The 114,835-nt window shown below is 60.4% G+C and carries 101 protein-coding genes and 1 pseudogene (1 of these 102 running past the window's edge); 57 read left to right on the forward strand and 45 right to left on the reverse strand.

The annotated features are described in order from the left end of the window. The coding region (locus D8U82_RS28185) for a hypothetical protein (protein WP_177434159.1) at positions 1-194 on the forward strand (194 nt) is incomplete at its 5' end. 36 nt (positions 195-230) lie between these two features. On the opposite strand, the gene D8U82_RS22955 is transcribed toward D8U82_RS28185, so the two are convergent. Together D8U82_RS22955 and D8U82_RS22960 are read right to left on the reverse strand one after the other, a co-directional pair. Further along, a complete protein-coding gene (locus D8U82_RS22955; RefSeq protein ID WP_016774365.1) occupies positions 231-1,358 on the reverse strand; it encodes a mechanosensitive ion channel family protein in 1,128 nt (375 codons plus the stop codon). A 166-nt stretch (positions 1,359-1,524) separates the two neighbouring features. After that, positions 1,525-2,508, reverse strand: coding sequence for a helix-turn-helix domain-containing protein (locus tag D8U82_RS22960; protein ID WP_130903027.1), 984 nt, complete (start codon positions 2,506-2,508; stop codon positions 1,525-1,527). 186 nt (positions 2,509-2,694) lie between these two features. On the opposite strand from D8U82_RS22960, the gene D8U82_RS22965 reads away from it, so the two are divergent. Then, entirely contained in the window at positions 2,695-3,519 is an 825-nt protein-coding gene (locus tag D8U82_RS22965; RefSeq protein WP_129998497.1) for an AraC family transcriptional regulator, read from the forward strand. 71 nt (positions 3,520-3,590) lie between these two features. After that, positions 3,591-3,977 (forward strand): cupin domain-containing protein, encoded by a 387-nt coding sequence (locus D8U82_RS22970; RefSeq protein ID WP_125926132.1) that lies wholly within the window; start codon positions 3,591-3,593, stop codon positions 3,975-3,977. Positions 3,978-4,288: 311 nt separating this feature from the next. Here D8U82_RS22970 and D8U82_RS22975 read toward each other — a convergent pair whose 3' ends face one another. Continuing rightward, positions 4,289-4,681 carry an AraC family transcriptional regulator gene (locus D8U82_RS22975; protein WP_039758866.1) on the reverse strand — a complete coding sequence of 131 codons (393 nt, stop codon included), beginning with the start codon at positions 4,679-4,681 and terminating at the stop codon, positions 4,289-4,291. A 214-nt stretch (positions 4,682-4,895) separates the two neighbouring features. On the opposite strand from D8U82_RS22975, the gene D8U82_RS22980 reads away from it, so the two are divergent. Then, positions 4,896-5,357, forward strand: coding sequence for a Rid family hydrolase (locus D8U82_RS22980; RefSeq protein WP_039759017.1), 462 nt, complete (start codon positions 4,896-4,898; stop codon positions 5,355-5,357). Here D8U82_RS22980 and D8U82_RS22985 read toward each other — a convergent pair. Further along, positions 5,354-6,361 carry a LysR family transcriptional regulator gene (locus tag D8U82_RS22985; protein ID WP_125926186.1) on the reverse strand — a complete coding sequence of 336 codons (1,008 nt, stop codon included), beginning with the start codon at positions 6,359-6,361 and terminating at the stop codon, positions 5,354-5,356. The two genes, D8U82_RS22980 and D8U82_RS22985, sit on opposite strands and share 4 nt — an antisense overlap. 287 nt (positions 6,362-6,648) lie before the next feature. Further along, a complete protein-coding gene (locus D8U82_RS22990; protein ID WP_130903028.1) occupies positions 6,649-7,260 on the reverse strand; it encodes a transferase in 612 nt (203 codons plus the stop codon). A 110-nt stretch (positions 7,261-7,370) separates the two neighbouring features. Here D8U82_RS22990 and D8U82_RS22995 point away from each other — a divergent pair, with 110 nt between their 5' ends. Beyond that, positions 7,371-7,670, forward strand: a complete 300-nt coding sequence (locus tag D8U82_RS22995; protein ID WP_016774369.1) for a hypothetical protein — start codon at positions 7,371-7,373, stop codon at positions 7,668-7,670. A gap of 43 nt (positions 7,671-7,713) precedes the next feature. Here D8U82_RS22995 and D8U82_RS23000 read toward each other — a convergent pair whose 3' ends face one another. From D8U82_RS23000 to D8U82_RS23015, 4 genes are all read right to left on the reverse strand, one after another. Further along, positions 7,714-8,616: a bestrophin family ion channel gene (locus D8U82_RS23000; RefSeq protein ID WP_130888024.1), complete on the reverse strand. Its 903-nt coding sequence runs from the start codon at positions 8,614-8,616 to the stop codon at positions 7,714-7,716. 88 nt (positions 8,617-8,704) lie between these two features. Continuing rightward, on the reverse strand, positions 8,705-9,247 hold the full coding sequence (locus D8U82_RS23005; RefSeq protein WP_130903029.1) for an AAA family ATPase: 543 nt from the start codon (positions 9,245-9,247) through the stop codon (positions 8,705-8,707). 84 nt (positions 9,248-9,331) lie between these two features. Continuing rightward, on the reverse strand, positions 9,332-10,642 hold the full coding sequence (locus D8U82_RS23010) for an MFS transporter (RefSeq protein ID WP_130903030.1): 1,311 nt from the start codon (positions 10,640-10,642) through the stop codon (positions 9,332-9,334). A gap of 57 nt (positions 10,643-10,699) precedes the next feature. Beyond that, positions 10,700-11,746 (reverse strand): SDR family oxidoreductase, encoded by a 1,047-nt coding sequence (locus D8U82_RS23015; RefSeq protein WP_130903031.1) that lies wholly within the window; start codon positions 11,744-11,746, stop codon positions 10,700-10,702. 146 nt (positions 11,747-11,892) lie between these two features. Between D8U82_RS23015 and D8U82_RS23020 the strand changes: the two genes are divergently transcribed. After that, positions 11,893-12,810, forward strand: a complete 918-nt coding sequence (locus tag D8U82_RS23020) for a LysR family transcriptional regulator (protein WP_130903032.1) — start codon at positions 11,893-11,895, stop codon at positions 12,808-12,810. 275 nt (positions 12,811-13,085) lie between these two features. Next, positions 13,086-13,967: a DMT family transporter gene (locus tag D8U82_RS23025; protein ID WP_130903033.1), complete on the forward strand. Its 882-nt coding sequence runs from the start codon at positions 13,086-13,088 to the stop codon at positions 13,965-13,967. Between the two features lie 646 nt (positions 13,968-14,613). Here the strand turns inward: D8U82_RS23025 and D8U82_RS23030 are convergent. After that, a complete protein-coding gene (locus D8U82_RS23030; RefSeq protein ID WP_116254811.1) occupies positions 14,614-15,105 on the reverse strand; it encodes a MarR family winged helix-turn-helix transcriptional regulator in 492 nt (163 codons plus the stop codon). Positions 15,106-15,356: 251 nt separating this feature from the next. On the opposite strand from D8U82_RS23030, the gene D8U82_RS23035 reads away from it, so the two are divergent. From D8U82_RS23035 to D8U82_RS23095, 13 genes are all read left to right on the forward strand, one after another. Next, positions 15,357-15,785, forward strand: coding sequence for a RidA family protein (locus D8U82_RS23035; protein WP_177433355.1), 429 nt, complete (start codon positions 15,357-15,359; stop codon positions 15,783-15,785). A gap of 29 nt (positions 15,786-15,814) precedes the next feature. After that, a complete protein-coding gene (locus D8U82_RS23040) occupies positions 15,815-16,732 on the forward strand; it encodes a tRNA U-34 5-methylaminomethyl-2-thiouridine biosynthesis protein (RefSeq protein WP_116254809.1) in 918 nt (305 codons plus the stop codon). A 39-nt stretch (positions 16,733-16,771) separates the two neighbouring features. Continuing rightward, positions 16,772-17,587, forward strand: a complete 816-nt coding sequence (locus D8U82_RS23045) for a tRNA U-34 5-methylaminomethyl-2-thiouridine biosynthesis protein (protein ID WP_116254808.1) — start codon at positions 16,772-16,774, stop codon at positions 17,585-17,587. 198 nt (positions 17,588-17,785) lie between these two features. Then, complete coding sequence (locus tag D8U82_RS23050) at positions 17,786-19,258, forward strand: 2-hydroxymuconic semialdehyde dehydrogenase (RefSeq protein ID WP_116254807.1); 1,473 nt, start codon at positions 17,786-17,788, stop codon at positions 19,256-19,258. Further along, positions 19,255-20,037 carry a fumarylacetoacetate hydrolase family protein gene (locus D8U82_RS23055; protein ID WP_116254806.1) on the forward strand — a complete coding sequence of 261 codons (783 nt, stop codon included), beginning with the start codon at positions 19,255-19,257 and terminating at the stop codon, positions 20,035-20,037. Before D8U82_RS23050 ends, D8U82_RS23055 begins: the two co-directional genes overlap by 4 nt. Positions 20,038-20,047: 10 nt before the next feature. After that, positions 20,048-20,818 carry a fumarylacetoacetate hydrolase family protein gene (locus D8U82_RS23060; protein WP_122507190.1) on the forward strand — a complete coding sequence of 257 codons (771 nt, stop codon included), beginning with the start codon at positions 20,048-20,050 and terminating at the stop codon, positions 20,816-20,818. 4 nt (positions 20,819-20,822) lie between these two features. Next, positions 20,823-21,254: a RidA family protein gene (locus D8U82_RS23065; RefSeq protein WP_130903035.1), complete on the forward strand. Its 432-nt coding sequence runs from the start codon at positions 20,823-20,825 to the stop codon at positions 21,252-21,254. Positions 21,255-21,317: 63 nt separating this feature from the next. After that, positions 21,318-22,271, forward strand: coding sequence for an acetaldehyde dehydrogenase (acetylating) (locus tag D8U82_RS23070; protein ID WP_125926146.1), 954 nt, complete (start codon positions 21,318-21,320; stop codon positions 22,269-22,271). Beyond that, on the forward strand, positions 22,268-23,287 hold the full coding sequence (gene dmpG / locus D8U82_RS23075; protein WP_130888019.1) for a 4-hydroxy-2-oxovalerate aldolase: 1,020 nt from the start codon (positions 22,268-22,270) through the stop codon (positions 23,285-23,287). Before D8U82_RS23070 ends, dmpG begins: the two co-directional genes overlap by 4 nt. A 121-nt stretch (positions 23,288-23,408) precedes the next feature. Next, a complete protein-coding gene (locus D8U82_RS23080; protein WP_194087864.1) occupies positions 23,409-24,326 on the forward strand; it encodes a transporter in 918 nt (305 codons plus the stop codon). 60 nt (positions 24,327-24,386) lie between these two features. After that, positions 24,387-25,277 carry an alpha/beta hydrolase gene (locus D8U82_RS23085; protein ID WP_177434160.1) on the forward strand — a complete coding sequence of 297 codons (891 nt, stop codon included), beginning with the start codon at positions 24,387-24,389 and terminating at the stop codon, positions 25,275-25,277. Positions 25,278-25,434: 157 nt separating this feature from the next. Beyond that, the gene (locus tag D8U82_RS23090) at positions 25,435-26,343 is read left to right on the forward strand and encodes an alpha/beta hydrolase (RefSeq protein ID WP_177433354.1); all 909 of its coding nucleotides are present in this window, start codon (positions 25,435-25,437) and stop codon (positions 26,341-26,343) included. 133 nt (positions 26,344-26,476) lie between these two features. Further along, a complete protein-coding gene (locus tag D8U82_RS23095) occupies positions 26,477-27,772 on the forward strand; it encodes an OprD family outer membrane porin (protein ID WP_232245415.1) in 1,296 nt (431 codons plus the stop codon). 219 nt (positions 27,773-27,991) lie between these two features. Here D8U82_RS23095 and D8U82_RS23100 read toward each other — a convergent pair whose 3' ends face one another. Next, positions 27,992-28,504: a nuclear transport factor 2 family protein gene (locus tag D8U82_RS23100; RefSeq protein ID WP_130903038.1), complete on the reverse strand. Its 513-nt coding sequence runs from the start codon at positions 28,502-28,504 to the stop codon at positions 27,992-27,994. Between the two features lie 271 nt (positions 28,505-28,775). On the opposite strand from D8U82_RS23100, the gene D8U82_RS23105 reads away from it, so the two are divergent. Next, positions 28,776-29,669 (forward strand): AraC family transcriptional regulator, encoded by an 894-nt coding sequence (locus D8U82_RS23105; RefSeq protein ID WP_177434161.1) that lies wholly within the window; start codon positions 28,776-28,778, stop codon positions 29,667-29,669. A gap of 70 nt (positions 29,670-29,739) precedes the next feature. On the opposite strand, the gene D8U82_RS23110 is transcribed toward D8U82_RS23105, so the two are convergent. From D8U82_RS23110 to D8U82_RS23120, 3 genes are read right to left on the reverse strand one after another with little or no spacing between them, the layout of a single operon-like run. Further along, positions 29,740-30,405, reverse strand: a complete 666-nt coding sequence (locus D8U82_RS23110) for a transmembrane anchor protein (RefSeq protein WP_130903040.1) — start codon at positions 30,403-30,405, stop codon at positions 29,740-29,742. A gap of 12 nt (positions 30,406-30,417) precedes the next feature. After that, positions 30,418-31,155: a HupE/UreJ family protein gene (locus D8U82_RS23115; RefSeq protein WP_130903041.1), complete on the reverse strand. Its 738-nt coding sequence runs from the start codon at positions 31,153-31,155 to the stop codon at positions 30,418-30,420. 47 nt (positions 31,156-31,202) lie between these two features. Beyond that, a complete protein-coding gene (locus D8U82_RS23120; RefSeq protein WP_130903042.1) occupies positions 31,203-31,562 on the reverse strand; it encodes a hypothetical protein in 360 nt (119 codons plus the stop codon). 106 nt (positions 31,563-31,668) lie between these two features. Here D8U82_RS23120 and D8U82_RS23125 point away from each other — a divergent pair, with 106 nt between their 5' ends. Genes D8U82_RS23125 through D8U82_RS23135 form a run of 3 tightly spaced genes read left to right on the forward strand, consistent with a single transcriptional unit; the run spans position 31,669 to position 33,186 of the window. Further along, positions 31,669-31,962 (forward strand): metal-sensing transcriptional repressor, encoded by a 294-nt coding sequence (locus D8U82_RS23125; RefSeq protein WP_130903043.1) that lies wholly within the window; start codon positions 31,669-31,671, stop codon positions 31,960-31,962. Positions 31,963-31,969: 7 nt separating this feature from the next. Then, positions 31,970-33,106 carry a nickel/cobalt efflux protein RcnA gene (locus D8U82_RS23130; RefSeq protein WP_130888013.1) on the forward strand — a complete coding sequence of 379 codons (1,137 nt, stop codon included), beginning with the start codon at positions 31,970-31,972 and terminating at the stop codon, positions 33,104-33,106. Further along, positions 33,103-33,186 (forward strand): YHYH domain-containing protein, encoded by an 84-nt coding sequence (locus D8U82_RS23135; protein ID WP_238537280.1) that lies wholly within the window; start codon positions 33,103-33,105, stop codon positions 33,184-33,186. The genes D8U82_RS23130 and D8U82_RS23135 overlap by 4 nt, the downstream gene beginning before the upstream one ends. Positions 33,187-33,270: 84 nt before the next feature. Here the strand turns inward: D8U82_RS23135 and D8U82_RS23140 are convergent, their stop codons facing one another. Beyond that, positions 33,271-33,633, reverse strand: coding sequence for a DUF6124 family protein (locus tag D8U82_RS23140; RefSeq protein ID WP_056785034.1), 363 nt, complete (start codon positions 33,631-33,633; stop codon positions 33,271-33,273). A 550-nt stretch (positions 33,634-34,183) separates the two neighbouring features. Between D8U82_RS23140 and D8U82_RS23145 the strand changes: the two genes are divergently transcribed. From D8U82_RS23145 to D8U82_RS23205, 13 genes and pseudogenes are all read left to right on the forward strand, one after another. Beyond that, the gene (locus tag D8U82_RS23145; protein ID WP_130903044.1) at positions 34,184-35,506 is read left to right on the forward strand and encodes an APC family permease; all 1,323 of its coding nucleotides are present in this window, start codon (positions 34,184-34,186) and stop codon (positions 35,504-35,506) included. A gap of 134 nt (positions 35,507-35,640) precedes the next feature. Further along, positions 35,641-36,267, forward strand: coding sequence for a TetR/AcrR family transcriptional regulator (locus D8U82_RS23150; protein ID WP_130903045.1), 627 nt, complete (start codon positions 35,641-35,643; stop codon positions 36,265-36,267). A 144-nt stretch (positions 36,268-36,411) separates the two neighbouring features. Further along, positions 36,412-36,577 (forward strand): annotated as a pseudogene (locus D8U82_RS23155) (transporter); the annotation flags it as partial. Between the two features lie 101 nt (positions 36,578-36,678). Then, positions 36,679-37,788, forward strand: a complete 1,110-nt coding sequence (locus tag D8U82_RS23160) for an efflux RND transporter periplasmic adaptor subunit (protein WP_130903046.1) — start codon at positions 36,679-36,681, stop codon at positions 37,786-37,788. Next, positions 37,785-40,874: an efflux RND transporter permease subunit gene (locus tag D8U82_RS23165; protein WP_130903047.1), complete on the forward strand. Its 3,090-nt coding sequence runs from the start codon at positions 37,785-37,787 to the stop codon at positions 40,872-40,874. Before D8U82_RS23160 ends, D8U82_RS23165 begins: the two co-directional genes overlap by 4 nt. 521 nt (positions 40,875-41,395) lie before the next feature. Next, entirely contained in the window at positions 41,396-42,709 is a 1,314-nt protein-coding gene (locus tag D8U82_RS23170; RefSeq protein WP_130888007.1) for an aminotransferase class III-fold pyridoxal phosphate-dependent enzyme, read from the forward strand. Beyond that, a complete protein-coding gene (locus tag D8U82_RS23175; protein ID WP_039758832.1) occupies positions 42,699-43,202 on the forward strand; it encodes a GNAT family N-acetyltransferase in 504 nt (167 codons plus the stop codon). Before D8U82_RS23170 ends, D8U82_RS23175 begins: the two co-directional genes overlap by 11 nt. 6 nt (positions 43,203-43,208) lie before the next feature. Beyond that, positions 43,209-43,691 (forward strand): adenylyltransferase/cytidyltransferase family protein, encoded by a 483-nt coding sequence (locus D8U82_RS23180; RefSeq protein WP_039758830.1) that lies wholly within the window; start codon positions 43,209-43,211, stop codon positions 43,689-43,691. 13 nt (positions 43,692-43,704) lie between these two features. Beyond that, a complete protein-coding gene (locus tag D8U82_RS23185; protein ID WP_130888005.1) occupies positions 43,705-45,417 on the forward strand; it encodes an NAD-dependent epimerase/dehydratase family protein in 1,713 nt (570 codons plus the stop codon). Continuing rightward, positions 45,411-47,675, forward strand: coding sequence for a glycoside hydrolase family 65 protein (locus D8U82_RS28305; RefSeq protein ID WP_206663337.1), 2,265 nt, complete (start codon positions 45,411-45,413; stop codon positions 47,673-47,675). The genes D8U82_RS23185 and D8U82_RS28305 overlap by 7 nt, the downstream gene beginning before the upstream one ends. Further along, on the forward strand, positions 47,672-48,913 hold the full coding sequence (locus D8U82_RS23195) for an MFS transporter (RefSeq protein ID WP_130903048.1): 1,242 nt from the start codon (positions 47,672-47,674) through the stop codon (positions 48,911-48,913). Before D8U82_RS28305 ends, D8U82_RS23195 begins: the two co-directional genes overlap by 4 nt. Then, a complete protein-coding gene (locus D8U82_RS23200; RefSeq protein ID WP_130903049.1) occupies positions 48,897-50,000 on the forward strand; it encodes a DegT/DnrJ/EryC1/StrS family aminotransferase in 1,104 nt (367 codons plus the stop codon). Before D8U82_RS23195 ends, D8U82_RS23200 begins: the two co-directional genes overlap by 17 nt. After that, positions 49,997-51,106, forward strand: coding sequence for an NAD(P)/FAD-dependent oxidoreductase (locus D8U82_RS23205; RefSeq protein WP_130903050.1), 1,110 nt, complete (start codon positions 49,997-49,999; stop codon positions 51,104-51,106). The genes D8U82_RS23200 and D8U82_RS23205 overlap by 4 nt, the downstream gene beginning before the upstream one ends. Positions 51,107-51,126: 20 nt before the next feature. Here D8U82_RS23205 and D8U82_RS23210 read toward each other — a convergent pair whose 3' ends face one another. After that, a complete protein-coding gene (locus D8U82_RS23210; protein WP_130903051.1) occupies positions 51,127-52,131 on the reverse strand; it encodes an NAD(P)-dependent oxidoreductase in 1,005 nt (334 codons plus the stop codon). 114 nt (positions 52,132-52,245) lie between these two features. Next, positions 52,246-54,069: an NAD(P)/FAD-dependent oxidoreductase gene (locus tag D8U82_RS23215; RefSeq protein ID WP_130903052.1), complete on the reverse strand. Its 1,824-nt coding sequence runs from the start codon at positions 54,067-54,069 to the stop codon at positions 52,246-52,248. A gap of 246 nt (positions 54,070-54,315) precedes the next feature. Between D8U82_RS23215 and D8U82_RS23220 the strand changes: the two genes are divergently transcribed. Beyond that, positions 54,316-56,205: a sigma-54-dependent Fis family transcriptional regulator gene (locus D8U82_RS23220; RefSeq protein ID WP_130903053.1), complete on the forward strand. Its 1,890-nt coding sequence runs from the start codon at positions 54,316-54,318 to the stop codon at positions 56,203-56,205. A 238-nt stretch (positions 56,206-56,443) separates the two neighbouring features. Further along, positions 56,444-57,040: a trypsin-like peptidase domain-containing protein gene (locus D8U82_RS23225; protein ID WP_122750270.1), complete on the forward strand. Its 597-nt coding sequence runs from the start codon at positions 56,444-56,446 to the stop codon at positions 57,038-57,040. Here the strand turns inward: D8U82_RS23225 and D8U82_RS23230 are convergent, their stop codons facing one another. From D8U82_RS23230 to D8U82_RS23270, 9 genes are all read right to left on the reverse strand, one after another. Beyond that, complete coding sequence (locus tag D8U82_RS23230; RefSeq protein WP_130903078.1) at positions 57,041-58,225, reverse strand: HlyD family type I secretion periplasmic adaptor subunit; 1,185 nt, start codon at positions 58,223-58,225, stop codon at positions 57,041-57,043. A gap of 8 nt (positions 58,226-58,233) precedes the next feature. Next, positions 58,234-60,396, reverse strand: coding sequence for a type I secretion system permease/ATPase (locus D8U82_RS23235; protein ID WP_130903054.1), 2,163 nt, complete (start codon positions 60,394-60,396; stop codon positions 58,234-58,236). After that, on the reverse strand, positions 60,393-61,829 hold the full coding sequence (locus tag D8U82_RS23240; protein WP_130903055.1) for a TolC family outer membrane protein: 1,437 nt from the start codon (positions 61,827-61,829) through the stop codon (positions 60,393-60,395). The genes D8U82_RS23235 and D8U82_RS23240 overlap by 4 nt, the downstream gene beginning before the upstream one ends. Before the next feature lie 43 nt (positions 61,830-61,872). Continuing rightward, positions 61,873-73,593 (reverse strand): BapA/Bap/LapF family large adhesin, encoded by an 11,721-nt coding sequence (locus D8U82_RS23245; RefSeq protein WP_130903056.1) that lies wholly within the window; start codon positions 73,591-73,593, stop codon positions 61,873-61,875. 408 nt (positions 73,594-74,001) lie between these two features. Continuing rightward, positions 74,002-74,961: an alpha/beta hydrolase gene (locus tag D8U82_RS23250; RefSeq protein WP_130903079.1), complete on the reverse strand. Its 960-nt coding sequence runs from the start codon at positions 74,959-74,961 to the stop codon at positions 74,002-74,004. Positions 74,962-75,022: 61 nt separating this feature from the next. Further along, positions 75,023-76,051: a transketolase family protein gene (locus D8U82_RS23255; protein ID WP_024012664.1), complete on the reverse strand. Its 1,029-nt coding sequence runs from the start codon at positions 76,049-76,051 to the stop codon at positions 75,023-75,025. Continuing rightward, positions 76,048-76,896 (reverse strand): transketolase, encoded by an 849-nt coding sequence (locus D8U82_RS23260; RefSeq protein ID WP_130903057.1) that lies wholly within the window; start codon positions 76,894-76,896, stop codon positions 76,048-76,050. The genes D8U82_RS23255 and D8U82_RS23260 overlap by 4 nt, the downstream gene beginning before the upstream one ends. A 17-nt stretch (positions 76,897-76,913) precedes the next feature. Next, complete coding sequence (locus tag D8U82_RS23265) at positions 76,914-78,212, reverse strand: MFS transporter (protein ID WP_130887995.1); 1,299 nt, start codon at positions 78,210-78,212, stop codon at positions 76,914-76,916. Positions 78,213-78,312: 100 nt separating this feature from the next. After that, positions 78,313-79,062: an SDR family NAD(P)-dependent oxidoreductase gene (locus tag D8U82_RS23270; RefSeq protein ID WP_130903058.1), complete on the reverse strand. Its 750-nt coding sequence runs from the start codon at positions 79,060-79,062 to the stop codon at positions 78,313-78,315. A 194-nt stretch (positions 79,063-79,256) separates the two neighbouring features. Between D8U82_RS23270 and D8U82_RS23275 the strand changes: the two genes are divergently transcribed. From D8U82_RS23275 to D8U82_RS23290, 4 genes are all read left to right on the forward strand, one after another. Continuing rightward, a complete protein-coding gene (locus D8U82_RS23275; RefSeq protein WP_024012668.1) occupies positions 79,257-80,174 on the forward strand; it encodes a LysR substrate-binding domain-containing protein in 918 nt (305 codons plus the stop codon). A gap of 82 nt (positions 80,175-80,256) precedes the next feature. Continuing rightward, positions 80,257-80,481 carry a DUF2188 domain-containing protein gene (locus D8U82_RS23280; protein WP_039758787.1) on the forward strand — a complete coding sequence of 75 codons (225 nt, stop codon included), beginning with the start codon at positions 80,257-80,259 and terminating at the stop codon, positions 80,479-80,481. A gap of 49 nt (positions 80,482-80,530) precedes the next feature. Further along, positions 80,531-81,061 (forward strand): hypothetical protein, encoded by a 531-nt coding sequence (locus tag D8U82_RS23285; protein WP_130903059.1) that lies wholly within the window; start codon positions 80,531-80,533, stop codon positions 81,059-81,061. Next, a complete protein-coding gene (locus D8U82_RS23290; RefSeq protein ID WP_122610325.1) occupies positions 81,061-81,303 on the forward strand; it encodes a hypothetical protein in 243 nt (80 codons plus the stop codon). The genes D8U82_RS23285 and D8U82_RS23290 overlap by 1 nt, the downstream gene beginning before the upstream one ends. A gap of 200 nt (positions 81,304-81,503) precedes the next feature. On the opposite strand, the gene D8U82_RS23295 is transcribed toward D8U82_RS23290, so the two are convergent. Further along, positions 81,504-82,406 carry a LysR family transcriptional regulator gene (locus D8U82_RS23295; RefSeq protein WP_122708057.1) on the reverse strand — a complete coding sequence of 301 codons (903 nt, stop codon included), beginning with the start codon at positions 82,404-82,406 and terminating at the stop codon, positions 81,504-81,506. Between the two features lie 135 nt (positions 82,407-82,541). Here D8U82_RS23295 and D8U82_RS23300 point away from each other — a divergent pair, with 135 nt between their 5' ends. From D8U82_RS23300 to D8U82_RS23310, 3 genes are all read left to right on the forward strand, one after another. Beyond that, the gene (locus tag D8U82_RS23300; RefSeq protein WP_130903060.1) at positions 82,542-83,570 is read left to right on the forward strand and encodes an alpha/beta hydrolase; all 1,029 of its coding nucleotides are present in this window, start codon (positions 82,542-82,544) and stop codon (positions 83,568-83,570) included. Between the two features lie 24 nt (positions 83,571-83,594). After that, entirely contained in the window at positions 83,595-84,032 is a 438-nt protein-coding gene (locus tag D8U82_RS23305; protein ID WP_241668080.1) for a cyclophilin-like fold protein, read from the forward strand. A gap of 141 nt (positions 84,033-84,173) precedes the next feature. Further along, complete coding sequence (locus D8U82_RS23310) at positions 84,174-84,806, forward strand: carboxymuconolactone decarboxylase family protein (RefSeq protein ID WP_241668081.1); 633 nt, start codon at positions 84,174-84,176, stop codon at positions 84,804-84,806. Between the two features lie 39 nt (positions 84,807-84,845). Here the strand turns inward: D8U82_RS23310 and D8U82_RS23315 are convergent, their stop codons facing one another. Beyond that, a complete protein-coding gene (locus D8U82_RS23315; protein WP_130903080.1) occupies positions 84,846-85,844 on the reverse strand; it encodes an AraC family transcriptional regulator in 999 nt (332 codons plus the stop codon). 62 nt (positions 85,845-85,906) lie between these two features. On the opposite strand from D8U82_RS23315, the gene D8U82_RS23320 reads away from it, so the two are divergent. Then, positions 85,907-87,133, forward strand: a complete 1,227-nt coding sequence (locus tag D8U82_RS23320; RefSeq protein ID WP_122692094.1) for an MFS transporter — start codon at positions 85,907-85,909, stop codon at positions 87,131-87,133. A 5-nt stretch (positions 87,134-87,138) separates the two neighbouring features. Here the strand turns inward: D8U82_RS23320 and D8U82_RS23325 are convergent, their stop codons facing one another. Further along, positions 87,139-87,762: a TetR/AcrR family transcriptional regulator gene (locus tag D8U82_RS23325; protein WP_016774418.1), complete on the reverse strand. Its 624-nt coding sequence runs from the start codon at positions 87,760-87,762 to the stop codon at positions 87,139-87,141. Between the two features lie 129 nt (positions 87,763-87,891). Here D8U82_RS23325 and D8U82_RS23330 point away from each other — a divergent pair, with 129 nt between their 5' ends. Next, a complete protein-coding gene (locus D8U82_RS23330; RefSeq protein ID WP_016774419.1) occupies positions 87,892-89,109 on the forward strand; it encodes an MFS transporter in 1,218 nt (405 codons plus the stop codon). An 18-nt stretch (positions 89,110-89,127) separates the two neighbouring features. On the opposite strand, the gene msrA is transcribed toward D8U82_RS23330, so the two are convergent. From msrA to D8U82_RS23355, 5 genes are all read right to left on the reverse strand, one after another. Beyond that, positions 89,128-89,634 (reverse strand): peptide-methionine (S)-S-oxide reductase MsrA, encoded by a 507-nt coding sequence (gene msrA, locus D8U82_RS23335; protein WP_016774420.1) that lies wholly within the window; start codon positions 89,632-89,634, stop codon positions 89,128-89,130. Between the two features lie 124 nt (positions 89,635-89,758). Next, positions 89,759-90,544 carry an enhanced serine sensitivity protein SseB gene (gene sseB, locus D8U82_RS23340; protein WP_110645696.1) on the reverse strand — a complete coding sequence of 262 codons (786 nt, stop codon included), beginning with the start codon at positions 90,542-90,544 and terminating at the stop codon, positions 89,759-89,761. Between the two features lie 35 nt (positions 90,545-90,579). Next, complete coding sequence (locus D8U82_RS23345) at positions 90,580-91,041, reverse strand: NUDIX domain-containing protein (RefSeq protein WP_130903062.1); 462 nt, start codon at positions 91,039-91,041, stop codon at positions 90,580-90,582. A gap of 97 nt (positions 91,042-91,138) precedes the next feature. Then, positions 91,139-91,498, reverse strand: a complete 360-nt coding sequence (locus tag D8U82_RS23350) for a hypothetical protein (protein ID WP_125926178.1) — start codon at positions 91,496-91,498, stop codon at positions 91,139-91,141. 85 nt (positions 91,499-91,583) lie between these two features. After that, positions 91,584-93,710 (reverse strand): TonB-dependent receptor, encoded by a 2,127-nt coding sequence (locus D8U82_RS23355; protein ID WP_130903063.1) that lies wholly within the window; start codon positions 93,708-93,710, stop codon positions 91,584-91,586. A 190-nt stretch (positions 93,711-93,900) separates the two neighbouring features. Between D8U82_RS23355 and ppk2 the strand changes: the two genes are divergently transcribed. From ppk2 to cydB, 5 genes are all read left to right on the forward strand, one after another. Then, positions 93,901-94,716 (forward strand): polyphosphate kinase 2, encoded by an 816-nt coding sequence (gene ppk2 / locus D8U82_RS23360; RefSeq protein WP_125926180.1) that lies wholly within the window; start codon positions 93,901-93,903, stop codon positions 94,714-94,716. Between the two features lie 699 nt (positions 94,717-95,415). Then, entirely contained in the window at positions 95,416-95,631 is a 216-nt protein-coding gene (locus D8U82_RS23365; protein WP_016774424.1) for a hypothetical protein, read from the forward strand. Between the two features lie 23 nt (positions 95,632-95,654). After that, positions 95,655-96,044: a VOC family protein gene (locus D8U82_RS23370; RefSeq protein ID WP_130903064.1), complete on the forward strand. Its 390-nt coding sequence runs from the start codon at positions 95,655-95,657 to the stop codon at positions 96,042-96,044. A 3-nt stretch (positions 96,045-96,047) separates the two neighbouring features. Next, positions 96,048-97,421: a cytochrome ubiquinol oxidase subunit I gene (locus D8U82_RS23375; protein WP_130887984.1), complete on the forward strand. Its 1,374-nt coding sequence runs from the start codon at positions 96,048-96,050 to the stop codon at positions 97,419-97,421. A gap of 12 nt (positions 97,422-97,433) precedes the next feature. Then, positions 97,434-98,435 (forward strand): cytochrome d ubiquinol oxidase subunit II, encoded by a 1,002-nt coding sequence (cydB, locus tag D8U82_RS23380; RefSeq protein ID WP_130887983.1) that lies wholly within the window; start codon positions 97,434-97,436, stop codon positions 98,433-98,435. Between the two features lie 3 nt (positions 98,436-98,438). Here cydB and D8U82_RS23385 read toward each other — a convergent pair whose 3' ends face one another. Then, positions 98,439-101,048: an EAL domain-containing protein gene (locus tag D8U82_RS23385; RefSeq protein ID WP_130887982.1), complete on the reverse strand. Its 2,610-nt coding sequence runs from the start codon at positions 101,046-101,048 to the stop codon at positions 98,439-98,441. Positions 101,049-101,268: 220 nt separating this feature from the next. On the opposite strand from D8U82_RS23385, the gene D8U82_RS23390 reads away from it, so the two are divergent. Beyond that, positions 101,269-103,473, forward strand: a complete 2,205-nt coding sequence (locus D8U82_RS23390; protein WP_016774429.1) for an OsmC domain/YcaO domain-containing protein — start codon at positions 101,269-101,271, stop codon at positions 103,471-103,473. A 196-nt stretch (positions 103,474-103,669) separates the two neighbouring features. On the opposite strand, the gene D8U82_RS23395 is transcribed toward D8U82_RS23390, so the two are convergent. From D8U82_RS23395 to D8U82_RS23405, 3 genes are all read right to left on the reverse strand, one after another. Continuing rightward, the gene (locus D8U82_RS23395; RefSeq protein ID WP_016774430.1) at positions 103,670-104,185 is read right to left on the reverse strand and encodes a thioesterase; all 516 of its coding nucleotides are present in this window, start codon (positions 104,183-104,185) and stop codon (positions 103,670-103,672) included. Positions 104,186-104,193: 8 nt separating this feature from the next. Then, positions 104,194-105,351, reverse strand: a complete 1,158-nt coding sequence (locus D8U82_RS23400) for a GGDEF domain-containing protein (protein WP_073474876.1) — start codon at positions 105,349-105,351, stop codon at positions 104,194-104,196. A gap of 105 nt (positions 105,352-105,456) precedes the next feature. Then, positions 105,457-105,705 carry a hypothetical protein gene (locus D8U82_RS23405; protein WP_130903065.1) on the reverse strand — a complete coding sequence of 83 codons (249 nt, stop codon included), beginning with the start codon at positions 105,703-105,705 and terminating at the stop codon, positions 105,457-105,459. A 167-nt stretch (positions 105,706-105,872) separates the two neighbouring features. On the opposite strand from D8U82_RS23405, the gene D8U82_RS23410 reads away from it, so the two are divergent. Then, positions 105,873-106,514 (forward strand): class II glutamine amidotransferase, encoded by a 642-nt coding sequence (locus D8U82_RS23410; RefSeq protein ID WP_051600691.1) that lies wholly within the window; start codon positions 105,873-105,875, stop codon positions 106,512-106,514. A gap of 86 nt (positions 106,515-106,600) precedes the next feature. Then, positions 106,601-106,942 (forward strand): hypothetical protein, encoded by a 342-nt coding sequence (locus D8U82_RS23415; RefSeq protein ID WP_024012691.1) that lies wholly within the window; start codon positions 106,601-106,603, stop codon positions 106,940-106,942. Between the two features lie 813 nt (positions 106,943-107,755). On the opposite strand, the gene D8U82_RS23420 is transcribed toward D8U82_RS23415, so the two are convergent. From D8U82_RS23420 to D8U82_RS23440, 5 genes are all read right to left on the reverse strand, one after another. Continuing rightward, a complete protein-coding gene (locus tag D8U82_RS23420) occupies positions 107,756-108,712 on the reverse strand; it encodes a 2-hydroxyacid dehydrogenase (RefSeq protein ID WP_130903066.1) in 957 nt (318 codons plus the stop codon). 31 nt (positions 108,713-108,743) lie between these two features. Then, positions 108,744-109,502 (reverse strand): SDR family oxidoreductase, encoded by a 759-nt coding sequence (locus D8U82_RS23425; protein ID WP_016774436.1) that lies wholly within the window; start codon positions 109,500-109,502, stop codon positions 108,744-108,746. Between the two features lie 33 nt (positions 109,503-109,535). Then, on the reverse strand, positions 109,536-110,228 hold the full coding sequence (locus tag D8U82_RS23430; protein ID WP_130903067.1) for a fumarylacetoacetate hydrolase family protein: 693 nt from the start codon (positions 110,226-110,228) through the stop codon (positions 109,536-109,538). Positions 110,229-110,327: 99 nt separating this feature from the next. Then, positions 110,328-111,677, reverse strand: a complete 1,350-nt coding sequence (locus D8U82_RS23435) for an MFS transporter (RefSeq protein ID WP_122507058.1) — start codon at positions 111,675-111,677, stop codon at positions 110,328-110,330. Between the two features lie 359 nt (positions 111,678-112,036). Then, on the reverse strand, positions 112,037-112,228 hold the full coding sequence (locus D8U82_RS23440; RefSeq protein WP_130903068.1) for a hypothetical protein: 192 nt from the start codon (positions 112,226-112,228) through the stop codon (positions 112,037-112,039). On the opposite strand from D8U82_RS23440, the gene D8U82_RS23445 reads away from it, so the two are divergent. Further along, positions 112,219-113,151, forward strand: coding sequence for an AraC family transcriptional regulator (locus tag D8U82_RS23445; RefSeq protein ID WP_024012697.1), 933 nt, complete (start codon positions 112,219-112,221; stop codon positions 113,149-113,151). The genes D8U82_RS23440 and D8U82_RS23445 overlap by 10 nt on opposite strands. Positions 113,152-113,159: 8 nt before the next feature. Here the strand turns inward: D8U82_RS23445 and D8U82_RS23450 are convergent, their stop codons facing one another. Both D8U82_RS23450 and D8U82_RS23455 read right to left on the reverse strand, forming a co-directional pair. Continuing rightward, positions 113,160-114,353, reverse strand: a complete 1,194-nt coding sequence (locus D8U82_RS23450; RefSeq protein ID WP_130903069.1) for a GAF domain-containing sensor histidine kinase — start codon at positions 114,351-114,353, stop codon at positions 113,160-113,162. 127 nt (positions 114,354-114,480) lie between these two features. After that, positions 114,481-114,835: the 3' portion of a TonB-dependent siderophore receptor gene (locus D8U82_RS23455; RefSeq protein ID WP_130903070.1), read on the reverse strand. It continues 1,814 nt past the right edge of the window; 355 of the gene's 2,169 nt are visible here — the last part of the coding sequence; the start codon falls outside the window, past its right edge; its stop codon occupies positions 114,481-114,483.

Consider the following 114,835-nt stretch of genomic DNA (forward strand, 5'->3'; position numbering starts at 1 on the left):
TCGACAGCGAAGGCCACCTGCTGGGGCTGGATATCGAGCAGCGCGCGGCGTTCGACAATCGCGACCAGTTCAGCGGCGGCGTTAATCTGATGGCCAACCTCGGCGCCCTGAGTGTAGGCGCTGAGGTCGGCGCCAACGGTGGCGGTGACAGCCATGGTTTCAATGGCGGACTCAAGGCCAGTTACGCGTTTTGAACACAGCGAGCCCGGCAAATTGCCGGGCTCTTGCGCTCAAGCATGCTGCGCACGCGAAGGTTGCTGTGTGCGTGCCGGCTGCGCGCTGGGTTCGGGCAGGGAGGCGACATGCACGGTGCGCGCCGGGAAGGCGAACGTCGCGTCCAGCTCGGCCACCGCTTCCATGATTGCCAGATTGATGCGTTGCTGCACGTCCATGTAGACGTTGTAACTAGCGTCCAGAACGATGTACACCGTTTCGAACTCCAGAGCGCTCTCACCAAAACTGCGGAAATGGCAACGGTCGAAGCGTGCCTGTTTTTCGTTCTTGATGATGCTTTCAACGCGTTGAGTGATCTGGCGGATCTGTTCGCTGGTGCACTCGTAAGTCAGACGAAACTCGAACACCACTCGACGTTCCTGCAAGCGTTTGTAGTTCTGAATGGTGCTGCCGATCATGTCGGCGTTGGCCATGACAATCTGCTCACCGCCGAGACTGCGGATGCGCGTGGTCTTCAGGCCGACGTGCTCGACCGTACCGGCCAGCGTGCCGACGACGATGAAATCACCCACCTCAAACGGCTTGTCGACGGCAATCGACAGCGAGGCGAACACGTCGCCGAGAATGTTCTGCACCGCCAGCGCCACCGCGATACCGCCGACACCCAGGCTGGCGACGAATGCAGTGATGTTCACGCCCAGGTTCGACAGCATCGCCAGCAGAATCACCGCCCACAGCAACACCTTGACGCCCCACAGGCTCAGAGTCGCCAGGGCGCTCGCCTGAAAAGTGCCGGTCGCGTTATGCCGCGAGAAATACCGATGCAACCCCAGCGCCAGCGCGCGGTTGGTCCACAGGCCGACCTGCAACGCTGCCACCACGAACCATAAACTGCTGACCCGCCCGAGCCAGCGCTCCGGCAAATCCAGCAAGCCGATGCCGACCAGAATCGATGCCAACAGCAGCAACGTGGTGCTGGTCGCCGCCAGCACTTCGCTGGCCATGTAGGTCAGATGCCCATTGCCGGCACTGGCCCGCGCCTGCACCTTGCGGAAAACGAAACGGATCGCCGTGGTGGTCAGCAGATAACTGAGTGTCGCGGCGAGGAACGCCAGCACCCAGTTCGCCAGTGAAATTCCTAAAATCGTGTGAGCCGTGAAAAAGCCGATGAAATCCTCGGTCATGGAAACCCCCTTGCGAAGTCTGCACCGACGCGCGCAGAAACGCACCGTCGGTCGCAGCCAGGTAAACGCCGCTTGAATCGGCGGTGCCGTCAAACGACCTGTCTGGGGTTAGTCGCCCTGAGATTCCTGCTGTTCAATCAAATGCAGGTTTCGCCGGACCGAATGGTCAACGCCTGGCCTTCAACTCCGCTGGGCTTACGCCGTAAGCACTCTGAAAATACTGACAAAAGCGCCCGACATTGCTGAAGCCAAAACGCAACGCCACCTCCGTCACAGAGCCTGCATGCCCGCGCACCAACGCCTCATAGGCGCGCTGCAAACGCACCTGCCGCTGATAAGCGACGATCGACATCCCGACAAAACGCCGAAAACCTTCCTGCAACGCGCGCTGGCTGACATGGCTCAACCGCGCCAGATCCACGCCACTGACCAACTGCTGCGGATGCGCCTGAATAAACTCCATCGCCACCTTCACATGTCGCGGCGCCACACACGGCGCCGGCCCCCGTAATGCCTCGGTGAAGTTGTGCGGCCACGCCTCCAGCACCGCATCGATCAACATCTCGCGCAACCGTGACGGCATCAACGTGCCGCTGTTGATCAAGGCATCGAACTCAGTGCCCGTGGCCAGATCGATCAACGCCTTGAGGCCCTGAAATGCCGGGGTATTCAGATCCACGCTTGGCTCAAACACGATCTTCTGCACGACCGGTTTCTCCAGCAGCGCCGACAACCGCTCGGTGAGCTGCAGACGATTGATCGAAATGCCGTGATGCGCGTGATCGTCAACAAAGCGCATCGAACGGATATCCGCCTTGTCGATCGCCAGACCGATGTGCGCCATGCCAATGGATTCAGTGACGTGGTTGAAAACGATCTTGCCGGCGGTAGGGATGACGAAAGTGATTTCGTTCTGCGGATCGGGGAGGGCGACGCTGAAGTCGCCGTGGTAATGCATACGCCGAAAACTCACCCCGTCGTGCCGCCCGTAGACCCCGCCGATGATGATGTTGGAAGGTGGCGGCGGAGTATCGGCGTAGCGGTTGCCGAAGAGCCTGGAGAACAGGGCGCCGAAGTCGGAAGAGGTGAGGTTGTCGGAGCGCAGGATGATCTTTTGGCGGAGTGGGGAGGTGGCGGTGATGGGCGGCATTTTGGAATGCGGGCTCTTGGGGCGACGGTCGAGATCGGTCGAGCGTAGGAGGCGGGTGTGACGGTTCAGTGACAAGGCTGGAACCATGGACTGCTTTCAGGCAAAAGCAGACAGCCAATACTCGCACTTGTATATTCCCGGCATACAGATCACCACGACCGAACAGGCTCGGGAACGTACGCATTCATGGATAGGAAAAAAGGCCAACCAGACAGCACTGACTGGGTCATCCGCAGTGTTCAACCAGGAGGAATCGAGCGTATTGAAGCGTGGTTCGGCAGCCACGGCTACGATCCTCATCGACATGACACCTACTCCATCGGCCGCACGTTGGCGGGCGTCCAGAGCTTTCACTATGTAGGCTCGTTGCGCCACGGTATCCCCGGCAATACGCTCGTGCTTCATCCAGACGAACTTCACGATGGCATGGCCGGGACTGATGCAGGCTTTCGTTATCGGATGGCTTACATTGATCCGGCAATGATTCAAAACATCCTGGGTGGCGAGCCCTTGCCTTTTATCACGGGGGGGCTTTCAAACGACCCACGGCTGTTACATGCCAGTGAAACATTTGTGCAAGCAGTGGATCATCCGCTGGAAGCATTGGAGCAACAGGACGCGCTGTATGACTTGGCAATGGCGTTGCGTGCCGTCGCGGGCAAGCCGCGCGGGCGCAAGCGCCTGGATTACCGCGCAGCCGAGCGTGCCAGAGCGTTCATCCTGGAACACTTGGATTCATGCATCACGCTGGAGATGCTCGAGTGTGCCAGCGGGCGCGAACGCTGGAGCCTGTCACGCGACTTCAGAACGCTTTACGGTACGAGTCCTTACCGATTTGTCACCCTGCGCCGCCTGGACCGGTTCCGCTCATTGGTGGTTGAAGGTTTTACCCTGGTCGATGCAGCGCTCGTCGCGGGGTTTCACGATCAAAGTCATATGACGCGACATTTCACCCGCTGTTACGGCATCCCGCCCATGCGCTGGCTGGAACGATTGCGCGCCGCACGCTGAGTTGCAGGATCGTACAAGAGACCCTATTCATTGCTCTATAGGCTGGCGACTTCAACCACAGAGGATTCGTCATGGCAGAGCTCCGTCATCAATATTCATCAGTTCCTGTAAACCTGGCACATAAGGCTTCGCTGATCGAACAACAATGGAGTCCCAGGGTTGTGGCAGAGATGAATGACTACCAGTTCAAGGTTGTGCGAATCGAAGGCGAATTCATCTGGCACTCGCATCCTGAGACCGATGAAGCATTTCTTGTTTTGGAAGGCACCTTGCGCATTGATCTGCTGGAAGGCTGTGTCTATGTGAATCCAGGTGAACTCTATGTGGTACCCCGCGGCGTGGAACATCGCACGGCTGCCCAAGGTGAAGCCAAGCTGATGATGATCGAGCCGCGAGGCATCTTGAACACGGGGCATGAAGATGGCGAAAGAACGGCTTTGAACGACGTCTGGATATAATCCAACGCACATCCTGTGCAATGTCTGCGCAGAGTTGCAATTGCTGACCTGACCAGCAGCTATGAGTTAAAAGCGAGTTCTGACTTCTCATGCAAAGATTGTTATGAGAAAGGACCATGGACTTGATTATCGATTTGATAGGTCATCGGATTGGCGTGTTCGTGTTGGACTTAATGAATGACGGCCGTTTCAAGGTAGAGAGTGGTTTAGCATGGGGTTGTCGTCGGCGGACTGATTCTGTTATCTCCATTCGCAGCATTCTGGGGTTAAATCTGCAAGTACGAATTAGCCCCGTTATGCAGCTCATCAAATCACAGCGCAGGCGATTGACTGTTCTGTTTCCAAGCCCTGGGAGTCACACCTTCGGTTTGCACAAATGTTCGACTGAAGTGAGACTGATCAAAGAAACCACATTCTAGTGCGATCTCTGCAACCAACAATCTTGACGTCTGAAGCAGCTGCTTGCCCCGTAGAATCCTTTGCTCTCGCATCCATTCTTTGGGTGAGACGAGAGTGCTTTTTTTGAACTGACGAGTGAAATGGCTGCGCGACAGCGCACACGCCTGTGCGATAGCTGCCACGGAGATATGTGCGTCCAGGTTATCGAGCATCAGCTGCTTGGCGCGCTGGATCTGCCAGGGTTTCAATTGTCCGGTTTGTTTAGCCGGATCCTTTTGTGAGGACGCGCATGTTTCCTTGTTCATCCTGATTCCTTTTTCCCATTAGCCGGTTGATCAGCTCAATCCAGCGGTCAGTCGATGGGAAAAATCTAACGGAAGGCGCGACGGGATGGGGGCGCAATTTTGCGCTACTGGAGGCGCAAAAATGCACATTCCCAGTCGCGTTCCCGATGCTAGCCTTTGCCTCCCGACAACTCGAATCGACATCATTCGATTCGTCATCTGCAAGGAGAAAGCAATGGCTGCCTCACAACCGCACGGCAAAAACACCGCTTACTGGGGAGTCTCATGGGAGGAGGGCTACGGCTATCCCCAGGCCAGAAAAGTCGGAAACGAGATCTATATCTCGGGTCAGTTCAACCACGATGAGGAGGGTAATCTCGTTGCTCCCGCGCCCCTGAATAGCGAGGGTAAACCCAGCGATTTCTCGTCGATAGGAGAGCAAATGCGCGCCTCCTACGACAATATCGCCAAGCTGCTCGCGCTCTATGGAGCAACCCTTGATGATGTCGTCGAAGAAACGCTGTACGTATTGGATATGGACGCGGCATTCGCCGTCGTAGGTGATGTGCGCAAAGCCGCATATCGCACTGAGCGGCCACAGTGCGCGAGCAATATCATCGGTGTATCCAGGTTGGCTCAACGTTCACAGCTGATTGAAATTGTCTGCAAAGCTGTCATCGGATCTCGCGCCGACTAAGAGACGCTCCCGGTTTCGCCCTGCGCAACCGGGAGATCCAATTGCCCTTCGATCAAAGGCTTTTGATGCGCTACGGCTGCTGCACAAAAAGTCATGAATGCTTTGACTCTCCATGACTTTCGAATGTCCTGATGCGTAAGCAGCCAGAGCTCGTCCTGTAGTTCGCGCACAACTGGCCCTACGCGTGTTAACCCAGGCGTAATGTCTCCCAGCATGCACGGAAGAAAGCCGTAACCAAGTCCTGCCGCAATGGCGACGCTCGCGGCCGCGACGGAGTCCGTACGATAAGAAATACAGTCGGCGCCGATTCTGTCTTCGACGTAGCTTTTGGCCTTCAGTCCACATAATCCTGCGGAATACGACACCCATCGCTGGCCTTCTGCGAAGGGGGTAGTAGTCGCGTGTTTTATGCTGCCATAAGGCGCCCATGCGATCGAAGCGAGCTTGCGCCCGACGAGACTTTCGGCAGGTTTTTTGGTCGCTCTTACCGCTACGTCAGATTCATCGCGGGCGAGACTTAACGTCTCGTTGCCGACCAGCACCTCGATGGCAATTCCTTCATTAAGCGCCTTGAAGTCGGCGATGATCGGTGTGAGGAAATACAAAAGCAGGGAGTCGCTGGTAGTGATCCGAAGCTTTCCCTGTGGCCCTTGACCTGCCCGAGAAACCCGACGTGTAACGCTGACGATATCAAGCTCGACGCGTTCGGCGAGCGCCCTTAACTCGATGCCTTCTGGCGTGAGCATGTACCCAGAGCGACGGTGGTCAAATAGGGCGACCCCAAGTGTCTTTTCCACTTGAGCCACGCGACGCGATACGGTGGATACATTGATCCCCAACCGTTTCGCTGTCGTGGCTCTATTACCGCATTCGCTTAGCGTTTTGATGATTCGCAAGTCGTCCCAAGAAAGCTGACTTACAGCATCGCTTAAATTCTGGGTGACGCCGGTTGGTACGGGCGGAGTGGTTGAAGCTTTTTTTGATGACGGTTTCACGCCAAGCATCCCAAACTTAGATTGCTCATCATACGAAATGGCTGGAGGTGAACCAAGAAATCGCGTGCACAAGCAGACTTTGCCCAAGCATTCTGATTGAACAAGGTGTCAGTCGGTGGGGTGGCGAAGGTCGGATTTTTGCTATTGGCCGATTTCGGCCCAAAGCGGTCATCCTTTGTGCAAGAGGTGTTTGGGATCTGGGCCAGGAAAAATCGATGTTATGAAAGCGGGCATAACGGACGCGCCTATGAAGATGGATGCCATTGGCCGAAGACGTACTCTCGCCAAAATTGGTTTCACTCATAAGCAAACTGATCAATCAACCCCAGACGAGGAACACGTGTGTGGGGCCGCAACAAAGCGCCAGGAGCAATCACAGCGTTTGCGCCAATCTTGCAGCCGTCACCCACCAGCGCTCCGAACTTGCTGACGCCTGTGTCGATCACCTGATCTTCGTGGCGGATCCTGATATCAGCCCCGTCCAGTTCGTTACGGTAGTTGGCGATGATCGCGCCGGCTTCAATATTGACCGCTTCGCCAATCAATGAGTCGCCGACGAAGTTGAAGTGGGCAAGCTTGCTGCCATCGAGCATGAAGGTACTTTTCAGCTCGCAGCTGGGGCCAACAATGCAGTTTTTGCCGAGATATACACCTCCCCGTAGATAAGCCCCCGCCGCGACGAAGCAGCTTTCTCCGATGATGATTGCGCCTTTGAGAACGGCGCCTTGCTCAACGATGGCGGTTTCATGAATCGCACAATTGTTGTGGCGCCGGTATCCCGCGCCGAGCGTTTCAAGCAATTCCAGAATCCGGCTCTCGCAATCCTGAACCACCGCCCAAGGGGCAGCGGAGTCCACGCCCAGTAATGGCCATTGAGCGATGTAATCTTCGATTTTTGGCGATTTCATAAGAGTCTTCCGAATAAGTGAGAGTGGGGCGTGGGTGGACTGTCGACGACTTGAACGACTCGCAATGCCTGCCAGTCGTACCTGTACAAGCATTTTCAAGGTACGGCGCAATGGATAAGACAATCACCGTGGATCAACTGGCAACCACTGATCTTGGATCAATCAACGAGATATGGCTCGGCGGGACCCATACCCAGTTATGCCTATGGCGTGCTGAACAAGTCTTCACCCACGAAATGCTCAGCGAGGGAACCCATGATCAGAATGTTCGACGCCTGTGCTTGCAGTTGGTTGACCCTGACGATCGAGACGCAGTGGCCCGTGTTGAGGCGGTAGCGCGCGAACGACTCGAAGAAATGGGCAAGCAGGGCGAGTTTTACCCGGCCGAGGCGGCGGACACTCGTCAATAGCCGCTGCGCATCTGATGAAAAGCGCTGCTGCTAAAGCAGCGCCTCAAGCGGGCTCCTCAACCCTGCGCACATCCCCCAAGGAATCACGCTGCATCGACTGCAAGTTCTTTTCGATGGTTTCGCACAGCGCTTCCATTTGAATCTGGTGTTCGCTGTGGCGGAACGGACTCTGCAGATCGGTGCCAATGCGCTCGATGGCCAGCAGCATGAACCCGACCACGGTCGACGCCAGCGGCGTGAACCAACCGAGGGATTCCACCAGTCCTATCGGGACGATCAGGCAGAACAGCGAAATGAACAGCCGTGGAAAATACACGTAAGGGTAGGGCAGCGGGGTGTTGGCGATCCGCTCCATGCCGCCTTGGCTGTTGGACAAGTCCACCAGGGTCGACTCGAGCCGCGCCAGGCGAATACTGTCCAGATGCCCGGCCTTGTATTCGCGAGCGAGCAAAGTCGCCGAGCCGGTGAGAATATCGTTGGCAAAGTTATTGGTTGTGCCACTGCGGGCGAATTCTTCGGCGGGAATAAACGCCCGCACCTCGTCGGGACATGGCTGGCCCTGTAGGTGCGCGGCGAGGCAATTCACGTAGGCCACGTGGCGGCGCAACAGCGTCGATTTGACCGGATTAACCTCGCCACCTGCGTCGTCCAGCAGCGTCAGCACTTGCCGGGCGAAGCTGCGGGAATTGTTGATCATCGACCCCCACAGCGTCCGCGCTTCCCACCAGCGGTTGTAAGCGCTGCTGTTGCGAAAACTGATCAACACGATCAACGCTGAACCGAGCAAGGTCAGCGGCATCAACGGCAGGTTGAGTTTTGTGTTGAGAAACAGCATGAAGTCGACGGTGACGGCGATGTCCCAGAGCAGCAACCAGAACAAAGACCAGCCCACGTAACCCAGGGTCTTGATGATCAAACGGTATTTTTTGACGATGGCAGCTTTCAAACGGAAACCTCGCGACGAGCTGTTTGCTTAAACGCTTAAGCTCGGACGATGCCTGGCACCGGCAGTTCCCTGGTGGAGCGGTCAGCCGTCAGTCAGTCTGCAAAGTCTGGCCCTGTGCATGGCGAATGTTTTCGAGAAAAATCCTCGTCTCTCGATTCGACCGCAGATGAACTACCCGGCAAGCCGATGGCGCCATTGACACGAATTGGCGCATTTTGGCTCGCGAGGTTTTTCTCGTCCGCCACATGAACTTTAGAAATTCAGGCAGGTTCGCCAGCTGTTCGGGGCAGTTTTCCGGCAAGTCGGGCCGAGACTGACCGTGGTTGAGCAGCGTTCTACGCAAGACGCGCGAGAATCGAAGCGGTGGCGAACGATCGATCCAGATCAGCAGATCTGCACGGGCGACGCGATTTTCCCAAGTGGTTGAATGGCCACCTTCGAATATCCAGCGATCACGCGCCTCGACCTCCAGGCAGAGTCGGGTCTTCTCATCCGGGCTTCGCTCGATCCAGCCTGGCTGCCAATGGATCGTGTCGATATGCACGACCGGCAACCCCGTGCGCTCACCAAGCCTGCGCGCCAACGTACTTTTGCCAGACCCAGGCTGACCAACAATCATCACCCGTTGCATCGAAGCTCCTTCTCGCTCTGCAAGCTGATTTTTTGGGCGGGCGATTCTACGGCAATGCCTGTCTCAGTCAATGACCGTTGAACGCTAGGCGGGGTTTTGCCGCGCCGCCGACAAACTGGCTCGGCGGTCCGCCCGCTCGCCGAGCCGCCACCCCAGCAGCCCCCACAGCAGTGCACAAAACGCGCCGACCAGCGCCGCCACGCCTGCACCTTGGCTGAGGGCCTCCAGCGCGCTTTTCGCCCAGGCACTGATGGCATCGCCGGCGCGGTAGACCACGGTGTCGATGAAGTTCTTCGCCTTGTACTTGCTTTCGGCATCGAGCGGGGCAAACAGCATCTCTCGGCCTGGGCGCACGAAGGCGTACTCACCGATGCGGCGTACGATCATCAGCGCGGCGATCAGGCCAAAGCCGGGGGCGAAGATCAGCCCGATAAACCCCGCGCTCATGACCAGCGGCACCATGGCCAACAGCACGCCGACGCCGAGCCTTTGGGCGAGGCGTCCAGTGATGAACAGCTGACAGAGCAGGGCGCCCGCCTGCACGACAAAGTCGATGATGCCGAACACGCGCACCTGCGCCTCGCGGTCCGGGAAGTGTTCGGCGACGACGCGTGCCTGCTCGAAGTAAAGGAAGGTGGAGACTGTCGCCAGCAGCACCACAAAACCGCAGATGCCGAGCAGATAGGGTGATTTCAAAACGGCCGTCATACCGCTGAACGGATTGCCCGGCAACGGCCTGCGAGGGCTTTCGCTCGGCGCGGCATCGGGGCGTCCTGCGCCACCCCGTTCACGCCAGCGCATCAACTGGCGCTTGAACCACATCGCAGCGGCCAGCAGAACAGCGGCCAGCAGCATCAGGCCGGACTCACCCAGAGGACCGATCAGCAAGGCGCTCAGCGCAGGTCCACTCAGGCCGCCGACGCTGGCGCCCGCCGCGATGAACGCGAACAGACGTTTGGCCTGGGCACTGTCGAATACATCGGCCATCAGGCTCCAGGCGACCGATACGACAAACAGGTTGTAGACCGATATCCACACGTAAAACACGCGCGCCAGCCAAGGACTTTCCTCACCCAGGAACAAGGCGGCGAACAACAGCAGGTTGGTGCAAAAGAATCCGTATACCCAATCCACGAAATGCAGGCGCGGCACGCGTGCGCTGAGCCAGGCGAACAGCGGCACGGCCGTCAGCATGACCAGGAAGGTCGCGGTGAACAGCCACTGCAAGTTCTCGACGCCGGCAGTGATGCCCATCGATTCGCGGATCGGACGGAGCATGAAATAGCCGGCGAACAGGCAAACGAACAGCAGAAAGCCATTGAGCGCAGGGCGCAGCTCGTGAGCCTCGGCATTGATGATGGCGCCGGCGCGGTGGGCAAGAAGAGACGTATCCATGTTGCGCTCCTGTGGGAGTGGCGGGGCAATGGCACGGGGCCTGCCCGTGCCTGGCGGTCAGCGGTAGGTGACGCCGGTCAGTCGCTCGGAGAGTTGCCACAGTGTGGCCGAATTCGAGCGATCGGCAGCGGCCGGCGGCATCTTGGCGAAGCCCAGCGGCCCGCGCTTCTCGTTATCACCGGTGGGGCCGTAGTAGGCGCCGCCAACCGCCTCCAGCGCTGTCGCCGCATACAGCGTGGGCAGCGCGCCCTGCGCTGCGGAATGATACCTGTCCCGCTCTACTGCCCATTGTTTGCCGAATTCACTGTCCAGGCCAGGCCCCCGGGCGATCAGCTCGGTCACGGCAACGCCGGGGTGCGCGGCGATGCTGCGTATCCCCCAACCGGCGGCATCGCTGCGCTGCTGCAGCTCAATACTCCACTTCAGAACCGCCAGTTTCGATTGGCTGTAGCTGGCGAAAGGGTCGTAACTGCGCTCAGCCTGCAGGTCATCGAAGTTCAGGCTTGCGCGCCCGGCGGCGATGCTCGACAGGCTGACCACCCGACCATCGTCGCTTTTGCGTAGCAGGGGCATCAGCAGGCCGGTCAAGGCGAAATGCCCCAGGTAATTGGTCGCCAGTTGCATCTCGTAGCCATCGGCGGAAACGCCTCGAACAGGCGGCGACATGATCGCGGCATTGTTGATCAGCACGTCGAGCCTCGGCAGGCGCCCTTGCAGACGGTTGGCGAGGTCGCGCACCGATTGCAGATTGGCAAGGTCCAGCGTTTCGAATTGCACGCGCGCCTCGGGCACGGCTTGCTTGATCTTCGTGATCGCTTCGCCGCCGCGCTCGGCGTTGCGTGCGGCGATGATCACCTCGGCACCGGCGCGCGTCAGGGCCAGCGCGTCTTCATAGCCCATGCCGCTGGTCCCTCCGGTCACCAGCACAATGCGGCCTTTCTGGCTGGGCATGTCGTGGGTTGACCAGTCCGGCTTCGGCTCCGTTTGGGGAGCAGCCTGCGCAGCCAGTGTGCCGGCCATCGCGGAAATGGCGAACAGCATTCGGGTGGCCTTGAGGAGGCGTTGGGTCGCGGTATTGCTCGGCGTAGCGGGTGAATGGCTCATCGGGGGATTCTCATTCGCGTGACAGGTTCCCGGTTGGCGGGGGCGAGTGAGCAGTATCGGTGTACGAATGCGCGAGGATAAGTCGGGCATTGGTGGATGGCCCGTACGCTATGGCGTACAGTCAGCCGCTTGCGGAGGGAGCGTCCATGCGTAAACCAAACCTTACCGATGTGTCGATATTTGCTGCGGTGGTCGAGGCGGGGGGATTTCGTGCTGCCGCGCAAAAGCGCGGGCTGTCCGCCTCGTCGTTGAGCGACTGCATGCGCCGGCTGGAAAGCGACCTGGGTGTGCGCCTGCTCAATCGAACCACGCGCAGCGTCACGCCGACGGCGGCCGGCGAGCGATTGCTCGAGCGCCTGCGCCCGGCCTTGCAAGAAATCGACGCCGCTTTCAACGATCTCGACGACGACGCTCAGCGCCCGGTCGGCACGCTCAAACTCAATGTGCCAGTGCCGGTGGCACGCTTTCTGTTGCCCGACCTGCTGGCGCGTTTTCTGCGCCTTTATCCAGGGATCAGTGTCGAAGTCGTCATGGACAACACCTTCGTCGACGTCAACGCTGGCGGGTATGACGCCGGCGTGCGCTATGAAGAGAGCCTGGCCAAAGACATGATCGCCGTGCCCATCGGCCCACGTCGCCAGCGTTTCGTTGCGGCGGCCGCCCCGCGCTATCTGACTGAACGCGGTACGCCCACTCACCCCGAAGAACTGCCGGGCCATGACCTGCTTGGCCATCGCTTCGAGAGTGGCAAAGTCGGCGTATTCGAGTTCCATCGAGACGGCCGTATCGTGCGTATCCCGCCTCAGGGGCAACTGCTGACGTCGTCGCACGATCTGAAAATTCGCTCGGCCATCAACGGGCTGGGCATCGTCTATACCTTCGAGGACTTTCTGCGCGAGCCACTCTCCGATGGTCGACTGGTGCCGATTCTCGAGGACTGGTGGCAGGCCTTCGACGGTCCGTTTCTGTATTACCACGGCCGCCGTCACATGCCTTCGCCGCTGAGGGCGTTTGTGGATTTTTTGCGGGGGGAAGGGGAGATTGCGGAAAGCTCAGATGTTTGAAGCGCTGTTTTGTAAGGCGAATACATGGCTTCGCAACAAGCGCCTATGGCGACTGGCAGCAATCGGCCAGAAGCAGCCGTTCGCAGTTGGCCCTTAAGGCCCAGAGCTGGTGGGACGATAGTCACAACGGCCAGCACTGAACATTGCCGTCTGACGTGTTGGTTATTTGCCCTAGGAAGGCGCCACCGTCTGTTAGGATCTAAGTTCACTGACGGAACAGGAGTGCGGTTCGTGAGCAAGTACAGTGCAAGCGCCGACAGCGTTCCCAAGGGCATATGGCTGATAAGCGCCGCTGTCTTTCTCCTTTCTCTGGCCGATGCAGCGGTCAAATATTTCAGCGCCAGACTTCCACTCTGGCAGTTGTTCCTCATCGTATCCTGCCTGTCGTGGCCACCCTTGTAGCCTGGCTCGCCACGGGCATCAGATCGGATCGACACTCAACCGCCTCGATGTTTTGGGTCACAATCAGGAGCATTCTGCTGTTGTTAATGTGGGTAACGTACTACTCAGCGTTACCGTTGATCCCATTATCAGTGGCCGCCGTGGCGATCTACACAACTCCCCTTTTCATAGCGCTTTTCTCCACCTTTTACGGAGGTGAGCCTTTACCACTGCGGGGTTGGGTAGCGATAGGAATAGGCTTCACGGGTGTCGCCACGGTATTACGCCCGGGATCAGACATTTTCGTCCTTGCAACCCTGCTACCTGTGATTGCGGCTGTTTTCTATGCGATCGCGATGGTTGTGACACGCCGACATTGTCGCAATGATCATCCACTTGTATTGGCTCTGGGCTTGAATATCGCTTTTCTTTTCGCCGCCGTCATAGGAGGCATCGCATCGCTAATGGTCAGTGAGTCCACCGTCGCTGGTGCTGCATTTCTACTCTCGCCTTGGCAGACGCTTGGTTGGCAGGAGATTCTTTTTATCTTCTGTTACGCCTGCGCCCTGATTTTCATAAATACGGCTACCGCCAAGGCCTACCAAGTTGCGCCTCCAGCACTTATCGGGACTTTCGATTATGCCTACTTGGTTTTTGCCTGCCTTTGGGGTTATGTATTGTTCCAGGAAACGCCGGACGTCTTCACATGGGCTGGAATTTTTTTGATTGTCATTGCCGGCTTCCTGATTCTGCGTGCCCAAAAATCTAATAAATAAGCGGTTCTTGGCCCAGAGACGTCGTTCGTGAGCGGCAGCTGTCGGCCAAAAGCAGCCAGTCAAAGCCCTCGATAAACCTCAAGCTTTTGGATTGTGCCAAAAACAAATTGTGACTCAGAGCAGGTGAGTGGCTTGGTTAAATCCCTGTCTGCTCTGCAATTTCCAAAGCACCATCGACCTCAATGCCCAAGTACTTGACAGTGCTTGGAGTTTCGTACGACCAGGCAGGAGTTGGACAGCCGGCTTGCACATGTGCCGCTCTATACGGAGAGTTTGATCATTCGCGAAGGTGCGAAAATGCAGCCAATTAAGGTTTTTCATGCAGAGCGCAGCAGCCTTGACATCTATCTGCAGATTGGACCCTCAGCCGAACGGCTTGCTTTGTAACGCAGTCAACCATCGTCCAAGTTGACTTGCCCAAGCATGACTTTAGCGTCGTTTAAATCGATGTAGACAAAACCAGCTTTCCGGCGTTGATCAGCGTCATTGAAGCTTGTGCGATCAACCCAGAAGACCAGACTCTATTCAGGCAAGTGATCATCTTCTCTGTAATCAGCAATTACGTTAAGACGTTACATAGCGCCATTCAAAGGGTTCGTTTTTTGCCAATCTGCAAATCAGAGAAAACCGAGCGCCGCTGTCCACGTTATGACTCATCCAACGGCGCAACCATCATCTTCAGGCACTTCAAAAAAAGCGGCCGATATTCCTCCGGCAGGCGTTCCAGCAGTTTCCTTTCCACTTCTGCATCACGCGGCAGCACGCGATCCAGTAGCTCGGCGCCCTCGGTGCCGAGGTACAGCTGATAGGCGCGTTGGTCGGTTTTGGCGCTGGTACGGATCAGCATGCCGTTGGCGCACAGGCGTTTGACCATTTCGGCAACGGTGTTGCGATCCATGAACAGGTGACCGGCCAGTGCGTTCTGGGTCAGGCCGGGGTGTTGCGATACCACGATCAGTGCTGCTTTCTGTCGCGGGGTGATCGATTCGCCGGAAAATTCTGCGTTGAACAGTTCTTCCGCGACGAAGTGTGCCCGCCGCAGCAGGTGGGAAACGATGTCTTCCAGGTGAAACTGGTCGACGAGTAGCTGGCTTTGGGAAGAAAGTTTCGCGGGCTCTGGCGTGCGTGTGGATGGCATTGGACGTCCGGTCATTCCTTGCGGTGGCGATCCTTTGGGGATCAATCATAAGTACGTGCACGTACTATTTGTCAGGCAAATCAGCCAGTTAAGTATTGGTCTTCCGGCACGGCGAAACAAGTCTGCCAATAATCAACGTGCACGTACTATTGTTTTTGCTGCTGACCGCCAAAAAGTCGTTGACAGGCCTTATGACCGGTCATAGCATCGACCCCATAAAGGACGTATACGTACTTAATGAGAATAACAACATGACTTGGTCAGCGACCCCGGCAACTGCTGTTACATGGACTCCTCTGGTCAGCCGCGCCTTGCCTGCGCCGCATTTTGCCTATAGCCCTGTGGTACGGGCCGGCGGTTTCATTTTCGTCTCGGGAATGGTCGGTCTCGACCCGGCCCACGGCGGCCTGGTAGACGGCGGTATGGCCGCAGAGGTGCAGCAGATCCTGATCAACCTCAGCGAATTGTGCAAGGAGCTGACGTTCGGACTGGAGAAATTGATGTTGGTGCGGATCTATTGCGCTGACTTCAGCCAGTTCGGCGTGCTCAATCAGCATTGGCAAGCTTTCTTCGAGGGGCGCACCCCACCTGCGCGAACTTCGCTAGGGGTTGATGCGCTGCCGTTGGGGGCGTTGGTTGAAATGGAATTCCAGTTCGCGATTGATTCTTCACTGCCTTGATGCAACACAAAAAGAACAGGAGAAGCGACATGGCAAACGGTGAAATTATCAGCGGGTTTCTGGCCCCTCATCCACCGCACATTCTTTATGCGGAAAACCCACCGCAGAACGAACCACGCTCCCAGGGCGGCTGGGAACAATTGCGCTGGGCGTATGAGCGGGCGCGCGCCAGTGTCGAGGCGTTGAAGCCGGACGTACTGCTGGTGCACTCGCCGCACTGGATCACGTCCGTGGGGCATCATTTCATCGGTGTCGAGCACCTGGCCGGGCGCTCGGTCGACCCGATCTTTCCCAACCTGTTTCGCTTCGACTACTCGATAAAATTCGACGTCGAACTGGCCGAGGCCTGCTGTGAAGAAGGCCGCAAGGCAGGGCTGCAGACCAAGATGATGCGCAACCCGCGTTTTCGCGTCGACTACGGCACCATCACCGCACTGCATATGATCCGTCCGCAGTGGGACATTCCAGTGGTGTCGATCTCGGCCAACAACACGCCTTATTACCTGAGCATGGAAGAGGGCCAGGTGGAGATGGATCTGTTGGGCAAGGCCACCCGCGAAGCGATCGCCAAATCGGGCAAGCGCGCGGTGCTGCTGGCGTCCAACACTCTATCGCATTGGCATTTTCATCAAGAGCCGGAGCCGCCAGAAGACATGACCCAGGAACATCCGCAGAGCCAACTGGGGTATCAGTGGGACATGCGCATGATCGAGCTGATGCGGCGCGGGGAAATGAATGAAGTCTTTCGTCTGCTGCCGCAGTTCATCGACGAGGCGTTCGCCGAAGTGAAGTCCGGTGCGTTCACCTGGATGCACGCGGCCATGCAGTACCCGCAACTGGCGGCGGAACTGCACGGCTACGGCACGGTAATCGGCACTGGCAACGCGGTAATGGAATGGAATCTGCTCAAGGCCGGTCTCGCCCGTGCCGCAGCAGAAGCCGCCTGAACCTCGCGACTCGCAGACCTCTTTTCAAGGTGAACAACCATGACGCTTGTATCGGCTTTTCTGGTCCACGGTAGCCCGCTGCCGCAACTTTGCCCCGATGTGCCCAATTGGCAGCGCTTCCGACAGGCCATGCAACAGGCCGGCGCCGCATTACGTGCCTCTCGGCCCGACGTGGTGCTGCTCTATTCCACGCAATGGTTCGCCGTGCTTGATGAGATCTGGCTGACCCGGCGCCGCAGCGAAGACATTCACGTCGACGAAAACTGGCACGAATTCGGTGAGATGGCCTATGACTTGTACAGCGATGTGAGCCTGGCCAACGCTTGCATCGAGGCCTGCCGGGCCAAAGGTGTGAATGCCCGTGGCGCCGACTATCAAGGCTTTCCGATCGACACCGGAACCATCGTCGCCAGCACCGCGCTCAGTGTGGGCAGCGAAGCGTTGCCGCTGGTGGTGGCGTCCAACAACCTCTACGACAACGCCGAAGCGACCGAGAAGCTGGCGGCGATTGCCGTGGCCTGCGCTGCCGAACAAGGCAAGCGCGTGGCAGTGGTGGGCGTCGGTGGCTTGTCCGGGAGCCTGTTTACCAAACCCATCGAAGCGCAGGACGACCGCATCGTCCACGCAGAAGAAGACGCCTGGAATCGCAAGGTTCTGGCGCTGATCGAGGCGGGCGATGTCGATGCGCTGCGCGAAGTGCTGCCGGCCTATGCCGCCGAAGCGCGGGTGGACATGGGTTTCAAGCATTTCCACTGGTTGCTCGGCGCACTCGGTGGGCGTTTCCAGGGCGCCACAGTGCATCACTACGGCGCGTTGTATGGCAGCGGCGCCGCTGTCGTGGAGTTCAACCCCTGAGGGGATGAACGAGCAGGTGCGCGATCTCGCTCATCACCGCTGCTGAAGCGCGCCGCATCAATTTTTTTCCGTAGACCGTTTGCGTTGCCGTTGCAACGCAAGCCGTGCATGCCTGCGCCCGCGATTTATCGGGCCGGGCCTCTGCAAATTCGCGAGCCGGCTGCAGGCTCGCCGTCAGCCGTGTCATTGAGGTCAGTCATGAAAAACTATCGAAATTTTATCAATGGTCGCTGGGTCGAGAGCCCGCGCACCTTCGAGGACATCAGCCCGGTCGACGGCTCCGTCGTCGCCGTGGTCCATGAGGCTGGCCGCGAGCTGGTGGACGAGGCGGTCAAGGCTGGCCATCGCGCCGTCGCTGGCGCCTGGGGCCGCACCAGCGCCGCTGAACGTGTCGACGTCCTGCGCCGGATCGCTGACGAAATGGAGCGTCGCCAGGCCGATTTCCTGGCCGCCGAAATGGCCGACACCGGCAAGCCGCTGGCCATGGCCTCGGTGATCGACGTGCCACGCGGCATCGCCAATTTCCGTACCTTCGCAGACATCCTCGCCACCGCGCCGCTGGACAGCCATCGCCTGGACCTGCCAGACGGTGCCTACGCGCTGAACTACGCCGCCCGCAAGCCACTCGGCGTGGTCGGAGTGATTTCCCCGTGGAACCTGCCGTTGCTGTTGCTGACCTGGAAGGTCGCACCGGCCTTGGCGTGCGGCAACGCGGTGGTGGTCAAACCTTCCGAAGACACTCCCGGCACCGCGACGCTGCTCGCCGAAGTGATGCAAGCCGCCGGTGTACCGGATGGCGTGTTCAACCTGGTGCACGGTTTCGGTCCGGACTCGGCCGGCGAGTTCATTTCCCGGCACCCGGACATCAGCGCCATCACATTCACGGGCGAATCACGCACGGGCACCACCATCATGCGTGCTGCCGCCGAAGGAGTTAAGCCGGTGTCGTTCGAGCTGGGCGGCAAGAACGCAGCGATCATTTTCGCCGACTGCGACTTCGAGAAAATGATCGACGGCATGATGCGCGCGCTGTTTCTCAACAGCGGTCAGGTGTGCCTGTGCTCCGAACGGGTGTATGTCGAACGGCCGATTTTCGAGCGTTTCTGCACAGCGATTGCCGAGCGCATCAAGGTGATGAAAATCGACTGGCCCCACGATCCTGCCACGCAGATGGGGCCACTGATTTCGGCCAAGCATCGCGACAAGGTGCTGAGTTACTTCGAACTTGCGCGCCGGGAAGGTGCGACCTTCATCGCCGGTGGCGGCGTACCGCATTTTGGTGATGCACGTGATAACGGCGCATGGGTCGAGCCGACCGTCATTGCCGGGCTGTCCGACGACGCCCGTTCGGTGCGCGAAGAAATCTTCGGGCCGATCTGCCACGTGTCGCCGTTCGACAGCGAGCGTGAAGTCATCGCCCGCGCCAACGACACCCGTTACGGCCTGGCCGCCACCATCTGGACCACCAACCTGAGCCGCGCGCACCGCGTCAGCGAGGCCATGCGCGTGGGCATCAGTTGGGTAAACACCTGGTTTTTGCGCGATCTGCGTACGCCGTTCGGTGGCGCTGGATTGTCCGGCATCGGCCGTGAGGGCGGCATGCACTCACTGAACTTTTATTCGGAACTGACCAACGTCTGCGTACGCATTGACCAGGAGAGCGAGCAATGAGCGAACAACTTCAACGAGTTGCCGATCTGCTCGACCAGGCGGCCACAAGCGGCGAACCGGTGCTGCCGGTCCGCGATCAGTTGGCCTCGATTGCCGACGCCTACCGGGTGCAACAGCTCAACACCCAGCGCCAGGTCCACGCCGGGCGGCGTATCACCGGGCGCAAGATCGGCCTCACCTCGCATGCGGTGCAGCAGCAGTTGGGCGTGGATCAACCGGACTTCGGCACCTTGTACGACAGCATGGAGGTCGCCGATGGCGAGGCGATCGCCTGGCCGCGCCTTATGCAGGCCAAGTGCGAGGCGGAAGTGGCGCTGGTGCTGGAGCGCGATCTGGACCGCGAAAACATCGTGCTAAGCGATTTGCTCGCGGCTACCGCCTATGCACTGCCTGCCATTGAGGTGGTCGGTAGCCGCATCGCCAACTGGAACATCAGCATTCTCGACACCATCGCCGACAACGCCTCGGCCGGCCTCTACGTGCTCGGCCAGCGGCCGGTGAAACTTGCCGATCTGGATTTGCGCCTGGCCGGCATGGTCATGGAGCGCCAGGGCGAGCCCGTATCTTTCGGCGTCGGTGCGGCATGCCTGGGTCACCCCTTGAATGCCGCGTTGTGGCTGGCGCGCACCTTGGTCGATATGGGCACGCCACTGCGGGCCGGCGATGTGGTGCTCAGCGGTGCCTTGGGACCGATGGTCAGTGTCGCGCCCGGTGATGTTTTCGAGGCACGCATTCAGGGTCTGGGCAGCGTCCGGGCCTGTTTCGAACCCGCCAATTGAGGTGATCCGCATGAAAATTCAACGTATTGCCCAGCGCCTCGATGAGGCGGCCCGGCTCGCTCAGGCGACCCTGCAACTCAGCGGTGAAGACACCGTCACGCTGGACGAGGCCTATCAGGTGCAGCGCCAGTTGATCGAACAACGTCTTGCCCGTGGCGCGCGTCAGGTGGGCATGAAAATGGGCTTCACCAGCCGCGCGAAAATGGCCCAGATGGGTGTTTCCGATCTGATCTGGGGGCGCTTGACCTCGGACATGTGGATCGAGGAGGGCGGCAGCATTGATTTGTCCCGGTATGTGCACCCGCGTGTCGAGCCGGAGGTCTGCTTTCTGCTCGGCAAGCGCCTGCAAGGGCAGGTGACGCCGTTGCAGGCCTTGGCCGCAGTCGAAGCCGTCGCGCCGGCGCTGGAGGTAATTGACTCGCGCTACCGCGACTTCAAGTTTTCGCTGCCTGACGTGGTCGCCGACAACGCTTCGTCGTCCGGCTTCGTGGTCGGCGGATGGCAGCGGCCCGACACCAATCTCGACAATCTGGGGCTGGTGATGAGCTTCGACGGCCGCGCGGTGGAGATGGGCAGCACGGCGGCGATCCTCGGGGCACCAGTACGTGCGCTGGTGGCGGCGGCGCGCCTGGCTGCGCAGCACGGCGAAGCGCTGGAACCCGGCAGCCTGGTGCTGGCCGGTGCCGCGACGGCAGCCGTGGCGTTGCGTCCGGGGGGCGCGGTGCGTTGTGAATTCCAGCATCTGGGCAGCGTGGCGTTCCAAACGCTGCGCGAGGAGTAAAGCCATGAGTGACAAAGCGCAAACCCGTGCCCGCGTGGTCGATGGCAAGGCCACCCCGCTGGGCGCCTTTCCGCACGTCAAACGCGCCGGTGACTTTCTGTTCGTTTCCGGCACCAGTTCGCGCCGCCCCGACAACAGCATCGCCGGTGCCGAGCAGGATGCCACTGGGCGCGTGCGCCCGTGCATTGAAGTGCAGACCCGCGAGGTGCTGAACAACATTCGCGACATTCTGCGCAGTGTCGATGCCGACCTCGAAGACGTGGTTGAGGTGTGCAGCTATCTGGTCAACATGAACGATTTTGCTCAGTACAACCAGGTCTACGCGCAGTTCTTCGACGCCGACGGCCCGACGCGCACCACTGTAGCCGTGCACCAGTTGCCTCACCCGCATCTGGTCATCGAAATCAAAGCCGTGGCCTACAAGCCATTGCGCTGAACCCACTCACCGAGTGCGGGCCGCAGCCGAGGGGCTGGCCTGCACTCGACAGGAGAAGAACAGATGTCATCTGCTCGCATTCCCGTGGCAATCATTGGCTCGGGCAACATCGGCACCGATCTGATGATCAAGATCCTGCGCAATTCCGACATGCTCGAAGTGGCTGCAATGGTCGGCATCGACCCGACCTCCGACGGTCTGGCGCGTGCCGAACGTCTCGGCGTGCCCACCACCGCAGAGGGCATCGACGGACTGCTCGCGCTGCCCGATTTCAAGAAAATCCGCATCGCCTTTGACGCCACTTCGGCAGGTGCGCACAAGGTGCATGACGCCAGACTGCGCGACCATGGTGTGCGCGTCATCGACCTGACCCCGGCCGCGCTTGGGCCTTTCGTGATTCCGGTGGTGAACTTCGCCGAGCATGCCGAGGCGCCGAACCTGAACATGGTCACCTGCGGTGGCCAGGCGACCATCCCGATCGTGCATGCAGTGGCGAGCGTGGCGCCGGTGCATTACGCCGAAATCGTCGCGGCGATTTCCAGCAAGTCTGCCGGCCCCGGCACCCGCGCCAATATCGATGAGTTCACCGAGACTACGTCTCGCGCCATCGTAGAAGTGGGCGGAGCCGCCCGTGGCAAGGCGATCATCGTCCTCAACCCGGCCGAGCCGCCGCTGATCATGCGCGACACCATCTACTGCTTCGTGCCGCCGGATGCCGACACCCAGGCAATCGCCGGCGCCGTCGAGGCGCGGGTCGCTGAAGTGCGTCGTTATGTGCCGGGTTATCGGCTCAAACAACAAGTTCAGTTCGAGCACTTCGGCGAGGACAACCGGCAGAACATTCCCGGTCTGGGCTGGAGCACCGGCATCAAGGTCGCGGTGTTCCTCGAAGTGGAAGGTGCCGGGCATTACCTGCCGGCGTTCGCTGGCAACCTCGACATCATGACCAGCGCGGCGTTGACCGTCGCCGAACGTATTGCCCAAGCGCAACTCGCCGCTGAAGGGGTGGGAAAATGATCGACAAGAATAGAAAAATCCACGTTTCCGACGTCACCCTGCGCGACGGTATGCATGCCGTGCGTCACCGCTACAGCCTCGAACAAGTTGCACGGATCGCCCAGGCGCTGGACGACGCCGGCGTAGACAGCATTGAAGTTGCGCACGGCGATGGCTTGCAGGGGTCGAGTTTCAACTACGGCTTTGGTGCCCACACCGATCTTGAGTGGATCGAGTCGGCGGCGGCAGTGGTCAAGCGTGCCCGCATTGCAACGCTGTTGCTGCCGGGGATCGGCACCGTGCACGACCTCAAGGCTGCCTACAACGCCGGCGCGCGCATCGTGCGCGTGGCCACCCACTGTACCGAAGCCGACGTATCCCGCCAGCACATCGAATACGCCCGTTCTTTGGGTATGGACACCGTCGGTTTCCTCATGATGAGCCACATGCAAACCCCCGCCGGACTCGCCGCGCAAGGCAAGCTGATGGAAAGTTACGGTGCACAGTGCGTCTACGTGGTGGACTCGGGCGGGGCGATGAACATGTGGGACATTGCCGAGCGCTTCAAGGCCCTCAAGGACGTGCTCGACCCGGCAACCGAGACCGGCATGCATGCCCATCACAACCTCAGCCTCGGCGTGGCCAACAGCCTGATTGCGCTTGAAAACGGCTGCGATCGCATCGATGCCAGCCTCACCGGTATGGGCGCCGGCGCAGGTAATGCACCGATGGAAGTGTTCGTCTCCGCGGCCGAGCGCATGGGCCTGAACCACGGCTGTGATGTGAAAAAGCTGATCGATGCCGCCGAAGACATCGTCCGCCCTATGCAGGAGCGGGTGGTGCGGGTCGACCGCGAAACGCTCGCGCTGGGTTATGCCGGGGTTTATTCAAGCTTCCTGCGCCACGCCGAAGCGGCCGCCAGCAAATACGGCTTGTCGGCTTTCGACATCCTCGTCGAGTTGGGCAAGCGCCGGATGATCGGCGGCCAGGAAGACATGATCGTCGACGTTGCCCTCGACATGCTCAAAAAGACCTGAAGCGCTTATTTGCAGGTTTTTCCGATAAGGCCCGCAGGTGATTCGGGCCTGACCTGGGGCGGCTGCGCTTGTGAAAGGTGAGCGCCTGCCTGGTTTTTTCGCCAATCAATGGGTAGACACGATGAACAATAACAACAGTGCAGTAAGCCCATCTCTTGTCACCGCGCGGCTGTTACTGGGCTGCTCGCTGACCGCGCCGGCCGCGCAAACCCTCGCCACCGAAGGTGGCGGCTCCATGTACCCTATGGGTGCCGAGAACTACTTGTCTGGCGCCATGCCGCCACCGGGCCTGTATGGCACCGTCTACGCCCAGCGTTACCGCGCCGACCGTTTGCGCGGCAATGACGGGCGGCAGCTGCCAGTGGACTTCCGCCTGCGCGCCGATGTCATTGCGCCGCGCGTCGTGTGGGTCACCGAGCAGAAGGTGTTGGGCGGCAGTCTGGCGTTCCATGCCATCGCGCCGCTGGTCGAGTTGAAGGTCTCGCTCGACGGCACCAGTCAGCGCAAGCGCGAGCTGGGCGACATCACGTTCGGCCCCGGCCTGGGCTACCACTACAGTGAAAAAATGCATGCCGCCTATGGCATCGATTTCTTCGCTCCCACGGGACGTTTTGACCGCGACGATCTGGTCAATATCGGCCGTAATTACTGGACCGTGCAACCGGTGGCGGCCTTCAGCTACGTCGATCCGAACGGGCTGAACATCGACATCAAGACCATGTACGACTTCAACCTGCGCAACCGCGACACTGATTACCGTTCCGGCCAGGAGCTGCACGCCGACTATGCCATTGGCTGGGGCCTCAGCAATGGCTGGGTGCTCGGTGTGGGCGGCTACGTGTACCGGCAGACCACCGACGACGATGTCCGCGGTGAGCGGGTCGAGGACAATAAAGGCCGCGCGTTCGCCATCGGCCCATCGATCAAATACAGCAGTCAGCGGGGTTGGTTCGTGACCGCAAAGTGGCAGCAGGAGCGCGCGGTGCGCAATCGCGCCGAAGGCGACGCCTATTGGCTAAAGCTCGTTTTTCCGTTCTGACCTCTTGCCGAACGATTGCCAATGGCGCTGGCCCCCAAGAACTCCCCGGAGCATGCCTGTATGAAAATCCCGATCTCCCAACGTTTTACCACGACGGCGCAGCTTGACGAGCAGTACGACATCGAGGCCTCGGTCAAAGACTTCGATGGCTATGTTCAGCGGTTCATCGAGCAAAGCCAAATCGCACGCGCCCAACTGCCCAATAAGCTGGACGTGCCCTACGGCCCGACCCTAGACGAAACCTTCGACGTGTTTTTCCCCCAACAGGCAACCCCCGGAACCTTGCGCCCGGCAGTGTTCTTCGTTCATGGCGGTTACTGGCGGGCGACCACCAGCAAGGAGTGGAGCTTCGTGGCCAAGGGCTTGGCCGCGCTGGGCGTGGTGACGGTGATTGAGAACTACACGCTGGCGCCGAAAGTCACCATTGCCGAGATCGTACGCCAGCATCGCGCGGCGTTCTGCTTCCTGTGGCGCAACGCCGAGCGGTTCGGGATTGATCGCGAGCGCATCGTGGTGGTCGGGCATTCAGCTGGAGCCCACGGAGTGGCCGAGCTGCTGGCGACCGATTGGGTGGGCGACTATGGCCTGCCGGCCCAACCCTACCAAGGCGCCATCGCTGTCAGCGGGGTGTTTGACTTGCGTCCGCTACCGCATACCTTTCTGGCCTCGACGATTGATTTCACCTGGCAATCAGTCGAGTCGCTGAGCCCGATATTGCACATTCCGGCGCGGCTCCCGCCCCTGATGCTGGCCTACGGGCTGCGCGAGACGGACGAATTCCGCCGCCAGACGATGGACTATGCCTGCGCCTGCATAGAACAAGGCGCACCGGCCGAGCTGCTCGCGCTGGACTCAGACCATTTCAACATCCTCGACGACCTGGCGGCAGGCAGCGGCCCCATGGTGCAGTGGATCAAGCGGTGGCTAAAACTGGACGCTGCTCGGGCCTGAATCCGACAGCGATCTTTGCCGGGTTGTAACTGCTCTTTCGCTCGCTGAGCGCTTTGGCTTGTTGCGTTGATGCTCTGCGAAACCGACTCAAGAACAACCTGGCTGTGAACTTTAAAATCAAAAAAAGGTAGGGTTCCCAATGAAATGCAAAATTGCCGTGTCGCTATTGCTGGCCTCTGTGGCCTTCGGTGTTCAGGCCGTAGAGAACAATGTTGCCTGCGAAAAACCACTGCCGCTGTCGGCGCCTCAGGATGAATGGTCACTGTTTCAGGAAACGGTGAAGCGCGCACCCGCGGTCATGGGCGATGTGCACCGTGAATATTATGGCAAAGGCCTGGATAACTTCGGCGACCTGCGTTTACCCAAAGGCAAAGGGCCGTTTCCGGTTGTAGTGGTTGTTCACGGTGGACGCTGGAGCGCTGATGTCAGCCTCGACTACATGGCGCCGGTCGCTGATCTGCTGACCAAGGCAGGCTTCGCGACGTGGAACATCGAATACAGTCGTGTGGGCAGTTACGGCGAATGGCCGAACTCTTTCAAAACGGTCGCCAGCGCGGCGGACAAGTTGCAGGAGCTGGCGAAGACGTACCCGTTGGACTTGAAGAAAACGGTCACCATTGGTCACTCATCGGGGGGGCATTACGCGCTGTGGCTGGCCGGTAGAAGCCTGTTGAAGCCGGAGTCTGAACTGTATGCCGCAAACCCGTTGAAAATCTCCGGCGTGGTCGTGCTCGATGGTGTGGTCGACTTGGCGTGGTATTCGACCCTGCCACGCGGCGATGTTCAGGCCAAGGTGCTTGGCAACATTCAAGGTGAGGCGCTGCAGAAGCGTTTGCAGGAAGTCTCCCCGGCGCAGATGCCACTGGTAAAAGTCCCGCAGATATTCATCACCAATCAGAGTGACCGTTTTCCCTCCGTTCGCGATTACGTGAAGCGCGCGAATACCGCGGGCGTGGAATCGCGGTATGACGCGCTGTGTGATTCCAATCACTTTGCTCCCGTGAACACGGCCAACGCCGAGATGGCAGAGAAGCTAGTCAAGTATGTGTCCGAACTGTCCCGATAAGGTTTTGGTTAACTGACTTTCGGTCGCTTCGTAACAATCCGCTATTGGCATATAAAAATAATAAAAGTTGAGGGTTATCCCTATGTGGCTTCCTGTAAAGAGTGGAGCTGTGCTGGCGTGTGTCTTGCCCGGCATGCTGCTGAGTGTTGAAGCACTGGCGGAGAATTCCGACAGCGGTTTTTTTAAGGGAAGTTCTCTGACACTGGATACCCGGCACTGGTATTCCAAAGAGATCGGCAGGGGAGACACGGTCTACCGTTATCGTACCGATGATGGGCCACGGGTTTCGCATGACCGAGTCGCCTGGCAACAGGGCTTCAAGCTGGGTTTTATCTCCGGGTATACACCTGGGGCGGTGGGCGTCGGGCTTGATCTCGCTGCATATTCGGTCGTTGCACTGGAGCGCAACCCCGCTGATGCGGCAGGCGGCAGTAACCGCATGCTGGTCAACAGTGACGGTGATGTCGAGCCGAGCTGGAGCCGCCTGGGCGTTGCCGCGCTGAAGTTGCGAATGGCTGAGTCGGAATTGAAAATTGGCCGTCATCAAGTGGCCAACCCCGTGATGAACTTTTCCGATACACGTACCGTGCCGGCGTCTTTTGATGGATGGTCGTTCGAAAACTCATCCATCAAAGGTCTGGTATTGAAGTCCGGTTATTTCTCGAAAATGGCGCCCCGCTATGCGGCCGGTACCGAGCCCATAGGGCTTCAATATGCAATGCGCCCGGTCAGCAGTGACTGGACCGCCTACGTGGGCGGTGATTACACCAGTGCGGGCGGGTTGAAGAGCAGTGTCTATGTTTCCCGTATTCAGGATATCTGGGATCGGGAATATCTAGGCCTAAGCCGGGACTTCAAGACAGGAGAAATAAAAACCTCCGTCAAGTTGTCGGCTTACAACACCCAATCCAGCGGAAAACAAGAGGCCGGTTATATCGATCAGCAGGCCTATGGCCTGACGGTTACCCCCAGCTTCAAGAACCATACCGTCGAGTTTGGCCTGCAGAAAATAGTCGGTGATGAGTTCTTCGATTACGTCAAAGAATCAAATGCCATTTCGTTGCCCAATACCATGGTTTCCTATTTCAACGGGCCGAACGAAACCTCGTTGCAGATCAAGTACATCAATGACTGGGCGGCCTACGGCGTGCCGTGCTTCAAAAGCATACTTTGGCATACACGTGGCTGGGGTATTGACGGCACCGGTTACAACGGAGGCAGCAAAGGTGTTTATACCGCTTCACCTCTTCAGGATAACGAGCACCATAATGAAACCGGTGTTTTCGCCAGTTATACCTTCCAGGGAACCGAGCTGAAGGGGGCCAATATCCTTGCCGGTTACGCCTGGCATCGCGCGAGCAGTCATCAGGTCGAGGGCAACTTTGACGAGCTGCGGGTCATCGTGAAAATACCGGTGTCGTTGTTCTGAGATTCCACCGCGTCGCGCTTGGCCAGGTGGATATTTATCCTCCTGCCGCGCATCTTGGGGTGCGCGGCAGGGTGGTCGTCGAAGACTGTCATCAACCAAAGGGGGGACGCCCGTGACGGGCAGCTTCTGGCCGAAAGCCGACATTCGCGACATGCCCACTTACTTAATATCTCGCAACGTCTCGCGAGCAGATCCTCCAGCCGATCTTGGCAGGATTATCTATTCAACATTGCCCGCTTCAAGCGGAATTCGCCTGATAACGTCGTCATAAGGCACCAGATCGAGAAAGGCAATGACTTCAACTGCCTGCAAGTTTCGCATGCGCATGATCCATACGTAGCTGTTGCGATAAGGCGCGCCGTCGGCTGCGGTGGCGGTGCCGTCCCAGTGCACAACGACGTCATCGCCTTCAGCCCAGATATCCGTCACCGTCGGGCGGACGGGCGAGGTGAGCCGTTTTGCGAAGGGTTGGACTGCGCGTTTCAGAAAGTCATCTCGGCCCCGATAAGTGCCTGCCGAGGGGCTCGTCCCCTTGATTTTCCAGATCACATCGGGAACCAGCACATCTGTGAAGAACGTCCGGCCGCCTTGAGCCCACTGGTTGAACGCTTGCGCAACGAATTGACGATTGCGTTCCGTAGTTGGTTCGCTGGCCATGGCGGGCGCCGGCCCTGCAATGAGTGTGGTGAAGACTAGTGCTAGCGCTGTAGAGAGGCGTTGAACAAGCGTCATTTCCTGTGCTCCTTAATCTGTCGGATGAGCCCGTCGAGTTGGGTGGGCCGTTGTTGTTATCTGTAAGCCGCTAGTTGCGTTCCCACACGCCGTTGTTCTATATGAGGCATTGGCAAAGAATCGGCGCGGGTGTGGACGGCAGTATCTCTGGGCCTCATCTGAAGTGTGACTTACGAGCGGAGGAGGGCTGTTGCAGGATCGTCCTGATTTCTTGCTTGATCATCCGATACCAGATGTTTAACCGCCGCATCCCCACGTTATGGAGTTGCGTTTGAATTCCCTTTCCAAGCTTGCCGATATCATTGGTCGTCACGTCCGGGATGACGGCATTCACAGCACCGCGATTCCGGGTGTCAGCCTGATTCGTTCGGCTACGCCCACGATGCCGATGCCGGTGGTGTACGAGCCAACGCTCTGCCTTGTCGCCCAGGGACGTAAACAAGCGATGCTGGGTACTACCGCCTATGTTTACGATCCGGCCAAGTACCTGATTGCATCGGTAGACCTTCCGGTGATGGGCTCGGTCATCGAGGCGAGTGAGGCTGTTCCCTATCTGTGCCTGGCGCTGGATCTCGATACCGCTGTGTTGAGTGAACTTGCGCTGCGCCATCCGCTAAGAGAAGAGAGCGTCAGTGCACCGCCGGCAGGCATTACGCTCAACGATACGACTCCAGAACTGCTGGATGCTGCGGTTCGGCTGGCCGGGCTGCTCGACAGGCCACGGGATATCGAAGCGCTCGCTCCGCTGGTGATTCGCGAAATGCTTTATCGCCTTCTAACCGAGAATGGCAACAGCATCATCAGGCAGATGGCACAAGCAGACAGCCGCTTGAACCAGATTGCCAAGGCCATTGCCTGGCTGCGCAGCCACTACAACGAAGCGTGTCGAATAGATGAACTCGTCGAAATCGCTGGCATGAGCCGTTCTTCGTTTCACACGCACTTCAAGGCGATCACCTCGATGAGCCCGCTGGAGTTTCGCAACCAGTTGCGGCTACAGGAAGCACGTCGGCTGATGGTCACCGAAGCGGTCGACGCCGCAGAGGCGGGATATGCAGTCGGATACGAAAGTCCCTCGCAGTTCAGCCGAGACTACGCCCGTCTGTTCGGCATGCCACCGGCGAAAGACGCCTGGCGGCTGCGCACGGACATTTGTGGAATTTGAATCCAGCGCTTTTCGTCGCGCAGAAAAAAACGAGGCCGCATTTGCGGCCTCGTTTTCAATGTGTTCCGGACTACTGTTTGACGCTCAGGTAATCGCCGGTCGTATTCAGCGAGATGGTCACGTCCTTGTTGCTGCGATTACGCCAGAACCAGCCGTGAGTGCCGTCAAATAACGCGGTGAATTCACCTTTATTGCTTTTGACCTGCTTGCCCTTGTTGTAGCTATGGAAGTAACCCTTTTCACCGTTGTAGGGCTCGCCGTGCGTGTCGTAGTTCACGAGCCCGCCAGTGGCCGTCCATTCGTAGCTGACAGTCTTGCCCTTCAGCATTTCCAGTTTGATTTCCGTACCTTCGCCAGGTTTGAGCGTTACGCTCATCTGATTGGTTTTCAGCGCCGGGGAGGGTGCCGTTGCTGGCTGAGCAACAGGCTTCTGAACGGGCTGGACTTGCGCAACTTGCTGCGCTGGAACTGGAGCAGAAGTTGGAGTCGGAGCTGGAGCGGCTGCTTGAGGCGGCGCGGCATCGGCCAACGCTTCCTGAGCAAGGATGATTTTAAGTTCGCCCATCTGGGTCAGCCCCAGTGTTCGGCCTACACCTGTTGGATCGATCGCGTATTCAGACGGCATGACAACGGTCACCAAAAGGCCGGCGGCGACCAGTATCGCGATGACGGTCGAGCGCAGCAGTTTGCGGGTGCTGGGCAGTTCATTAACAGTTGGAAGCGGAGTATTGAACATCGTCGGAATTCCTTAGGCAGAGACAAACAGGCCGGTGATCTGGTAACCCATCAAGAGGAAACCGGCACTCATCATGGCGACGTTGGCGGTATACGCGTGGCGCCAGAAACTGCCGGTGCGCCGCCAATACCCCATCAAAATGAGAATCGCGCTGAGGGCCAGCAATTGGCCGATCTCGACACCAACGTTGAAGGCGATCAGGTTCGGAATCAGGCCGTCTGGTGAGATTTCGTATTCCTGAATCTTGGTCGCCAAACCAAAACCGTGGAGCAGGCCGAAGATCAGCGTGGCCACTTTGGTATTGGGTTGGAAGCCAAACCAGCGCTGGAACGCGCCGAGGTTATCGAGCGCCTTGTACACCACTGAGAAACCGATGATGGCGTCGATGATGTAAGAGCTGATGCTGACCTCGGTCAGCACGCCCAGCAGCAACGTGACCGAGTGGCCTACGGCGAACAGCGTGACGTAGAGGCCAACGTCTTTCAGGCGGTAGAGGAAGAAGATCACCCCGAACAGAAACAGCAGGTGGTCATATCCCGTCATCATGTGTTTGGCGCCCATGTAGATGAACGGCAACAACATGACGCCGGTGCTTTCCTGAATGAAACCCTTGTCACCTTCAGCGACCGCATGCGCCATTGCTTCGGGCATACCGAAAAAAAGCGCGGCTAAAAATACAAACAATAGTAATAGCGGGCGATGCGCGGGCGCAGCGAATACGCCAACACCGCTCATTGAGTGCGAATGCATGAATTAATCCTACGTTGCAATGATCGTGGGCCGCATGGCGGCCATGGTCAGGATGCGAACGAAGGACGTGGCGGGCGCTCGATCAGGAATATCGGCGGCGGGGGAACAGCATGCCGAAGTGCATCGACACGCATCGATGGCATTGGCGAGGTCGCCAGCATCAACGCGGCTGTGAGTTGCGGCGTTTCGTGCTGATGATCAGGAGTCAGTGGCGAGTGATAGTGTTCTGAAAGAATTGAGTGGCCGGATGAAACCTCTTCGCCATGGGAGTGATGGGCGTCTTGAGTGATCTCCCACGCTGGCTGTTGCGATGGCACCGACAACGAATAGGTATGCCCGGCCCAAGCCATGAACATGGCGAGTGCAAGCGCGATTACCACCGTCGTTGTCAGTGTCCTGTTGAACATGGGATTCGGTTTTCGGCCTGTTTAATGGGGCTTTCTCATGTTTGACCGTATCCCCTTGGGGGGGATAGGATGCGAGCATAATTCATCGAAGCCCGGGCCTCAAGTCATGAGTGAGCAAGAACACAGCCATCCCCACACCCACCAAAGTCATGAGGCGATCATCAAACGCCTCAAACGGGCGGACGGGCATTTGCGCGGCATCATCACCATGATCGAAGAAGGGCGTCAGTGCGTGGATATCGCCCAGCAGCTTCATGCGGTCGAGAAAGCGATCTGCCAGGCCAAACGCACGCTCATCCAGGATCACATCGACCACTGCCTCGAAGATACCGTTTCGGCGCTAGGCAATGGCGAGCGCGCACCGCTGGAAGCCTTCAAACAAATCACCAAGTACCTTTAGGTCTGACATGCCCGATTTCGCTGAACTGTTGCAGCAAGGCGGGGCTCACGCCTGGCTGTATTTCCCGAGCGCGATTCTGCTCGGCGCCTTGCATGGCCTGGAGCCAGGTCATTCGAAAACCATGATGGCGGCCTTCATCGTGGCCATCCGTGGCTCGGTCAAACAGGCTGTTTTGTTGGGGTTGGCCGCAACGCTTTCGCACACCGCCGTGGTGTGGCTGGTCGCCATCGGCGGCATGTACCTGGGCAAAGGCCTGGACGCTGAAACCACTGAGCCGTACTTCCAGCTTGCTTCCTCTGCACTGATCATCGCGATTGCCCTGTGGATGCTGTGGCGTACCTGGCGCGGTGAGCAGATGTTCAAGTTCGAGCAAAGCGATGATCACCATCACGGCGAACACGACCATGGTCATCATGATGAAACGCACCGAATAGATACCGGCCATGGCCGTGTTGAACTGTCGATCTTCGAGGAAGGCATGCCACCGCACTGGCGCCTGAAGACCTTGAGCGGACACGCCTGGGCAGCCTCGGATGTTCGCCTGACCACGACGCGTCCGGACGGCAGCAGCCAATCGTTCGCGTTCGTCGAGCGTGAAGGTTTTCTGCAGTCGACGGTGGATATTCCGGAACCGCACGAGTTCAGCGCTCGCTTGAGCCTTGGACATGCCGGGCATTCGCATGATTACGACCTGACGTTCCAGGAGCATGATCACGGGCATGCGCATTCCGAACTCGAAGGCCTGGAGCTGTCGATTGATGGCTATCAGGATGCGCACGAACGTGCTCATGCCAACGACATCCGTAAGCGCTTCACCAACCGCGAAGTGACCACGGGTCAGATCGTCATGTTCGGACTGACTGGCGGCCTGATTCCCTGTCCGGCTGCCATCACTGTCCTGTTGCTGTGCCTGCAAGTCAAAGAGGTCGCGCTCGGCGGCATGCTCGTGCTGTGTTTCAGCATCGGCCTGGCGCTGACTCTGGTCACTGTCGGTGCCGCTGCGGCCATCGGTGCCAGACAGGCTTCCAATCGCTGGCCGTGGCTGGGAACCTTGGCGCGCCGCGCTCCTTACCTGTCCAGCGTGCTGATCATTGGCGTTGGCCTGTATGTCGGCTTTCATGGCTGGATCGGCCTGAGCGCATAAGACCCTTTGCGCACAGCGGTGGCACTGATGCAAAGGGTTGCCATCGCAACCATAAAACCAACGACTACCACTGCCACTGACGAGCAAAAAGCCCAGCGCAAGGCTGGGCTATCGAGGCGCGCGCGATGAGCGCGAGGCATTAGCGAACGCCTGCATCCGCAGGATTACTCGACCGGCACGACGTTATCCAACGCCTGATTAACCGCCAGCTCGCCGAGCATTACCACTTGCGCGATACCTTGCAGTGTCTTGCGAGCAGATCCTTCAACCATCCCGATCACATCACTCAACATCACCGAAGCCGAGCCCAGCGATTCGCTGGCGTTGACCAGCAATTCTTCAGTCGCGGTTTTCGGGTTGGCGAGGAACATGCTGCTGGTCTGGTAGGGCGTGGTTTTGAGGGTGTCGGTGGGTTTGAGGTAGTGGTCAAGGGCGCGGTCGGCGGCTTCGTGGAGTTTTTTTGAGTCGAGGGATTCGTAGGGGGAGGTTGCGTCTGACTGTGGCGGGTTTGGCGTGACTTTGAACATGATCTTTCTCCTCGTGCCGCTTTAAAAGGAGCCATCACCCGTTCGCTACCAAACGAAGGGTGGCGGCCATGCACAGGTTGGTAGACCGGGACACAAGGCAAAACCGGCGCGCTCGAAAGCGCCCTGCGCATAGCCACCATAGAAGCCAGGCGAAGACTTCGCCAAACGGTGTCATTGCGGACCTCGTATACCCGGGCTACCAAACCCGATCACTATGTTTTCAGTGACCGGCCAACGATAGAACCACGGCCCGAGGCGCACAAGCCGGCGGATTCTGGCGTAGTCGTAGGCAATGGCGCAAGGCGTTGTAGCTTGCTGGAACAGTCTGAATGTCAGTTTTAAACGAGGTGTTTAGGGAATTGGTTTTGGCTGAGGTTTTGTGTTGATCGGGCTGGGGTCTTCGCGAGCAGGCTCGCTTGTATGGTGTCGAGTGGGCAATGTTTATAGCGCCGTGCCAATCGGGCCGTCACAGATTTTGAACTTTGCTTTCGGCGTCATTTCCATTGTTTGAGGTGACAACCCTCCTGCTCCTCCACACCTGAACCAAGGAATGACCGTGACGGCTCCCACTCATAAACCTGCTCTGCGCCGGGCTATCACTTTCCCGATGCTGTTTCTGTTCATTCTCGGCGATGTACTCGGCGCGGGTGTTTACGCACTCGCCGGAACGATCGCGGGGGAGGTGGGCGGCGCGATTTGGGTCCCGCTGCTGATCGCGTTGTTGTTCGCCATGTTGACGGCAGGTTCCTACGCGGAGCTGGTGACCAAATATCCCCACGCCGGCGCGGCTTCGGTGTTCGCGCAAAAGGCCTTCAAGTCGCCGCTCATTTCCTTCCTGGTCGGTTTCTGCATGCTGGCGGCTGCGGTCACCAGCGCTGCGGGTTTGTCGCTGGCGTTTGCCGGTGATTACCTCAACGCCTTTGTCGACGTATCGCCGCAGATTGCAGCGCTGGTGTTTCTCCTGGCGATCGGCCTGCTCAACGCGCGGGGGATCAAGGAGTCGCTTGGGGCGAATCTGGTGATGACCGTGATTGAACTGTCCGGGCTGATTCTGGTGATCGTGGCTGCGGTCTGGTATTTCCGCACAGGCGATGCGGACCTGGGGCGGACGCTCACGTTCAAACCGGGCGTCAGTCCCATGCTGGCGGTGCTGGGGGCTGCATTGTTGGCTTTCTATTCCTTCGTCGGTTTCGAAACTTCGGCCAATCTGGCCGAGGAAATCAAAGACGTGCGCAAGGTCTACCCGCGGGCCTTGTTCGCCGCTTTGCTCACCGCTGGGGTGGTTTACATGGCGGTGGGCGTGGCGGCTTCTTCGGTGTTGCCTACCGAGAAGTTGGTGGCAACATCGGCGCCTTTGCTAGAAGTTGTCCGCGCATCGACCCTCGCAATCCCGCCGGCGCTGTTCTCTTTTATTGCGCTGATTGCTGTGGCCAACGGTGCGTTGTTAACCATGATCATGGCCAGCCGATTGACCTATGGCATGGCGAATCTGGGGCTGTTGCCGGGTGTTTTGGGTGCGGTGCTGCCTCAACGCAAAACTCCGTGGGCTGCCATTGTCGCAACGACCGTGGTGGCTATTGCCCTGACACTCACAGGGACGCTGGCGACGCTGGCAGAGACGGTGGTGTTGCTGTTGCTGTTCGTTTTTCTGAGTACCAATGTGGCGGTGCTGGTTCTTCGTCGTGACAGGGTCGAGGAGGATCACTTTCGCGTACCGACCTTCGTTCCGGTGCTCGCGATCGTGTCGTGTCTGGTGCTGCTCAGTCAGCAGGGCTGGGAGACCTGGTTGCGGGCGGGGGCGCTGATCATTGTCGGGATGTTGCTGCATGGCTTTTCTCGTATCAATTTTTCTGCGATCAGTAAGGCCGGGTAGTGCAGCAGCTTGGGGAATTGGTGTTGTTTGGGCGGGCGTATTCGCGAGCAGGCTCGCTCCCACAGTGGATGGGTGGTGGTTTTCAGAATGAGTCACACGTTGTCAGTCGACGGGCGGGTGAGTAAGCTGCCGACATGAATCAGTCCTCAGTTTCCCCATCCTTCCCCGGCCCGCGTGGTCCCGTTGATCACGACATTCGTGATCAGATTGTCGCGGCGGCCAACGAGCATTTCAGCCAGTACGGCTACGCCAAGACCACGGTGTCCGATCTGGCCAAGGCCATCGGTTTCTCCAAGGCGTACATCTACAAATTCTTCGATTCCAAACAGGCGATTGGCGAAGCAATCTGCTCGAACTGTCTGGGGCAGATCGTTGCGGCGGTCGAGCAGGCGATAAACGAAGAAGACCTGACGCCCACCGAGCGTTTCCGCCGGCTGGTAAAAACCGTGATCGCCACGGGTGTGAATCTGTTCTTCAACGATCGCAAACTCTACCACATTGCCGCGTTTGCAGCGGGTGAGAACTGGCCAAGTGCGCAGCGTTACGATGCGCAGATCAAGCGCTTTATCACCGACATTGTCCGCGATGGTCGCGAGGCCGGTGAGTTCGAGCGCAGGACGCCGCTGGACGAGACGGTCGAATCGATCCACTTGGCGCTGCGGCCCTTCGTCAATCCCCTGATGCTGCAACACAATCTGGATTTCATCGAAGTGGCGCCCACGCTGACTTCGAACCTCATCTTGCGCAGCTTGATGCCTTGACCCTTTGCTGATCCGAATACTCGGATCAGTCGCCCCAACCCCATCCTGTTCCTGACGCAACGACATTTCCGCTGTTCTGTTTGTGACTCTTTACTGGTATGGTCACTGGGGCAACATGGCCGCCGCATTTTGGTTATTTCAGTGCTGCTTACTGGGTTCTCGGTTGATCAGCCTCCCGCGAACAACACCAATCGCGGGCCGCGTATTCAGCGTCGAGATCAACGACACCTCGGCGGGCAAGGGTTCGTACAGCGCGAAATACAAGAACAGCGCCAGCGGGCTCGGTACTTCTGTCAGCTATCGCTTCTGATTCAACGCTGAAAGATCGGGCCGGCGCCTTTGTGACTGTTGACGATATTGGTCACAAGACTGAGAATATGATGATCATCCTATTTTCTGTGAAGGAATTCCATGCGCCGGCTCCGACCTTTCCCCCTCGCGGTATGTTTGTTGCCCTTGGCCCTGACGGCGTGCGGGGATTCCTCCAGCGCAAAAGATCCACGTACCTTGGCGCCGATTGTCAGATCGGCAACGGTGCAACCGGCAGAAAATGGGTCTCGATCATTCACCGGCGTCGTCGCTGCGCGCACCCAGGGCGATCTGGGCTTTCGCGTTTCGGGCAAGGTGCTCGAGCGTCTGGTTGATACCGGTCAGACGGTCAAGCGCGGCCAGCCACTGATGCGCCTCGACCCGATCGACCTCGGCCTGCAGGCGCGAGCCCAGCAAGAAGCGGTGAGCGCCGCTCGCGCCCGAGCCATACAGACTGCCGGTGACGAAGCGCGCAATCGCAAACTCGTCGCCGCCGGCGCTATTTCGGCATCGGCCTACGATCAGTTCAAAGCCGCAGCCGACACCGCCAGGGCGCAGCTCAATGCCGCTGTGGCGCAAGCGGACGTCGCGCGCAACGCCTCGGGTTACGCGGTTTTGCTGGCGGACGCTGATGGCGTGGTGGTGGAAACCCTCGCCGAACCCGGGCAAGTCGTCAGTCCGGGACAACCGGTGGTGCGGCTGGCGCGGGCCGGTCAGCGGGAGGCCATCGTCCATCTGCCCGAGACCTTGCGCCCCGCGCCGGGCTCAACCGCTCAGGCAAAACTGTATGGCGATACGTCGGCTGCGGTGAGCGCAAAACTGCGTCTGCTTTCCGATTCGGCCGACAGCACAGCTCGTACTTTCGAGGCACGCTATGTGCTCGAAGGCAGTTTGGCCAATGCGCCAATCGGCTCGACGGTCACCGTCGAAATTGCTCAGGGTTCTTCGCCAGATCAGGCGCTGAAAGTGCCCGTCGCCGCGATCTACGACCCGGGCAAAGGCCCCGGCGTGTGGGTCATCGCCGGCACACCGGCGAAAGTGAGCTGGCGCCCGGTCGAGGTGCTGGGCTTGAGCGATGATTCGGCCCGTGTCGCTGGCCAGCTCAACGTCGGTGAGCCGATTGTCGCGCTGGGCGCGCATCTGCTGCGCGATGGCGAAGAAGTGCGCTTGCTTGCCCGCGACGATGGCCAGATTGCCGGGAGTCGTCCATGAGCGAGGGCCGGTTCAACCTTTCTGCTATCGCCGTGCGCCAACGTGCGATCACGGTGTTTCTGATTTTTCTGATCGCCGTGGCCGGCGTCCTGTCGTTCTTCAAATTGGGCCGGGCGGAAGATCCGCCGTTCACGGTCAAGCAGCTAACAGTGATTACCGCGTGGCCGGGAGCGACCGCGCAAGAGATGCAGGATCAGGTCGCCGAACCCCTCGAAAAACGCTTGCAGGAACTGAAGTGGTACGACCGCACGGAAACCTACACGCGCCCGGGACTGGCATTCACCATGGTCTCGTTGCTCGACAGCACACCGCCGTCGCAAGTGCAGGAAGAGTTTTATCAGGCACGGAAAAAGCTCGACGACGAAGCAATCAAGCTGCCGGCGGGTGTCTTCGGGCCGATGGTCAACGACGAGTTCTCCGACGTGACCTTCGCGCTGTTCGCCTTGAAAGCCAAGGGCGAGCCGCAGCACTTGCTGGTGCGCGACGCGGAGACGTTGCGCCAGCGCCTGTTGCACGTGCCGGGGGTGAAAAAGGTCAACATCATCGGCGAGCAGGCCGAGCGGATATTCGTTTCGTTTTCCCATGATCGGCTGGCGACGCTGGGCTTGTCGCCGCAGGACATCTTCGCCGCGCTGAACAATCAAAACGTGCTGACCCCCGCCGGATCGGTCGAAACTAAAGGGCCAGAGGTGTTTTTGCGCGTCGATGGCGCGTTCGATACGTTGCAGAAAATCCGTGACACGCCTGTTGTCGCTCAGGGCCGAACACTCAAGCTGTCTGACGTGGCCACGGTCGAGCGCGGCTACGAAGACCCGGCAACCTTCCTGGTGCGCAACAACGGCGAAGAAGCGTTATTGCTCGGCGTGATCATGCGCGAGGGCTGGAACGGTCTCGATCTGGGCAAGGCGCTGGATGCCGAGACAGTCAGGATCAACGGGGAAATGCCGTTGGGCATGCCGCTGTCGAAAGTCACCGATCAGGCGGTGAATATCGACTCGGCGGTCGGCGAGTTCATGGTCAAGTTCTTTGTCGCGCTGCTGGTGGTCATGCTGGTGTGCTTTCTCAGCATGGGCTGGCGTGTCGGCGTGGTGGTCGCAGCGGCGGTGCCCTTGACCCTGGCGATCGTGTTTGTGGTGATGGCGGCCACCGGCAAGAACTTTGACCGGATCACCCTCGGCTCGCTGATTCTGGCGCTCGGGCTGCTGGTCGATGACGCGATCATCGCCATTGAAATGATGGTGGTGAAGATGGAGGAGGGCTACGACCGCATCAAGGCCTCCGCTTATGCCTGGAGTCACACGGCAGCGCCAATGCTGGCCGGTACGCTGGTGACGGCGATTGGCTTTCTGCCCAACGGATTCGCGCAATCAACGGCGGGCGAATACACCAGCAACATGTTCTGGATTGTCGGCATCGCGCTCATTGCTTCGTGGGTCGTCGCCGTGGCTTTCACGCCGTACCTGGGCGTGAAGCTGTTGCCGGACATCAAGAAAGTCGAAGGCGGGCACGCGGCAATCTACGACACGCCGCGCTATAACCGTTTCCGGCGTGTTCTGGCATGGGTGATCACGCGCAAATGGCTGGTGGCCGGTACGGTGGTCGCGCTGTTTGCCGTTGCGATTCCGGGCATGGGGCTGGTGAAGAAGCAGTTCTTTCCGACCTCTGACCGCCCCGAAGTGATGATTGAAGTGCGGATGCCCTACGGCACGTCCATCGAGCAGACCAGCGCTGCGGCGGCCAAAGTCGAAGCCTGGGTGCACAAGCAGGAAGAGGCCAAAATCGTCACCGCCTATATCGGTCAGGGTGCACCACGGTTTTTCCTGGCGATGGCGCCGGAGTTGCCGGACCCATCGTTCGCCAAAATCGTTGTGCTGACCGACAGCCAAAACGCCCGTGAAACTCTGAAGTTGCGTTTGCGCGAAGCGGTCGCCGAAGGGCTTGCTCCAGAGGCGCGGGTTCGGGCGACGCAAATTGTCTTCGGCCCGTATTCGCCATTTCCGGTGGCCTATCGGGTGATGGGGCCTGATCCGGCGAAATTGCGCGACATCGCCGAGCAGGTCAGGGCAGTGATGCAGGACAGCCCGATGATGAGAACCGTCAACACTGACTGGGGGCCGCTGACGCCGACCTTGCATTTCAACCTGGATCAGGACCGCTTGCAGGCGGTGGGGCTTACGTCCAGCGCGGTCGCCCAGCAGTTGCAATTTCTGCTCAGCGGCGTGCCGATCACGGCGGTGCGCGAGGACATCCGTTCCGTGCAGGTCGTTGGCCGTGCGGCGGGCAATATCCGCCTGGACCCGGCACAGATCGAAGGCTTCACCCTGGTCGGTGCGGCGGGGCAGCGCATCCCGCTGTCGCAGATCGGCCAGGTCGAAGTGCGCATGGAAGACCCGATCCTGCGCCGCCGCGATCGCACGCCGACCATCACCGTCCGTGGCGACATCGCCGAAGGTTTGCAGCCACCGGACGTTTCCGGTGCGATCATCCAGCAGTTGCAGCCGATCATCGAAAACCTGCCTTCCGGCTACCGGATTGAGCAGGCGGGCGCCATCGAAGAATCCGGCAAGGCCGGCAAAGCGATTCTGCCGTTGCTGCCGATCATGATCGCCATGACGCTGCTCATCATCATCGTCCAGGTACGCTCGATCTCAGCGATGATCATGGTCTTCCTCACCTCGCCGTTAGGCTTGATCGGTGTGGTGCCGACGCTGTTGATCTTCAACCAGCCATTCGGCATCAATGCGCTGGTCGGGTTGATTGCGCTGTCCGGGATTCTGATGCGCAACACGCTGATTCTGATCGGGCAGATTCATCACAACGAGCAGGAAGGGCTGGCGCCGTTCCATGCCGTGGTTGAAGCGACAGTGCAACGGGCGCGGCCAGTGTTGTTGACCGCGCTGGCGGCGATTCTCGCGTTCATTCCGCTGACCCACTCGGTGTTCTGGGGCACGCTGGCGTACACGCTGATCGGCGGCACGTTTGTTGGCACGATTATCACGCTGGTGTTTCTGCCGGCGATGTATGCGATCTGGTTCAGGATTCGGCCTGAGAACAGGGGGCAGGTTCAACCCTCGCGTTCGGTATAAGGTCAGGTTTGAAAGAGGCCCGTCAATGACGGGCCTTTTGCTATCCGCGACTAACTCTCTCTCTTGGCTATTGGAGTTTTCAAGTGTGCGGAGTTGACCCTCGTCATTAACCAGGTCCGCCGCTTATACAGGATGTGATTAATAAGCATCACAGTTGTTTGCGAAACTTGCGGATCAGATTTTCCAATCATTGAAAGAATGCGTTTTGCTGTGGCTAACTTGCTGAAATATAAGTGCGAAAATTCATTTATATCTGTTTGAAATAATGCGCCTGATGTTTTGCGCTACTTTCTCTTAAGAAAAACAGTTTTCATTGGCAAACAAGCTGTTAGGCGGCCATTTATTTTTTAAATTGACGCGGCGTAGATGGCGGGGCTAGTTTTTCCTCCAACTTGCTGCGCTGCTTTCTACGTTATTGCGTATCGCACGATCGAATCTTGTTCGAATGCCATGGCGAATTTCATTTGCCTGGGTATTGGACTTTGTTCGCTCTAAACTTTTTAAAGGGAGAGTCAGTCGTCATGGATTGTTTAAAGGAAACACGTGTTGGCAATGTTCTATCGGGATGGAATCACTTGTCGGTAGTCGGGCCGATAAATGTGCAGAATACCGCCGGCGCGCGCGTTCAGCTGACATCGGGCGAATGGCGCGATGATTATATTATGGGCTGGGGATCCTGCCTGTTGGGACACGATAGTCCAGTCATCAAAAACTCCATTCTAAAGGCACTGGAGCGGGGCTTTCTTCAGCAGTATGAGACCGATGAACATCGTCTGTTGAGTGAGCGGTTCTGTGCGGTCGTCCCCTGCGCCGAAAAGTTGCGGCTGGTCAACTCCGGACTGGAAGCGACCATGTATGCGACGCGTATCGCCCGTGCCGTTACCGGTCGACGCATCATCATCAAGTTCGAAGGGCATTTTCATGGGCTTAATGACTCTTTGACCTGGAACGTGGATTCTTCACCGCGCTCTGGCGCGTTATTGGCGGGAAGAGAACTGGAACGTTTATCGGGCACTGTGGGAATTCCTGACGAATTCGGCAACTTGACGGTTTCGGTTTCATGGAATGATCTGGAAGCGCTGGAAAATGCTTTTGAAAAATACAAGGACGATGTGGCAGGGGTGATCCTGGAACCTGTTGCATTGAATATCGGATGCATCAGACCGGATGAAGGTTTTCTGCAAAATGTGCGTGCGCTGACCAGCCGTAAGGGTGCGCTGCTGATCTTCGACGAAGTGCTCACCGGTTTCCGCGCAAACATTGGTGGTGCGCAAAAGGACTTCGGTGTCGTACCCGACATCGCCGCCTTCGGCAAGGCGTTCGGCTGCGGCATGCCGATCGCGGGTATTGCCGGTAAAGCCGAATACATGGACGTAATCGCACCACGCGGTCCTGTTCAGGTCAGCGGGACCAATACGGGGCGATACCTGTCCGTGTCCGCCGCGCTTGCCGCCATCGAGCATTTGCAGGATGGAACGGTGCACCGGCACATCGCCGCGCTGGAATCGCGCTTGAAGGCCGGGCTTAGGGACGTTTTCGATAAACACCACATACCCTGTCATATCGATGGGTACGGCGGTCGAATCGGCGTCCACATTGGAACCTCCGAACGTCCTCGAACCATGAGGGAGATAGAGCATTTCTACCCGATCGACTTTGCCCAGAAGTTGTTCGCCCTGCTATCCCGTGAGTACAACTTGTATGGCTTTTTGATGCCCCTCAGTTATTGCCCAGAGCCTGTCACCCTGAGTGCATCGCATACGACTGAAATGTTGGCGGACGCCTGTGAGCGGCTGGATTCGGCACTCAAGAGGGTTCAGTACCATGCCAAATGAACCTGTTACGAAGATTCGCCTGCGGCGATTTGCAAAGGCTGACATGGAAGCTGTTCTGGGGTTGGTCGCCCAGATTGCCTCTGGCGAGGATCTTACCGAGTCTGCGGGTCAGCAATTTGCCAATGAACTTGCCAATCCTCAATTTGAAGGGGGGCGATTTGTCGCCACAGTAGACGGACGGGTGATCGGGACGATGGGCTGCGCCGCAGGTCCGATCCCCTCGAAGTATGTCCTGTGGGCAGACTGGTTGATTGTTGATAGCCAATACCGTCGATACGGGGTGGCTTCGTTGTTATATGACGAAATTGAAAAGTACGCTCTGGCAAATGAAAAGACATGGTTATGTCTGGATATAGGAAATATTGACAAAGAACGTGCAGCCTACCGTTTTCATTTACGCAATGGTTTTCAAATCGTCGGGCAGCTTCCCGATTACTGGGGAGAACTTGAACACCTGAACATCATGGCTAAATCTCTTATCTCAAAGGAATGAATAATCATGGGCGTTTTAAGTGACATCACTGCACTGCAGGATGAGGCGGTTTATTGCCGCGAAAAAGGTTTGACTATCGGTCTTTGTCACGGCTGTTTCGACATTGTGCATCCTGGGCACCTTTATCATTTGCAACGTGCCAGAACAATGGTGGATCGATTGTTCGTGTCAGTTACCGCCGACCCATATGTCAATAAAGGAGCGGACCGGCCGGTATTCCCCGATCAAAAACGCGCAGAGTTTCTTGCCTCTATTCGCTATTGCGATCATGTCATCGTAAATCACACACCCACTGCTGAATTGATGATCAAGACGCTACGTCCCAACCTCTATTTCAAGGGTGCGGATTACAGTGACGGGTCAGACGTGAGACTTCAGGCGGAGCGCGCACTGGTTGAAAGCGCAGGGGGGCGAATGATCTTGACGGACGACAAGATATTCGACTCGACGTCCAGAATCGCCCGGCTCGTCATGTCCACGCACAGATGACAGGTAAACAATCATGTCAAAACTTTTGCTGATTGACCTCGACGGAACAATGATCGACACGCCGCATTTTCAAGCGTGGAGCAACGTCGCTCACAGACTTGCCGGCAAACAACTGACTCAGCGCGAATACATTGACCACATTGCCGGACGTCCTCGCATGGAAGGCGCTTCACGATTGCTGGCGCTGATCACCGATGACATCGGTGCTCAAAGGAGCGGCTCGCTCAGCGCAGACGAACTGGCGCAGCACAAACAAAAGGAATTTCTACAACTCTCCCAAGGCACTGAGCTGTTCGAGGATGCAAAGCGCTTGCTGGAACGCATTGCACAAGCCGCACAGCCAGTGATGTTTTATACGGCGTCTCTGAATGCGCCGCAGTTGTTCGAGGCGGCTATCGAGCGCTCCAGTCTGCGGCAAGAATCCAGGTTATCGATTACCCGACAGGCGCCCGGTCAGAGCCGCGAAGCGCTGATTCAACAACTGGTCGGAAGCCGCGATCCGCAGGATGTCGAGCTGATTGACGACAGTCCCTATGCAACGGATCTGGCCTGTGGCCTGGGGCTCCATGCCTGGCAGATCCGCCGGCATGCTCTTGAGCCCAAGGCTGCTCATCCACAGGCATCAATACTGTCATCGCTTGATGAATACCCGCTGGCAAACCCATCCCAAGGAAGGACCATGAATAATCAATCCGCTGTTCTCGTTACAGGCGGTGCGGGCTACATTGGCTCGCGTCTGGTACCAAAACTGCTGGCTGCCGGTTACCGGGTCCGGGTACTGGATGCGCTTTATTTCGGCAACGGCCTGGAGGGCGTGATGAACCATCCGGCACTGGAATTCATAAAGGGCGATATTCGCGATCCGCTGCTCGTCGAGCAGTCGCTTCGGGGGATGCACACCGTTGTCCATCTTGCCGCAGTGGCCAATGATCCCAGTTTCAATTCGGCACCCGAACTCGGCCAGTCCATCAATATCGATTGTCTGCCGCATCTCATGAGCAGTGCAAAGCGCCTTGGCTGCCGGCGCTTTATCTATGCATCCTCAGCCAGTGTCTACGGCGTCAATACAGAACCATTTGTCGATGAGCGCCAACCCTGCGTGCCCATCACCGACTACAACCGCTTCAAGGCTGACGGCGAAAAAATACTGTTCGGGCTCACTGATGCATCCTTTGAAACCGTCGCGGTTCGAGCCGCTACCGTGTGCGGCTGGTCGCCTCGCCAGCGCCTGGATCTGACCGTCAATATCCTTACCGCCAGTGCGCTGGCGCGCGGTGAAATTACCGTGTTCGGCGGCAGTCAATACCGCCCCAATGTGCATATCGGCGATCTGACCCGGCTGTATACGATGCTCGTGGAGCGCGAATCGCTGGACGAAGTCTGCGGAACCGCAATCAACGTCGGCTACGAAAACCACACGGTGACCGAGATAGCCGATCAGGTAAAACAGGTTGTCGATCGTTACTTCCTCGTCAACGTGCCGATCACCACTACCCGCAGCGATGATGTTCGGTCTTACCGTCTGGATTCGCGACGGGTGCAGGAGACACTGGGTTTCGAGTTCATCTATTCGATCAGGGATGCCATCGTGGAAATCTGCGAGCAATGGCAATCCGGGAACTTCAACGACAGTGACGATGTGTTGTCCGACACCCGCTATCACAATGTGCGCAACATGCTGCACAAAGACTGGTCGTTCCAGCCGTCGGGGGACACGTCGTGCTGACCATCGCTTATGGAGAGGAGTGCGAGGATATCGTCGGTATCGAGCCGCGGACATCGTCCTTCGCAGCCTGCGTGGCAATGCTGGCCAATCCCTTGATCGGCGTGCGCCCGCATGTGCCCAGTGCCTCGCCGCGCACACGGCGCACGCAACTGCTCTGCGCGGGGGTCTATGCACCCGGGGTCGGCGTTTCGCGGGAGATCATTTCTTTGCCAGCGCCGGCAGTCCTGCGCCTCTACGATGTGGACACGGGCGAACCTCTCGAGCCATCAGGCGATGGACCGGCGGTGGTGTTGGCAATGGATCAGGCGACAGTCAGCAGTCGCGAGCTGTTCCAACTGCGGGGCGTCCGTTATGAGCTGACGATTGATCAGTTCATTGATGCCCCTGATGACAGTGCCGTGTCGACCCGCATCAGTCTGACTCGACTGGGCGAGCCGACCGGTGCGCACCGATTGCGACTGGATTACGGCGTGGATGGCAGTGCCGAGAATGAATACCTGGGCACCAGTGACTGGCTGACCGCCCGACATTACCGTTTTGGGCAAAGTGTTGTCGATCGAACGGCCTTCACTGTGGATGTCGATGCCGCGGAGTATCGGCTGCGCTACGACGTACGTGTCGAACAGTCCGGTTCAGCGGCGAGTTCCGTTGTTTGCTGGCGACACGGCCTGCAGGGTTGTATTGCTTCCGTCACCATGGATTTCGACTCGGTGTTGCAGCATCGCATCGCCACGCATTGGCGGGTTGCAATCGATGGCGAGCACAGTATGCCCGACGCGCTTTCTGGCGACTTCGATGTGACCCATATCCAGAGCAGCCATCTTGACCGATGGAGCAGGATCTGGAGCGAGCATGACGTCACTGTTCAAACCGCGCAGAGACGTACCGATCTGGGCATCAAATACGCGATGTTTCAATTGCTACAGCACGGCGTGGGAGTCGCACCCCCCGAGCGGGGAACGCTCTCGCCGGCGCGCGGCCTGACCAGTACGTATCACTCCGGAGCGACGTTTTTCGATACCGAACTGCACAAGTGCATGTTCTGGATCTGGAACGAACCCGGTGTCGCCAGGGCGTTGATTGACTATCGCTACCACTGTCTGGAACAAGCGCGGGAGTTTGCTCGGGCCAGTGGCTATGAGGGAGCGCGTTTTCCGGAAGCAGCCAATGATCGAGGGCGGGAAAATGGTCCCCATTATGTGCTGGCGTATCCCGAACAGGACATTCGACGAGAGTGGAGTGTCCATGAGGTGCTCCACATTTCGGCAGACGTTTGCTATGCCGTGAACAAATACTGGAAGGTCACTGGTGACGATGCGTTCATGATCTCTCGCGGCTTTGAAATGCTGCTTGAGTGCGCCCGTTTCGCCGCGTCCGTGTTCAAGTGGTCCGAGAGTCGTCAGGCGTATGTCGTTGAATCGGTCATGGGGCCGGACGAATACCACTATCATGTGGACAACAGCTTTTTTACCAATTACATGCTGCGCTGGTGTCTCCGGTCAACGCTTTCCCTGTGCGACCGGCCGGGCTTTCCGGGATTGCCCGAGGCACAGTCCAGGCGCTGGCAGTCGATAGCCGATAACGTCTTTCTGCCCTGGATCACTGTGGGTGGGGTGGTCATTCCTGAAGAGTTCGAGGGTTATGCCGCCTTACCTGACACGCAGCTGCGTTCCGACAAAAAGCGTGGGCCGCAGTTTGCGGACGAGGCCGAACGGGAGAGCGCAGAGAATCTGCAGAATTTCGCGTCGCAGGTGGTCAAACAGGCCGACATCGTGTTGTTGATGTCGATGTTCCCAGAAGATTTTTCAACGGACGTGAAACGCGCAGCGTTCGAATATTATGAACCGCGTACGGTGCATGAATCGTCATTGAGCTACGGCCCGCACGCGGTTGTCGCCGCGCACTTGGGCAAGACGTCGATCAGTGCCGATTTCATTGCTCGGGCCAGCCGCTACAACCTGGATTTCACCCCGCTCGACGACTACAGCAATGGCCTGCATCTTTCCGCCTATGCCGGAGCCTGGCAAGGCTTGGTGGAAGGGCTGGCAGGACTTGATCTCGTTGCGGACCAACTGGCCTTCCGCCCGAGGTTGCCCGCCGATTGGGATGCCTACCACTTCACCCTTGAGTTTCGGGGCCGCCGTCTGCGCATTTCCGTAATCGGAGACGATGAGCTGGAAATCCGCGAGGGCGGCCGGCAGTTGCCAACCGAACGTGGCCAGGATGGATATATATGCCTCAAGGAGGGGCACCGATGATTTCTATCAAAGAACGCTTATCCCCCTATAACGATGCGCTGCGAGTCTTGCCTTTTCGCAAGTTGCTGATCGGCCAGGGCCTGTCGATGGCCGGCGACGCCATCTGTCTGGCGGCGCTGCCGATAGCGCTGATACGGGACGGTTTTGGTGGTGATGTGTTTGGCTTCATCATGGCCGCAGTCGGAATCGGAACCGTCGTCGGTGCTCTGGCCGGCGGCATGCTGGCGGATCGCAAGTCGCCTCGACAGGTGCTCATCTACACCGATACGGCCCGAGGCATGGCGCAGCTTGCGGCCGTCGCACTGCTTCTGACCGGTGCGCCTTGGGGCTGGCTGGTGCTGGCCTATCTGATCTTTGGCATCGGCATCGGCGTTTCTCGGCCCTGCGCTCAGGTGCTGCTGGTCAGCCTGTTACCCAAAAAGGCGCTGGTCGCGGGCAACGGCGCGATGAACTTCATCGATAACCTGGTCGCCATTCTGTTTCCGGCGACGTTGGGCGTGTTCATCATCTTGTGGGATCCGGTCTGGGGGATACTGATCGATGGCTTGACCTTCTTCGGCGCGGCGATTTACACCGCTCAGTTACCGAATGTCGGCCGTCATGAATCCGAAGAAGAGTTCTCCCTGCGCGAGGCGTTCAAGGGCATCACCGTGGTCAGCCGCAACGCCACGCTGCTGCTGGGGTTTGCGGCGACGCTGGTGGTGAACGTGCTGTGTTTTCCGATTTTTCTGGTCGTTGCACCCTACGCGATCAGTCTTCGTTTCAGCGAAGAAATGTGGGGATATTGCCTCGCAGCATCGGGGTTCGGCGCTTGTCTCGGATCGGTTGTCACCGTGCTGGCCTCGGGGCACGAACGCCTGGTGGGCCTTGCTGTGGTATGCGGGTTGTTCTTGGCCGGAGCGATGGCGTTACTCGGGCTGGGGACGGCGGCATGGATGGCGGTTCTGGGGGCGTCGTTCGTCGGTATCGTCGAAGCGTCCTGGCTCACCGGCTGGGCAACCGCCATGCAAACACTGTCGCCCGAAAAGGATCTGGGCAAAGTCGTGGCGGTGGATACCTTTGTCACCAGCGGTGTGCACCCGTTCATTTATCTGGGCAGCGGCGTAGTCGGCGGGATGATCGGCTATTCCCAGACGCTTGCGTTGACCGCCGTCATCAGCGCGGTTGGCACTCTGCTGATCGTCCTGACGTCCATCATGTTCATGCCAGGGAGTGCGCGTAATGATCAAGTGCAATAACGTACAGGAACAGGCCCAGGATCTCTGTGGCGAGATCTTTGAACGCTGGCGGGAGCTGTTGCAATCGGGCGAGTTCATTCTCGGCGATCAGGTTCTGGCGTTCGAGTCATGGATGTCGGATCGTTGTGGCGGCGCGCACGCCGTTGCCCTCAATTCAGGCACGGATGCGCTGTTTCTGGCATTGCGCGCGCTCGATATCGGCCCCGGTGACGAGGTGATCACCTGCGCCAATACCTTTGTTGCCACAGTCGGAGCCATTGTTGCTGTTGGTGCCCGGCCGATCCTGGCAGATGTGGGTGACGATGAACTCCTGAGCGTCGAGACGATTGCGCCACTTGTGACTGATCGGACCAAAGCCGTGATTCCTGTCTATCTGCGCGGACGCCCTCTGGATATCGACCCCATCATCGACCTGTGCCGCTCGCGCGGGGTTGCCGTGATCGAGGATTGCGCTCAGGCGATCGGCACTACGATCGATGGCCGGCAAGTCGGCACTCGCGCTGATGCGTCAGCGTTTTCCATGCATCCGTTGAAGACGCTCGGTGGTCTGGGTGACGGTGGGATGCTGGTGACTCGCGATCCGGGAATTGCCGAATACGCGCGGATTGCACGCAATCACGGCCTGGAAAACCGTAACGAATCGATCCGGTTCGGCATCAACTCCAGACTCGACTCGTTGCAGGCAGCAGCACTCAACATCAAAGCGCAGTATCTGGATCAGTGGCTGAATCGACGCGTGGAAATTGCCGCGTTCTATGATGACGTCCTCTCGACAACCCGTACGGGCACTGACCTGGGGCGCGGCAAACCGGGAAATGCCTACTATCACTATGTCGTGCAATCCACGCATCGTGACGAGCTGCAGGCTTATCTGGCAGAGAACGATGTGCAAGCGGCCATTCATTATCCGGTGCCCATTCATTGGCAGAAGGCATGGTTGAGCAGTCAGCCGCGCATTGCGTTGCCCACAACCGAACGCCTGTCCCGGCAAATGATCACACTTCCTTGCCACCATCATTTGTCGGATGGCGATGTAGAAAAGGTCGTCACGCTGATCAAGCAATTTGAACGCACGGTGAGGTGGTGAGCGTCGATATCGAATGTGTCGTGATTGGCGCCGGAGTGCTCGGGCTGGCTGTCGCCCGGGCCCTGGCCGTGAGCGGCCGTGAAGTGATCGTGGTGGAGGCGGGTGAACGCATTGGAACCGGCATCAGCTCGCGCAATTCAGAAGTCATTCACGCCGGCATCTACTACCCCACTGGCAGCCTCAAGGCGCAAATGTGCGTCGACGGCAGGCATCGCCTGTATGCCTTTTGCGAAGCGCACGCAGTAGCGCGCCAACCTCTGGGCAAGCTTGTTGTCGCAACCGATGAGGCGCAGTGCGGGGCATTGCAGCGGTTATGGCAGCAGGGACGGCGCAATGGCGTCAACGACCTGCAACTGCTCAGCGCCCGGCAGGCGCTGGAACTGGAGCCTGAGTTGTCATGTATCGCGGCACTCTGGTCGCCCTCTACCGCAATTGTCGACTCCCATGCCTTGATGCTTGCCTTGCAGGCAGACGCCGAGGCGGCGGGCACCTCGTTTGCCTTTAACACGCCGTTCGAATCGGCCTGTCGTCGCCCGCAGGGTTTTGAGTTGCAGATCGGCGGTGCGCAACCCATGAACGTCAGCTGTGGCGAACTGATCAACTGTGCGGGCTTGTCTGCGCCCCAGCTTGCGGGTCACATTGTCGGTCTGTCTTCACGATACGTCCCGTTGGCCAGGTTGTGCAAAGGCAGCTACTTCAGCTTCAGCGGTCGGATACCTTTTCGCCATCTCATCTATCCCGCGCCCGAAGCCGCGGGTCTCGGCGTGCACATGACGCTTGACCTGGGGGGGCAGGCGCGTTTCGGACCGGATGTCGAGTGGGTCGATCAGGTTGATTACCGTGTGGATCCTCAGCGGGCCGAAGGTTTCTATCAGGCGATTCGCCGCTATTGGCCCGGCCTGCCCGATGGCAGCCTGGAACCGGCTTATAGCGGCATCCGCCCGAAAATCAACGCCGTACACGAACCGGCGGCGGACTTTGTCATCAGTGGCCCATCGGCGCATGGAGTGCCGGGGCTGGTTAATCTGTTCGGCATCGAATCTCCTGGGTTGACGAGCTGTCTCGCCATCGCGGAGCGTGTCGTACAGGCGCTCGGGCAAAATTGACCAGCCTTTGTCCAGAGGGGTCACACGTCCAATTCGATCAGCTCGCCATCGTCTTTTTCCAGCCGCTGTAAAAACACCTGCGCCTCCAGCAATTGATACGGAAAATACAGCCCCGGCCTTACCGGCGCTTGCCCATCCAGCCCAACCAGTCGCTCCAGCAGCATGGCCACACTGAGCCCGGTCAACGCCGCTGCACCTGCGCGGTGAACCACGGCGTGGCGTGTGCGCAATGGCTGGCCCTCGTGATCCGTGCCTTCAAGTTCGATGAGTATTTCCGTCGACATCGGCAGACCCTGACGCCGGGTCGAGCTGATGCCGCTGGCGAGGTTGAACTCGACGTTCGGGGCGTCGGTGGCGGCGGCCAGGCCTGTCACGTCGATGGAGGAGAAGCCGGCGCCCTGCAGGGTCGTGCCGTCGACGGCGCGGAAGCTGACCTTGGCATCGTCGCCTTCACGCCAGATGAATTCGCCGTCACGGCGGGTCAGCGCGGCGGGCAGCATTTTGTTCAGGTGCTCGAAATCGACGGCTACGGTCGGGCCGCCGCCGTCCTGTTCGTCGACCAGGGCATGAATGCGGATGTCGTGCACGCGGGCGAATGCCTTGGCGATGTGCAGCGTTGCGACGGTGGTGGCGCCGACCATCCATTCGTAGCCGAGGACAATGGGCGACGCGTCGGGCGAGTGGATGAAACTGGCGATCTGCGGGGCGATTTCGAATACGCCGGAAGAGATGCTCAGGTGCGGCACCTTGCGCTTTTGCGCAAAGCGCAGCCCGGCGAGGGCATGGTCCATGTAGAACAAGGCGATGGCGCTGACCGGGCGATCACCCAGCCCCAGATCATCTGCGCGAGCATCGATGACTACACCCTGGGCATTGCCGATTTGCTCGGCGGTTTGCTGAGCCTTGGCGAGGTCGCGTCCGCCGATCAGCAAGGGGACGTCGGGATGCGCTGCGCGCAATGCGCGAGCCGTCTGGTGGCCGATGGCGCCGGAGCCGCCCATGAACAGAATGGGATGAAGTGGCATGAATCCTCCTCATTTTTCCTGGATTGAAACGTGCTTGGGCTACACACCCTAGCACGCACTTTCCAGTTCGCCGGTGCGCTTGGCCTGCGCACCGACGAACGACCACTTGAGGAATCAGCCCAGATGATGCCGCTGTGCAAGGCGATAGACATCGGTGTCGAGGCCTTCGAAACGGGCCTTCAACTGCAACGCCAGATACAGCGAATAGTGCCGTGACTGATGCAGGTTGCCGCCGTGGAACCAGAGGTTTTGCTGCTGGGTCGGCTTCCACATGTTGCGCAGTTCACCTTCATACGGGCCGGGGTCGTTGGTGGTGCCGGAACCCAGGCCCCAGCAGCGCCCGACCTTGTCGGCGACTTGCTGGGAAATCAGCTTCGCGGCCCAGCCGTTCATCGAGCCATAACCTGTCGCATAAACGATGAGATCGGCCGGCAAGCGGCTGCCATCGTTGAGCACCACCGCATCCGCTTCGATGCGTTCGACACCGAGGCCCGGCGCGCTCTTGAGCTTGATCGTGCCGTTGGCGATCAGTTCCGAGGCGCCGACGTCGATGTAGTAACCCGAGCCACGGCGTACGTATTTCATGAACAAACCCGATTCGTCATCGCCGAAATCGAGCATGAAACCCGCCCGGCTCAGGCGTTCATAGAAGTCCTTGTCGCGCTCCTTGATCGCGTCGAAGATCGGCCGATGAAACTGTGGCATGACCTTGTACGGAATCGAGGCGAACAGCAGGTCGGCCTTGTCCGTGGTCAGCCCCGACTCGAGCGCCTCTTCGGAATAAAGCCCGCCGAAGACCATTTCCATCAGGCTGTCCGAACGCACGATGTGCGTGCTCGAACGTTGCACCATGGTCACCTCGGTGCCGTTTTCCACCAGATCGGCGCAGATGTCGTGGGCTGAATTGTTCGCGCCGATGACCACTGCGCGCTTGCCTTTCCACGCATCGCCGCCGGGGTGACGGCTGGAGTGATGTTGCTGACCCTGGAAGTCTTCGGCGCCGGGATACACCGGAACATTCGGTACGCCAGACATGCCGGTGGCGAGGATCAGTTGCGTCGGTTGCAGGGTGACGGGCTCGCCGTTGCGCAGGCCCTCCACGGTCCAGCGGCCAGTCTCTTCGTCAAACGTAGCGCCGAGGCATTCAGTGCGCGGCCAGTAGTTGAGTTCCATGACCTTGGTGTACATCTCCAGCCAGCCGCCGATCTGGTCTTTCGGGGTGAACACCGGCCAGTGGTCGGGGAAGGGCAGGTAGGGCATGTGGTCGTACCAGACCGGGTCGTGCAGGCACAGCGACTTGTAGCGGCCGCGCCATTGATCGCCGGGGCGTTCGGCTTTGTCGATGATCAGCGTCGGTACGCCCATGCGTTTGAGCCTTGCGCCGAGGCCGAGCCCGCCCTGACCGCCGCCGACGATCAGGCAGTACGGTTGCGTGGTAATGCCCAGCGCCGCTTCTTCATCGCGGCGGCGCTCCAGCCAGTTGCGCTTGTCAGCGTGGGCATGGCCGTGGCTCGCGCCCATCGGCCGGCGGCGGCCGCTGGGTTCTTCGAAACCCTTGAGCTCGCGCATGGTGGTCAACAAAGTCCAGCACAGACCGTCCTTCAGGCGCACGTAGCCTTTGCCACGTGCGGTGTCGGTTTCCAGGCTCATCCAGCCTTCAAGCACGCCATCGGTGAGCGTGGCTTCACCTTCGAGTTGCCAGCGTTCGGGCCGGGTCTGCTCAAGGCGTGTTTCGAGCATGTCGCGAATCGCCGGTTTGCCTTCCAGGGTGACGAGGTTCCAGCTGAACAGCAGCAAGTCACGCCAGTGGCATTCTTCGGCAAACAGCTCCAGCGTGCCGTCCACATCTCGTTGCGCCAGACGTTCGCCGAGGCGTTCGACCCAGGCCGCAAGTTGCGCTGTTGGCGATTGCAAAGGGGTTTCAATAGCGATGTTCATGGGGCCACTCCCGATCTTGTTGTTTTGGTAAGCCATGGCATCAGAGCAAGGCTTGGGCCATCTCATTGAAAGGCGCGGGCCAGAGCGTTTGATGCAAAGGCCGACAAGGCTTGGCGCAGGCGACATGTCACAAATTCGAGAATCGCGGATGACACTGTGTCACTCGGCGCGAAATTCCCCCGCAACGAGCTTTTCATCTAAGCTGCGGACACACCCGTGTCTTCACCGAAGCGGAGAACAACAACAATGAAACCGGCCTCGATCAACGCCCACGCGCGCCAGGTACTGCAAGCCGTGCAGGGCTCTGTTGCCAGCCACAGCGCGGCGGCAGACCTGGCGATCACCCGTTCGTGGCGGCGCTGCCTGGATCAATACCAGCTTGATCCGGCCAGCCGCCGCGCGCCGGACGTGCTCGAACAGGCGCGTTTGCGCGAACACCGTGCGCCGCTGGAACACATCATTTCCGTGGCGCACTGGCAGATGAACAGCCTGCACCAGCAACTGGGACGTGACGGCCATGTCGTGCTGCTCACCGATGCGCGCGGCGTGGCGATCGACAGCGTGTTCAACGAAGCCGAACGCGGCGAGTTCCAGCGCTCCGGGCTGTGGCTCGGCTCGGTCTGGAGCGAGGAGCACGAGGGCACCAACGGTGTCGGCACCTGCCTGGTCGAGCGCCAGCACGTGACCATTCGCCGCGACGAGCATTTCCGTGGCCAGCACGTCGGCCTGACCTGTTCGGCCAGCCCGATATTCGACGCCAGCGGTGGGTTGCTCGCGGTGCTCAACCTTTCCTCCGTGCGCGAGGAAAGCAGCCTTGTGCAACGCTTCAAGGCCATGGCCCTGACCAATCTGTCGGCCAGGTTGATCGAGAGCTGCTTTTTCCTTGGCCACGATCCGCAGCGCTATTTGCTGCGGTTTCATCCCGACGCTGGGTTTGTCGGGCTGCTGGGTGAAGGCCTGCTCAGCTTCGACGAGAGTGCGCGGATCTGTTCGGTGAATGCGGCGGCGCTGGATCTGTTGGGCCTGAGCCGCGAGCAGATGGTCGGGCAGTCGTTGACCATGTTGCTGGAAACGCCGATGGAGCAGTTGCTCGATCAGGCCAGTGCTCAGACGCACGTCTGCTGGCCGATGCGCCTGGCCGACGGGCGCTTGTTCTACGGCCAGTTGCGCGAACCGATCCGCTCCGCGCCGTTGACGCTTGCACCTGTCCCGCCAATCAAGGATGAGCGCGTATGCCTGGAAGACCCGCGCCTGCAACGCGGATTCGCTCGCGCGTTGCGTGTACTGGAGCGTGACGTGCCGGTGTTTCTGCAGGGTGAAACCGGCACCGGCAAGGAGGCCTTTGCGGCAGCGCTGCATCGCGCCAGCTCCCGCGCCGGCCAGCCGTTTGTCGCGATCAACTGCGCGGCGATCCCCGAGACGCTGATTGAAAGCGAGCTGTTCGGCTATCGCGGCGGCAGTTTCACCGGCGCGCGCAAGGACGGCATGGTCGGCAAGCTTGAGCAGGCCCATGGCGGCATTCTGTTTCTCGACGAAATCGGCGACATGCCCCTCGCGCTACAGACCCGTCTGCTGCGCGTGCTCGAAGAGCGCCAGGTTGTGCCGCTGGGCAGCGCAACGCCGCGACCGCTTGATGTACGCCTGATCAGCGCCAGTCACCAGAATCTGCCAGCCTGCGTGGCCGACGGACGTCTGCGCGAGGACCTGTTCTATCGCATTGGCGGTTTCGCCGTGGAACTGCCGCCGCTGCGCGAGCGTTCCGACAAGGGCCGTCTGCTCGACCTGCTGCTGCGCGAAGAAGCGGCGGGCGCCACTGTGCGGCTGCAAGCGGGAGTTCGAGAGCGCTTGCTGGCGCAGCCCTGGCCGGGCAACGTCCGGCAACTGCGCACCTGTTTGCGGACGTTGGTGGCGTTGGCAGTGGAAGGCCGGGTCACGCTGGAGGACGTGCACGAGTTACTGCCCGCAAGTGACGACCAATCTGTTGACGATCCACTGGGCGTATCCGAACGGCAAACTCTGCTCAGCTTGATTGAAGCTGAACACTGGCATGTCGCGCGAGTTGCCCGTCGTCTGGGGATTAGCCGCAATACGCTGTACCGCAAGCTTCGTCAGCATGGGATCAATCGACCTGGTTGAAGACAATCGCGATCATTTGCGTTCATTCGCTGTTGATTGCGCGTATTGCCGGAAAATTGCTTGGATCCAATCATTGACCCACTATATCGCACGCCGACAAGCGGTAGGCTGAGCCTATTGCCCAAAGTGATGGCGCAATGACATATTGCAGCACCTTTCCTCACTTCAAGATGTACCGAAAATGCGCCCCCTCAAGTCACTTGTTGCAGCGTCGTTGCTGCTCAGCGGGTGCAATGGAATGCCAGTCGCTTTTGTTCAGGATCCTGTTTTAGACCAAGCCTTTGTCGTTCACTCCGGCGCGCCTTTGCCGTACGTGCTGATGGGTTCGGCTGTGCAATGGAATGAAGACTTCGCCGTGACGGTGAAGCACATTCCTTACTTGTCGGGCACGGTTTTCCAGGGGCAGGCAGACGTGCAGTTCTTCCGCCACAAGGCCAATAGCGTGCCAGCGTGGCGCGGCTACAAGCCGGGCGAGGAGCTGACTTCGGTGGGCTTCAATTCGCTGTACATGTCGGTCAAGGGCACCGGCCAGGCGCTGCCGGCGATGGTTCGCCTCGACGTCAAAGAGGGCAACGTGCTCTACGGCACCCATAATGGCGCGCTGGCCAAAGGCATGTCCGGCGGGCCGGTGTTTTCCGCCGATGGCAAAGTGGTTGGCATCAACGTGGCGTTTCTCACCCGTGACGACGTCAGCCGCCTCAAGCGCAAAGACTTGCTCGATCAACCGCGCGTAAGCATCTTTTTGCCGTACGCGGAGATCAATCGCGAGTGGTCGCGCTATCAGGCCAGCATCACCCCGACAGCGCCACCGGCGACCAAACTGGCCAGCCGCTGATCAGCGTTCGCGCAACGCTTCGCGGGCGCGGTTGAGTGGTTTGATCAGGTAGTCGAGCACGGTTTTTTCGCCGGTACGGATGTCTACCGTGGCGATCATCCCGGGCACGATGGCGAAGCGTTTGCCGGCCTTGTTGCGCAGTTCATCCGAAGCGGTACGGATGAACACGCGGTAGTAGAAGATTTCCGGCTTGGCTTCGTCCTGGATGGTGTCCGGCGAGATCGTCACCACCTCGCCGTCGAGGCTGCCGTAGATCGAATAGTCATAGGCGGTAATTTTCACTTTCGCCGCCTGGCCCGGGTGAATGAAGGCGATGTCGCGCGGCGAGATGCGCGTCTCGATCAGCAGTTGTTCATCGAGCGGCACGATCTGCATGACCTGGCCGTTGGGCGCAATGACGCCGCCAATCGTGCTGACCTCGATGTCCTTGACGATGCCGCGAACCGGCGAGCGCAGGGTCAGGCGCGACAGTGAATCGGTACGACCACGAATCACCGCTTCGAGCATTTGCGCCTCGGCATTGGCCTTGGCCAGGTCCTCGCGGGCGCGGACCATGTAATCGGAGCGGGCTTCGGTGGCCTTCAATTCCAGCTCCGAGCGTTGACGGGTCAGGCGCAGCACTTCAACCCGACTCGAGGCGCCGATCTTCGCCAGGTTTTCAGTGATCGCCAGTTCGCTGCGCACCAGTTTCAGCGAGCTCTGAATACCGTCGAGGGTTTCTGCCAGACCTTTGCGCCGGGTCTGATAGAGCTCGGTTTCGGCGCGGATCAGGTCAGGAAACTCCTGCAGCGATGCGTCGAAGTTCAGCGGCTTCTCGCTGACTTCGGCCTGCAAGCGGTTGACGCTGGCCAGCGCCGCGCGGTACTTGGCCGCGCTTTCGCCGACGTTGGACTGGTTCTTCACCGGGTCCAGTTGCGCGAGGATCTGCCCGCGCTCGACCAATGCGCCTTCGCTGACATTGAGCTGCTCGAGAATGCCGCCCTCCATCGACTGAATCACTTGCTCGCGCGAGCTCGGCACCACTTTGCCGGTGCCGGTCGAGACCTCGACGATTTCAAACCACGCCGCCCAGGCAATGAAGCAGGCGAGCATCAGCGCGCACCCCCAGATCACCTTTGCGCCACCGGCAAGCGCACGCTCATCGCGGCCGTCGAGGTAGGACATCGGGTCCGGCACATCGGTCATCATCGGCTTCATACCGCCACTCCTTTGCCCGGTGCGCGCAGCCGCGCCAGTGCCGCGTCGCGATGGTCATCGATGACGATGCGTCCATTGTCGAGAACGATGATCCGCTCGACCAGTTGCAACACACTGACCCGATGCGTGGCGACCACCAGCGTTCGGCCCTGGGTCCAGGTCGCGAGTTTTTCCAGCAGCAGACGCTCGGTGACGTCATCGAGCGCGGCCGTCGGTTCGTCGAGCAACAGCACTTGTGGCTGGCGGATCAACAAGCGCGACAGCAACAAGCTCTGACGCTGACCGCCGGACAAACCCAACCCGCCCTCGAGTACCAGATGATCCATGCCTTTAGGCAACTGACGAACGAAATCCAGCGCACCGGTGACAGTCAAGGCGGCGATGATTTCCTGATCGCTGGCCTGACCGGCGCCGAGGGTGATGTTGTCGCGCAAGGTGCCATGAAACAGTCGCGCCTGTTGCGACAGCAGGCCGACGTCGCGGCGCAGATCGGCCGGATCCAGATGTGCCAGGGCGATGCCGTCCAGAGTGGTTTCACCGCTGCTCAGATCCATCGCGCCGCCCAGTGCTTGCAGCAACGTCGACTTGCCAGCACCGTTGCGGCCGAGCAGGGCGATGCGCTCGCCGGGCCGAATGCTCAGGTCGATGTTGTTGAGCGCCGGGGTCGATTCCTCGCTGTAGCGAAAACTGGCCTGACGCAGGCGGTAGTCGCCGCGAATCGCCGGCAGGTGCACGCGCTGACTGCCTTCGGGATGATCCACCGGCATCTGCATGATCCGGTTCAAGCCTTCGAGCGCGACCTTGGCCTGCTGCCATCGGGTGAGCACGTGGGTCAGTTGCGCCATCGGCCCCATCATCCGCGACGACAGAATCGACGCCGCGACCAGACTGCCGGTGGTCAGGTCGCCGGCAATCACCATCGGCGCGCCGAACACAATTACCACCGCAAACACTCCGCCTTGTACGTTCTGCGTCCACGCCACCAGGCTGTTGGTCAGGGTGCGCAGGCGCAGGCTGCTGTCTGCGGAGGCGGCGTTGTACTGGTTCCACTGTTGCTGGAAACGCTGCTCGGCCTGCAATGCCTTGATGTCGTCGAGGCCCTGAATACTTTCCACCAGCATGGCGTTGCGCAGCGCCGCTTCACGCATCGACGCATTGGCCAGTCGCGCCAGACGCGGTTGCGCGATGATCCCGGGCAGCAACATGAACACCAGCGCCACCAGTGGAATCAGCACCAGTGGCCCGCCGATCAAATAGAACACCAGCAGGAACAGCAGGAAAAACGGCATGTCCGCCAGTGCCGTGGCAGTGCTGGAGGTGATCAGATCGCGGATCTGCTCCAGCTCGCGCAACTGCGAAATGAACGAACCGGTGGATTTCGGCCGCGCCGAATTGCGCAGACGCAAGGCGTGGCCAAAGACCAGATCGGAGACGCGCAAGTCGGCGCGCTTGCCCAGCACATCAGTGATGCGCAGACGCAGAATGCGCATGACGAAATCGAACAGCAGCGCCAGCATCACCCCGCCGAACAACACGTACAGGGTCGGCAGCGACTCGGCCGGAATCACCCGGTCGTACACCTGCATGGAAAACAGTACCCCGGCCATGCCCAGCAGGTTGGCGACCAGCGAGGCGATCATCACTTGGCTGTAAGGCCGCAGATCGGTGAGGACGATGCGCCGGAACCAGTGCTCGTCGTAGGGCTTGATGTAATCGTTGGTGCGCACGTCCGCCACCGGTTGCGTCGGACGCAGAATCACCGTGCGCAGCGCCTGCTCGGCGAGCGCGCCAGCCTCCATGCGACTCTGCAAACCTTGATCGCCACTGAAGCAGATGCCCAGCTCGCCGGTTTCGCCGATGCTTTCGAGCACGCCGACCTGACCGTCGCGCAGTTGCACCACCAGCGGCGTGCGCCAGCGGCTCAGGCTCTTGTTGTCGAATACCGCGAATTTCACGCTCAAACCGGCCTGACGCGCCATGTGCCGAACCACTTCTTCGACACGGCCTTCGCTGTGCACCGAGGCCAGACGCACGCTTTCCGGCGAGACGTCGAGGCGATAGTGGCGGGCGACCTTCAGCACGGCTTCCAGCCACGGCGAATAATCTTCGCAAGCTTCGGCAGCAGCGGGTTCGGGAACAGTAATGCTGGCATCGGTCATGGCAGGATCTCGACATTCTGGATGGCGCTGTGGTCGATGCCGAAGACCCGGCGAATCGCACCGCTGTTGTAGAAGCAGTCGATCTGCAGGCGTTGCAGATCAGCCTGGGTGTTGACCAGATCAAAGCGCGACTGATGGATTTCCTGCTCGGCGTTGAGCAGGTCGAGCAGCGGCCGCGTGCCCAGTTCCAGGTACTGGCGGCCATACAACATGCGCGCCTCGGTGATGCTGGTCTGGCGAAATTCCAGCGAGCGCAGCCGCCGGTTCAGGCCCGAAGTTTGCGCCTGGGCTTCGGCCAGACCCTGGCGCGCTTGCAGACGGGCGAAGTCTTCGGCCGAATCCGCTGCGGTCAGCGCATGCCCGGCGGCGCGGCTGCGCGCACTGATCGCACCGCCCTGATAGATCGGCACTTCGAGGTTGAGGAAGATCCCGACCTGAGTGCGATCGGCCCGCGAGTTTTGATCGTCGTAGTGGTCGTCCAGGTATTGGTTGACCGAGGGTTGCAGCGACAGGGTCGGATAGGCCTCGGCTTTGGCCTGGGCCAGCTCGGCCTGGGCCTGAGTGCGTTGCGCGGCGGCCTGGAGGACGGCGGGCAGGGTGTCGGAGATATGCGAGGCGTCGCAGGCCTGAGTCAACGTCGGCGCGGCGGCGTCGCTGACTGCCGGCGGCGTGCGCCGTCCAAGCAAGCTGGTCAGCGTTGCTTGCCAGCGCGCGTATTGCGCCTTGAATTCCTGCAATGTGGCCGTCGCGCCTTCGGCCCGGGACTGTGCCTGGACCATATCGGAACGGGTGCTGGCGCCCATGTCGCTGCGTTGCTTGGCCAGGTCGACGATGCCGCCGATGCCCTGAATCTGCTCGCGCGCAACCTCAAGCAGACGCTGATAACGCTGCACCTCGATGTAGGCCCTGGCGGTGTCGCGGGCGATGTCGTCGATCGCCAGCAGAATCCCGGCCTGACTGCGCGCCACCCGGGCGCGGGCGGCGTCGACCGAACTGGAAACCTTGCCGAAGTCATACAGCATCTGCTTGAGGGAAATGTTCACCGATTGGCTGCCGGCATCGCTGCCGTAACCGCTGGTGTAGCCACCCTTGATGCCGCCGGTGACCTGCGGGTAATAGCCGGATTCGGCGACGTTGACGCCTTCGCCTTGCTGGAACAGGGTGCCGATGGCTTCGCCGATGCGTGGGTGCCAGTCCACGGCGAGCCTGACCGCTTGTTCCAGCCCCAACGCGTCCGCATCGGCGGACGCTTTCAGAGCAGGGGCAGGGCGCTGACGGCTTTCATTGCCTGCCGGTTGTTGCAGTTGCGACGGGCTGATGCTGCGCAAGCTGCTGTCGAGATTGTCGTCGGCGCGAACGCCGGCGGTGAAAGCGGGGTAGAGGCCGATGGTCAACAGGACCACCGGCCATTTCTGGCGAAAAACTGACTCCACAGACTTCCCTTACTGTTGAGAGACCAACGTTCGATGTCTTGTTTCAAACCACTTGAATGCCGTTCTGTACCCACAAGTGGTGGCTCGGATCCTCCTGTGCCGTGTATTGAACATAGTCGATGCCGTCGGCCTGTTGCGTACCATCGGCGACCCAGCCATCGGTCATGTGCACGCTGTCCCTGTCGTCACCCTTGATCAGCAGGGTGTTGTTGTCCGAAGAGGTAATCGCCAGCAGATCGCTGAGATTCAGTGTCAGCGCAACCGCACTCGAGTGATTGAGGTCAAGGATTTCGACGTTGTGGATCTTGCTCTGCAGATCGCCGAGGTTGATCGACACGTCGCCACCGGCCCAGAGCAGGGTGTCGGTGCCGCTGCCGCCGTCCACCGAGGTGAATTGCTGATCGGCGATGATCAGCGTGTCGTCGCCACCGCCACCTTGCAGGGTCACGGCGCCACCGTGCGAGCCGTCGAGGGTGTCGTTGCCCTCGGTGCCCTGGATCAGTTCGCTGCCAGCGACGTGGGCCAGACCGAGGTCATCGCTGGCCAGCGCCGAGAATGCGGTACTGGCGAAAGCGCCGGCCTTGTTCAGGTCGATGGTCAGCGTCGCGGTGTCTACCGTGCCGTTGGGGTGGGTGAGTTGGTAGGTGAAGGTGTCTTCCTGGCCGATCACCGCATCGGTCAGCCCGGCCTTGAGCGTGTAGGTGTAGTTGCCGTTGGCCTGGACCACCAGGGTGCCGTAGTTACCGACCAGCGAGACGCCGTTGTAACCCGGCGCAACGTAACTGCCGGCGACCAGCACGCTGAGCAAGGTGTAGACCGAGCCCAACACATCGGCGCCGCCGCCAGCGGTGTCGGTGAGCAGATTGCCCGATACCGGCGTGTAGCCGCCGACCACGAACTGATTGTTGTAGGTCGCGACGTTGATCAGGCTGGTGTTGACGCTGGTCAGCAGGCCGAGGCCGCCCACTGCCACCCGTACCTGATAACTGCCGGCAGTCTGGTCGTCGAATTTGATCCCGTAGTTGCCGCCGCCGAGATTGACCAGCGCGTTGCCGCCGTAACTCTTGACCAGCACGTACTGGTTGGTGGCGGTGTTGAGCTTGTACAGGCCCACCGTCATCGAACCGAGCAGCGCCAACAGGTTGCTCGAATTGACCACCACGGTCAGGTCACTGACGGTATCGGCCGCGACCACCGTGTTGTAGTTACCGCTGCCGCCGCCCAGCAGCACATTGAAGGTGCCGAGGGCTGAGTTGGTGGTGACTTCGCGGTTGATCAGGGTGACGTCAGTCGAGGCGATGTCCGCTGTGGCATCCACCACCAGTGCCGGGCTGCCAAGGTTGGCGTCATTCCACACTTCGCTGGCTTGCGGGCTGTCGATGCGCACGTACAGATTGGCGGTGTCGCTCAAGCCGTTCGGGTGCACCAGTTGATAGTTGAACACGTCGACTTTGCCGACGCTGCCGACACTGCCGTTCGGTTTGTAGCTGTAGTTGCCGTTGGCGTCGATGGTCAGCGTGCCGTACAACCCTTGCACCGTGGTGCCGGCGCCGGCGCTGACCCAGGCGCCGTTCTTGAAGATCTGCAACTGCGCGCCGTTGTCCGGGCCGGTCTGATCGGCCGTGCCATCGACGCCGACGTTGGTGATGACGTTGCCAGTCACCGCTGGCCCGGCAATGCCGTTGAACTGGGTCAGGCTGCTGACATCCAGTTGCAGCTGGGTATTGACCGTGGTCAGCACGCCTATACCGGTGCTTGAAACCGTCAGTCGATAATCGCCTGACAGCAGGTTACCGATGTCGACCCGCACGCCTTGGCCGGCGAGCGCGATCAGGTCGAGCAGGCCGCCGCTGCCATTGACATCCAGAGTCACCCAGTTGCCGCTGGCATCCTTGACTTGCAGGGTGTAGACCACGCCATCGATCAGCGAAATCAGGCTGCTGGTGGTCAGCGTCAGGGTCGGATCAAGACGCGTGCCGCCGGCCACGGTGAAGGTGAAGGTTTTCGAGAATCCGGCCAGCAGGGTGGTGAACGAGTCGTTGAAGGTCTGCGAGACGGTGACCGGAGCCAGGGTGACGGTGCCGACGGCGAGGTCATCGCTGGCGATCACTGGCGCGTTGACGTCGACGTCCGGCGCAATGACGTTGGCGGCTACCGAAACGTTGCCGCGTGCGTCGCTGAGGTTGACGGTGAGGTTTTCGCCGTTGATCTGCGCACTGCTCAGGGTGACGGTAAACACGCCGAGGTTGTTGACCGTGCCGGTGCCGAGAACGGCGCCGCTGGCCGACTTGATGGTCACGGTTGCGCCGGCTTCGCCGGTACCGGTGACGCTCAGGCCATCGGCACCGACCAGCAGCGCCGTGGCCGCAGCGGGCGGTGTCAGGTCTGGCGCCGTCGCGGTCGCCGCAGCCGATACGTTGCCACTCGGATCGGCCTGGGTGACGCTGAGCAATTGGCTATTGATCTGCGCCGAGGCCAGTGCCACCGAGAAACTGCCGTTAGCGGCGACGGTCGCGGTGCCCAGCACCACACCGCCGGCGCCGAGTACGCTGATGGTCGAACCGGGCACGCCGACGCCAGTGAGCACGGTGCCGCTGCCATTGACGCTGACGCCGGTCGGCGCGCCGGGTGCGGTAATATCCGGCGCTGTCAGGCTGGCGTTGGGCGACAGGTTGCCGGCCGGGTCGACCAGACGCACGGTCAACAGCTGCCCGTCGAGTTGCGCGGTGTTCAGGTTGAAGCTGAACGTGCCGCCACTGCCTACGGTGGTGGTGCCGATCAGCGCGCCGCCCGGGCCGTAGACGTTGACCGTCGCACCGGCTTCGCCCGTACCGCTCAAGGTCAGACCGTTGGCAGCGAGCGTCAGACCGCTGGCCGCGATCGGCGCCTGCACGTCAGGGGCCGTCAGATTGAAGACCTGCGACAAATTGCCCGTCGGGTCGGCCTGTTGGACATTGAGCTGTTGGCCGTTCAGTTGCGCGCTGGACAGTTGCACGGTGAAGGTGCCGCCGGCATTGACCACAGCGGTGCCCAGCACGGTACCGGCTGCGTTGGTCACGCTGACGGTCGCGCCGGCTTCACCCGTGCCGCTGACCGCCAGGCCGGTGCCGTTCAGGCTGACATTGCTCAGCGGCGCCGGCGCGGTGGTATCGGCGACGCTGAGGTTGGTAACCGGCGAAACGTTGCCCGCCGCGTCACTCTGCGTGACGCTCAGTTGCTGGCCATTGAGTTGGGCGGAGGACAAGGTCACCGAGAACGAGCCATTGCCCGCCACCGTCGCCGTGCCCAGCACCGCGCCACCGACACCGCGCACAGTAACGGTGGCGCCGGCTTCACCGAGCCCGCCGAGCACCAGACCGGCACCGCTGAGTACCAGCGCCGTCGGAGCGGCCGGGGGAGTGATATCGGGCGCAGTTACGTTAAGCCCGGATGAGCTGTTGTTGGACGCATCGGTCTGTGTCGCATTGAGCACCTGACCGTTGACCTGCGGTGTATTGAGCTGTGCGCTGAAAGTGCCATTGGCGCCAACCGTCGCATTGCCCAGCACCACGCCGCCCGCGCCGGTGATGGTCACCGACGCGCCGACTTCGCCGCGACCGGTGACCAATGTGCCGCTGGCATTGACCGCCAGATCGCTGAGCGGCGCCGGCGCCGAGGTGTCACCTGCGGTGATTTCAGTCGGCAGCGAGGCACCCCCCAGCGCAGTGTTGGCGGTGACTTCGAGGCTTTCGCCGTTGGTTTGCGCAGGCGTCAGCACCACGCTGAACGTGCCATCCCCGCCGGTGACGCCGGTGCCGATCAGGCTGTTGTCCGGCGCGTAGACATTGATGGTGGTGCCGATCGCCGCCGTGCCGGTCAGCGTCACGCCGTCGGCTGTCAGTACAAGATTGTCCGGCGCAGCCGGGGCTGGCACTGCCGGAACAGTCAGGTCGGCGTCTGCGGACACGTTAGTCGCGACGTCTGTTTGATTCACTGTCAGCACTTGGCCGGCGGTGATGCCGGGGTCCAGATCGATCAGGAATGTGCCGTTGGCCGCGACCGTGCCGCTGCCGACAACATTGCCCAGCGCATCGGTCACCTCGACACTCGCGCCGGCTTCGCCACGACCGGCGAGCTGGCTCAGATCGCCGCTGATGGTCAGACCGGTGACGGCATCCGGAGCCGTGGTATCTGCCGCCGGGTAGAGCAGCTCTGGCGATGCGTTTTGCGCCTCGTCCGTCGCGATCACTGACAACAACTGACCATTGGCCTGGGCCGGATTCAGCGTGACTGTATAGGTGCCGTCGCTCAATGCCACCGCTGTGCCGAGCACGGTGCCGGTGGCGGACAGCACAGTCACGGTGCTACCGGCTTCGGAGGTCCCGGCGAGCAAGGTGCCGGCGCCGGTCAGCGATGTCACCGTTGGTGCGATAGGTGCAGTGCTGTCCGGCGCGTCCACCAGTACGGGCTCGGACTGGTTGTTTTGCGCGTCGGCTTGCACGACCGAGAGCGCGCGGCCATCGAGTTGCGCAGCCGACAACGTGACGCTGAAACTGCCATCTTCCGCCACCGTCGCTGTGCCGAGCACCACCGCGCCGTCAAGCACGGTGACGGTTGCGCCGGGCTCGCCGGTACCGGTCACGGTCAAGCCGTCCTGGCTGACGTTGAGGTCGGCCACTTCCAGTGGATCAGTGCTGTCACCCGCTTGCAGAGGTGCTGTGGGTGAAATGTTTGAAGCCGGATCAGTCTGATTGACGCTCAACAGCTCGCCATTCACCTGCGGCGGATTGAGGGTCACGCTGAACGAGCCATTGCCGGTCACGGTTGCCAAGCCCAGTACCGTGCCAGTCGCGCTGAGCACGCGCACCGTGGCGCCGGCTTCACCGGTACCGGTCAGTGTCAGGCCATCAGGCGTGAGAACGAGGTCGGTGGGCGCAGCGGGCAGGGTGATGTCCGGCGCAGTAACGGGCACGATCGGCGAAGGGTTGCCCGCCGCATCGCGCTGGATCACCGACAAGGCTTCACCGTTGAGCAGCGGCTGATCGAGGATGACGCTGAAACTGCCATCGGCCGCGACGGTGCCGGTGCCGACGATGGTGCCCACCGCGTTGGTGACGACCACTTGCGAGCCAGCCGCACCGGAGCCGGTGATGAGGCTGCCGCTGGCGTCGATCTCGACATCGGTCAGTGCGGCAGGAGGCGTGCTGTCCGGTGCGCTCAGCGTGCCGACAGGCGAGGCATTGCCGGCTGCATCCGCCAACACCACGAACAGCGCTTGGCCATTGGTTTGCACCGGAGTCACGGTGATCTGGAAACGGCCATCGCTGCCCACGGTGCCGGTGCCCAGCTCGGTACCGTCTGCGGATGTCACGCGGACAATGGCGCCGACTTCGCCGGTCCCGGTGAGGGTGTCGCCATCGGCATTCAGTTGCAGATCGGCCGGCGTCGCTGGCGGGGTCAGATCCGGTGCGGTGATCGACACCGGCGCGCTGACGTTGCCGGGTGGATCAGTCTGCTGCACGCTGAGAATCTGTTCATTGATCTGCGGCGGATTGAGGGTGACGCTGAAGGTGCCGTCGCCGAGTACCACGCTGGTGCCGAGCAAGGTGCCATTGGCATCGCGCACGGTCACGGTCGCGCCGGGTTCGCCAGTACCGATGACCAACGCGCCGGACGAGTTGATATCGACGTTGTCCAGTGGATCAGGCGGGGTGAAGTCCGGTGTGGTCAGGTTCACTGCCGGCGAGTCGTTGCCCGCCGCGTCGGTCTGGACCACGGTGATCACTTCGGCGTTGGTCAACGCCGGGTTCAGTGGCAGGGTGAAGGTACCGGTCGCGCTGACCACGGCGGTGCCAAGCACGTTGCCTTCGCTGTCGATGACGCGCACCTGCGCGCCCGGTTCGCCGCGCCCGCTCAGGCTTGCGCCGTCGCCGCCGATGCTCAGTTGCGAAACGGCCGCTGGCGGTGTGCTGTCGACCGAAGTGAACGGCGTGGCTGCCGAGGTGTTGCCCGCCGCATCCGTCAGCGACACGGTCAGCGCCTGGCCATTGGCTTGCGGCGTGGTCAGGGTGATCGCAAACGTGCCGTCGATGCTCACGGTGCCGGTGCCGACCAGCGCTCCGGCGGCGTTGTACACGTTGACCGTGGTGCCGGCCTCACCGGTACCCGACAGCAAGGTGCCGTCAGTGCTTGCCACCAGCGCCGCCGGCGCATTGGGCGCGAGCAGGTCCGGGGCGATCAGGTTGACGCTGTTGGATTCGTTGCCGGCGGTGTCGGCCTGGCTCAGGCTCAAAGTCTGGCCAGAGGTCTGTGCCGGGCTGAGGGTGACGCTGAACGTGCCATTGGCCGCCACCACGGCGCTGCCGAGAACCACTCCGCCGGTGCCGAGCACGGTCACCGTGGCGCCGGCTTCACCGCGCCCGGTCAGGGCCGTGCCGTTCGGTGCCAGGCTCAGCTCGCTGAGCGGCGTTGGCGCGGCGATATCGGCAGCGGTGTAGTCGGTCGGCGACGAATTGATGCCGGTGCTCGAGGTTGCCACGGCAGACAGCTGTTCGCCGTTGAGTTGCGCGGCGTTGAGGGTGACGCTGAAAGTGCCATTGGCCGCCACCAGCGCGCTGCCGAGCAACACGCCCGAGGCATTGCGAATGCTCACGGTACTGCCGGCGGTGGCCGAGCCGGTCAGGGTCAGACCGTCGACGCTGAGGGCCAGATTGGTCGGTGCACTTTCCGCCAGATTGCCCGGTGCAGTCACCGGCGCCGCCGGTCCGGTGTTGCCGGCAGCATCGATCTGCACCACGGAAAGATTCGATCCAGCCACCGCCGCCGGGGACAACGTGACGCTGAAATTGCCATTGCTGGCGACGGTCGCAGTACCCAGCAAAACACCGCCGGCATCGCGAACTTCCACGCTGGCGCCGACCTCGCCGATGCCGGTCAGGGTGGCACCATTGGCGCTCACCGCCAGATCGCTCGCTACCAACGGCGCCGTGCTATCGACCGCAGTGACGATTGCCGGGGCCGACGGATTGCCCGCCGCGTCGGTGGCTGTCACGTTCAGCGACTGGCCATTGGTTTGCGGACTGTTGAGGGTAATCTGGAAAGTGCCGTTTGCCGCCGCCGTGGTGGTGCCGAGAAGATTGCCCTGACTGTCGCGCACGGTCACCGTGCTGCCGGCCTCGGCGTTACCCGCCAGTTGCACGCCGGCAGCATTCAAGGTCAAGCCGCTCGGGATCGCCGGCGCAGTCAGATCCACCGCAACCACTTCAACCGCCGTCGAGACATTGCCCGGCGGATCTTCCTGAGTGACGGTCAGCACTTCGGCATTCAGTTGTGCTGCGTTCAGCGTGACAGTGAACGCGCCGCCGCTGCCGACCTGTGCGGTGCCGAGCAAGGTGCCGTCGGCGCTGCGTACAGACACGGTGGCGCCGGGTTCGCCGTGGCCGGTAACGGTGACGCCGTCGGCATTCACCGCGACTTGGGTCAGTGCCGCCGGTGGGCTGATGTCGGGTGCGGTGACGCTGGTCGATGGCGAGACGTTGCCGGCAGGGTCGGTCTGGCTGATCGCCAATGCCTCGCCATTGCTCGGCGCGGGCGCCAGGGTCACGCTGAACGAGCCGTCCGCGCCAACCACGGCGCTGCCCAGCAGGGTGCCGTTGGCGGTGGTGACATTGACTGTTGCGCCAGCCTCACCTGTGCCGCTGAGGGTGCTGCCATCGGCGCTGATCAGTGGGTTTTGCACAGCGGCGGGCGGGGTGCCGTCGACGGTGATCACACCAGTGGAAGTCGAGGCGTTGCCATTGGCGTCGGTCAGGGTGACCTGCAGGGTTTCGCCGGTGTTCTGCGCATTGGGCAAGGTGACCTGGAAGTTGCCGCTCTGATCGACTACGCCGGTGGCCAACACGTTACCGGCGGCATCGCGCACGGTCACGGTGCTGCCGGCTTCGCCCTGGCCTTTGACCACGGTGCCGACGTCATTGATCGTAACGCCAGTCGCTGCGGCTGGCGGTTGCAGATCGGTGGCAATGATGCCGGCGGGTTGCGACAGGTTGCCGGCGGCGTCGCTCTGGATCGCGGTAAGCGCCTGGCCATTAAGTTGTGCCGGCGTCAGCGTCAGGCTGAACGTGCCGTTGCTGGCGACCAGTGCAGTACCGAGCACGGTACCTGTGGTGTCGGTGACAGTGACCGTCGCCCCGGCCTCTCCGCGTCCAGTGAGTGTCGTGCCGTTGGTATTCAGCGCCAGATCGGTCACAGCGTCCGGCGCTGTGCCATCGACCGCCGTCACCGTGCCCGGAATCGACACGTCACCGTCGGGACTGGTGGCCGTCACCTGGAGAACTTGCGCATTGATCTGTTTGCTACTGAGCAACAGGGTGAAGCGGCCGAAGCTGTTGATCAGCCCGGAGCCGAGCACCGTGCCGCTGCTGCTGGTCACCGTCACGGTGCAACCGGGCGTTCCGGCGCCGGTCAGGGTGAAACCATCGGCACTCAAGGCCAGATCGGTCGGGGTCGCGACCTGGCTACCGTCCAGTCCTGCCAGCGGCACGACGGGCGAATCATTACCGCCGCCATCCGTGCTGATGACTTCCAGATTGCCGCCAGGCTCGGCCGGTGGGCTGAGGGTCACGACAAAGCGGCCATCCGCATCGGCCGTCGCGGTGCCCAGCACAGCGCCACCGCCGGCAATGCTGACGGTGACCGTGGTGCCCGGTTCGGCAAGGCCAGAGACCTGCGTGCCGGCCGGGTTGAGCGCGAGATCGCTGACCGCTGCCGGCGGGGTGCTGTCCGGCGCGGCAACGGTGCCTGGCAGCGAACTGTTGGCGCCGTCCGACACCACGACTTGCAAGGCTTCGCCATTGGTCTGCGCCGTGTCGAGGTTGACCGTGAAGGCGCCCGTGCCGTCAGCGGTCGCGGTGCCGATGACGTTACCGTCGGCATCCAGCACCTGCACCGTGTTATTGGGCTGCGTGGTGCCGGTGACCGTGGCACCTGAAGGATCGACGACCAGCCCGGTCGGTGTAGGCGGGGCGGTGATGTCCGGTGCGGTGACCGGCGTGGCCGGCGAGGGCAGGGCGCTCGCATCGGTCTGGACCACACTCAACACCTGACCGTCGAGCTGAGCCGGGCTCAGGTTGACGCTGAAACTGCCGTCGCTGGCGACCACCGTAGAGCCGAGCACCGTGCCGTCGGGCGCGCTGACGGTTACGGTGCTGCCCGCTTGCCCGGTGCCGGTCAAGGTCACGCCGTTACTGGCGAGCACGACATTGTCCGGCGCCAGCGGCGCGGTGGTGTCCGTCGCCGTCAGTGGTGTGCCGGGGGAAACGTTCACGCCATCCGATTGGCTGACTTGCAGTTGCTGGCCTTCGATCTGCGGGCTGTTCAGCGGCACTGTAAAGGCGCCGCTGCCGTCGACGATCGCGGTACCCAACACATTGCCGGCCGAATCTTTGACCGACACCGTGGCACCGGGCTCGCCGGTGCCACTCAGTTCAGTGCCACCTGCATTCAGCGTCAGATCCGAAGGAGCCGTTGGGGCCTGGATATCCGGCGCTTCAACTGGAACTGCCGGCGAGCCCGACGGCGAGCCATCACTCTGCACGACGCTGAGGTTCTGGCCATTGGTTTGTGCTAAGGACAAGGTGACTTCGAAACGGCCGTTGCTGCCGACGACAGCTGTTCCCAGCACGGTCCCATTGGTGTCAGCGACAGTAACGGTCGCACCGATCTGACCCGCGCCGGAGACCACGGCGCCATTGGCGGAAATGCTTACATCGGTCACGGCTACCGGTGTGGTCAGATCGGGTGCTATCACGTTGACCGGCGCCGAAGGATTGCCGTCCGCGTCGGTCTGGATCACTTGCAGCTGTTGCGCATCGGTCTGTGGTGTGGAAAGTGGAACGGTAAAATTACCATCGGCACCCACCGTGCCGGTGCCGATGATGTTGCCGGCCGGATCGCGCACAGTGACTGACGCACCCAACTCACCCTTACCGGTGAGCGTCTGCCCCTGAGCGTCGAGTGCGAGATCGGAGACGGCCGTCGGCCCTTGGGTGTCAGGCGTCACGTAGTTCAGTGGTGCGGAAGTATTGCCAGCGGCGTCGCTGGCACTGATCTGCAACGTTTCACCATTGTTCTGTGGACTGCTCAGTTGCAGGCTGAACGTGCCGTCCGCCGCGACAACGGCCGTGCCGAGCAGATTGCCGTTGGCGTCACGCACCGTCACGGTCGAACCGGGCTGGCCGCGTCCACTCAACTGCGTGCCATCGACGCTCACTGCGATGTCACTTGGTTGGGTCAGTCCGTCGAGGTCAACCGCGATGATCGTCACTGCTGGCGAAGGGTTGCCCGCGGCGTCGGTGACCAGCACGCTCAGCGCCTCACCATCGATTTGCGCGGCATTGAGTTGCACAGTGAACGAGCCATCGGCTGCCACCTGCGCTGTGCCGAGCAGCGTACCTTGCGCATTGGTGACGCTGACTGTGCTGCCGGGTTCGCCACGGCCGGTCACTGAAAGGCCATCGCTGCTCACGGCCAGATCCGTTGCAGCGGCGGGGCCGGTGATGTCCGGCGCATTGAAGGTGACGGCCGGCGATTGCGCACCGGCGCTGTTGACTGCCACGACACTGAAGGTTTCACCGTTGGCCTGCGCACGAATCAGCGTCAGCAGGAAAGTGCCATCAGCGGCCACCGCCGCGCGCCCGAGCAATTCGCCGTTGGCGGCACGGACCTCAATGGTGGTGCCGGCCCGGGCGGTGCCGGTCAGTTGGCTGCCGTCGCTGCTCAAACCAAGATTGCTTGGCGTCGTCGGTTCGACGATCTCCGGCGCGCTGATCGTTGCGCCGGTCGAGGTGTTGCCTGCGGCATCGGTGGCATTCACTGTCAGCGGCTGACCGCCGGTTTGCGCGGGGCTGAGGATGACGCTGAAGGTGCCATCCGCCGCAACCACGGCGCTGCCGAGCAGGCTGCCATCGGCGGCGCGCACCTGGATGGTCGAGCCGACTTCACCGGTGCCGCCGAGTTGCGTGCCATCGGCGCTCACGCTGAGATTGCCTGGCGCGGTGGGCGCGGTGGTATCAGGCGCAGTGACCGTACCCGGTGTCGAAACGTTGCCCGCAGGGTCGGTGAGCGTGACGTCGAGCGGCTGACCATTGTTCTGCGGCGTACCCAGGTCGACCTGGAAACTGCCATCGACGCCAACGGTTCCGGAAGCCAAAAGGTTGCCGGCTGCATCGCGTACCTGAACGACACTGCCAGCTTCGCCAAAACCACTCAGCACCCTGCCATCGGCCGACAAGGTTAATCCGGTCGCGGGCGCAGGAGGCGTCGCGTCTCCGCCCCCACCACCACCACCGCCGCCGCCACTTCCGCCGGCAGCGGCTGCCGCACCACCCGCGCCCAACAGGCCAAGCCCGGCAATCGCCCAGGCCGGCGTCGCCCCATCCACCACACCGACGCCAGCGATCAGCTCGTCCAGCGAATTGATTTCGTCAAAGGTAAAGCCATTGAACGGCTCGGCGCTGTAGCGCGCCTGCCACAGCGTCGCGTCGTCACCCTGAAAGACAATGTCATTGGGCACGCCGTCAGGGCTGGTGACAAAGAAATTGGAGATTTTGATTTGCTCGCCAGACTTCAGATTGACGATCAGATCCTGACCGCTGCGACTGGTCGACGCCAATTGATCGGGCCGAACCGGCATTTGTACAACTGAAGGCTGACTGAGCTGAACATTGCCCCAGTTCTGGGCAGTGAGCTGAGAATTGGCTTTATCGGCAATGACGATGTTGTCCATTACTACTCCCTGTAAATGGGTGGGGCGGACGTCCACGGATGGTTTTAAAACCATAGATAGGGAGTGTCAGATGGGGCTGCCTGATTTTTGACGAGTGTATGAATGGGCCATTTGCCCACGTTTATCTCTTTGAAAAACTGCTCTAATCAGGTCGTTACCGTTTGTCGGGACGTTGGATCCAAGCGGTTTTTGGATGCAACAAAATGTGTCGTTTTCGACATTATCCAAAGGGACGCTGGAAAAGGTCCGGGCGGAATCGCCGAGGGTGATGGCTAAGCGATATTGAATTTCTCAAAGCGCAGGCCACCCTCCGCAGTTGCCTGTCTGCGAAGGTATTAATCAATAAGCGTGGGAGGGGGGGGAAGGCTTTGTATAAGAAATCCTGTTGTACCGTTTCAGCGGTTCTTTCTACCCCTCAGCAGTTAATGCGCTAGCTATCGATCGCCGAAGTGATCGGACGATATCCAGCGCAGACTGAGCGCTAACGCTACCGGGGCACTGATCAAACATATGTGGCGCCCCAGGGTAGACATGCAGTTCGACGGCAACCCCGGCGCGGGACAGGCGCAGGGCAAATGCAACGTCCTCTTCCAGAAACAGATCCAGCGCGCCAACGGCCAGAAACGTCGGTGGCAAGTCACGCAGATCGTCTTGCAGGGCCGGCGAAAACCAGCCAATTGGCAGATCATCCAGCGCTTGGTCAGCGCGCAGGCACTCCCAACAAAACTGGTTGGCTTGCGCCGGCCAGCCAATCACGCCGGTCGTGCTGTTCTGCTGAGGCGAGGCTGCGCTGCCCGAACGGTGATCGAGCATCGGATAAACCAGCACCTGACTGGCGATGGAATACTCGCCGCGATCCCGCGTCACAATGGCCAGCGCTGCTGCCAGCCCGGCGCCGGCACTGTGGCCCATGACGATTACTTTGTCGGCGTCAATATTGAGCGTTTGCTGGTGGGCGAAGACCCAGCCGAGGGCCGTGTAGCAATCCTCCAGAGGAACAGGGAAGGGGTGCTCTGGCGCGAGACGGTAATCGACGGCGACGATGATCGCCTTAAGTGCTTCGGCGAGGTCAGCCAGATAGTCATCGGCCATTTCGGGGCAACCGAGGACGAAACCTCCACCGTGGATGTACAGGATCACCGCAAAATTACCGTCCGGTGCTGCGGCGGCGGGCCGGTAAAGACACAGGCGCAAATCCTCACCGTCCTGGGACTTTATCCATTGGCTTTCACCGCGCGCTTGTTCTCGGGATTTGAATGTCGCGTGAACACGCTCCCTGATCGCGGGCAGCGTTTCCAACGTCCAGGCTTCTGCGCCGGGGGTTAAAAAGCTTTTGAAGTCGGGATCCAGCAGTTCATGTGCTTTCACGTTCTGCCTCCTGTTTTCGAATGAACGAGCGCCTCTGATCGAAGCGCCGCCCACGGTGGAGTTACAGCCAGGCTTTGATCTGCGCGCAAACGGCCGGCGTCGAGATGCCGTAGCGATCATGCAGCGTCGGCAGGGCGCCGGCGTCAAGGAAGGCGTCGGGCAACGCGATCTGCCTGAAGGTGGGCGTCACGCCATTGCGCAACAACAAACCGGCAACCGCCTCACCCAAACCGCCGATGATCGAGCTGTTCTCGGCTGTGACCACCAGACGCCCGGATTTGCGCGCTTCGGCGAGAATGGTTTGTTCATCCAGCGGCTTGATGGTCGGCACGTGCAGCACGGCCACATCAATGCCGTCGGCCTGCAATTGCTTGGCCGCCTCCAGTGAGCGCATGGTCATCAGCCCGGTGGAGATGATCAGCACGTCGTTGCCCGTGCGCAGGGTCTTGGCCTTGCCGATCTCGAATTTATAACCGTACTCGTCCAGCACCAACGGCACATTGCCGCGCAGCAAACGCATATAGACCGGGCCTTGGTGAGCGGCGATGGCCGGCACGGCCTGTTCGATTTCCAGCGCATCGCAAGGGTCGACGATCATCAGATTGGGCATGGCGCGGAAAATAGCCAGATCATCGGTGGCCTGATGGCTCGGCCCGTAACCCGTGGTGAGGCCGGGCAAACCGCAGACGATTTTGACGTTGAGGTTTTCCTCGGCGATGGCCATGCAGATGAAGTCGTAAGCGCGGCGCGAGGCGAACACCGCGTAGGTAGTGGCAAACGGCACGAAACCCTCACGCGCCATGCCCGCCGCAGCGCTCATCAGCAACTGTTCGGCCATGCCCATCTGATAGAAACGCTGCGGATGCGCCTTGGCGAAAATGTGCAGGTCGGTGTACTTGGACAGGTCCGCAGAGAGACCGACGATGTCCGCGCGCTGATCTGCCAGCGCTGCGAGCGCATGGCCGAACGGTGCCGAGCGGGTCGCCTGACCCTCGGAAGCAATCGAGGCAATCATCGCCGAGGTGGTCAGGCGCTTTTTCACCGGCGCGCCAGTAGCAGTCGAAGGCGCAGTGTTGGCGGCGTTGCTCATTGGTCTTTTCCTTCTTCAAGGTTGCTCAGTGCCAGGTCCCATTCGTGCTCTTCGACGCGAATGAAGTGGGTCTTTTCCCGGTTCTCCAGAAACGGCACGCCTTTGCCCATTTTCGTGTCGCAGATGATCACGCGCGGTTGCCCGCCGGGGTGATTGCGCGCGGCATCGAATGCAGCGACCAGGGCGTCGAGGTCATTGCCGTCGACGCGCTGGGTGAACCAGCCAAAGGCTTGCCAGCGATCGACGATGGGTTCGAACGAGAGAATCTCGCTGGAGTAACCGTCGGCCTGCTGGTTATTCACGTCGACGATGGCGATCAGATTGTCGAGCTGCCAGTGCGAAGCCGACATCACCGCTTCCCAGGTCGAGCCTTCATTGAGTTCGCCATCGGACAGCAGGTTGTAGACGAACGAGGCCGAGCCTTTGCGCTTGAGGCCCAGGCAGGCACCGACCGCGATACCCAGGCCCTGACCCAGCGAGCCGCCGGTGATTTCCATCCCCGGGGTGTAGGCGGCCATGCCCGACATCGGCAGGCGGCTGTCATCCGAACCGTAGGTTTCCAGCTCGTCGAGCGGAATGATCTCGGCTTCGATCAGCGCTGCGTACAGCGCGATGGCGTAGTGGCCGATGGAGAGATAGAAGCGATCGCGCTGCTCCCACTCGGGATCCTGGGGACGATGATTCATCGCATGAAAGTAAGACACCGCCAGCAGGTCAGCCGCGCCGAGGGCCTGGCCCACATAGCCCTGGCCCTGAACCTGGCCCATGCGCAGTGCATGGCGGCGAATGTTGTGCGCGCGCTGGGTCAGGCTCAGCGATGCAGCGTGTGCAAGATTAGTCGTCATGATGAAACTCCGTTGACTCAACGATTGACCAAAGCGGCAGGAATACGCAGGACCAGGCTGGCGCCGAGGAACAGCACGCCGGTAATCAGGTACATGCCGATGGCACTGGAACCGGTCAGGGTGGTGATCCAGCCGATCAGATAAGGCGAGCAGAACCCGGCGAGGTTGGCGAAGCTGTTGACCGCGGCGATGCCGGCGGCCGCAGACACCCCGCCAAGCAGCGTGGTGGGCAGCATCCAGAACAACGAGGTGGCGGAGAGAATGCCGGAGGCGGCCAGGCACAGACTGAGGATCGACAAGGTCGGATTGCCGCCCATCAGCGCTGCCAGACTCAAGCCGATCGCACCGGCAATCATCGGTACGATCAGGTGCCAGCGGCGCTCGCGATGTTTGTCGCCACTGCGGCCGACCAGGAGCATGGCGGCGATGGCGCACAGATAGGGCAGGCTGGTCAGGAAACCGATGTGCAGCGGGTCGGAAACCCCTGCATTGCGCACCAGTGTCGGCAGCCAGAAGGTGATCGCATATTGGCCCATGACCACACAGAAGTAGATCGCCGCCAGCAGCCACAAGCGCCGGTCGCGAATGAACTCGCCGACCGAGGCGTGGGTGACCTTCTGCTGGTCGTCTTCGGCCAGCTCGCGAGTGATCAAGGCTTTTTCGTCGTCATTGAGCCAGGTCGCCTGATGCACGCCGTCCTTCAGATAACTCAGCACCAGCAGGCCGACGACCACGGTGGGCACCGCTTCCAGAACGAACATCCACTGCCAGCCGGCCCAGCCGTGCACACCGGCAAAGTGGTTCATGATCCAGCCCGACAGCGGGCCACCGACCATGCCTGACAGCGGAATGGCGATAAACCACAACACGGTCATGCGCGCTCGCCGATAGGACGGAAACCAGTAGGTGAGGTAGAGCAGCAGGCCCGGCGCCAGACCGGCTTCGGCGATCCCCAGCAGAAAGCGCAGGGCATAGAACTGCCAGGCGGTTTCAACGAAGGCGAACAGGGCCGAGACGATGCCCCAGGTGATCATGATCCGCGCAATCCACACTCGCGCGCCGACCTTGTGCAGGATGATGTTGCTGGGCACTTCGCAGAGGAAATAGCCGATGAAAAACACCCCCGCGCCCAGTCCGTAGACCGTTTCGCTGAGGGCCAGATCGTTCATCATTTGCAGCTTGGCGAAACCGACGTTGACCCGGTCCAGATAGGCGCACAGGTAGCACAGCATCAGGAACGGCATCAGCCGCCAGGCCGTTTTGCGATAGGCAGAAGAGCGCACGGTCGAAACCGCTTCGAGCGACAGGGTAGTCATGATGGTCTGATCTCTTGTTTTTATTGACCGCCAGGCCATCAGGCCCGGCTGCGTCATCGATCCAGAACCGCACGGGCCACGCAGGCCCGCCCAGAGTTACTCAGTGAATCAGCATGCCGCCGTTCACATCGAGGGTGATGCCGGTCAGATAAGCGGACAGGTCGCTGGCCAGAAACAGCGCGGCGTTGGCGACGTCCTGCGCTTGACCGAGGCGCCCCAGCGGAATGCCTTCGATGATGGCGTGGCGGCGGTCATCCTGCATCAGGCCGCCGGTGATGTCGGTGTGAATAAGGCCGGGAGCGATGGAGTTGACGCGGATATTGTCCGGCCCCAATTCCCGCGCCATGGCCTTGCTCAGCCCCAGCACACCGGCCTTGGCCGCGCTGTAATGCGGGCCGCCGAAGATGCCGCCGCCGCGCTGGGCAGACACAGACGACATGCAGACGATGCTGCCGGAAGACTGTTGACGCATCAGCGGAATCACCGCCTGGGACATGAGCAAAGTACCGCGCAGGCTGACGTCCAGCACCTTGTCGTAGTCCGAAGGGCGAATATCCAGAGTCTTCAGTGGCTGGGTGATGCCGGCGTTGTTGACGAGAATATCGATGCGCCCGAAGTGCTCGATGATGGCGGCGACGGCTTGCTGAACCTGCGCTTCGTCGGCCACGTTGGCCGCCAGGCCCAGATGACCTTCGCCCAGTGCTGCGGCGGCGTCACGTGCTGCGGAGGCATCCAGATCGAGGATGACCACGCGAGCGCCGTGTTGCGCAAATGTGCTGGCGGTAGCGCGGCCAATGCCACGGGCAGATGCGGCACCGGTAATGATTGCGACTTTGCCTTGAAGAAGCATGGAGGATTCCCTCGAATTGTTTTTATTGGGTCGGTGTGTAAGTAACCGATGACTCAGCTTGTCCTCCGGGGCGAGCGTGAGCAATAACGCGGAAGTCACTCAATGCTGAAAAAAATTCAGCACTCGTCAGGCCGTTTCGCAAATGCTTGAATGAAACCGGCCCGTACATCACAAGAAATCACCACGGAGTCACCATGCGCTCTGACACTGAGGCATCGATCATCCTGCCACCGCTGAAAGCAATTCAGGCCTTCGAACAAACCGCGCGCTTCGGCAACGTCGCCAGAGCGGCGGAAGTGCTGGACCTGACACCCTCGGCAGTCAGCCATCAACTGGCGAAACTGGAAGGGATGATCGGCCGGCAATTATTCGTTCGCGCTGCCCGGGGCGTCTCGCTGACGCCGGTCGGCGAGCAGTACCTCAAGGAAGTCTCCGGGATTCTGCACAGCCTCGCCGTTGCCACCGAGCGTGCGGCCAGCGATGTCAGCCTCGATTGCCTGCGCTTGCACTCATCGCCAAGCTTCGGCCTGCTCTGGCTGATGCCGCGCCTGGAAGCGTTTCGCGCCAGTCACCCGGACATACAGATCAATCTGTCGTGCTCCTATGAATCGCTGCACTTCAGTCGCGACAAGATCGACGTCGATATCCGTCACGGTCTGCCGAACTGGCCCAGTTATGAGGTGCGCACGGTCAGGAACGAGACGTTCGCGGTGCTGACCTCACCGAAACTGCTCGCGCAACGCCCGGTACGCGGCGCGGCGGATCTGCTGGAGTGCGATCTGATTCTGTCGGAAGCCACCCTGCTCAAATGGCCGCAATGGTTTGCCCAGCATGGTCTGGCGCGTCCGGAACGGCCTTACGCATTGAGCTTCGATCGTTCATACATGTCGTTGGAAGCCGCGAGTCACGGCCTGGGTTTCGCACTGGAAAGCACATTGCTGGCGCAGAAGTATCTGGCGGCGGGCACGCTGGTTGAAGTCGCGCCTGAATCTCTGAGTGCTGCGGTGGCGGCGCACCATCTGGTATTCCCCAAAGCGCATTCCAGCTTCCCACGGGTCAGGCGTTTTCTGGCGTGGATGGAGAGCGAGTTGGGGCACGAGTTCGCGTATTGAGTGGGGATCAATTCTTTCAAACTCTCTGAACTGCTCAAGGTCAATCCTTTAACGTCACGTCATTCACATCAGAGGTGAAGGAATGGATAACTACCACATCAGTAAAAACCAGCAGCGCTGGGAACTGGTCAAAGAGGGCGCGCAGCGTGCGTCGAAAACGGCTGCGACCAAAGCCGAGATCACCCAGATCGCCAGCGACTACCTCCAAGACAAAACCGCCTCGCTGAAAATCCATAAAGAAGACGGGACGATTCAGGAAGAACGCACCTTTCCGCGCGCAGCCGACCCGCGAAAAACCAAAGGCTGATCAGGCTGTTCTTTTCTGTGTTCATCGTTTCTTCAGAAGGGTCTGATTTATGGTCATTGCATGTCTGGGATGGGGCTCACTGATCTGGAAACCGGACGGTTTGCCGCTGGCCAGTGAGTGGTTTGCCGACGGGCCGCAGGTACCGATCGACTTCGTTCGCGTCAGTGACACTGGCGAGTTGACTACAGCCATAAGCGCGAACGCGCCGCCGTGCAAAGTGCTGTGGTCGGTCCTGGACGTGACCGATCTCGATCAGGCCCGCGAACTCCTGCGTATTCGAGAAGGCGTGCCGGAGGGCAGGGAGGATGGCATCGGCAGCTTCACCGTCGGTACCTCGCCGATGGGCGTGCTTGCTGAATGGGCAATTCCTCGGCAACTCGATGCGGTGATCTGGACGGCGCTGCCCGGCAGATTCAAGAACATCGAAGGTTTGGTGCCGAATGTCGACGACGCAGTTTCTTATCTGGCCGGGTTGAGCGGCGCGGCGCACGAACAAGCGCGCGACTATATCGAACAGGTGCCGGGGCAGATCGACACGCCGTATCGCCGTGAAATCATTGCCAGGCTTGGGTGGAAATGATGAGCACCCGCAGCCAGGCGCAGATTGCCGCGATCTTCGATCAGCTGTTGGCACTGCGAGAGAGTGTCGACATTCTCCAGCACGTGGAGAGCGCCAGCGTCGAGTCCCTGCGTGGCCATCAGACCGTGGACGCCCCCGAGTCGCTGGATCTGGTGTTTCAGAAACTTCATGAAGACATCGCCAGCATGGAGGAAACCTTGGCGACGATTGCCGAGGCGACCGGGGACGTGCCGAAGTTGTGAGGCGCGCGCGGGGTAGCATGCAGAGATGATTTGCCTGGTCTGGCGCCTTCGCGAGCAGGCTCGCTCCCACAATGGATTTGTGAATCGATGATTTCCGGGAGCTGACGCAAAAACCTGTGGGAGCGAGCCTGCTCGCGAAAGCGCTGGATCAGGCACTTACCCTGTTGGATGTGCCGACGCTATCGCGAGCAGGCCCGCTCCTACAATGGGGCTGGATCCACGCGCAACGCATCCACCACCAGAGAAAACGCCGGCGACGGTTGGCGGCGGCTGGGGTAGTAGAGGTGGAAGCCACCGAACGGTTCGCACCAGTCTTCCAGCACTCTGACCAAACGCCCTTCGGCCAGATGCGCACCGAACTCGTCTTCAGGCAGGTAGGCAATCCCTAACCCGTTCACAGCGGCGTCGGCGATGTGCACGGTGGAGTTGAACACCAGTTGGCCGTCGACCCGCACTTTCAGCTTTTTGCCCTGCCGCTCGAATTCCCAGGCATCGACACCGTCGTAGGTCGGAAATCGAATGTCGATGCAGCGGTGCGCCGCCAGCTCGCGCGGATGTTGCGGGGCGGGGTGCCGGGCAAAGTAGTCGGGCGAGGCGACGACGGCCATGCGCAGCGGTGGGCCGATCGGTACGGCGATCATGTCCTGGGCGACGGTATCGCTGAAACGCACGCCGGCATCGAAGCGGTCGGCAACGATGTCACGGAAACCGTAGTTGATATCGAACTCGAGCTTGATGTCCGGGTATTGCAGCAATAGTGGCGTCAGCTTGGGCAGCAGAGTGGTCTTGATGATGTTGTCGCCGCAGGTGATGCGCACCGTACCGGCAGGCTTGTCGCGCAACTCGGTCAGCGCGTCCAGCTCGGCTTCGATTTCATCGAAACGATGACCCACGGTGTGCAGCAAACGTTCGCCGGCCGCCGTCAGTGACACGCTGCGTGTGGTGCGGGTCAGCAGGCGAATTTTCAGACGCGCTTCCAGCGCCGAGACTACCTGGCTCACCGCCGATTGCGTCACGCCCAGTTGCACCGCCGCGCGGGTGAAGCTGCCGCTGCGGGCAACCGTGACGAAGGCAAGCAGGTCGTTGAAATTGGGTTTGGCCATGGCGCAATGCTCAGGTTTATTGATTAGCAGTGTTTATAACCGCATTAAGCACTCATTAGCTAATCAAAGCCTCGAGCCTGCGCAACAATACCTCCATCCCGGCCTCGCCTGGTTTCTCGATCAAGGACGCCCCCCATGAAACGACTGTTCATACTGCTCGGGTTTCTCCTGAGTTCATTTACTGCATTCGGAGCTGACATGTCCCACGGTGCCGACAATTTCTTCAAGAGCGACAAGGTGACCGTGCAGAAGGTCAGCTTCAAAAACCAATATCAACTCACCGTGGTCGGCAACCTGTTTGTGCCCAAAGGACTCGACCCGGCAGCGCGCAGCGCGGCGATTATCGTTGGCCATCCGATGGGCGCGGTAAAGGAGCAGAGCGCCAATCTGTATGCGCAGAAACTGGCGGAGCAGGGTTTTGTCACCCTGTCGCTGGATCTGTCGTTCTGGGGCGAAAGCGAGGGCGCGCCGCGCAACGCGGTGTTGCCAGACATGTATGCCGAAGACTTCAGCGCGGCCGTCGATTACCTCGGCACACGGCCATTCATCGACCGCGAGCGCATCGGCGTGTTGGGCATCTGCGGTAGCGGCAGTTTCGTGATCAGCGCGGCGAAAATCGACCCACGCATGAAAGCCATCGCCACCGTCAGCATGTACGACATGGGCGCGGCCAACCGTGATGGCCTCAAGCACTCGCAAAGCCTTGCGCAGCGCAAGCAGATCATTGCGCAAGCGGCCGAGCAGCGTTACGCAGAGTTCACTGGCGGCAAGGTCGAATACACCGGCGGCACCGTGCTGGAACTGAAAGCCGACACCCATCCGATCCAGCGTGAATTCTTCGATTTCTACCGCACCCCGCGCGGCGAATTCACCCCGGCCAGCTCGACGCCGGAACAGACCACGCGTCCGACGCTGAGCAGCAACACCAAGTTCATGAACTTCTATCCGTTCGTCGATATCGAGAGCATCTCGCCGCGCCCGATGTTGTTTATTGCCGGTGCAGACGCGCACTCCCGTGAGTTCAGCGAAGAGGCGTTCCGGTTGGCGGGGCAGCCGAAAGAACTGGTGATCGTGCCGAATGCCGGCCATGTCGATCTGTACGACCGGGTCGAGCTGATTCCTTTTGCCAAGCTGACGCAGTTCTTCAAGAGCAACCTGAAGTAACTTTCAACGCGACGGAGCAAAGCGATGCGGTTTTTTGCCAACGGCTGGAAGGGATTCGTACTGATGGCATGGCTGCCCGTTGCTCTGTCTGCACCGACCGCTTTGGAGGCCAGCACGATGTGGATGACCGTCGGAGAACAGCGTTTTGCCATTGCTCTGGATGACAACCCGAGTACGCGGCAGTTGCTCACGCGATTGCCGCTGAGCCTGGAAATGACCGACCTGCACGGCAATGAAAAATACGCCACCGTGCAGCCGCCATTGCCCACCCAGCCCTACCGGCCGGGCACGATCCACAACGGCGATTTCCTTTTGTATGGCGACGATACGTTGGTGGTCTTCTACAAGACCTTCGATTCGTCCTACCGCTATTCGCGTCTTGGTCGCATCGAACGCCCGCAGGACTTGGCCGAAGTCTTGGGGCGCGGCGATGTGCGGGTGACGTTCACTCTGCATGAGTGAGGAGAGTCATTGATGAACCAGAAATCGTTAAATCAAGGGCGTCTCCTGCGCATCGTCGCCCTCGGCTGCGCGGTCCTTGCCAGTGCAGCCTGCGTGAATCCCCTCTGCGCCAATCCTTCCCGATCACCGGAGAAACCGATCATGAAAGAACAGCCTCTGACGCTTAAACAACTGGCGATCGCCCCGATCGCCGCCAACGCTGCAATCGGCGACATGCCGCGTCTGCACCACGCACTCAATCGTGGTCTCGACGCCGGGCTGAGCATCAGCGAGACCAAGGAAATTCTGGTGCAGCTGTACGCCTACGCCGGGTTCCCACGCAGCCTTAACGCCTTGTCATTGCTGATGAAGGTTTTGCAGGAACGCGCCGCGCGGGGCATCGAAGACGTGCCGGGACGCGAGCCGGGTCCGGTTCCGTCGGGATATGCGCTCACCGAACTCGGCACCGACAATCAGACCCGTCTGGTCGGTGCGCCAGTGTCCGGCCCACTGTTCGAATTCGCCCCGGCGATCGATCAGTTTCTGAAAGTGCACTTGTTCGGCGACATCTTCGCCCGCGACAACCTGGCATGGACGGATCGGGAACTGGCAACTGTTGGTGCGCTGGCAGCGATGGCTGGGGTGGAATCACAGCTGGAGTCGCATTTGAAGATCAGTCTGAATGTGGGATTGACGATTGAGCAGTTGCGGCGAGTGGCGCAGGAGGTGCAGGCGCGTGGGGATTTTCAGGCTGCTGAGCGGGTGGGCGCGGGGCTGGACAAAATCCAGCGGTGAGGGCGGCTCGGATTCATTGCCGCTCTGTTAATGCAATTCTTATAGTGCGCGCTGGCGCCGACTCGCTCCCGGTGAGCTTTCTGTTATCCGCTTGAACGCACGACTGAACGCCGCTTGGGAGGTGTAGCCCAGGCGCTGCGCCACTTCTTCGATCGGCAGTCTTTCCAGGGTCAGCCATTGACTGGCCAGGCGCATGCGCAGTTCGGTGGCGTAGCGCAGCGGCGGGGTGCCGAGGGTGGTCTGGAAGCGTTCGGCGAAGACCGAGCGTGAGGTGTTGCACAGCGTTGCGAGTTCGGCGACGCTCCAGTCGCGCCCCGGTTGTTGGTGCAGGGCCAGCAAGGCCTGCGCCAGGCGAGGGTCGCGCAGGGCGGCGACGAGACCGGAGGCATTGCCGCAAGCGCATTCGACCCAGCCGCGAACAATCATTGCTGCCACTACGTCCGCAAGGCGCGCGAGAATGCCGGCGAAGCCGATGCGCGCTGCGTTGACTTCGCGTTCCATGGTCGCGAGAATCGGCATGAGTCCCGGATAGCGCTGGCCGCCGGCGTCGATCAGCATCAGTCCCGGCATCAGCCGTCCGAGGCCTTGCAGCCTGCCGAGCTCGAACTCCATACAGCCACTGAAGAGCAGGGCGTTATCGGGCGAATCGGCGCTTTGCCCGACCTGCACCGCGCAGACCGTATCGCCGAGTGGCGCGGCGACGGCGCTGTCAATGTCCTGCACTTCAGCTCCGGCGTGTGACAGCAACTGGTGCGCGGCACCATGAGCAATGAATACCGCATTGCCTGCTGACAACTCGTACAGGCTGCCGTCCTCCAGTCGCAATACCGTCGATCCAGCGGCAACGAAGTGGAAATACGCATGGCCCGATTTGTCGCTGAAACCCAGACCATACGGCGGACCGGCGTGGATCCGACGATATTGCACGCCACGCAGACGCATGCTGCGCAGCAACTCGGTGATGAGGTCTGAGGACACAGAGAAGGAATCAATGCTGCTCATATTCGGGGTTTCGATCAAAAGTTCAAGACTGCGCATCATAGATCATCCGGTTTGCCGCCAATAGACTGCCCTCTCGAAATGTCCGAGGGAGTCTTGAAATGAATGAACGTGTAGGTGATGGGCGAACTGACGGGGAGCCGCTGGTGCCTGCGTGGATGGCGGTGTTTTCACTGGCGATGGGCGTGTTTGGTCTGCTCACGGCGGAGTATCTGCCGGCCAGCCTGCTGACGCCGATGGCGCTCGATCTCGGCGTCAGCGAAGCGCTGGCCGGGCAAGCGGTGACGGTGACTGCGGTGGTCGCGCTGTTTGCCGGATTACTGGTGCCCGGGTTGACGCGCAGCCTTGATCGGCGCCTGGTCTTGCTCGGTTTCTCGGCACTGATGATCGCATCGAATCTGCTGGTCGCGTTGTCGTCCAGCCTCGCAGTATTGCTGATCATGCGCATCCTTTTGGGCATAGCTCTGGGCGGATTCTGGAGCATGGCGGCGGCCGTGGCGATGCGCCTGGTGCCGGCGGCGCTGCTGCCGCGTGCGCTGTCGATCATCTTCAGCGGGATCGCCGTGGGGACCGTGGTCGCGGTGCCATTGGGCAGTTATCTCGGCGGTCAGTTTGGCTGGCGCAGTGCGTTTTTCGCAGCTGCGGCGGTTGGCGTGGTGACGCTGGTATTTCAAATGTTCACGCTACCCAGTCTGGCGCCGCATCGTCCGTCACGCCTGCGCACGGTGCTTGAGGTGTTGCTGCGACCGGGCATTGCTATTGGCATGTTTGGCTGTGTATTGGTGCACACCGGTCACTTTGCGTTGTTCACCTACATCAGGCCATTTCTGGAAAGCACCACCGGCGTCGGCCCGCAGACGCTGGCACTGATGCTCCTTGGTTTCGGCGTGGCGAACTTTGCCGGCACGCTGTTCGCCGGCTGGCTGTTGCAGCGCAATCCACGCGCAACACTGGTGCTGATGCCGGTGTTGGTGGGTGTTGCCGCTCTGGCGTTGGTCGGGTTACCGGCGTCGGTCACCGGGCAGGCGTTGCTCTTGGCGCTGTGGGGGATGGCCTTCGGTGGCGTGCCGGTCGCATGGTCGAACTGGGTGGCGCGCTCGATACCCGATCAGGCCGAAAGCGCAGGCGGCATGGTCGTCGCATCGGTGCAGTCGGCGATTGCCGCAGGCGCCGCCGCCGGCGGTTCGGTGTTCAGTTTCAGCGGTATCCATGGTGTGTTTGTAGCGGCTGGAATTCTGATGTTGCTGGCCGCGCTGCTGATTGCACTGAAGGTCAATGTCGATGTGCCGGAGCCGGGTTCGGCGCCGGTGGCACCGGTGCATTTGTGATTTGATCAATCCGCCTTACGCGTGACGGCAATGTCCCAGGTTTGCATGACCTGAGTGATAGCAGCATCAATGTTATCCAGCGCGGTGTTGTCTCTGGCGAGGATGGATATGCCCTGCAGGAAACTGTCGAATACCGTCGCCATCGCCGCCGCACTTGTGCCGCTGGCCAGCTCGTCGGCATTCACAGCGCGTTCGACGCAGGCTTGAATGCCGGCACGGGTGCGCTGCCTTGAGTGGGTCAGGGCTTGCGCCACATGGGCGGTTTCCGGGCTCGGTGCGCTCATGACGCCGAGGGTAACCATGCAGCCCTTGGGGTGTGTGTCGTCGCACTGCATGCGTGCCGACTGGCGCAAAGCGGTCTCGATCGCCTGGCGTGGTGGCAGGCTGTCGTCCCACAGGCACTCGGTGACTTGCGCATAGGTGGTTAAATAACGCTGCACGCATTCATCGAACAACGCTTCCTTGGAACCGAACGCGGCGTAGAAGCTAGGTGCAGAGATACCGCCACCCAGGCCTGCCTTCAATTGGGCCAGCGATGTCGCGTCGTAGCCGTGTTGCCAGAACAGTTGCAAAGCCTGATCGACGGCGTCGTCGCGATCAAACTGACGGGGGCGACCGGTTCTCGCCATGACCTGACTCCTCATTGATTTAATATAAAGACTAGTCGATACAGAAATTGTTGACAACGCTGCGCATGCACCCTCAGGATCTAGATCGATCGGTATTTAAATCTGAGTCGGTTTTTCGAGGACCTTCCAGTGACACCTTCAATCACGTTAACGGCTACGCCAAAAGGTCTGCCCATCGGCGCTTTGCTGGCGCTGGCCATGACTGGCTTCATCTGCATCGTCACCGAAACCCTGCCGGCGGGCCTGTTGCCGTTGATCAGTGAAGGCCTGGCGATTTCGCCGTCCATGGCCGGGCAAATGGTTACCGCGTACGCATTGGGTTCCGTACTGGCGGTGATCCCGATGACCATCGCCACCCGGGGCTGGCGGCGCCGCAACGTGCTGCTGCTGACGATTGTCGGTTTCCTGCTGTTCAATTCGATTACCGCGCTGTCGTCGCACTACGGCGTTACGCTGGTCGCGCGGTTCTTCGCCGGGGTTGCAGCGGGTTTGGCATGGAGTCTGTTGGCCGGCTATGCGCGACGCATGGTTGAGCCCGAACAGCAGGGCAAGGCGTTGGCACTGGCGATGGTCGGCACACCGATTGCGCTGTCGCTGGGCGTGCCTCTGGGTACGTGGCTCGGTGGGCTGGTCGGTTGGCGCACTACATTCGGCCTGATGTCGGCGCTGACCTTGGTACTGATCGTCTGGGTGCTGGTGAAAGTGCCCGACTACCCGCCGCAGCCGGCCCATCAACGCCTATCGCTGAGCAAAGTCTTGACTACCCCGGGCGTGCGTCCTGTGCTTGCAGTGGTGATCAGCTGGATGCTGGCGCACAACATTCTCTACACCTATATCGCTCCGTTCGTGGCGCCGGCGGGCATGGCCGAGCGGGTGGATGTGGTGTTGTTGATCTTCGGCATCGCCGCGCTGGTCGGGATATGGCTGACGGCGAAGCTGGTCGAGCCGCTGCTGCGCTCGACTGTTCTGCTGAGTTTGGCGACCTTTGCCGCGGTCTGCGTGGCGCTGGGTTTTGGCGGACGCAACCCAGAGGTGATTTATCTCGGCGTGGCGGTATGGGGTTTGACGTTCGGCGGCGCGGCGACGCTGTTGCAAACGGCGCTGGCTGACGCGGCGGGCAACGGAGCGGATGTCGCCTTGTCGTTGAATGTAGTGGCGTGGAACAGCGCGATCGCTGGCAGCGGTGTCGTCGGCGGCGTGCTGCTCGATCAGTGGGGCGTTGCCTCATTTCCGTGGGCCATGCTGGCACTGGTCGCTATCGCCTTCGCCATTGCCTGGGGTGCCCGGGCCCACGGTTTCAAGTCGGGCCCGCGCTCTGTAGAAGCTTCGGTGGTGGCGGGGCATTGAACCCCGCCAGCAGTTTCTTCAACCGCGCTTCGGCAGTTTCCAGTTAGGCCGGATGAAATGGCAAGTGTAGCCATTCGGAATCCGCTCCAGGTAATCCTGATGCTCGGGTTCCGCTTCCCAGAACGGCCCGGCCGGTTCGATTTCGGTTACCACACGGCCCGGCCACAGCTTCGAGGCGTCGACATCGGCAGCGGTGTCTTCGGCGACGGCACGCTGCTCGTCGTTGAGGTAGTAGATCGCCGACCGGTAGCTCGGGCCAAGATCGTTGCCTTGACGGTTGGGCGTGCTCGGGTCGTGGATCTGGAAGAAGAACTCGAGGATCTGCCGGTAGCTGATTACCGCCGGATCGAATTCAATCTCGATGGCTTCGGCGTGGTTGCCGTGGTTGCGATAGGTCGCATTCGGCACATCGCCGCCGGTATAGCCGACGCGGGTTTTCAGCACACCCGGATAGCGGCGCAACAGATCCTGCATGCCCCAGAAGCAGCCGCCGGCGAGAATGGCAGTTTCGGTTTGAGTGGTCATGGTGTGTGCTTCCTCTCGAGACGATGTGGGGATACCCACTGTTATGAGGGCGGGTTGAGAGAATCCAAGGTTACGCTTATCAGAATCGACCACTGGCCTGCTGATCAAGCGGCATGCAGGCGTGTCAACCAAAGCCAAATAACGAACGCAGCCTGCTCGGTGACTTGCGTTCGTAGAACGGTTTGGTCTCCCTGAGGAAGTAATCACTCAGCCCGGCTTGTCCCGTCAGCACGCGGCAAAAATCAACTGGTCCGCCATCGGGGGCTGTGTCCGCAGCGACATTGCCGGCTTCGCGCATGACCTGTTCGATATCGCCATCCGCTTCGATGCCGACGATCAAGTGCGGTTTTTCATCAATCGAGGGGTCGTGCATCAGCGCCAGGAATGCGCGTTTCACATTGGCGTGTTTGGCCAGCAATTGCGAGAGCGAATGGACCATCGTCGATGGGTAGTCCGAAGGCTGTCCAAGCAAGACGTTGGTTTCTTTTTCCACGGTACGCTGCGTGGCGGGCCGGCCGATTTCGCCTGAGAGCAGGCGTTGCACTTCCGCCGGAAGAAATTCCTTGCCGTACGGCGACTTCGGATTCAGAAAAAGCAGCGCGCCCAGCGTGATTTCGAACAATGATCGGGCGGGTATCTCCACATAGCTCTGCTCGCTGTCGATGGATTGTTGCAGCGTTGGCAGCGAGGAGAAGAACGGAATGACCGGCGTGCCATCGGGCTTCTGCCAATGAGCGATGCTGATGTTGCTGCCGGCTTCGAGATTGACATGGCCTTGCGCCGCACCGGCGGTGCCGAGGATGTAGACGGTCGAGTCCAGGAGGGTTCGATAGAACTCAGGGCGATGCGCGGGTTCGTCCGCGGCGAGTCGGAGCGATGTTTCCAATGGGTTTTCTTGGGAAGTATCCATGAGGTCAGTCCGTTATTTTCAGTGGAGAGCGATGATTACCTGACCGACTCGAAGATGCCTGCATTCACCAGCATTTCATCCAGCCTCTCGGGCCATATCTGATCGTCGGTGCCTCGTAGCGATTCAGCGGACCACCAACGATGATCGGCCATGACCTCGGTTTCTTCCTGAGTCCAGCCAGCTCTGGATAGCCGCTCGCTTGGCGCATGCGCGACGAAATATTGTTCGGCCGCGAGTACAGTTTCGCCGCTGGGTAATAGCATGGAAAAATCACGGTGCGCTACAGGTCCGTCAACCGTGAGGACCTCAATACCGGTTTCCTCACGCAACTCACGTATTGCAGCGTCATGGAATGTCTCACCGGCCTCAAGGCCGCCGCCCGGGGTTGCCCAGTAATTTCTGCCGGCCAAGGCGCCGTTTTCATGGATGAATCTGAAAAGCAGAACTTCTTGCGAGGGACTAATGACCAGTAATCGTGCTGCTTTGCGTTCGCGCATCTACATCTTCCTTGAAGGGCTTGCCACTGCTTGTTGCGTTTCGGATTCGTATTGCAAGAGGACGTCGGGCTGGCAAGAGCTCCTTATTGCACAGCCATTAAAGACCACCCAACCCGCTAAACCATGGAAAAACAACTCCAGCTTCGTGGCCTTTATACGCTGACCTCGCCCGCAATTGTCTGCGACAACGAAGCCAGCTGATGATCGCCGGTATTGCCAGTAGCGTCAGAAACCACTGGAAAGCATTGCTGGACTGAAGCGCGAGGGCCAGAAGCACATTGATCAGCAATCCCCCAAGAATCGCGACGTTGTACTTGATGTGCCGACGTTTGATCGCAACAAATTCTTCCCAGTCGTAAATCAACCAATCGTGGGAAAACTCTCCGCACTCAGGGCATTTATGCGTGGGCGGAAGGTTATCGGTGGTGAACCCACAATCAGGGCAGCAGACTGTCATTGAGCGAACCTTCCGCAAGCTGTCTCATATCGCTAGCCAGCGTAGTGCAGATTGGCTGGAGTTGTCCGTCTACAGCCAACAGGCCTCACAACAAACTCCACGAAACCCCAACATAAACCCCCATCCCTTCACCCGGGGTCGACCGCGCGGCATCCAGACCTTTGTCGTCATACCCCGGCGTGACCGTTGCCGCATAACGCTTGCCGGTCAGGTTGCGCATGTCCACCCAGCCTTGCCAGTCGCCCTTCGGCGCGTTGTAGCCCAGGGTGGCGCCGAACAGGGCGTAAGGGTCGGCGTAGTAGCTATTGGCGTAGTCCACGGCAACTTTGGACACCAGTTGCGTGTTCACGGCGGCGAAGAAGCCCTGCGGCCAGTCGTAACGCAGTTCGCCCTGGTAATAATGCATCGGCAGGCCCGGCAGGCGGTTGTCGCCGAAGCGTTCGTCGTTGCGGTAGTGGAAGTCGCTGAAGGTGTAGGCCTGGCGCAAGCTCAACTGGCGGCCGTCGGCGGCGGTCCAGAGTTTGCTGTTGAGGCTGGCCTCGATGCCCTGGTGCACGGTCGGGCTGGCATTGAGTTCGTAGGGCGTGACGGCGTTGGCGTCCGGCAGTACCGAGAGCAGTTCGTGACGAACTTGCGCGTAGTACCAGGCCAGGCTCCATTCGCCCAAATGGCTGTCGCCCCGGCCACCGATTTCCAGAGTGGTTGCAGTCTGGTTTTGCAGTTCGACCGGGTCGCGCTGGGTGCCGGTGGCAGCGCCGTTGCCGGCAGGGAAGCGCACGTTGGAGCTGTAGATCAGCGACCACGGGTGCGGTGCTTCGACGGAGCGGCTGAGGTTGCCGAACACTTGCACGTCGGGGGTGATCTGATAGCGCAGGCCGATGCGCGGTGCATAGTCCCAGTCGCTGAGACTGGTTTTGCCGCCGCCCTGCGGATAGGTCACGGCGCTTTCGCGGCGGGTGTAGATCGCGGCGAGGCCGGTGGTCAGCCAGAGGTCGTCGGCAATTTCCAGGTCGTTACCGAAATGCAGCACGGTATCCGAACCCTGATAGGTGAAATTACGCATCCGCGTGCCCGGGGCATAGCTGGCGGTGTTGCCACTCGGGATGCGCACGAACTCGCTGGCGCCATCGTTGGGCAGGTGCTTGGTCACGCGCAGGCCGAGATTGCTGCGGCTTTCCATCCCGAACAAAGTGTCGCGGCGCTTGTAGTCGAAGGTGCCGCTGACGTCGGTGTAAGCCACCTTCAGCCGGTTCGGGCCTTCGCGCAAATCCATCGGGTAGTCGTGGTAGACGAGGCCGGTCTGGATGCTCGAATCGTCATCGAGGTAGAACGTGGTCTTGTTGCCGATGAACGTGCTGCCGGGCTGCTTGCGGCTGTCATCGCGGGCCACATACGCCGGGTTGGCTGCCCGTGGGCTGTGTTCGATGGAATGCTTGGTCACGCGACCGGCGAGGTCGTTGTCAGTCTCGCGATGGCGGAAATAGAAGCGGGTTTCCAGATTCGGGTTGAAGCGGTAGCCGAAGTTGGCGATCAGGCCTTTGCTCTCGCTGGCGGTGTGGTCCTGATAGCCGTCGGCATTGGCATCGGTCAGCGACACGTAGTAATCGAAATCGCCAAGCACTTGCCCGGAGCTGACCTGGCGCTGCTGATAGCCATGGCTGCCGGTGGCGTAACGCACTTGCAGTTTCGGCGCGGTGTAACCGGTGTGGCTGACGTAATCGATAGCGCCGCCCAGCGCCAGCGCGCCGCGATCGAAACCGTTGGCGCCGCGCAGCACTTCGACATGGTCGACCCACAACGGCTCGAGCAATTCATACGGCGTGCCGCCGGGGCCGGTGAGGGGCAAGCCATCCAGCATCGTGTACAGCCCCGAGGCGTGGGCGCCGGGCGCGCGGTTGATGCCTGAACCACGGATGGAAATCTTCACGCCTTCATTGCCCGCCGACTGTGCATACACGCCCGGCTGATAGGCCAGCACATCCTGATTGCTGGCAACACGGCCCTGCAACGGCTGGCGCATGTCGACCACGTTGGCGCCGCCGGGAACCTGCTCAAGGCGTTCCCGCGCTTCTTCGACCGCTGCATCGCTGCCACTGCGCTGATCTCCCGAAATCAGCACTTGCCCCAGTTCCAGACCTTGGGTCTCGGCCATCACCGGGCAGGCCAGGGCCAGGCCGAGCAGGGCAGTGGGCAATGATTTGGACGACGGCATTGAAAAAACTCCAGCAAACAGGGGATCGGGCAATGAACAGTGCGACGTCGGAACAAACCCAGGAAACACATGGCGACAGGGCTTTTTTGCCCGACGATGGCAAACAATCGGGCGTGAACTAACCTCACGGATCAGGGCCATCGGGTCAATAAACAAATTCAGCGGGTTGTTGAAGCGCGAGGACAGGTTCATGGCGAAAGACAAGAAGAAACCTGCAAGGGCAATCGAACGTCCACGCTTGAAAAACAAGGACTATCTGGAACAGCTGCGCAAGCTGCACATTGAACTGGTCAAGCTGCAGGAGTGGGTTATCGCCAAAGGTGTCAAGGTATGTATTGTTTTCGAAGGGCGCGACGGTGCAGGCAAGGGCGGGGTGATCAAGGCGATCACCGAACGCGTCAGCCCACGGGTGTTCCGCGTGATGGCACTGCCGGCGCCAACCGATCGCGAAAAGAGCCAGATGCATGTGCAGCGCTACCTGCCGCATCTGCCGGCGGGCGGCGAGGTGGTGATTTTCGACCGCAGTTGGTACAACCGCGCCGGCGTCGAACGGGTCATGGGCTTTTGCACGGAAGAACAGGCTGACAAGTTTCTCAAGTCGATCCCTTGGGTGGAGAACGCCATCGTCGATTCGGGGGTGATCCTGCTCAAGTACTGGCTTGAGGTCAGTCCGGAGGAACAGACCCGCCGGCTCGAAGCGCGAATCAATGACGGGCGCAAGACCTGGAAACTGACACCAATGGATCTGAAATCCTACAGTCGCTGGTATGACTACTCACGGGCGCGGGACGAGATGTTCAAGCATACCGACACCGATTGGGCGCCGTGGAGGGTTGCCGACTCCAATGACAAGCGTCGTGCACGGCTGAACATAATCACTGATCTGCTCAGTCGCATCCCCTATGAAGAGGTGAAGCGCGACAAGGTCGAGTTGCCGAAACGGCAGAAGCCGGGCAAGTATCGGGAGCCGGATTATCCGTACAAGCGGGTGGCGGAGCGGTTTTGACTTTGCGGGATTTTTTGGGGCTTGGCGGCCTTTGGGCCGACCAGGCTCTTGGGGTTTTGGGTGTATATCCGTTTTTTCGGGTGTTGCGGCTGGCGGTTCCGCTCTTACAGCGGGTCACTTTTGCAGACGCCCAAAAGTAACCAAAACGCTTTGCTCCTGCGTTCGGCCCTCGCAGGCTCGGGTTCCTTCGCTCCGGGACTGATCCGGGCGCAGCGGCTACGGTTTGCTTCGCTGCACCTCCTTCCGCTGTGTACGACTGCGTCGTACGGTCGCTGCGCTCCCACGCCCGGATCAATCCCTCCACTCAGCCTTCCGACGTCGCCGGTGGATCAAGATCAAGAGCACTCGAGCTTGCGCTCATTGTTGAGTGGGGCGGCTTCGCCGCGGGCAGCTGCGCTGCTTTGCTTTTTTGGGAGCGAGCCTGCTCGCGAAGGCGGCCTGACAGCCGACCTGTACTTGAGGTGGTACGCGACCAACTGTAGGAGCTGCCGAAGGCTGCGATCTTTTGATTTTGCTTTTCTGTGGGAGCGAGCCTGCTCGCGATGACGGAGGCACATTCAAATGTTTTGAAAGATATACCGCTATCGCGAGCAGGCTCACTCCGACAAGGTTTTGCGTATCACCCGTCCATCCGTCGTCTGCCCTGAACCTCTGTCGCGCTGTTTTTTCTACCGGGTAAGTCCCTCAGGAGATACCCGTATGTTCGATCAGCAAAAAAAGGCATCACTGGCGGCATGGCGCAGGATGGCGGAGCAGGCCGAGGGCGATCTGGATCCGGAACAGCAATATGACGAGTTGCTCAAGGCTGCGGATCAGATGGAGGAGCAGGGCCTGATTACCAGTGCCGAATGGCGTCAATTAGTGCGTGACGCCGGCAACGTTTTTACCCTGAACGAGGAACAGCCACAGCGCTGACAGCTGCCATCGGAGGACATCCCATGCTCAGTTATCTGTTTATCGGCGCCAACGATGTCGAGCGTTCGGCGGCTTTTTACAAGGCGATCCTGACGCCGCTTGGCTACCGGCATGACCGTGAAGAACACTACTGTTTCTACTTGCCCGATTGCGCCGACAAGTCCAACGGGCCCGGGAGTGTGCACATCTCGCAACCGTTCAACGATGAGCCGGCGACACCCGGCAACGGCATGATGCCGGCGTTTCGCGCCGACTCGCGGCACCAGGTCGATCAGGTGCACAAGGCCGGGCTCGACAGTGGCGGCAGCAATGAAGGACCGCCTGGCACGCGCGAAGCCTATACGCCGGACTTTTACGTGGCCTATCTGCGCGATCCTGAAGGCAACAAGCTGGCTGTGTTCTACAGCGGCTGATGGATGGAGCCTGTTGATTCGGCCCTGATGGCCGCCCGCGCTCAGTTCGCGATCACGATCAGCTTTCACATCGTGCTGGCGGCGTTCAGCATCGGTCTGGCGAATTTCCTCATGGTGCTGGAAGCGTTGTGGTTGAGGACCGGGCGCCAGGTTTATCTGGATGTCTATCGCTACTGGCTCAAAGTGTTTGCGCTAAATGTCGCAGTGGGCACGGCGTCGGGATTGATTCTGGAATATCAGTTCGGCCTCAACTGGTCGCGGCTGTCGGTGCAGGCCGGTGATGTCCTCGGCCCGCTGATGTTCTATGAAGTGATGGCGGCATTTTTCATCGAAGCGGGATTTCTCGGCATCATGCTGTTCGGCCTGAAGAAGGTTGGCCCGCGTCTGCACTTTTTTGCCACGTGTGCGGTGGCGGTGGGCTCGCTGATCAGCGCGTTCTGGATTCTTTCCGCCAACTCATGGATGCAAACCCCCGCCGGCTATTCGATTGGCGCGGACGGGCGTTTCCTCGCTGAGGACTGGTGGGCAATCATCTTCAATCCTTCGTTCCCCTATCGCTTGGCGCACATGCTGCTCGCCGTGTTCATCGGCAGCGCGACGCTGATTGCCGGGATCAGCGCCCGGCAATTGCGCCAGGCCCGGGAAAACCCGCGTGCTCGCCTGCAATTCTCCATGGCGCTGTGGGTGATTGCGCTGCTGATGCCGGTGCAGATTGTTGTCGGGGATCTGCATGGCCGGCACAGTTTGCACGCCCAGCCGCAGAAAGTGGCGGCCATCGAAGGCTCATGGACGCGCCCGCCAGAGGGCGCGGGGGAGCCACTGCGCCTGTTCGCATGGCCGGATATGGACGAGCGGAGCAACAATTGGGAAGTCGCCATTCCTCGCATCGGCTCCCTCTACCTGCAGCATGATCTGACCAGCACCATCGCTGCGCTTGATGAGTTCCCGGCTAAGGACATCCCGCCCGTGGCGCCGGTGTTTTTCGCGTTCCGGCTGATGGTCGGGCTGGGACTGTTGATGCTTGGGCAGGGTGTGGTCAGCCTGATCCTGCGCCGACGTAATCGCCTGTACACGGCGCGTCGCTGGCTGGGCGCGTGCGTGCTGCTGGCGCCGGCCGGATTTCTGGCGATGCTCAGCGGCTGGGTCGTCACCGAAGTGGGGCGACAGCCGTTTACCGTTTACGGATTGCTGCGCACGGCGGACAGTCTGTCATCAGTGTCCAGGGCTCAAGTCGTCGGCTCGACCTGGTTGATTCTGCTGCTTTATCTGTTGATCTTCGGCATCGGTCTGTGGGTGTTGCTGCGCCTGTTGCGCGAGCCGCCGCAGCAGGATCAACCCGGGCCGCAGCCCACGCTGGCCGACGAAACCGGGCACTGAGGAGTCGCAGACATGGACACCGACTGGCTGACTCTATTGTGCGCTGCCGCATTGGCGTTCTCGGTGATGAACTACGTGCTGCTCGACGGCACCGATCTGGGCGTCGGCATGCTCATGGGCCTCACGGCTTGCAGCAAGCAGCGCAGGGTGATGGCGGTGTCGATTCTGCCGGTGTGGGACGCCAACGAAACCTGGCTGGTGCTCGGCGGCGGCGGGCTGCTGGCGCTGTTTCCGCTGGCGTACGCGATCTTGCTGCCGGCCTTGTACGTGCCTTTTATCGTGATGTTCCTCGCCTTGGTCGCACGGGCCATGGCGCTGGAGTTTCGCGATTACGCACCGAACGAGCGACGCAAGCGCATCGTCGACGGCGTGTTGGCGCTGGCTTCGCTGCTGACCGGGTTTGTCCAGGGCATGGTGCTCGGCACTCTCGTGCAAGGCGTTGCCCATCAGGGCGGTCAGTACATTGGCGATGGCCGCGACTGGCTGAATCCGTTCCCTGTGTTTTGCGGTTTGGTGCTGGTGCTCGGTTACGTCTGGCTGGGGACGTGCTGGCTGTACTGGCGCACCCTTGATGAATTGCAGCAGCACTCGGCCCGCCAGGCCCGCGTGCTGTCGCTGGTCGTTGTGGCGTTATTGCTGGTGCTGATCGCATGGACGGCGACATTACAGCCGCAATATGCCCGGAGGCTCGCCGATATTCGGCTGTGGTTGCCGGCAGGGCTGATCGTCAGCGCTCTAGGATGGGTGTTCAGCAAAGGTTTTCACGAGCGCTTTGACTGTGTGCCGTTGTTCGCCGCATTGGGCGTTTTAGTGCTGGCTTTCGCGGTGATGCTGGTCGCGCTGTATCCCTTCATCATTCCGCCGGATCTGACTTTGAGCGAAGCAGCCTCAAGCCCCACCAGCCAGATCTTCATGTTGGTCGGATTCGCCGTGCTGATCCCCATCACCCTGGCCTACAACACCTTCGGTTTCCGCGTGTTCAGCGGCAAGGTGCGCGTTGCCAACGATGGTTGAGATTCACGTCACCCGACCTTTTTTGCTCACCAGCGACAGTCGCGAAGCTCGTAGCAGATCAGCAAAAGCAACCTTGTCGATCGGCCGACTCATGAAATAACCCTGCACCTCGTTGCATTGATCCTTGCCGAGAATCGCCAGTTGCTCCTCGGTCTCGACGCCTTCGGCCGTCACCGTCAGCCCCATGGCTTTGCCCAGACCGATGATCGCTTGCACCACGGCACGGTCGTTGGTGCCGCTGCTGATCGAGGCGATAAAGCGTTTGTCGATCTTGATCCCGTCGAATGGATAGGCGCGTAGGTAACCGAGCGACGAATAACCGGTGCCGAAGTCGTCCATGTTCAGACGCACGCCGAGCTCCTTGAGCTGATTCATGGTGGTCAGCGCGCCGTCGGTGTCATTGAGCATCACGTTCTCGGTGATCTCCAGCTCCAGACGGCTGGCCGGGAAACGCGTATCCACCAGCACTTCACGAACATCCTCGACGACATCGCTGAGGGCGAACTGCGCAGGCGAAAGGTTGACCGACAGCAGAATGTCATGGGGCCATTCCAGCGCGGTTTCGCAGGCTTCGCGCAGCACCCAGCGGCCCAGCGGTACGATCAGGTCGGTCTGCTCGGCCAGCGGAATGAACACGTCCGGCCCGAGCAGGCCCTGGGTCGGATGCTGCCAGCGCACCAGCGCCTCCACCGAGACGATGTGTTTGCCGTCGACCTTGTAGCGCGGCTGATAGTGCAAGACGAATTCGTTGTGTTTTAGCGCATGGCGCAGGTCATCTTCCATTTGCCGGCGCGTCTGGATCTGGTCGCTCATGTGCGCTTCGAAGTAGCACCAAGTGTTCTTGCCGTCGGATTTGGCTTGATACAGCGCGATGTCGGCGTAGCGGATCAGATCGCTGGCGACGAAACCGTGTCGACGACTCAGGGCGATGCCGACACTGGCGCCGATATGCAGCGGATGCTGTTCGTAGAGGATCGGCTGATGCAGGCTGCCGATCAGCCGTGTGCAGAATTTGTCGATCTCGTTATGGCTGTCCATGCCATTGAGCACCACGACGAATTCATCACCACCGAGGCGGGCGACGAGGTCGTGCTCGCGGGTGCATTCGCGCAGGCGCGTGGCGACTTCCTGGAGGACCGCGTCACCGGCAGGATGGCCGAGGGAATCGTTGATCGGTTTGAAGTTGTCCAGATCGATCATCAGCAGCGACAGCGGCGGCGCGTGTTCCTTCAATACCAGGACGTCGTCGAGATAACGCGCCAGTTTGTTGCGGTTGGGCAGGCCGGTCAGGGCGTCATGCATCGACAGGTGCTGGATCTGCGCATGGGCGGCGACTTCGTCGGTGATATCGCTGGCAGTGCCGCGATAGCCGACGACGCTGTCCTTGTCGAAAATCGGCCGCGCCGAGAGCCGGCAGTGGCGTGGCTGCCCGGAGTGATCGCGATAAGTGCAGCGCAAATCGCCGGCGCTGTTTTCTTCGCTGAGTTTGCGCAGCCATAGCTCCAGTGGCGTGGTGTCGCAAGTCAGTAATTCGCCGATGTCCTGGCCCAGCCACAGGGCTTGCGGGTAGCCGGTGACTTCGCTGAAGCGCGCCGACAGATAGGTCAGCGCCAACTGATCATCAACTTCCCAGATCCAGTCCGACGCCGCTTCGGCCACGGCGCGAAAGCGTTCTTCACTGGCTTCGAGGGCATGATTGGCTTTCTCGAGTGCCTGATTCGAGGCCTGCATGGCATGAATGCTGTTGTCGACGTATTGCGATGAGCGCAATGCATGGCGGAAAAAATAGGCGGTGAGCAGCATCAGCACCAGAAACGTCGCGCCGAGCGGCGGCACCAGCGTCCATAGCAATTGCTGGCCGGGTCGTTGCAGGTCGGCGACCAGACTGTAGCCGGTGCTGTCGAGGGGCACACTTGGATGGCCTTTCTCAATGGTGCCGTCCGGGACCAGGGTCAGGTTCGTCAGGCCATAACCGCTGCCGATCTTGCGCAGTTTGGTCGGGGTCAGCTTGTCGACGAACACCAGCACCGAGGTGTTTCTCAGTTCATCCAGCGGGCGCTCGTCGTTGGGAATGATCGCGGCAGCGGTGATCAGCGCCGGCCAGCCTTCGAACAATGAATAGCTACTGATCGGCTTGGTCAGGTCAGGCTGACTCAGCACCTGCTCGACCAACGCCGAGGCGGGCGCTTGCAGTACGCCGGATACGTCGGTTTCAACCATCTGCCCGCGAATCACCGCGTACTTGGTGCGCTTGCGATCGAGGACGAACACGCCGTCGTAGCCGTCGCTGGTGAACAGGGTCTTGCCCATGTTCTGTTCGGTGTAGGCCCAGTTGACGTCGATCGGCCCGCTCAAGGCCTCATAGGCGCGGGTCCAGTAGGCGTAACTGGTGATGTAGTTTTTCGACGCGGTGATGCGGTTTTCCACGGCGCGCACGGAATAGAACTGGTTCTGTTCCAGATCTTTCGCGTCGAGGGTATTGGCGATCCCAAGCAAGGTGCTGATCGCGGCGATGACACCCGCAATGAACAGTGCGCCAACGGCGATGGCCAGGCGCCGGGTCACGGCGCGTTGCGGGGTGGGGATTGGCTGCGCAGGGAGAGTAACGGCCATGTGCTCGTCCTTGATCCGGTGTCTTCTGAATCTAGAACAATGGCGAGCGCACAATGTTCAGATTGTTGTTATTGGTATCGCCTGGATTTTTTCAAAGTGTAGCGAATCCGTTGGAATTTCCAGCAGCGCCGGCCAGCGGCGAATCCCGAAAGGGCGAGACTTCCCGCACAAAAACCGGATAATGGCCGCCATTCGTTTAGCCGTATTCTGGTAATCCCGCATGGAAATCAAGGTCAACTTTCTCGACAACCTTCGACTTGAAGCCAAGTTCGACGACTTCACGGTGATCGCCGATCAGCCCATTCGCTACAAGGGCGATGGCTCGGCACCGGGGCCGTTCGACTACTTCCTGGCGTCGTCGGCCTTGTGCGCGGCTTACTTCGTCAAGCTGTACTGCGACACGCGCAACATCCCGACAGAGAACATTCGCCTGTCGCAGAACAACATCGTCGACCCGGAAAACCGCTACAACCAGATCTTCAAGATTCAGGTCGAATTGCCCGCCGACATCTCGGACAAGGATCGCCAGGGCATCCTGCGTTCCATCGACCGCTGCACCGTGAAGAAGGTGGTGCAGACCGGCCCCGAGTTCATCATCGAAGAAGTCGACAACCTCGACGCCGATGCCCAGGCCTTGTTGATGCCGCAGTCCGATTCCCAGGCAGGCACCTACATCGCCGGCAAGGACCTGCCGCTGGAACAGACCATCGCCAACATGTCGAAGATTCTTGCCGACCTCGGCATGAAGATCGAAATCGCCTCGTGGCGCAACATCGTGCCCAACGTCTGGTCGCTGCACATTCGCGATGCGCATTCGCCGATGTGCTTCACCAACGGCAAGGGCGCGACCAAGGAAGGCGCACTGGCGTCGGCGCTGGGCGAGTTCATCGAGCGCCTCAATTGCAACTTCTTCTATAACGACCAGTTCTGGGGCGAAGACATCGCCAACGCCGAATTCGTCCATTATCCGGACGAGAAGTGGTTCAAGCCGGGTCCGAAAGACGAATTGCCTAGCGAAATTCTCGACGACTACACCCTCGGCATTTACAACCGCGACGGCGAACTGCGTGGCTCGCACCTGTACGACACCAACTCCGGCAACACCCAGCGCGGCATCTGCTCGCTGCCGTTTGTGCGCCAGTCGGACGGTGAAGTGGTGTACTTCCCGTCCAACCTGATCGAAAACCTCTACCTGAGCAACGGCATGAGCGCCGGCAACACCTTGGCCGAAGCGCAGGTGCAGTGCCTGTCGGAAATTTTCGAGCGCGCAGTCAAACGCGAAATCCTCGAAGGCGAAATGGCCCTGCCGGACGTACCGCAAGAGGTACTGGAGAAATACCCGAGCATCCTCGCCGGCATCAAAGGCCTGGAAGAGCAGGGCTTCCCGGTGCTGGTCAAGGACGCCTCGCTGGGCGGTGAATTCCCGGTGATGTGCGTGACCCTGATGAACCCGCGCACTGGCGGCGTCTTCGCCTCGTTCGGCGCGCACCCGAGCCTGGAAGTCGCGCTGGAACGCAGCCTGACTGAACTGCTTCAGGGCCGCAGCTTTGAAGGCCTCAACGACTTGCCGCAGCCGACGTTCTCGGGGCAGGCAGTGACCGAACCGAACAACTTCGTCGAGCACTTCATCGATTCCAGCGGTGTGGTGTCGTGGCGCTTCTTCAGCGCCAAACCAGACTTCGAATTCGTCGAGTGGGACTTTTCAGGCCAAGGCGAAAACTCCAACGCCGAAGAAGCCGCGACCCTGTTCGGCATCCTCGAAGACATGGGCAAGGAAGTCTACATGGCGGTCTACGAGCACATCGGCGCCAAGGCCTGCCGCATCCTCGTGCCGGATTACTCGGAGATCTACCCGGTCGAAGACCTGATCTGGGACAACACCAACAAAGCCCTGCAATTCCGCGCCGACATCCTCAATCTGCACAACCTCAGTAAGGTTGGCCTGCGCAATCTGGTCCAGGGCCTGGAACGCAGCGAGCAGGACGACTACACCGATATCACCACACTGATCGGCATCGAGTTCGATGACAACACACCGTGGGGCAAGTTGACGATTCTGGAACTGCGCCTGCTGATCTACCTCGCGCTGCAGAAGTTTGACGAGGCCAAGGATCTGGTTGAGGCATTCCTGCAATACAACGACAACACCGTTGAGCGTGGCTTGTTCTATCAAGCGGTCAATGTGGTGCTGGAGATGGAGCTGGATGAAGACCTGGAGCTTGAGGATTACGAAGCCAATTTCCGCCGGATGTTTGGTGACGAGCGTATGGATGCGGCGATTGGTTCGGTGAATGGCAGTGTGCGTTTTTACGGTTTGACGCCAACGAGCATGAAGCTGGAAGGGCTGGACCGGCATTTGCGCTTGATCGAAAGCTATAAAAAGCTGCATGCGGCGCGGGCTGGTGTGGCGGCGTTGTCGCGCTGAAGAGCTGGCTACGAACGTTTCGCTTTCGGCTTGAGTGTGGCTGCGTGGCTTGAACCGCAGCCCCTCACCCCAGCCCTCTCCCGAGGGAGAGGGAGCCGATTTTCAAGCTTTTCAGAATTTGTGTTCGACTCGGTTTCCCAGGTCGGCCTATTTCCACCAGACACTGCGGTCAGTTCCCTCTCCCTTTGGGAGAGGGCTAGGGTGAGGGGCTTTGGCTTTCGCGGCCATGCGCTGCATCCGCCAACTGCCCCGTATCCACCCGCACAAACACCGAATCACCCACTGCCGTCAGCACTTCCCCGGCATACACTTCGCAAATCACCCGGGTCTTGCGCCCGACTTCACCTTCGACCCGTGCGCGCAAGAGCAGCGGTACGCCCATCGGTGTTGGCTTGATGAACTTGATCCCAAGGTTACCGGTGACGCAGTCGATGCGCGGCAGGCTGCCGGCTTCGCGGTTTTCTGCGCGGTAGTGCCAGGCCATGGCGGTCCAGTTGGAGTGACAGTCGACGAGCATGGCGATCAGCCCGCCGTAAACCAGGTCCGGCCAGCCGCAGTATTGGGCGTCGGGCAGATGCTCGGCGATGACGTGGCTGCCGTCCTCATCCCAACGACTTTTCACGTGCAGGCCTTGCGGATTGCGGCCGCCGCAGCCGTAACAAACGCCTTCGGGGGCGGCGAGGTCTTGCAGCGGGGTGGCGTGGCTGGACATGGCAGGGGTCATCCTGGAGTGGCGAGGCCGGACAGGCGCAAGCGGTTGCGTCCGCCGCGTTTGGACTCATAGAGCGCGGCGTCGCCAAGTTCGATCAGCGCCGCCAGACTGGCCGGCGGTTTGTCGAACAGGGTGGCGCCGATGCTCAAAGTCACCGCAGCGGACGTGGGATAGGTGTGCGACGCCAAGGCCAGAAACTGTTCGCGCAAGGCATTGCCCAGTTCAAGGATAGCTTCGGCTGAGGCGTTGTTGAGCAGCATCAGAAACTCATCGCCACCCAGCCGCGCCGTCAGCGCATGGGGCGGCAGCTGGGCGCGGATCATCTCGCTCAGAGCAATCAGCAAGCGATCACCGGCGATATGCCCGTACTGGTCGTTGACCAGTTTGAAGTTGTCGATATCGATCAACAGCAGCGCACCCGGTCTTTGCGCGGAGACACCGGCCAACAGGCGGGGCGTGCGTTTTTCCAGCGCCCTGCGGTTGTAGAGGGCCGTGAGCGGATCGCGCTCGGCGAGGCGGGCGATCTGCTTTTCCCGGCGATAACGCTCGGTGCCGGTCATCGACAGGGCGATCAACATGATCGCCATCGCGCCTTCGACCAGCGAGATCTGAATGATCTCGCCACGAAACGCCGCCAGATCGATCAGCGTGCCGGGGATCACCACGGTCAGTGCCTTGGCCACATAAAAGATGCCGTGGCCGAGCAGCACATAGCGCAATTGCACCGCGCCAACGCTCAATGATTTGCCGTGCGGGCGCAGCAGCGAACTGGCCTTGAGTGTCGGGATCGCCACCAGCAGCGAGTTGGCCACCAGCATGGCCTTGGACCACAGCGGGCCGTCCGGCAACATCAACATGATCAGCCACGTCGCGAAAATCAAGTACCACGCCGGCGACAGTCGGGTCTGGGTGAAGCGCGCCACGCCGAGGAGAAAGAAGAAGTGCGCGGTCACCAGCAGGCCGTTGGCGAACCAGATGCCCAGCAGCAGAAAACCGCTGCTGCGCAGCAGAGCCAGGGTGGAACCGATGGTGATGGTGGCGAAACCGGCGCTCCAGAACAGTAGCGAAGGCTCACGGATGCTTCGCCACTCGACCGCCAGGTACAGCGCGGCAGCGGCTGCGAGGGCGATCGTGATGGTCAGCATCGTTGGCGGGTCGAGCGGCATTTCCGGGCAGGCCTGTCTGTATGGCAATAGGCCTGCGATTGTAAGCGTTTGGTCAGGTTTTTCGCAGGGGGCGCGTTGCCGGGCAGACCACTGGCGCTCCAGCGGTCACTCTTGCGGGCTTAGCCAGGTGTCTACCACGCGGCGATCGAGCTCTTCCCAATAGGCCATGCCCAGCACCCGCGTGGTGTTGAGCCCGCGCAGATAACCGCGCAGTTGCTGGGCAGTGTCGCGGATCAATTGCGCATCGCGGCTGTTTTTGTCCAGCAGGACGCTTTCGTACTGCATCAGGTATTCGGCTACGCGATCGCGATATTCAGGCAGCACGGCGTCACGGATCAGATCAAACGTTCTCAAGGCGAGACCCTCATCATTTTTCTTGAATGTGCTCAGTGTGCATCAGTCTGCGCGACGCGCAACTATTGCTGGAAGTAATAGTGACCATCAAGAAACGCAAGTTCTGCTTTGCTGGCGATCGGCGGAAAATCGCCTCCATCGAAGACGCAGCTCAAGGAAATTGCGCGATGAACATTCTGACTCGACTGGCAATGATCGCCCTGCTGATGGGCGGGGTAGTTACCGCACCGGCTTACGCAGACGACGCCCGGTCGTGTCACCTGCAACCCATCGCTGCCAGCGCCTCGGCGTTGCAGCACACGCAGACCGTGGGTGTGTTGTTGAGCGAAAACACGTTGCAGAACCTGCAATACCTGGAGCGCTACCACGACATGGCGCTGAACGGTGCGAAAGACGCACTGGACTCGCGAATCCGCGACGCCTTTGTCGGCAGCTCCGACCCGGAACTGGCCCTCGACTGGCTGGTGAGTTCGCTGCAACAGCAGTTCGTCTCGGTGACCGTCTACGACAACCTCGATGCGCTGGTTCAGGCCCATCCGGACGTGGTGGTCAAGCTCGACACCTTCAACCGCTTGCTGACTCAGCGCAACAGTTTGGTCGAGGCGCGCTTCTCTGCACGGTTCTACGACGCCGATCTGCAGTACATCGGCAAGGCCGAGGGGGCGATCGAGCAAGAGTTGCCTTCGGTGTGGGTGCACAACCAGGCGGCGCCGCAGATCGCCGCGCAGATCAATCAGCAACGTGACCTGCAACTCAATGCGCTGAAGCAATTCGATGTGTCGCTCAAGGCCCTGGTGGCGTCGAGCTGATTCTTAAAACGTAAATGGCAACGGCGGCGCCGTGAAGTCGAACCGTTGCCGGTTGAACCGGACCTTTATTTTTCAGGATTTACTCCATGCGTACTTTATTCGTGCCAGCCATGGCTTTTGTTTCCCTGTTGCTCGCCGGTTGCGCTTCGGCGCCGAACGATCCGACCCTGACCTTGCAGACCAGCAAGACGCCGGCGCAGTACGCCGATTGCGTGGTGCCGAAGTTGCAGGACAGTGCGTTGAATCCGACGGTTTCGCAGAGTCAGCGCAGTTATCGGATTGTGGTGCCGAGCAAGGTCTCGGCGGATAACGTGCTGGAGGCGTACAAGGCGGGGAAGGGCGGCAAGGTGTTCATTTATGAACGGCATTTGCTGGCGTCGAATTTGTTGCCTTCGAGTTTTGAGCGGGCGGCTCAGGAGTGTATTTGATCTGAGCGCTTGACGGGTTTTGACAGAGCTCCTTTGGTTGGCCGCAACCAACCAATTTTTTGGCCCCACACTGGTTTTCGGTTGTGGGGCTTTTTTTTGGGGACTTGGCGGCCTTTGGGCCGACCATGCTTCGGGGTTTTTGGGTGTATATCCTTTTTTGGTGGTGTTGCGGCTGGCGGTTTCGCCCTTACGGCGAGGCACTTTTTCCAGACGCCGAAAAAGTACCCAAAAAGGCTTCGCCCTGACGTTCGGCCCGCTCGCTGGAGCTCGGGGTTCCTTCGCTCCGGAATCGATCCGGGCGCAGCGGCTACGGTTTGCTTCGCTGCACCTCCTTCCGCTGTGTCTGGCTGCGCCAGACGGTCGCTGCGCTCCCACCCCCGGATCAATCCCTCCACTCAGCCTGCCGACGGGCTCCAGGATCAAAAGCTACTCGAGCTTGCGCTCATTGTATTGAGTGGTGAAAAGCGATGGGGTCTGCTTTTGCTTTTCTGTGGGAGCGAGCCTGCTCGCGAAGGCGGCCTGACAGCCGACCTGTTCTTGAGCGGAACGCGATCCAACTGGAGCTGCCGAAGGCTGCGATCTTTTGATCTGGCCTTCGCTTTTGCTTTTCTGTTGAGAGCAAGCCTGCATTGGACGTTGGGTGTTGACCAATTCCTGTTCACGCCACAAAAACCTGTGGGAGCTGGCTTGCCAGCGAAGGCGGCCTGACAGACGCCCTATTTCTCACTGAATGTACGCAATCAAACCTGTGGGAGCGAGCCTGCTCGCGAAGGCGGTGTGTGCCGCGATCACGAACAGCGCTCCGGAACCCGTTCACCCCGTCACACACCCAACCGGCACTTTCCCCGCAAACGTATCAACCAGACTCGCCACCACCATTTCCCCCATCCGCGTGCGAGTCTGCAATGTTGCGCTGGCCCGATGCGGTTGCAGAACCACTTGTTCATTAGCAAACAACGCTTCAGGCACATTCGGTTCATCGACAAACACATCCAGCCCAGCCCCGGCGATTTCCCCAGCCGAAAGCGCGGCAACCAGATCCGTCTCATTCACCAGTTTGCCCCGGGCGACGTTGACCAGGTAACCGTCCTTGCCCAGCGCTTGCAGCACTGGCGCGTTGATGATCGCTTCGCCCTTGTCCGCCGCGGCGGCGAGGATCAGGGCGTCGCTGTCGCGGGCCAGTTGTTTGAGGTCGGCGACGAAGGTGTGGGGGACGTCGCTCATCGGTTGCAGGTCGGTGTAGCTGATCGGGCAGCCGAAGGCGGCGGCGCGGGTGGCGATGGCGCGGCCGACGCGGCCCATGCCGACGATGCCGATGCGCATGCCGGAGACTTGTCGGGCCAAGGGCAGCGGGGCGAGTGGGGTCGGGCTTTGTGGCCATTGGCCGGAGCGCACGTAGCGGTCGCTGGTGCACAGGCCGCGACAGACCGAGATGAGCAGGCCGATGGCGAGGTCGGCGACGTCTTCGGTGAGGGCGCCGATGGTGGCGGTGACGCGGATGCCGCGGTCGCGGGCGTAGGCCAGATCGACGGCGTCGGTGCCGACGCCGTTGACCGCGACGACTTCCAGGTTCGGCAGTTGCGCCATCAGCGCCTGGCTGATGCCGGTGTGACCGCCGGTGATGACGCCGCGAATGCTGGCGCCGTGTTCGTTTATGTAGGCGGGTTTGTCCGCTTGCTGGAAGTAGCGGCGTACGGTGAACAGTTGGTCCAGACGCGCGTTGATTTGCGGGATCAGGATCGGGCTCAGTTGCAGGATTTCTGGCTTCATGGCTACCTCGTTACGCAATAAAAAGGCCGGCTCAACCGCGGCCGGCAAACGGCATGGCGCTGGCCATGACGGTCATGTTCAGGACGTTGGCCGACAGCGGCAGGCCGGCGATGTAGCGCACTGCATCGGCGACGTGTTTGACGTCGACCATCGGCTCGACGGCGATGCTGCCGTTGGCCTGGCGTACGCCTTTGGTCATGCGCACCGACATTTCCGTCAGGGCATTGCCGATGTCGATCTGGCTGCAGGCGATGTTGAATTCGCGGCCGTCCAGCGCCAGGGATTTGGTCAGGCCGAGCACGGCGTGTTTGCTCGCGGTGTAGGCGCTGCTGAACGGGCGCGGCGTGTGTGCGGAAATCGAACCGTTGTTGATGATTCGTCCGCCCTGCGGCTGTTGTTTGCGCATCAGCCCAAACGCGCCGCGAGCGCACAGAAAGACTCCGTTGAGGTTGGTGTCGATCACGTTGCGCCATTGCTCAAAGGTCAACTCATCCAGCGGCACGGCGGGGGCGTTGACGCCGGCGTTGTTGAAGACCACATCGAGGCGCCCGTAGACCTCGGCAATGGTCGCGAACAGCACGTCGACACTGGCCGGATCACGCACGTCGGTGGGTACCGCCAAGGCTTGATAACCCTGGCTCTGCGCCAGTTCGGCCAACGCTTGCAAGGGCTCGGGCCGGCGTCCGGCGAGCACAAGGGTGAAACCGTCAGCCATCAGGCCCAGCGCCACGGCGCGGCCAATGCCACTGCCAGCGCCGGTCACCAGCGCGACTTTCAAAGGGGTCGTCATATTGTTGTTCTCCTTTTTCTCAATCCGCTGGAATCAGGGCCGTGGGCCGACGCGCATTTCCAGGTGGCCGATGCCGTCGATGCCGGCGTTGATCACATCGCCCGGTTGCAGGCTGTCAACGCCGGCGGGGCTGCCGGTCATGATCAGGTCGCCGGCGCGCAGGGCCACGGATTGCGAGATGCGGGCGATCACTTCACTGACCGACCAGATCTGGCTGTCGAGATTGTCGCGCTGGCGCTCTTCGCCGTTGACGTTCAGCCACAACTCGCCCTCGGGATGGCCGCTGCGGCTCACCGGGACGACGGCAGTCATCGGCGCGGCGCCGTCGAACACCTTGGCGCCTTCCCACGGCAAGCCGTTGCTCTTGGCTGCGCGTTGCACATCGCGGCGGGTGAGGTCGAGGCCGGCGGCGTAGCCCCACACGTAGGCGAGCGCTTGATCCTCGGGGATATTGGCGCCGCCTTCACCGATGGCGACGACCAGTTCGATTTCGTGAACGAAGTCCTCGCACACTGAGGGGAAGGCGATGTCGCCGACGGCATCGACCACGCAGCTCGGCGGTTTCATGAAAAACACTGGCGGCTGGCGCGACTGGCCTTGAGAGTCCGGCCATGGGTAGTTGCGGCCGACACAGAACACCCGGCCGACGGGGAAGCGCTGCTCGGTGCCGAGGACCGGCAAGGTCACGGGCAGATCCGGGGTAAAGACGTATTCAGTCATGTTCATCCTGCGGGTCATCCTGTTTGAAAGGGCAGCGTACGGCGGCTGGCGTCGGCGAAGTTGGACGAAAGCCGCCTGCGTTTGGACAAATCCGGGCTTTTCGCCTCAGCGCACCTTCAGCTCGATGCGATACAGGCGTCCGAGCAGTAACGAATAGGAGAGGGTGCCGATCAGCGCGACGCCGCCAATAAACCAGAAGGCATAGGCGAAGGTGCCGGTGGCGTGAACGATGGCGCCGATCACGATCGGCGTGACGATGCCGCCGATGTTCGCCGCCAGGCTGGTAATGCCGCCGGTGAGGCCGATCAGCTCTTTCGGCGCCACTTCCGATACCGCCGCCCACGACGAGGACGCGATGCCTTGGGCGAAGAACGCGATGGTCAGCACGGCGATGCAGATCAGGTTGGAGTCAGTGAAATTCACCAGCACGATCGACATGCCCAGCATCGAACCGACCACCAGCGGCAACTTGCGCGCAAACGACATCGAGTAGCCGCGACGGATCAGCAAGTCGGAAACGATGCCGGCCAGCAGAATCCCCACCGTCGCACCGACGAAGGGCAGCACGGCGAAGATCCCGGCCTTGATCATGGTCAGTTTGCGTTCTTCGATCAGGTAGGTCGGGAACCAGGTGAGGAAGAAGTACAGCGCCGAGGTGCTGGCGAATTTGCCGATGCAGATCGCCCAGATCTGCCGGTAGCTGAACAGCTCGGCAATCTGCCGCCAGTTGAAGCGGGTGCGCTCCTGGCTGCTCTTGACCAGACCGCCGCCGGTTTCGATGTACTTCAATTCTTCCTGGCTGACCTTCTTGCAGTTCAGCGGATCGCGATACAGGTACAGCCACAGCACACCGAAGACGATGCCGAGTGCGCCGGTGCTGTAGAACACGTGGCGCCAGTCAAAGGTGGTCGCCAGCCACAGCAGCGCGCCGGTGAACAGCGCCGTGCCGAGGTACTGGCCGCACACGTAAATGCTGCTGGCCATCCCGCGTTCCCGCGCCGGGAACCACACCGTCACCGCGCGGCTGTTGGCCGGAAAAGCCGGGGCTTCCATGGCGCCGACCGCCAGGCGCAGGCCGAACAGTGAGGCAAATCCCGTGGCGAAACCCTGGCAAACGGTGACAGTCGACCAACTGATCAGCGAAACGCCGTAGGTGAAGCGCGAGCCAAACCGGTCGGCAATGAAGCCGGCCGGCACCAGCGCCAAGGCATAGGTCCAGGCGAACGCGGAAAAGATCAGGCCCATCTCGATCTTGTCCAGGCCCAGGTCCTTGGCCATGAACGGCGCGGCGATCGAGATGTTCACCCGGTCGATGTAATTGATGATCGTCGCGATCAGCAGCAGCGACAGCATGAACCAGCGCCGCCGCGTAGGCAGACGCTGCGCCGTAACGGCATCGCGTGCGCCGGCTATCACCGGCGGCACCGTGGCACTGGAAGAATGGGAGTTGGACATGCGGAGACCTCGTTATTGCTAGAAGAGTCGAGATTTTTCGAGCAGCCGATGCCGTTGCCCGCAACGTGTGGGGCAAGGCAATCGAACGGGTTGCAGCGCGGCTTTCAGACGTTCAGGAACGTCTTTGTGCGATTGATTTCAAGGGGAGGTCGGGCGGGGCGGCGAGGGGAAATAGCAGGATCATGACGTGCGCACCTTTGATTGTTTTTGAAAGAGGTTGGGCTGCGTTGGTCATTACAGTGGTCGTACAACGGTTCTAAATCAACCGATGGGTTAGAACGTTTTTTCTTGAAAAAAGTGGGTTTGGCGAACGTGTCCAAAAAGATAAATACGATTTGTCTTGAGAATAAAGATCAGATTTAAATCGCAAATAACTGAAAAATAATGACTATCCATATTTTTAAGCTGATGCGGTTTTTGGACAGGCTCATCGCGAGGCTTCTTTCAAAAAAGCCAACGTCATCGTATGACTCATTGCCGCCCACCGCCCAACCCTGCAAGATGACAGGCGCCACCTCACTGCCCGGAGGACCTTCTGCCCATGTCTTCACCCAGCCGTATCCCGACCTACGTCATGCAGCAACGCAGCGAATTGACCGATTTCTACATTCGCGACAAAAAGGGTCGGCGCGCCGAAACCGCGCCTCACCGGCACGAGTACTTCCAGATCCAGATCAACCTCGGTGGCGACACCGTGCAGCACATCGGCAGCGTCCAGCGGCCATTCCCGCGCAACACTCTGGCGTTCATCCTGCCGCACCGCGTGCATGTGATTCCGCATCCCGCAGACAGTAATTTCATCGTCATCAATTTTTCCCAGACGTTTCTCTTGCCGCATCTGCAATGCGACCCGATGGATCTGGAAGAGGTGTCAATCCTGCTCGCGCCGGAGCTGTCGCCGTTCCGCTTTCAGGAACATCTGGATTTCATTTTGGGTGATGAGGATTTCGCTCAGGTCTGCGGCCTGATCGAACAGATGCGCGCACTCGATGAGAACCGTCAGTTCGGCACGCGGGAAATGCTCAAGGGCTTGTTGCTGCAGATGATCGGTAGCGTGTGTTTTCTCTACGCCGAGCCGCTCAAGCGGCTGGCGGAAGAGAATGCCGCCGAGAACAGTCGTCGCGACGCCTTGAGCCGCATGTTCGAGTATTTGCGGAAGAACATCGCCGATCCTGACCTCAACCTGATCAAAGTCGCCGCTGCGACCTATCTGTCACCGACCTACCTGACGCACTGGCTGCGCAAAGAGATCGGCAAGACCTTCACCGAGCTGGTGCTGGAGCGGCGCATGCACGCGGCGCGCAACTTCCTGCTCAACAGTACGCGCTCGGTGGGCGAGGTGGCGCGGTTGTGCGGGTTCGCCGATGAAGCCTATTTCTCCCGGCGTTTTCGCCAGATTCATGGCCAGCCGCCGGGGCAGTTCCGCCGCCGCCAGCTCAACCCGGACACGCCGCAGACGCCACTGAATACTTAGAGCGGCGCTCAGACCCACTTGAAGCGGGCAGGGAAGCGCGCGACAAAACAGGTGCCCGTTTCACGGTCGGATGTCACGCTCAAGGTGCCGTTGTGCGCATTGGCAATCTGCCCGGCGATGTACAAGCCCAGTCCCAACCCTTCATGACGCTGGCCTGCTTCGGAACGGGAAAACGGTTCGAACAGCAGCGGCATCAGCGCAGGCGGGATTGGCGTGCCCTGATTGGTCAACGAAATAACGATTTCGTCGCCCTCGGCAAAGGCTTTGAGCACGATCGGCTCGGCAATGGAACCGTGAGTTACGGCGTTGCCCAGCAGATTCGACAACAGTTGGCTGATGCGCAGCGGGTCGCAATAGACCCCGGCCGGCACCTCCAGCGAATCAATAAACTTCGCCTGCGGGTACGCCACCTGGATTTCTTCCAGGGTCTGGCGCAGCGTTTGCTGCAAGTCATCGACCAGTTTGCGCTGCACCGGGATGCCACTGCCGAGCCGGCCCCGGGCGAAGTCGAGGATGTTTTCGATCAGCACGCCCATGCGCACCGAGCTGGTGCGAATCGCCGACAGCAGCGTGCGCGAGCGCTTGTCCTCGACTTTGCTGTCCAGCAGATCGGCACTCATGCGGATGGCACTGAGTGGCGTGCGCAAGTCATGGCCCAGTACGGCGATGAACTGCTCGCGCAGACGGCCCATTTCGTTGGCATCGGCCAGCGCGGTTTTGGTCGCGTGCAAATGGCCTTGGGTATCCAGGCTCATCGCAATCAGTTGGGCGAAGAGGGTGAGGGTCTTTTCGATGGCCGGGTCGTCGAGGTTCGCCGGCACCGAATCAATGGCGCACAGCGTGCCGAAGAATTCGCCATCGGCCTTGATGATCGGAATGGAGATGTAGCTTTCCAGACCGTAGGTTTTCGGCGTGTGGTGCGTGGAGAACAGCGGGTGCTGGCTGGCATGGCCGAAAATCACCGGCTGATGGTGCTGACGGATCTCATGACAAATCGTCGATTCCAGCACCAGTTCGCCGCCGGGCAACAGGCCGAAGTCAATCGAATCATCCACGGCGCAGGCGATCCACTTGCTCTCGGTGACCCGCGCTACGGCGGCGAAGCGCATACCGGTGATGTGCTTGACCATGCTCAGGATCACCGGCACAGCGTCAATGCTGCCGATGGCCTGGAGGTCGCAGGAGAAATCTGTCTGGGGCATGGCCGGTGCTTCGCGAAAGTGTCGCCAGAGACTATCGGTAATTGCCGGCCTTGCCTAATGAACCTGCAAAAAAGGGCACCGGGAAAACTCCCGGCGCCCTGTGTGGTGCTTGCTGAGCGCTATCGCCTCAGAACTTGTACTTGGCCGTCATCATGTAGCTGCGCGGGGTGCCGTAGTTATCGGTCGAGCCCCAGGTCACGTCGGTGCCGATGGAGGAATAGTACTTGCGGTCGAAAATGTTGTTGGCGTTGACCTGCAGGTCGAGTTGCTTGTTGACCTCGTAACCAGCCATCAGGTCGGTGACCGCGTAGCCGCCCTGTTCGAGGCGATAGCTGCCGCCGTTGGCCAGAGCGATGTCGTTGTACATGCGGCTCTGCCAGTACACGTTGCCGCCCACGCGCAGTTTTTCCAGCGGGCCTTTGAAGCGGTACACGGTGGAGACCTTGAACAGGTGCTCGGGCATGTCGGTGTCGAATTTCTGG

Origin of the sequence: Pseudomonas sp. Sample_23 (assembly GCF_004307595.1) — a bacterium.
Classification (GTDB): domain Bacteria; phylum Pseudomonadota; class Gammaproteobacteria; order Pseudomonadales; family Pseudomonadaceae; genus Aquipseudomonas; species Aquipseudomonas atacamensis.

Bases quoted from the DNA above. Each gene is read 5' to 3' on its own strand.
- D8U82_RS22955 (WP_016774365.1), bottom strand. From the start codon at position 1,358: ATGACCGAGGATTTCATCGGCTTTTTCACGGCTCACACGATTTTAGGA.
- D8U82_RS22960 (WP_130903027.1), bottom strand. From the start codon at position 2,508: ATGCCGCCCATCACCGCCACCTCCCCACTCCGCCAAAAGATCATCCTG.
- D8U82_RS22965 (WP_129998497.1), top strand. From the start codon at position 2,695: ATGGATAGGAAAAAAGGCCAACCAGACAGCACTGACTGGGTCATCCGC.
- D8U82_RS22970 (WP_125926132.1), top strand. From the start codon at position 3,591: ATGGCAGAGCTCCGTCATCAATATTCATCAGTTCCTGTAAACCTGGCA.
- D8U82_RS22975 (WP_039758866.1), bottom strand. From the start codon at position 4,681: ATGAACAAGGAAACATGCGCGTCCTCACAAAAGGATCCGGCTAAACAA.
- D8U82_RS22980 (WP_039759017.1), top strand. From the start codon at position 4,896: ATGGCTGCCTCACAACCGCACGGCAAAAACACCGCTTACTGGGGAGTC.
- D8U82_RS22985 (WP_125926186.1), bottom strand. From the start codon at position 6,361: ATGCTTGGCGTGAAACCGTCATCAAAAAAAGCTTCAACCACTCCGCCC.
- D8U82_RS22990 (WP_130903028.1), bottom strand. From the start codon at position 7,260: ATGAAATCGCCAAAAATCGAAGATTACATCGCTCAATGGCCATTACTG.
- D8U82_RS22995 (WP_016774369.1), top strand. From the start codon at position 7,371: ATGGATAAGACAATCACCGTGGATCAACTGGCAACCACTGATCTTGGA.
- D8U82_RS23005 (WP_130903029.1), bottom strand. From the start codon at position 9,247: ATGCAACGGGTGATGATTGTTGGTCAGCCTGGGTCTGGCAAAAGTACG.
- D8U82_RS23010 (WP_130903030.1), bottom strand. From the start codon at position 10,642: ATGGATACGTCTCTTCTTGCCCACCGCGCCGGCGCCATCATCAATGCC.
- D8U82_RS23015 (WP_130903031.1), bottom strand. From the start codon at position 11,746: ATGAGCCATTCACCCGCTACGCCGAGCAATACCGCGACCCAACGCCTC.
- D8U82_RS23020 (WP_130903032.1), top strand. From the start codon at position 11,893: ATGCGTAAACCAAACCTTACCGATGTGTCGATATTTGCTGCGGTGGTC.
- D8U82_RS23025 (WP_130903033.1), top strand. From the start codon at position 13,086: ATGGCTGATAAGCGCCGCTGTCTTTCTCCTTTCTCTGGCCGATGCAGC.
- D8U82_RS23030 (WP_116254811.1), bottom strand. From the start codon at position 15,105: ATGCCATCCACACGCACGCCAGAGCCCGCGAAACTTTCTTCCCAAAGC.
- D8U82_RS23035 (WP_177433355.1), top strand. From the start codon at position 15,357: ATGACTTGGTCAGCGACCCCGGCAACTGCTGTTACATGGACTCCTCTG.
- D8U82_RS23040 (WP_116254809.1), top strand. From the start codon at position 15,815: ATGGCAAACGGTGAAATTATCAGCGGGTTTCTGGCCCCTCATCCACCG.
- D8U82_RS23045 (WP_116254808.1), top strand. From the start codon at position 16,772: ATGACGCTTGTATCGGCTTTTCTGGTCCACGGTAGCCCGCTGCCGCAA.
- D8U82_RS23050 (WP_116254807.1), top strand. From the start codon at position 17,786: ATGAAAAACTATCGAAATTTTATCAATGGTCGCTGGGTCGAGAGCCCG.
- D8U82_RS23055 (WP_116254806.1), top strand. From the start codon at position 19,255: ATGAGCGAACAACTTCAACGAGTTGCCGATCTGCTCGACCAGGCGGCC.
- D8U82_RS23060 (WP_122507190.1), top strand. From the start codon at position 20,048: ATGAAAATTCAACGTATTGCCCAGCGCCTCGATGAGGCGGCCCGGCTC.
- D8U82_RS23065 (WP_130903035.1), top strand. From the start codon at position 20,823: ATGAGTGACAAAGCGCAAACCCGTGCCCGCGTGGTCGATGGCAAGGCC.
- D8U82_RS23070 (WP_125926146.1), top strand. From the start codon at position 21,318: ATGTCATCTGCTCGCATTCCCGTGGCAATCATTGGCTCGGGCAACATC.
- dmpG (WP_130888019.1), top strand. From the start codon at position 22,268: ATGATCGACAAGAATAGAAAAATCCACGTTTCCGACGTCACCCTGCGC.
- D8U82_RS23080 (WP_194087864.1), top strand. From the start codon at position 23,409: ATGAACAATAACAACAGTGCAGTAAGCCCATCTCTTGTCACCGCGCGG.
- D8U82_RS23085 (WP_177434160.1), top strand. From the start codon at position 24,387: ATGAAAATCCCGATCTCCCAACGTTTTACCACGACGGCGCAGCTTGAC.
- D8U82_RS23095 (WP_232245415.1), top strand. From the start codon at position 26,477: ATGCTGCTGAGTGTTGAAGCACTGGCGGAGAATTCCGACAGCGGTTTT.
- D8U82_RS23100 (WP_130903038.1), bottom strand. From the start codon at position 28,504: ATGACGCTTGTTCAACGCCTCTCTACAGCGCTAGCACTAGTCTTCACC.
- D8U82_RS23110 (WP_130903040.1), bottom strand. From the start codon at position 30,405: ATGTTCAATACTCCGCTTCCAACTGTTAATGAACTGCCCAGCACCCGC.
- D8U82_RS23115 (WP_130903041.1), bottom strand. From the start codon at position 31,155: ATGCATTCGCACTCAATGAGCGGTGTTGGCGTATTCGCTGCGCCCGCG.
- D8U82_RS23120 (WP_130903042.1), bottom strand. From the start codon at position 31,562: ATGTTCAACAGGACACTGACAACGACGGTGGTAATCGCGCTTGCACTC.
- D8U82_RS23125 (WP_130903043.1), top strand. From the start codon at position 31,669: ATGAGTGAGCAAGAACACAGCCATCCCCACACCCACCAAAGTCATGAG.
- D8U82_RS23130 (WP_130888013.1), top strand. From the start codon at position 31,970: ATGCCCGATTTCGCTGAACTGTTGCAGCAAGGCGGGGCTCACGCCTGG.
- D8U82_RS23140 (WP_056785034.1), bottom strand. From the start codon at position 33,633: ATGTTCAAAGTCACGCCAAACCCGCCACAGTCAGACGCAACCTCCCCC.
- D8U82_RS23145 (WP_130903044.1), top strand. From the start codon at position 34,184: ATGACCGTGACGGCTCCCACTCATAAACCTGCTCTGCGCCGGGCTATC.
- D8U82_RS23150 (WP_130903045.1), top strand. From the start codon at position 35,641: ATGAATCAGTCCTCAGTTTCCCCATCCTTCCCCGGCCCGCGTGGTCCC.
- D8U82_RS23160 (WP_130903046.1), top strand. From the start codon at position 36,679: ATGCGCCGGCTCCGACCTTTCCCCCTCGCGGTATGTTTGTTGCCCTTG.
- D8U82_RS23165 (WP_130903047.1), top strand. From the start codon at position 37,785: ATGAGCGAGGGCCGGTTCAACCTTTCTGCTATCGCCGTGCGCCAACGT.
- D8U82_RS23170 (WP_130888007.1), top strand. From the start codon at position 41,396: ATGGATTGTTTAAAGGAAACACGTGTTGGCAATGTTCTATCGGGATGG.
- D8U82_RS23175 (WP_039758832.1), top strand. From the start codon at position 42,699: ATGCCAAATGAACCTGTTACGAAGATTCGCCTGCGGCGATTTGCAAAG.
- D8U82_RS23180 (WP_039758830.1), top strand. From the start codon at position 43,209: ATGGGCGTTTTAAGTGACATCACTGCACTGCAGGATGAGGCGGTTTAT.
- D8U82_RS23185 (WP_130888005.1), top strand. From the start codon at position 43,705: ATGTCAAAACTTTTGCTGATTGACCTCGACGGAACAATGATCGACACG.
- D8U82_RS23195 (WP_130903048.1), top strand. From the start codon at position 47,672: ATGATTTCTATCAAAGAACGCTTATCCCCCTATAACGATGCGCTGCGA.
- D8U82_RS23200 (WP_130903049.1), top strand. From the start codon at position 48,897: ATGATCAAGTGCAATAACGTACAGGAACAGGCCCAGGATCTCTGTGGC.
- D8U82_RS23210 (WP_130903051.1), bottom strand. From the start codon at position 52,131: ATGCCACTTCATCCCATTCTGTTCATGGGCGGCTCCGGCGCCATCGGC.
- D8U82_RS23215 (WP_130903052.1), bottom strand. From the start codon at position 54,069: ATGAACATCGCTATTGAAACCCCTTTGCAATCGCCAACAGCGCAACTT.
- D8U82_RS23220 (WP_130903053.1), top strand. From the start codon at position 54,316: ATGAAACCGGCCTCGATCAACGCCCACGCGCGCCAGGTACTGCAAGCC.
- D8U82_RS23225 (WP_122750270.1), top strand. From the start codon at position 56,444: ATGCCAGTCGCTTTTGTTCAGGATCCTGTTTTAGACCAAGCCTTTGTC.
- D8U82_RS23230 (WP_130903078.1), bottom strand. From the start codon at position 58,225: ATGACCGATGTGCCGGACCCGATGTCCTACCTCGACGGCCGCGATGAG.
- D8U82_RS23235 (WP_130903054.1), bottom strand. From the start codon at position 60,396: ATGACCGATGCCAGCATTACTGTTCCCGAACCCGCTGCTGCCGAAGCT.
- D8U82_RS23245 (WP_130903056.1), bottom strand. From the start codon at position 73,593: ATGGACAACATCGTCATTGCCGATAAAGCCAATTCTCAGCTCACTGCC.
- D8U82_RS23255 (WP_024012664.1), bottom strand. From the start codon at position 76,051: ATGAGCAACGCCGCCAACACTGCGCCTTCGACTGCTACTGGCGCGCCG.
- D8U82_RS23260 (WP_130903057.1), bottom strand. From the start codon at position 76,896: ATGACGACTAATCTTGCACACGCTGCATCGCTGAGCCTGACCCAGCGC.
- D8U82_RS23265 (WP_130887995.1), bottom strand. From the start codon at position 78,212: ATGACTACCCTGTCGCTCGAAGCGGTTTCGACCGTGCGCTCTTCTGCC.
- D8U82_RS23270 (WP_130903058.1), bottom strand. From the start codon at position 79,062: ATGCTTCTTCAAGGCAAAGTCGCAATCATTACCGGTGCCGCATCTGCC.
- D8U82_RS23275 (WP_024012668.1), top strand. From the start codon at position 79,257: ATGCGCTCTGACACTGAGGCATCGATCATCCTGCCACCGCTGAAAGCA.
- D8U82_RS23280 (WP_039758787.1), top strand. From the start codon at position 80,257: ATGGATAACTACCACATCAGTAAAAACCAGCAGCGCTGGGAACTGGTC.
- D8U82_RS23285 (WP_130903059.1), top strand. From the start codon at position 80,531: ATGGTCATTGCATGTCTGGGATGGGGCTCACTGATCTGGAAACCGGAC.
- D8U82_RS23290 (WP_122610325.1), top strand. From the start codon at position 81,061: ATGAGCACCCGCAGCCAGGCGCAGATTGCCGCGATCTTCGATCAGCTG.
- D8U82_RS23295 (WP_122708057.1), bottom strand. From the start codon at position 82,406: ATGGCCAAACCCAATTTCAACGACCTGCTTGCCTTCGTCACGGTTGCC.
- D8U82_RS23300 (WP_130903060.1), top strand. From the start codon at position 82,542: ATGAAACGACTGTTCATACTGCTCGGGTTTCTCCTGAGTTCATTTACT.
- D8U82_RS23305 (WP_241668080.1), top strand. From the start codon at position 83,595: ATGCGGTTTTTTGCCAACGGCTGGAAGGGATTCGTACTGATGGCATGG.
- D8U82_RS23310 (WP_241668081.1), top strand. From the start codon at position 84,174: ATGAAAGAACAGCCTCTGACGCTTAAACAACTGGCGATCGCCCCGATC.
- D8U82_RS23315 (WP_130903080.1), bottom strand. From the start codon at position 85,844: ATGCGCAGTCTTGAACTTTTGATCGAAACCCCGAATATGAGCAGCATT.
- D8U82_RS23320 (WP_122692094.1), top strand. From the start codon at position 85,907: ATGAATGAACGTGTAGGTGATGGGCGAACTGACGGGGAGCCGCTGGTG.
- D8U82_RS23325 (WP_016774418.1), bottom strand. From the start codon at position 87,762: ATGGCGAGAACCGGTCGCCCCCGTCAGTTTGATCGCGACGACGCCGTC.
- msrA (WP_016774420.1), bottom strand. From the start codon at position 89,634: ATGACCACTCAAACCGAAACTGCCATTCTCGCCGGCGGCTGCTTCTGG.
- sseB (WP_110645696.1), bottom strand. From the start codon at position 90,544: ATGGATACTTCCCAAGAAAACCCATTGGAAACATCGCTCCGACTCGCC.
- D8U82_RS23345 (WP_130903062.1), bottom strand. From the start codon at position 91,041: ATGCGCGAACGCAAAGCAGCACGATTACTGGTCATTAGTCCCTCGCAA.
- D8U82_RS23350 (WP_125926178.1), bottom strand. From the start codon at position 91,498: ATGACAGTCTGCTGCCCTGATTGTGGGTTCACCACCGATAACCTTCCG.
- D8U82_RS23355 (WP_130903063.1), bottom strand. From the start codon at position 93,710: ATGCCGTCGTCCAAATCATTGCCCACTGCCCTGCTCGGCCTGGCCCTG.
- ppk2 (WP_125926180.1), top strand. From the start codon at position 93,901: ATGGCGAAAGACAAGAAGAAACCTGCAAGGGCAATCGAACGTCCACGC.
- D8U82_RS23365 (WP_016774424.1), top strand. From the start codon at position 95,416: ATGTTCGATCAGCAAAAAAAGGCATCACTGGCGGCATGGCGCAGGATG.
- D8U82_RS23370 (WP_130903064.1), top strand. From the start codon at position 95,655: ATGCTCAGTTATCTGTTTATCGGCGCCAACGATGTCGAGCGTTCGGCG.
- D8U82_RS23375 (WP_130887984.1), top strand. From the start codon at position 96,048: ATGGAGCCTGTTGATTCGGCCCTGATGGCCGCCCGCGCTCAGTTCGCG.
- cydB (WP_130887983.1), top strand. From the start codon at position 97,434: ATGGACACCGACTGGCTGACTCTATTGTGCGCTGCCGCATTGGCGTTC.
- D8U82_RS23385 (WP_130887982.1), bottom strand. From the start codon at position 101,048: ATGGCCGTTACTCTCCCTGCGCAGCCAATCCCCACCCCGCAACGCGCC.
- D8U82_RS23390 (WP_016774429.1), top strand. From the start codon at position 101,269: ATGGAAATCAAGGTCAACTTTCTCGACAACCTTCGACTTGAAGCCAAG.
- D8U82_RS23395 (WP_016774430.1), bottom strand. From the start codon at position 104,185: ATGTCCAGCCACGCCACCCCGCTGCAAGACCTCGCCGCCCCCGAAGGC.
- D8U82_RS23400 (WP_073474876.1), bottom strand. From the start codon at position 105,351: ATGCCGCTCGACCCGCCAACGATGCTGACCATCACGATCGCCCTCGCA.
- D8U82_RS23410 (WP_051600691.1), top strand. From the start codon at position 105,873: ATGAACATTCTGACTCGACTGGCAATGATCGCCCTGCTGATGGGCGGG.
- D8U82_RS23415 (WP_024012691.1), top strand. From the start codon at position 106,601: ATGCGTACTTTATTCGTGCCAGCCATGGCTTTTGTTTCCCTGTTGCTC.
- D8U82_RS23420 (WP_130903066.1), bottom strand. From the start codon at position 108,712: ATGAAGCCAGAAATCCTGCAACTGAGCCCGATCCTGATCCCGCAAATC.
- D8U82_RS23425 (WP_016774436.1), bottom strand. From the start codon at position 109,502: ATGACGACCCCTTTGAAAGTCGCGCTGGTGACCGGCGCTGGCAGTGGC.
- D8U82_RS23430 (WP_130903067.1), bottom strand. From the start codon at position 110,228: ATGAACATGACTGAATACGTCTTTACCCCGGATCTGCCCGTGACCTTG.
- D8U82_RS23435 (WP_122507058.1), bottom strand. From the start codon at position 111,677: ATGTCCAACTCCCATTCTTCCAGTGCCACGGTGCCGCCGGTGATAGCC.
- D8U82_RS23445 (WP_024012697.1), top strand. From the start codon at position 112,219: ATGTCTTCACCCAGCCGTATCCCGACCTACGTCATGCAGCAACGCAGC.
- D8U82_RS23450 (WP_130903069.1), bottom strand. From the start codon at position 114,353: ATGCCCCAGACAGATTTCTCCTGCGACCTCCAGGCCATCGGCAGCATT.